This window comes from Paenibacillus sp. BT-177, assembly GCF_025846815.2.
In the GTDB taxonomy this organism is placed as follows: Bacteria; Bacillota; Bacilli; order Paenibacillales; family Paenibacillaceae; genus Paenibacillus; species Paenibacillus polymyxa_C.
The window spans coordinates 1-115,343 of record NZ_JAOYTP010000008.1 but is presented as its reverse complement, the minus strand read 5'-3'; the positions used below and the strand labels follow the sequence as shown (position 1 = coordinate 115,343).

The 115,343-nt window shown below is 44.3% G+C and carries 98 protein-coding genes and 2 pseudogenes (1 of these 100 running past the window's edge); 27 read left to right on the top strand and 73 right to left on the bottom strand.

Annotation, left to right across the window (positions count from 1 at the left end; all coding sequences use genetic code 11):
• The 30 genes and pseudogenes from OIU26_RS20600 to OIU26_RS20455 all read right to left on the bottom strand — a co-directional run.
• A protein-coding gene (locus OIU26_RS20600) for a polysaccharide deacetylase family protein (protein ID WP_058830807.1) crosses the window boundary here: on the bottom strand, positions 1-620 show its 5' portion. Its footprint begins 82 nt before the window's first position; only the first 620 of its 702 coding nucleotides appear in the window; it begins with the start codon at positions 618-620; the stop codon falls past the left edge of the window.
• 30 nt (positions 621-650) lie between these two features.
• The gene (locus OIU26_RS20595) at positions 651-1,817 is read right to left on the bottom strand and encodes an MGDG synthase family glycosyltransferase (RefSeq protein ID WP_264217853.1); all 1,167 of its coding nucleotides are present in this window, start codon (positions 1,815-1,817) and stop codon (positions 651-653) included.
• 24 nt (positions 1,818-1,841) lie between these two features.
• Positions 1,842-2,363, bottom strand: a complete 522-nt coding sequence (locus OIU26_RS20590; protein ID WP_025675937.1) for a phosphatase PAP2 family protein — start codon at positions 2,361-2,363, stop codon at positions 1,842-1,844.
• Positions 2,341-2,979, bottom strand: a complete 639-nt coding sequence (locus tag OIU26_RS20585) for a YqaA family protein (protein ID WP_436449178.1) — start codon at positions 2,977-2,979, stop codon at positions 2,341-2,343. Before OIU26_RS20585 ends, OIU26_RS20590 begins: the two co-directional genes overlap by 23 nt.
• A 141-nt stretch (positions 2,980-3,120) precedes the next feature.
• A complete protein-coding gene (locus tag OIU26_RS20580; RefSeq protein WP_264217852.1) occupies positions 3,121-3,750 on the bottom strand; it encodes a YkoP family protein in 630 nt (209 codons plus the stop codon).
• A gap of 368 nt (positions 3,751-4,118) precedes the next feature.
• Positions 4,119-4,307, bottom strand: a complete 189-nt coding sequence (locus OIU26_RS20575) for a hypothetical protein (protein WP_264217851.1) — start codon at positions 4,305-4,307, stop codon at positions 4,119-4,121.
• 414 nt (positions 4,308-4,721) lie between these two features.
• On the bottom strand, positions 4,722-4,955 hold the full coding sequence (locus tag OIU26_RS20570; RefSeq protein ID WP_264217850.1) for an XRE family transcriptional regulator: 234 nt from the start codon (positions 4,953-4,955) through the stop codon (positions 4,722-4,724).
• 163 nt (positions 4,956-5,118) lie between these two features.
• The gene (gene ppsA / locus OIU26_RS20565; RefSeq protein WP_264217849.1) at positions 5,119-7,737 is read right to left on the bottom strand and encodes a phosphoenolpyruvate synthase; all 2,619 of its coding nucleotides are present in this window, start codon (positions 7,735-7,737) and stop codon (positions 5,119-5,121) included.
• Positions 7,738-8,345: 608 nt separating this feature from the next.
• Entirely contained in the window at positions 8,346-9,098 is a 753-nt protein-coding gene (locus tag OIU26_RS20560; RefSeq protein WP_165083965.1) for an alpha/beta fold hydrolase, read from the bottom strand.
• Positions 9,099-9,320: 222 nt separating this feature from the next.
• Positions 9,321-10,214: a carbohydrate ABC transporter permease gene (locus OIU26_RS20555; protein ID WP_013371307.1), complete on the bottom strand. Its 894-nt coding sequence runs from the start codon at positions 10,212-10,214 to the stop codon at positions 9,321-9,323.
• A gap of 13 nt (positions 10,215-10,227) precedes the next feature.
• Positions 10,228-11,142, bottom strand: a complete 915-nt coding sequence (locus OIU26_RS20550; RefSeq protein WP_264217848.1) for an ABC transporter permease subunit — start codon at positions 11,140-11,142, stop codon at positions 10,228-10,230.
• Between the two features lie 63 nt (positions 11,143-11,205).
• On the bottom strand, positions 11,206-12,942 hold the full coding sequence (locus OIU26_RS20545; protein ID WP_264217847.1) for a sugar ABC transporter substrate-binding protein: 1,737 nt from the start codon (positions 12,940-12,942) through the stop codon (positions 11,206-11,208).
• Between the two features lie 269 nt (positions 12,943-13,211).
• The gene (locus OIU26_RS20540) at positions 13,212-14,633 is read right to left on the bottom strand and encodes a response regulator (RefSeq protein ID WP_264217846.1); all 1,422 of its coding nucleotides are present in this window, start codon (positions 14,631-14,633) and stop codon (positions 13,212-13,214) included.
• Complete coding sequence (locus tag OIU26_RS20535; RefSeq protein ID WP_264217845.1) at positions 14,630-16,345, bottom strand: histidine kinase; 1,716 nt, start codon at positions 16,343-16,345, stop codon at positions 14,630-14,632. The genes OIU26_RS20540 and OIU26_RS20535 overlap by 4 nt, the downstream gene beginning before the upstream one ends.
• Positions 16,346-16,734: 389 nt before the next feature.
• A pseudogene (locus OIU26_RS20530) lies at positions 16,735-18,233 on the bottom strand (alpha/beta hydrolase family protein).
• 666 nt (positions 18,234-18,899) lie between these two features.
• Positions 18,900-20,429, bottom strand: coding sequence for a right-handed parallel beta-helix repeat-containing protein (locus OIU26_RS20525; protein WP_264217844.1), 1,530 nt, complete (start codon positions 20,427-20,429; stop codon positions 18,900-18,902).
• A gap of 373 nt (positions 20,430-20,802) precedes the next feature.
• On the bottom strand, positions 20,803-20,913 hold the full coding sequence (locus OIU26_RS20520; RefSeq protein ID WP_014599788.1) for a DUF6254 family protein: 111 nt from the start codon (positions 20,911-20,913) through the stop codon (positions 20,803-20,805).
• 102 nt (positions 20,914-21,015) lie between these two features.
• Positions 21,016-21,675, bottom strand: a complete 660-nt coding sequence (locus tag OIU26_RS20515; protein WP_264217843.1) for a nitroreductase family protein — start codon at positions 21,673-21,675, stop codon at positions 21,016-21,018.
• Between the two features lie 273 nt (positions 21,676-21,948).
• Complete coding sequence (locus tag OIU26_RS20510) at positions 21,949-22,398, bottom strand: RrF2 family transcriptional regulator (RefSeq protein WP_013371316.1); 450 nt, start codon at positions 22,396-22,398, stop codon at positions 21,949-21,951.
• A gap of 123 nt (positions 22,399-22,521) precedes the next feature.
• Positions 22,522-22,721: pseudogene (locus OIU26_RS20505) on the bottom strand (hypothetical protein); the annotation flags it as partial.
• Between the two features lie 128 nt (positions 22,722-22,849).
• On the bottom strand, positions 22,850-25,258 hold the full coding sequence (locus OIU26_RS20500; protein WP_264217842.1) for a cellulase family glycosylhydrolase: 2,409 nt from the start codon (positions 25,256-25,258) through the stop codon (positions 22,850-22,852).
• A 192-nt stretch (positions 25,259-25,450) separates the two neighbouring features.
• Positions 25,451-25,579 carry a hypothetical protein gene (locus OIU26_RS20495; protein WP_013371320.1) on the bottom strand — a complete coding sequence of 43 codons (129 nt, stop codon included), beginning with the start codon at positions 25,577-25,579 and terminating at the stop codon, positions 25,451-25,453.
• A gap of 162 nt (positions 25,580-25,741) precedes the next feature.
• A complete protein-coding gene (locus tag OIU26_RS20490; protein ID WP_342212798.1) occupies positions 25,742-25,981 on the bottom strand; it encodes a hypothetical protein in 240 nt (79 codons plus the stop codon).
• Between the two features lie 174 nt (positions 25,982-26,155).
• On the bottom strand, positions 26,156-27,337 hold the full coding sequence (locus OIU26_RS20485; RefSeq protein WP_264217841.1) for a DUF4272 domain-containing protein: 1,182 nt from the start codon (positions 27,335-27,337) through the stop codon (positions 26,156-26,158).
• Positions 27,338-27,395: 58 nt separating this feature from the next.
• On the bottom strand, positions 27,396-27,767 hold the full coding sequence (locus OIU26_RS20480; protein ID WP_264217840.1) for a hypothetical protein: 372 nt from the start codon (positions 27,765-27,767) through the stop codon (positions 27,396-27,398).
• A gap of 433 nt (positions 27,768-28,200) precedes the next feature.
• Positions 28,201-29,307: a Gfo/Idh/MocA family protein gene (locus OIU26_RS20475; protein ID WP_264217839.1), complete on the bottom strand. Its 1,107-nt coding sequence runs from the start codon at positions 29,305-29,307 to the stop codon at positions 28,201-28,203.
• A 75-nt stretch (positions 29,308-29,382) separates the two neighbouring features.
• On the bottom strand, positions 29,383-30,111 hold the full coding sequence (locus OIU26_RS20470) for a ThuA domain-containing protein (protein WP_264217894.1): 729 nt from the start codon (positions 30,109-30,111) through the stop codon (positions 29,383-29,385).
• A gap of 36 nt (positions 30,112-30,147) precedes the next feature.
• Positions 30,148-31,320, bottom strand: coding sequence for a Gfo/Idh/MocA family protein (locus OIU26_RS20465; protein ID WP_264217838.1), 1,173 nt, complete (start codon positions 31,318-31,320; stop codon positions 30,148-30,150).
• Positions 31,321-31,372: 52 nt separating this feature from the next.
• Complete coding sequence (locus tag OIU26_RS20460) at positions 31,373-32,428, bottom strand: LacI family DNA-binding transcriptional regulator (protein ID WP_080683406.1); 1,056 nt, start codon at positions 32,426-32,428, stop codon at positions 31,373-31,375.
• Positions 32,429-32,532: 104 nt separating this feature from the next.
• Positions 32,533-33,390 (bottom strand): GRP family sugar transporter, encoded by an 858-nt coding sequence (locus tag OIU26_RS20455; RefSeq protein ID WP_264217837.1) that lies wholly within the window; start codon positions 33,388-33,390, stop codon positions 32,533-32,535.
• Between the two features lie 500 nt (positions 33,391-33,890).
• Here OIU26_RS20455 and OIU26_RS20450 point away from each other — a divergent pair, with 500 nt between their 5' ends.
• The gene (locus tag OIU26_RS20450; RefSeq protein WP_264217836.1) at positions 33,891-36,125 is read left to right on the top strand and encodes an alpha-galactosidase; all 2,235 of its coding nucleotides are present in this window, start codon (positions 33,891-33,893) and stop codon (positions 36,123-36,125) included.
• 191 nt (positions 36,126-36,316) lie between these two features.
• Here OIU26_RS20450 and OIU26_RS20445 read toward each other — a convergent pair whose 3' ends face one another.
• On the bottom strand, positions 36,317-36,610 hold the full coding sequence (locus tag OIU26_RS20445) for an SDR family NAD(P)-dependent oxidoreductase (RefSeq protein WP_264217835.1): 294 nt from the start codon (positions 36,608-36,610) through the stop codon (positions 36,317-36,319).
• Between the two features lie 69 nt (positions 36,611-36,679).
• Here OIU26_RS20445 and OIU26_RS20440 point away from each other — a divergent pair, with 69 nt between their 5' ends.
• Both OIU26_RS20440 and OIU26_RS20435 read left to right on the top strand, forming a co-directional pair.
• A complete protein-coding gene (locus OIU26_RS20440) occupies positions 36,680-37,063 on the top strand; it encodes a hypothetical protein (RefSeq protein ID WP_264217834.1) in 384 nt (127 codons plus the stop codon).
• Positions 37,064-37,127: 64 nt separating this feature from the next.
• Positions 37,128-37,484: a hypothetical protein gene (locus OIU26_RS20435; RefSeq protein ID WP_014599796.1), complete on the top strand. Its 357-nt coding sequence runs from the start codon at positions 37,128-37,130 to the stop codon at positions 37,482-37,484.
• 246 nt (positions 37,485-37,730) lie between these two features.
• Here OIU26_RS20435 and OIU26_RS20430 read toward each other — a convergent pair whose 3' ends face one another.
• The gene (locus tag OIU26_RS20430; RefSeq protein ID WP_264217833.1) at positions 37,731-38,726 is read right to left on the bottom strand and encodes a Gfo/Idh/MocA family protein; all 996 of its coding nucleotides are present in this window, start codon (positions 38,724-38,726) and stop codon (positions 37,731-37,733) included.
• Between the two features lies 1 nt (position 38,727).
• On the bottom strand, positions 38,728-39,747 hold the full coding sequence (locus tag OIU26_RS20425) for a Gfo/Idh/MocA family oxidoreductase (protein ID WP_025678525.1): 1,020 nt from the start codon (positions 39,745-39,747) through the stop codon (positions 38,728-38,730).
• 180 nt (positions 39,748-39,927) lie between these two features.
• On the opposite strand from OIU26_RS20425, the gene OIU26_RS20420 reads away from it, so the two are divergent.
• Positions 39,928-40,794, top strand: a complete 867-nt coding sequence (locus tag OIU26_RS20420) for a MurR/RpiR family transcriptional regulator (protein ID WP_264217832.1) — start codon at positions 39,928-39,930, stop codon at positions 40,792-40,794.
• Between the two features lie 110 nt (positions 40,795-40,904).
• Here the strand turns inward: OIU26_RS20420 and OIU26_RS20415 are convergent, their stop codons facing one another.
• Entirely contained in the window at positions 40,905-41,210 is a 306-nt protein-coding gene (locus OIU26_RS20415) for an ArsR/SmtB family transcription factor (RefSeq protein ID WP_014599797.1), read from the bottom strand.
• 111 nt (positions 41,211-41,321) lie between these two features.
• Here OIU26_RS20415 and OIU26_RS20410 point away from each other — a divergent pair, with 111 nt between their 5' ends.
• Positions 41,322-42,485 (top strand): MFS transporter, encoded by a 1,164-nt coding sequence (locus OIU26_RS20410; protein WP_264217831.1) that lies wholly within the window; start codon positions 41,322-41,324, stop codon positions 42,483-42,485.
• A 122-nt stretch (positions 42,486-42,607) separates the two neighbouring features.
• On the opposite strand, the gene OIU26_RS20405 is transcribed toward OIU26_RS20410, so the two are convergent.
• The gene (locus tag OIU26_RS20405) at positions 42,608-43,735 is read right to left on the bottom strand and encodes an FAD-dependent oxidoreductase (RefSeq protein ID WP_264217830.1); all 1,128 of its coding nucleotides are present in this window, start codon (positions 43,733-43,735) and stop codon (positions 42,608-42,610) included.
• 150 nt (positions 43,736-43,885) lie between these two features.
• Here OIU26_RS20405 and OIU26_RS20400 point away from each other — a divergent pair, with 150 nt between their 5' ends.
• Genes OIU26_RS20400 through OIU26_RS20380 form a run of 5 tightly spaced genes read left to right on the top strand, consistent with a single transcriptional unit; the run spans position 43,886 to position 48,161 of the window.
• On the top strand, positions 43,886-44,593 hold the full coding sequence (locus tag OIU26_RS20400; RefSeq protein ID WP_090739002.1) for a lantibiotic protection ABC transporter ATP-binding protein: 708 nt from the start codon (positions 43,886-43,888) through the stop codon (positions 44,591-44,593).
• A 1-nt stretch (position 44,594) separates the two neighbouring features.
• Positions 44,595-45,326 (top strand): lantibiotic immunity ABC transporter MutE/EpiE family permease subunit, encoded by a 732-nt coding sequence (locus tag OIU26_RS20395; protein WP_264217829.1) that lies wholly within the window; start codon positions 44,595-44,597, stop codon positions 45,324-45,326.
• Position 45,327: 1 nt separating this feature from the next.
• Positions 45,328-46,086 (top strand): lantibiotic immunity ABC transporter MutG family permease subunit, encoded by a 759-nt coding sequence (locus tag OIU26_RS20390; RefSeq protein WP_264217828.1) that lies wholly within the window; start codon positions 45,328-45,330, stop codon positions 46,084-46,086.
• Positions 46,087-46,122: 36 nt separating this feature from the next.
• Entirely contained in the window at positions 46,123-46,782 is a 660-nt protein-coding gene (locus OIU26_RS20385) for a response regulator transcription factor (protein WP_264217827.1), read from the top strand.
• Positions 46,773-48,161: a sensor histidine kinase gene (locus OIU26_RS20380; protein ID WP_264217826.1), complete on the top strand. Its 1,389-nt coding sequence runs from the start codon at positions 46,773-46,775 to the stop codon at positions 48,159-48,161. The genes OIU26_RS20385 and OIU26_RS20380 overlap by 10 nt, the downstream gene beginning before the upstream one ends.
• A gap of 210 nt (positions 48,162-48,371) precedes the next feature.
• Here OIU26_RS20380 and OIU26_RS20375 read toward each other — a convergent pair whose 3' ends face one another.
• The gene (locus OIU26_RS20375; RefSeq protein ID WP_264217825.1) at positions 48,372-49,721 is read right to left on the bottom strand and encodes an MFS transporter; all 1,350 of its coding nucleotides are present in this window, start codon (positions 49,719-49,721) and stop codon (positions 48,372-48,374) included.
• Positions 49,722-49,731: 10 nt separating this feature from the next.
• Positions 49,732-50,763: a quercetin 2,3-dioxygenase gene (locus tag OIU26_RS20370; protein WP_264217893.1), complete on the bottom strand. Its 1,032-nt coding sequence runs from the start codon at positions 50,761-50,763 to the stop codon at positions 49,732-49,734.
• Between the two features lie 185 nt (positions 50,764-50,948).
• Between OIU26_RS20370 and OIU26_RS20365 the strand changes: the two genes are divergently transcribed.
• Entirely contained in the window at positions 50,949-51,830 is an 882-nt protein-coding gene (locus OIU26_RS20365) for an AraC family transcriptional regulator (RefSeq protein ID WP_264217824.1), read from the top strand.
• Positions 51,831-51,931: 101 nt separating this feature from the next.
• On the opposite strand, the gene OIU26_RS20360 is transcribed toward OIU26_RS20365, so the two are convergent.
• Complete coding sequence (locus tag OIU26_RS20360) at positions 51,932-53,971, bottom strand: fibronectin type III domain-containing protein (RefSeq protein WP_264217823.1); 2,040 nt, start codon at positions 53,969-53,971, stop codon at positions 51,932-51,934.
• 413 nt (positions 53,972-54,384) lie between these two features.
• On the opposite strand from OIU26_RS20360, the gene OIU26_RS20355 reads away from it, so the two are divergent.
• Positions 54,385-54,714 carry a DUF3817 domain-containing protein gene (locus tag OIU26_RS20355; RefSeq protein WP_064964129.1) on the top strand — a complete coding sequence of 110 codons (330 nt, stop codon included), beginning with the start codon at positions 54,385-54,387 and terminating at the stop codon, positions 54,712-54,714.
• Positions 54,715-54,840: 126 nt separating this feature from the next.
• On the opposite strand, the gene OIU26_RS20350 is transcribed toward OIU26_RS20355, so the two are convergent.
• From OIU26_RS20350 to OIU26_RS20340, 3 genes are all read right to left on the bottom strand, one after another.
• Entirely contained in the window at positions 54,841-55,047 is a 207-nt protein-coding gene (locus tag OIU26_RS20350; RefSeq protein WP_264217822.1) for a hypothetical protein, read from the bottom strand.
• 37 nt (positions 55,048-55,084) lie between these two features.
• Positions 55,085-55,336 (bottom strand): YolD-like family protein, encoded by a 252-nt coding sequence (locus OIU26_RS20345; RefSeq protein ID WP_025364962.1) that lies wholly within the window; start codon positions 55,334-55,336, stop codon positions 55,085-55,087.
• Between the two features lie 196 nt (positions 55,337-55,532).
• Positions 55,533-56,102 (bottom strand): TetR/AcrR family transcriptional regulator, encoded by a 570-nt coding sequence (locus OIU26_RS20340; RefSeq protein ID WP_016820806.1) that lies wholly within the window; start codon positions 56,100-56,102, stop codon positions 55,533-55,535.
• Positions 56,103-56,239: 137 nt separating this feature from the next.
• On the opposite strand from OIU26_RS20340, the gene OIU26_RS20335 reads away from it, so the two are divergent.
• The 7 genes from OIU26_RS20335 (at position 56,240) to OIU26_RS20305 (ending at position 64,194) form a co-directional block, all read left to right on the top strand.
• On the top strand, positions 56,240-57,703 hold the full coding sequence (locus OIU26_RS20335) for a DHA2 family efflux MFS transporter permease subunit (protein ID WP_206099057.1): 1,464 nt from the start codon (positions 56,240-56,242) through the stop codon (positions 57,701-57,703).
• Between the two features lie 204 nt (positions 57,704-57,907).
• Positions 57,908-59,443: a nickel ABC transporter substrate-binding protein gene (gene nikA / locus OIU26_RS20330; RefSeq protein ID WP_264217892.1), complete on the top strand. Its 1,536-nt coding sequence runs from the start codon at positions 57,908-57,910 to the stop codon at positions 59,441-59,443.
• Between the two features lies 1 nt (position 59,444).
• The gene (gene nikB, locus OIU26_RS20325; protein ID WP_264217821.1) at positions 59,445-60,389 is read left to right on the top strand and encodes a nickel ABC transporter permease; all 945 of its coding nucleotides are present in this window, start codon (positions 59,445-59,447) and stop codon (positions 60,387-60,389) included.
• Positions 60,386-61,240, top strand: a complete 855-nt coding sequence (gene nikC, locus OIU26_RS20320; RefSeq protein ID WP_264217820.1) for a nickel transporter permease — start codon at positions 60,386-60,388, stop codon at positions 61,238-61,240. The genes nikB and nikC overlap by 4 nt, the downstream gene beginning before the upstream one ends.
• A gap of 5 nt (positions 61,241-61,245) precedes the next feature.
• On the top strand, positions 61,246-62,082 hold the full coding sequence (locus OIU26_RS20315) for an ABC transporter ATP-binding protein (RefSeq protein ID WP_264217819.1): 837 nt from the start codon (positions 61,246-61,248) through the stop codon (positions 62,080-62,082).
• Positions 62,075-62,917 carry an ABC transporter ATP-binding protein gene (locus OIU26_RS20310; protein WP_264217818.1) on the top strand — a complete coding sequence of 281 codons (843 nt, stop codon included), beginning with the start codon at positions 62,075-62,077 and terminating at the stop codon, positions 62,915-62,917. The genes OIU26_RS20315 and OIU26_RS20310 overlap by 8 nt, the downstream gene beginning before the upstream one ends.
• Entirely contained in the window at positions 62,884-64,194 is a 1,311-nt protein-coding gene (locus OIU26_RS20305; protein ID WP_264217817.1) for an MATE family efflux transporter, read from the top strand. Before OIU26_RS20310 ends, OIU26_RS20305 begins: the two co-directional genes overlap by 34 nt.
• Positions 64,195-64,315: 121 nt before the next feature.
• Here OIU26_RS20305 and katA read toward each other — a convergent pair whose 3' ends face one another.
• From katA to OIU26_RS20280, 5 genes are all read right to left on the bottom strand, one after another.
• Positions 64,316-65,773, bottom strand: a complete 1,458-nt coding sequence (gene katA, locus OIU26_RS20300; protein ID WP_264217816.1) for a catalase KatA — start codon at positions 65,771-65,773, stop codon at positions 64,316-64,318.
• 286 nt (positions 65,774-66,059) lie between these two features.
• Positions 66,060-66,662 carry an adenylyl-sulfate kinase gene (cysC, locus tag OIU26_RS20295; protein WP_264217815.1) on the bottom strand — a complete coding sequence of 201 codons (603 nt, stop codon included), beginning with the start codon at positions 66,660-66,662 and terminating at the stop codon, positions 66,060-66,062.
• A 49-nt stretch (positions 66,663-66,711) separates the two neighbouring features.
• Complete coding sequence (locus OIU26_RS20290; protein WP_264217814.1) at positions 66,712-67,611, bottom strand: TIGR02452 family protein; 900 nt, start codon at positions 67,609-67,611, stop codon at positions 66,712-66,714.
• Positions 67,612-67,616: 5 nt separating this feature from the next.
• Positions 67,617-68,099 (bottom strand): NADAR family protein, encoded by a 483-nt coding sequence (locus tag OIU26_RS20285; protein ID WP_013371357.1) that lies wholly within the window; start codon positions 68,097-68,099, stop codon positions 67,617-67,619.
• Between the two features lie 30 nt (positions 68,100-68,129).
• A complete protein-coding gene (locus OIU26_RS20280; protein WP_058830842.1) occupies positions 68,130-69,035 on the bottom strand; it encodes an NUDIX hydrolase in 906 nt (301 codons plus the stop codon).
• 295 nt (positions 69,036-69,330) lie between these two features.
• On the opposite strand from OIU26_RS20280, the gene OIU26_RS20275 reads away from it, so the two are divergent.
• The gene (locus OIU26_RS20275; RefSeq protein WP_043885972.1) at positions 69,331-69,633 is read left to right on the top strand and encodes a hypothetical protein; all 303 of its coding nucleotides are present in this window, start codon (positions 69,331-69,333) and stop codon (positions 69,631-69,633) included.
• A 110-nt stretch (positions 69,634-69,743) separates the two neighbouring features.
• On the opposite strand, the gene OIU26_RS20270 is transcribed toward OIU26_RS20275, so the two are convergent.
• From OIU26_RS20270 to OIU26_RS20260, 3 genes are read right to left on the bottom strand one after another with little or no spacing between them, the layout of a single operon-like run.
• Positions 69,744-70,625, bottom strand: a complete 882-nt coding sequence (locus OIU26_RS20270; protein WP_264217813.1) for a hypothetical protein — start codon at positions 70,623-70,625, stop codon at positions 69,744-69,746.
• Positions 70,612-79,197, bottom strand: coding sequence for a non-ribosomal peptide synthetase (locus OIU26_RS20265; protein ID WP_264217812.1), 8,586 nt, complete (start codon positions 79,195-79,197; stop codon positions 70,612-70,614). The genes OIU26_RS20270 and OIU26_RS20265 overlap by 14 nt, the downstream gene beginning before the upstream one ends.
• Positions 79,198-82,641: a non-ribosomal peptide synthetase gene (locus OIU26_RS20260; protein WP_264217811.1), complete on the bottom strand. Its 3,444-nt coding sequence runs from the start codon at positions 82,639-82,641 to the stop codon at positions 79,198-79,200.
• 177 nt (positions 82,642-82,818) lie between these two features.
• Between OIU26_RS20260 and glsA the strand changes: the two genes are divergently transcribed.
• The gene (gene glsA / locus OIU26_RS20255; protein WP_264217810.1) at positions 82,819-83,757 is read left to right on the top strand and encodes a glutaminase A; all 939 of its coding nucleotides are present in this window, start codon (positions 82,819-82,821) and stop codon (positions 83,755-83,757) included.
• Positions 83,758-83,828: 71 nt separating this feature from the next.
• Here the strand turns inward: glsA and OIU26_RS20250 are convergent, their stop codons facing one another.
• Both OIU26_RS20250 and OIU26_RS20245 read right to left on the bottom strand, forming a co-directional pair.
• Complete coding sequence (locus OIU26_RS20250; RefSeq protein WP_264217809.1) at positions 83,829-84,695, bottom strand: VOC family protein; 867 nt, start codon at positions 84,693-84,695, stop codon at positions 83,829-83,831.
• A gap of 49 nt (positions 84,696-84,744) precedes the next feature.
• On the bottom strand, positions 84,745-85,158 hold the full coding sequence (locus OIU26_RS20245; RefSeq protein ID WP_016820790.1) for a DoxX family protein: 414 nt from the start codon (positions 85,156-85,158) through the stop codon (positions 84,745-84,747).
• A 270-nt stretch (positions 85,159-85,428) separates the two neighbouring features.
• Here OIU26_RS20245 and OIU26_RS20240 point away from each other — a divergent pair, with 270 nt between their 5' ends.
• Positions 85,429-85,968: a helix-turn-helix domain-containing protein gene (locus tag OIU26_RS20240; protein ID WP_165080650.1), complete on the top strand. Its 540-nt coding sequence runs from the start codon at positions 85,429-85,431 to the stop codon at positions 85,966-85,968.
• Positions 85,969-86,082: 114 nt separating this feature from the next.
• Here the strand turns inward: OIU26_RS20240 and OIU26_RS20235 are convergent, their stop codons facing one another.
• The 4 genes from OIU26_RS20235 to fumC all read right to left on the bottom strand — a co-directional run bounded on the left by OIU26_RS20235 (position 86,083) and on the right by fumC (position 91,525).
• Positions 86,083-87,087 carry a copper amine oxidase N-terminal domain-containing protein gene (locus OIU26_RS20235; protein ID WP_264217808.1) on the bottom strand — a complete coding sequence of 335 codons (1,005 nt, stop codon included), beginning with the start codon at positions 87,085-87,087 and terminating at the stop codon, positions 86,083-86,085.
• A gap of 41 nt (positions 87,088-87,128) precedes the next feature.
• Complete coding sequence (locus OIU26_RS20230; protein WP_264217807.1) at positions 87,129-88,250, bottom strand: phosphodiester glycosidase family protein; 1,122 nt, start codon at positions 88,248-88,250, stop codon at positions 87,129-87,131.
• Positions 88,251-88,469: 219 nt separating this feature from the next.
• Positions 88,470-89,936 (bottom strand): potassium/proton antiporter, encoded by a 1,467-nt coding sequence (locus OIU26_RS20225; RefSeq protein WP_264217806.1) that lies wholly within the window; start codon positions 89,934-89,936, stop codon positions 88,470-88,472.
• A 200-nt stretch (positions 89,937-90,136) separates the two neighbouring features.
• The gene (gene fumC / locus OIU26_RS20220; protein ID WP_264217805.1) at positions 90,137-91,525 is read right to left on the bottom strand and encodes a class II fumarate hydratase; all 1,389 of its coding nucleotides are present in this window, start codon (positions 91,523-91,525) and stop codon (positions 90,137-90,139) included.
• A gap of 70 nt (positions 91,526-91,595) precedes the next feature.
• Here fumC and OIU26_RS20215 point away from each other — a divergent pair, with 70 nt between their 5' ends.
• On the top strand, positions 91,596-91,700 hold the full coding sequence (locus OIU26_RS20215; protein ID WP_436449183.1) for a DUF3953 domain-containing protein: 105 nt from the start codon (positions 91,596-91,598) through the stop codon (positions 91,698-91,700).
• On the opposite strand, the gene OIU26_RS20210 is transcribed toward OIU26_RS20215, so the two are convergent.
• From OIU26_RS20210 to OIU26_RS20190, 5 genes are all read right to left on the bottom strand, one after another.
• Positions 91,693-93,237, bottom strand: a complete 1,545-nt coding sequence (locus OIU26_RS20210) for a 2-isopropylmalate synthase (RefSeq protein ID WP_264217804.1) — start codon at positions 93,235-93,237, stop codon at positions 91,693-91,695. The genes OIU26_RS20215 and OIU26_RS20210 overlap by 8 nt on opposite strands.
• Positions 93,238-93,336: 99 nt before the next feature.
• On the bottom strand, positions 93,337-94,047 hold the full coding sequence (locus OIU26_RS20205) for a FadR/GntR family transcriptional regulator (RefSeq protein ID WP_040103650.1): 711 nt from the start codon (positions 94,045-94,047) through the stop codon (positions 93,337-93,339).
• A 151-nt stretch (positions 94,048-94,198) separates the two neighbouring features.
• Positions 94,199-95,218: an aldose 1-epimerase gene (locus tag OIU26_RS20200; protein WP_264217803.1), complete on the bottom strand. Its 1,020-nt coding sequence runs from the start codon at positions 95,216-95,218 to the stop codon at positions 94,199-94,201.
• Positions 95,219-95,354: 136 nt separating this feature from the next.
• On the bottom strand, positions 95,355-96,158 hold the full coding sequence (locus tag OIU26_RS20195; protein ID WP_264217802.1) for an MBL fold metallo-hydrolase: 804 nt from the start codon (positions 96,156-96,158) through the stop codon (positions 95,355-95,357).
• Positions 96,159-96,284: 126 nt separating this feature from the next.
• Positions 96,285-96,581 (bottom strand): hypothetical protein, encoded by a 297-nt coding sequence (locus OIU26_RS20190; protein WP_013371376.1) that lies wholly within the window; start codon positions 96,579-96,581, stop codon positions 96,285-96,287.
• A gap of 163 nt (positions 96,582-96,744) precedes the next feature.
• Here OIU26_RS20190 and OIU26_RS20185 point away from each other — a divergent pair, with 163 nt between their 5' ends.
• Entirely contained in the window at positions 96,745-97,977 is a 1,233-nt protein-coding gene (locus OIU26_RS20185) for an aminopeptidase (protein WP_013371377.1), read from the top strand.
• 75 nt (positions 97,978-98,052) lie between these two features.
• On the opposite strand, the gene OIU26_RS20180 is transcribed toward OIU26_RS20185, so the two are convergent.
• The 12 genes from OIU26_RS20180 to OIU26_RS20125 form a co-directional block, all read right to left on the bottom strand.
• Positions 98,053-98,544, bottom strand: coding sequence for a hypothetical protein (locus OIU26_RS20180; RefSeq protein ID WP_025678931.1), 492 nt, complete (start codon positions 98,542-98,544; stop codon positions 98,053-98,055).
• Between the two features lie 158 nt (positions 98,545-98,702).
• A complete protein-coding gene (locus OIU26_RS20175; protein WP_264217891.1) occupies positions 98,703-99,815 on the bottom strand; it encodes a glycerol dehydrogenase in 1,113 nt (370 codons plus the stop codon).
• Between the two features lie 36 nt (positions 99,816-99,851).
• Positions 99,852-100,859, bottom strand: a complete 1,008-nt coding sequence (gene bioB, locus OIU26_RS20170; RefSeq protein WP_264217801.1) for a biotin synthase BioB — start codon at positions 100,857-100,859, stop codon at positions 99,852-99,854.
• 200 nt (positions 100,860-101,059) lie between these two features.
• Complete coding sequence (locus OIU26_RS20165; protein WP_013371381.1) at positions 101,060-102,361, bottom strand: hemolysin family protein; 1,302 nt, start codon at positions 102,359-102,361, stop codon at positions 101,060-101,062.
• A gap of 388 nt (positions 102,362-102,749) precedes the next feature.
• Positions 102,750-103,223, bottom strand: a complete 474-nt coding sequence (gene gerQ / locus OIU26_RS20160) for a spore coat protein GerQ (protein ID WP_025678937.1) — start codon at positions 103,221-103,223, stop codon at positions 102,750-102,752.
• Positions 103,224-103,285: 62 nt separating this feature from the next.
• A complete protein-coding gene (locus tag OIU26_RS20155) occupies positions 103,286-103,708 on the bottom strand; it encodes a cell wall hydrolase (protein WP_013371384.1) in 423 nt (140 codons plus the stop codon).
• 119 nt (positions 103,709-103,827) lie between these two features.
• On the bottom strand, positions 103,828-104,577 hold the full coding sequence (locus OIU26_RS20150; RefSeq protein ID WP_264217800.1) for a glucose 1-dehydrogenase: 750 nt from the start codon (positions 104,575-104,577) through the stop codon (positions 103,828-103,830).
• A 124-nt stretch (positions 104,578-104,701) separates the two neighbouring features.
• Positions 104,702-105,097 carry a DUF2500 domain-containing protein gene (locus OIU26_RS20145; protein WP_013371386.1) on the bottom strand — a complete coding sequence of 132 codons (396 nt, stop codon included), beginning with the start codon at positions 105,095-105,097 and terminating at the stop codon, positions 104,702-104,704.
• A gap of 188 nt (positions 105,098-105,285) precedes the next feature.
• The gene (locus tag OIU26_RS20140; RefSeq protein ID WP_013371387.1) at positions 105,286-105,468 is read right to left on the bottom strand and encodes a hypothetical protein; all 183 of its coding nucleotides are present in this window, start codon (positions 105,466-105,468) and stop codon (positions 105,286-105,288) included.
• A 152-nt stretch (positions 105,469-105,620) separates the two neighbouring features.
• Entirely contained in the window at positions 105,621-106,631 is a 1,011-nt protein-coding gene (locus tag OIU26_RS20135) for a YCF48-related protein (protein WP_264217799.1), read from the bottom strand.
• A 17-nt stretch (positions 106,632-106,648) separates the two neighbouring features.
• The gene (locus OIU26_RS20130) at positions 106,649-106,870 is read right to left on the bottom strand and encodes a hypothetical protein (protein ID WP_264217798.1); all 222 of its coding nucleotides are present in this window, start codon (positions 106,868-106,870) and stop codon (positions 106,649-106,651) included.
• Between the two features lie 164 nt (positions 106,871-107,034).
• A complete protein-coding gene (locus tag OIU26_RS20125; RefSeq protein WP_025678942.1) occupies positions 107,035-108,426 on the bottom strand; it encodes an amino acid permease in 1,392 nt (463 codons plus the stop codon).
• A gap of 232 nt (positions 108,427-108,658) precedes the next feature.
• Here OIU26_RS20125 and OIU26_RS20120 point away from each other — a divergent pair, with 232 nt between their 5' ends.
• Positions 108,659-109,588 carry an L-lactate dehydrogenase gene (locus OIU26_RS20120; protein ID WP_025678944.1) on the top strand — a complete coding sequence of 310 codons (930 nt, stop codon included), beginning with the start codon at positions 108,659-108,661 and terminating at the stop codon, positions 109,586-109,588.
• 123 nt (positions 109,589-109,711) lie between these two features.
• Here OIU26_RS20120 and OIU26_RS20115 read toward each other — a convergent pair whose 3' ends face one another.
• Positions 109,712-110,815 carry a DUF3900 domain-containing protein gene (locus OIU26_RS20115; protein WP_013371391.1) on the bottom strand — a complete coding sequence of 368 codons (1,104 nt, stop codon included), beginning with the start codon at positions 110,813-110,815 and terminating at the stop codon, positions 109,712-109,714.
• A gap of 397 nt (positions 110,816-111,212) precedes the next feature.
• Between OIU26_RS20115 and OIU26_RS20110 the strand changes: the two genes are divergently transcribed.
• Positions 111,213-112,427, top strand: coding sequence for an MFS transporter (locus OIU26_RS20110; RefSeq protein WP_264217797.1), 1,215 nt, complete (start codon positions 111,213-111,215; stop codon positions 112,425-112,427).
• 721 nt (positions 112,428-113,148) lie between these two features.
• The gene (locus tag OIU26_RS20105; protein ID WP_264217796.1) at positions 113,149-115,110 is read left to right on the top strand and encodes an endonuclease MutS2; all 1,962 of its coding nucleotides are present in this window, start codon (positions 113,149-113,151) and stop codon (positions 115,108-115,110) included.
• The last annotated feature ends 233 nt before the right edge of the window (positions 115,111-115,343 follow it).

Genomic DNA, 115,343 nt, shown 5'->3' with positions numbered 1-115,343 from the left:
AAATATGGCGCGTGACGGTCCGCTCCCGGCGTATCTCCGCTGTCATGCAGTAAAATAACAGATCCGTCCGTAATTCCGTTCAGCAGCGTTGCCTTCAGCTTCTTGCGGCAGCTCCTGCTGCGCCAATCCCCCGCCTTCAAGGACCAGAGTACGATGCGGTACGATTTGGGATGAAAGAAATCGAAAGCGTTCATGAGCCCCCATGGCGGACGATAGTGATCCGGCCTTTTTCCAATTATGGATTCAATAATATCTGCGGTCCGTTTCATATGATCACGCCGCACCGTCCAGGGAAGCATCAGCCAATTGGAGGTGTGAGCGTAATTGTGGATTCCAATCTGATGACCTTCACGATCCATTCTTCTGATTAGATCCGGGTGCAGTTCCGCCTGCGAGCCAAGCACGAAGAATGTGGCCTTCACTTGATAATCCTGCAATAAATCCAATAATTCCGGTGTATACCTCGGATGCGGCCCATCGTCGAATGTGAACGCTACCTGGTTTTTGGTCGTTCCCTTACGAAAGGCTCCCAATCTGACTATTCTTGGCAGAAAACTGGGAATTAGCATATACAGACTGATGAAGCCTATGAGCCCAATCAACAAATATTTAACAAGCAACGTCTTTATCCCCCTTAGTGAAAAATAAGTTTAAGCATATTGCTGCAAGGAGCAAACCCATTTTTCTTCCTGGGTATCGCTCTGCATGTTCAGAATTTGCATGACCGCATGTCTGGCGGAATCCTGCTGTCTGCACAGCCCTGCATTCTCCCTCATTTCTTCCATTAGGGAAGGCTGTTGAACCAGCCGCTGAAGCTGATCCTGCAAACTGTCAATCTGACATAGATACGCTACTCCCGCTTGAATCAAATAACTGGCATTATCCTTTTCCTGCCCCATTTGTGGCTTCAACAGCAGCATGGGAAGCTGAAGCGCCAGAGCTTCGGAGGTCGTCAGTCCGCCCGGCTTGGTAATCAATACGTCTGCGGACGCCATCCATTCATGGATTCCCTCCAGGAAGCCTGTCAGCATGACGTTATCCCTGTCTCCCAACGCTTCATGCAGACGGTTCAGCAGCTTCACATTGCGTCCGCATACGATCACAAATTGCACGTTAGGGGGAAAAGAGTCAGATTGCATTTGCTCGATGAAGGATTTATCGATAATCCCGCAACCGCCCCCCATCACCAGCACGACAAAGGCGTCAAGAGGCAAGGCCAGCTTCTCGCGCAGCCGGTCTTTATTGTCGGTCTGACTGTAGGAAGGGCGAACAGGGATGCCCGTTACAGCAATTTTGTGGTCAGCAACGCCTTTTCTCTGCAGAGCTCCACGCACACCTTCGGAGCCGACCAGATACAGATCCGTAAACGGATGTATCCAATAACTGTGATCGGAATGGTCAGTAATGACTGTTGCCGCAGGCAGATCCGTCATCCCTTTTTCCTTAAGCAAGGAAATGGCGGCTGATGCCAGCGGGAACGTACTGACAATCAACGTCGGCTGTTCCTCATTCAGAAGTTTGAGCAGTCGCTGCAGGCTGGTCGTGAGAAAATGCTTCAGGAAGAAAGTAAGTGTACTGTCCGTCCGGGTCTTCTGATACATATATCCGTATGAGGAAGGAAAATGCTTCACCCATTGCAGGAAGCAATACCGTTCAACCACATGCATGCGGGGATGGATCCATTGCATAAAGTCGACCACCTCTACTCCCTGTTTGTACAACACCGATGCCTCCAAAATCGCCTTGGCCGCCTGCATGTGTCCATCCCCGAGCGCGCCGGACAAAATCAGCAGCTTTTCCCGTTTTATGCTATTCATCAACAATCGTCTCCTTCGTGAAATTTAACTATGTATGAACAAAATAACCAGCACCGCCGTTAGGAATCCGACCATCCCACCAGCCACACAATCGATTGGATAGTGATAGCCCCAATAAACCCGGGATATGGCCACCAACAAGGCCAGACCAATCAAGACAAGCATAATTGCCGGCGATGAGGCCAACATAAAAGGTGTAACCAGGGCGAAAATAGCGGTTGTATGGCCGGATGGGAAGGAATAATCCTTCAACGGGAATTTGCCTACCTTTACCTGCTCCAGCTTGCGGAAAGGCCGGTCTCTGCGCACCTTTCTCTTGATCAGAACAGCAACGATATGGCTAACGGCCAGTGCAATCAAGCTTTGCAGCCCGATTCTGCTGAACTCCCCCTCGGCGAACCATGCCAAGGACACTGCGCAAATGATGGTAAATAAAGCTCCGCCCAAATGGGTAATCCATCCGAACAATCGGTCCAGGGCCCGACTACTCAGCCGATGGTTGCACCAGAAGAACATCGTTTGATCAATTCGCCTTATCCACTGCATTCTGCTTTCCGCCTCCGTTCCCTGTTTTTTCGATCGGTTGATGTTCATCCCTTATCTTCCTCCGCTCAGACAGCTTCCATATCAAGAACCATATTGCCGCAATCGCTATACCAACGCCCACCAGCATAATCGTGAGAACTTGGTTCACCATATTCTCTGCCGCACGGCCATATATATAGAAGAGAAAACCGACTACATAAAACTTCACCGCCCGGCCAATGGCCGCATAGCTGAGCAGCTTCCATAACGTATAATTCATGCATCCGGATAAAATAGTAAATATTTTAAACGGAATCGGAGTGAACGATCCGATCAGGATTGCAGCCTCGCCACGGCGGGCAAATAAGTCGCTTGCCGAATCCAGCCATTTTTTCTTCATTACACTGCCTAAAACATGCTTTCCCGACAGCTTGCCGATCCCATAACCGATCGGTGTCCCAAGCAGGCTTCCGGCAAAGCCAACCGTAGCGAGCCATAAAGCCGACTCCGGTTGCATCGCGCTTAAAGAAAGCTGCAGGAAGAACGCCGGGATAGGGAAGATAATCGCATCGAGCATAGCGTGAATAAAAAGTCCCGTCGCTCCGAAGTTCTGTAAAAATTCCATAATTTCATCCATGAATGCCTTCCCGCCTTTGTTACAGAGCATGATGAAAAATAGGTTACCTCTGGGTGGTATGGGTTTCCAATCGCTGTGTTCCAACTTCATACCGCCCTCCAGGAACTTACCCACCACGCTCTTAGTTTCTTTTGTTTTTAATTAATTGGATCTTGATTTGGGTAGACATAACTCCTTTGAAACGGACTGTCTCTTCATCGTCATAAATCGGTTCCTCAGCGAGCTGCGGGAGTGAATCAGCATCATCGGTATCAATTGTTCGGTCTTGCGGCCAATCCGCTTCTTGCCTTCAGGGTGCATGACGGATAACAATAATCGTAGATAAGCCGTTGTAATGCGTTGAAACAGATCGGACTTCATCGGTTGTTGTTCGAAACCAAGACCATGTATCAAACCACGATGAAGCAGCGTAATGGCGACTAACGCCTTCACCTCTCTGAACTCCGGCTGACTTGCGAATGCCTCGCTGATCTGCTGCATGGATTTCCGTGTAAGCCGGGCCGTCATGAGCGCCGCGCGGTCTGAGTCTTCGGATTTGATCAGCATCAGAATCGTTTCATTATTGAGATGGAGTTCTCCGACCAGATCGCCTCTATCGATGATGGTGGAGTCCGCACAGACGATGCTCTCCCCTCGGTGTTTCTTAATCATGACTTTGCAAATTCCAAAGTGCGATGTATGCGATCCGCGAAAGCGTGAAATCCAATCGAACCCTCTTTCCCACACCATCCAGACTGCCTGCATTGAAGATTTGCGTAAACGAAGCAACATTGATCCAACCATCCCTCATTCTTATTTTAATCGACAAATTCCATTGAAATTGTCAAAACTGAAATAATATTTCTATGTGAATTCCTTATCTCTGTTAACTTAATGATAGAGGATTTAACCAAGAGAGCATACGGGCTGAAGTACTGGCAGGGCCGGATACATCCGGTTGCCTACTGTACATGATTAAGTATGAAAAACAAATCTTAATTAAACGTAAAGAGATTCTTAAAAAAAAGTTAATTTTTGTTTCGGGTTGGAGGTCCGTCACTCAATTTGATGCACATCGCTGCTCGCTCAAGTTTTCATATATAAGTGCGACCAAAAATAGTAAGCCAATAAGAAACACTTAAACTTTGATGAGGTAAGTATCAGAGTGGCAAATAGGTCGGAATGGTATTGAAAATCTGCCATATACTAATTCTGATATTCGATGTTTCGTAAGGGACGATTTTTTTTGCCGTCTGACCCTCTGCGTGGACAGTTCCATAAGCTAGTGTACCCGCCAATATATCTGTTAAAGTAAGTTTCACTCCTTTTCGAATGATGAATAATTTCATAACGCAATCGCTCCATTATTTTAGAATGTTGTTCTGCTTTACCCCCTCACCTTACCTCCGATATTGTTAAATCGAACAGTGATAAAACCGCCAAGCTTTGATGACATCGTACTTGGGCCTGTCACATATACCGCATGACAAACTGTCAACTATCTTATATGACTAGGTCTGAATCATTCGAAAATTGATTTGCAAAAAAATATAAGAAGGTGTGCGTAATTCGTGTTCTCGATAATGAAAAAAAGGTTCTGATTATAATAATAGAATTTATTCACTCACTTTCTAAGGAAATTCTGCCCGTTAAAAAAGGAGCCGATCACGTTGATCAGCTCCTTTTTTTTATTAAGTTAGCGTTTGCCGTTATAGTTTAATGGATTACATTTGTCGCCTTATTGGAACCTGCCACTTATTCCATTAATCTCCCTTTACTTCATTATCATTCGGAATTAATTCATACAATGTACGAACATCACAACCGATGGAATCGGCGATCGATATGGCAATTTTGAGAGGCATCACTCTCCTGTTTTCAATAAAGTCGTAAACTCGTTCCGGTTTAAAAAGCAAGTCTTTTGCCAGCCATTCTGCTGACTTTCCAGATTCCATCAATCGTTCACTCAGTAAGCAACGTCCTAGTTCAAATTTCAAGAAGCGATGACCTCCCGCATAAGATAATATTTAACCTAAGCGTTGTCCATTGCCAGCATGAATATACTTCATAAAGGGAGCCATAACGATGAAGTTCCTCTTGCGTCGGCCCAATTGTTGGGTGAGCTCCTTCCAGTCGCTATCGTTTCCCCTTATTTATCCATTACAAAAATTCGATATACCCTTCTGTTCCATGCACGCGAATTCGTTGCCCATCTTTTATCAGTTTGGTCGCATTCTCCACTCCGACAACGGCTGGCAAGCCATATTCACGTGCGATAACGGCTCCGTGGGTCATCAGTCCGCCCACCTCCGTAACCAACCCTTTTATGGATAAAAATAATGGAGTCCAGCTGGGATCAGTAAAGGCGGTGACTAGTATATCGCCATCTTCCAGATCAGCCCCTTCTATATTCAGGAGCACACGTGCCCGCCCCTCTACAACACCCGAAGAAACAGCGAGGCCTACAATAGCTTTAGCGGGGATATTTTCTCGTTTGTACTGACCCGTAATGATTTCGCCATCAGACGTGATAACACGTGGCGGAGTTAGTTTTTCATATAATCTATACTCGTCTTTGCGTTTGTCGATGACCTGGTAATCCAGTTTATTCGTGCGTATGGTTTCCTGCAATTCTTCAAAAGCGAGATAGTAAATATCTTCTTTTTCATGAAGAACGTTGGCTTGTACGAGTCGTTCCGCTTCCTTTAGTAAAGCCTGTTTATAAATGAAGTAGCGACTAACAATGTCGTATTTCGGATATTCACGATAACCGATGAAATTTCGGATCTGGTCGATCATTTGTTTTGTCTCTTCGGTTTTTTGTTCACCATCCGGTAATTGTTTCAATCGGGCTAATAAATCCTGTTCTTTTTTCATTGCCTCCTGTCGCCCTTGCTCAAATTTTCGTTTACTGGCGCCAGGCTCAAGATTTTTGATGTTACTGAGGATCATGGGTATCAGCATACTTGGTTTTTCACTCCAGCGTGTTCTTGTAATATCGATCTCCCCGGCACATCGCATTCCATATTTGTCGAGATAAGCAGTAATAGCATCACGCACCTGCTGTCCACCTTCGAATTGAACCAGCTCTTCTAAAAAGTTATCATCCTTTACCTGTTGTAAATACTCAATTATTTTCGGGTAGGGACGAATCACATCTGCAACATCCAGTAGCTCCATACCCATTTCAGAAGTGACGTTGTTAGGTACAGATAGGGAAAGTGTGTCTGCTACGTTTTTTTCACCTAACCATTCATCCATTTTTTCATTGATCCATGCTGAAGCATGGATGGCGGACATAATCACACTCAAATTTTTCAGATCTGACGCACGCTGCCTCCGTTGCTGCATATCTTCCAGGATGCAATTCAATACATCCAATCCTGATTTCGTTTGGATGTTATGTTTTAACGCTGATAACGATGTCTCACTACTCTTAATCAATTCAGCAACAATTGCTGGATCGGTTCCTGCCTCTGCCAGAATATCCGCAGACGACATGCCCTTATGGCTTTTAACAGGCCCCTGTTCGCTTTTGTCATATGGGTCCAATTTTATAAAATCTCCCCGCTCTATAATGGTAATAAGCGCGTCTTTTATGAGCGGATCGGAGTGCCCTAAAACATCTAATAAATTTTGCCTCCCATCCGATGAAGCCAGGCCCTTCGTAATATCTACAAACAACCTTCCACCACCAGCTTTAAACATAGGAGCGGAACCTGTTAACCTCCAAACAGATATCCCCAGTGGTTTAATAGGATCCGTCATCATTTGCTGATGTCCAACAGATACATACACGTGGTTCTCCTGGTCAGTTGCTTCAGGAATGGGATATAAAGTGGTGATCGGCCGGCTCTGGACAATATAAAATGTATCTTCAGCCAAACACCATTCGATGTCTTGGGGGCATCCGAAATGTTTTTCAATCTGTCTTCCAATGTGTTCCAGTTGTAAAATTTGTTGATCTGTAAGGGTTTGTGTCTTTTGCTGATCAGGATTGATCTGCTTGGTCTCTGTTCCGCCTTCTTTTCGTCCATAAATAGCCACTTTTTTAGTTTCGATCCTCTTGCTGACGATTACCCCATCCTGTACTTGATAACAATCGGCAGATACCAAGCCGGAGACCAGCGCTTCTCCGAGCCCGAAACTAGCATCGATAGAAAGCACCGTTCGGTTGCCGTTGATGGGATCAGCGGTAAATAAAATCCCTGAAGCCTGTGGAAACACCATCCTTTGAACGATAACAGATAAATAAACTTGGCTGTGATCAAATCCATTCTGCATTCGGTAAATTACCGCGCGTTCCGTAAATAAAGAAGCCCAACATTTGCGGATATGCTCCAAGACGGATTCTTTGCCGATTATATTTAAATAGGTATCTTGTTGACCAGCAAAAGAAGCATGCGGTAAATCCTCGGCCGTCGCACTAGAACGCACAGCATAAGCATAATCATCGCCAAACTCGGAGAGATAGTGAGCAACTGCTTTCACAACATCGGAAGGAATGGTTACTTCCGTAATGGCCTGTCGAATCTTTTGGCTGGTTTCATCAATTTGTTTTCGATCTTCTACTTTAAGCGTAGTTAGCCGATCCAACAAAGCATGAACCCTTTCGTTTTGTTCGATGGCTTTTTGATATCCCACTGTTGTAACACAAAACCCTTCTGGCACTTGTATTCCTTCAATTTTTGATAACTCCCCTAAATTGAGCCCTTTTCCACCAACGAGTAAAAGCTGAGCGTCATCCATTTCTTGAAAATCGAGAACCAGTGAATTCATTCAACATCTCTCCTAACCATTAATATAGAGAAAAAAGCGAACAATCATGATCATGCCTAGTCACCGCCGAAGTAAGTCGCCGCGTACTTCTTCTCAAAACCGCTTGATTATGTACGCAGCCTGATTGCACATTCCACCTTCCTATCTATTTTCTGGGGGGGGTAAAAAAAGCATTGACAAATCAAAGTTCTAGATGTACTATAATAATAGGGATAATATTTTTTGGTCGTTTATATGATTTGTCAATAGCGCTATCGATTATATCATAGCTATTTTTTGTGTTCAATTATTTTATATAAAAAGAGATGATCCTTGAATTTATCAGGGTCATCTCTTTTTGTGTTCAGTTGAACCATCATGTTAGTTTGGTTAGTCATTCTTGATGATCTATCGTCCCTCTGTCTCTTGGATCTATTATTGTTTTGTCAGCAGAAAATAAGGACCTAGACTGTCGCTGTTCCATATCCGTAAACAAACGCTTTCCACTCACCCGCCGCTTTCAAGCGCTAAGATGTTTCTTCCGGGTTGCTCTTTAAGGTTCAAAACTTCTTATTACCCCACTATAATACTTTGATTCAAGAGATACCCAACCAATTCACGCACGGTTCTCACCTGTGACAAAACTGTCGGATGTTATTAGCTAGTTCCTCCGCATGAGTAAGAACAAGCATATGATCGGCCCCTTTGATTTCGGCAAACCTAATTGCAGGTACACGCTTGAAGTGCTCGGCAATATTATACATATCCGGCCATTCTATTGTTCCTTGTATAAATAACATACTCGCTGCAATTTTTTCTAAACGTTCAATCGAAGGCGGCTCTGGCCAAAGGACCTCAAAGCTTCTCCACTCGGTGAATACCCTTGTCATGTAGTGAGTATGCATTTCAGTCAGAAAACTCCGATGGGGGCTGGCCATCGTAGCCCGATAGATCGGTGCGGCTAGGGACAACTCTACAAGTTTTGAAATATCGGGAGCGGCCGCATTCACCGATGCCATATAATTGGTGAATTCTTGCGAATATGCAAATCCCGTTAATGAAGGGGCAATCACCACTAGCCGCTCAACCATAGATGGATATGATAACGCAAAGTCAGTCGCGACTTGCCCACCGATGGAATGGCCAACAAGTGTGACAAGATCCAGTCCGAGATGTTCGAGAAGTTTGCGTAAATCCTCCACAAGTGAAGTCGGCTCTTGCATAGCAGGCGAGTGGCCGGTTCCTCGACCATCGAAGGTAATGATCTGGAATGATTTTGCTAGTTCAGGCACCATATATCTCCATACCCTTGAGTCGACACCTCCCGAGTGAATCATGACTATAGGGACTCCATTCCCTTCGATTTCGTAAAAAAGTTCCACCTTGTTACCCTCCCCCATGTGGTAATATTTTCTCGAGTAATATTTTAATCATGACTGAACATACAGTCTATATTAAAAACGATATCCACTTCGGAAATAAAAACAATATCTCATTTTGGCATACAACGTTTTCTTTCCACCAATTTTTTTATTTTCCATTGTTCATTATAACCCTCCATACAGGGATAGTTTCTTTTATCTTAATCAAGTCACAGCATACAATTACTCTTTTACCGATCCTACAACAATTCCAGTCACAAAATATTTTTGAAGCAACGGATAAATCAGCAGTAGCGGGATGACAGCGACTACGATTTTTGCCGCATTTAAATTTTTGTTTGAAATTTCAGTCAAGTTGCTGAGTTGTGCTGAGTTGGTGCCGGATTGAAGAAGTTCCGCAATATTCACGTTAAGGGACTGAATATACGTCATGAGCGGATAATTGCTAACTTGAGTCATATAGATCAAACCGCTGAAGAAATCATTCCACGTTCCCACGATACTGAATAGTGCTACCGTCGCCAGCGCAGGGATGGACACGGGAACATACACTTTGAACAGGACCTGCAACGGACTTGCCCCATCGATGAATGCTGCTTCCTCTAGGGCCTTAGGTACAGCAGAGAAGAAGTTCATGACAAGGATGACACTGAATATAGGAACAGCTCCTGGTAGAACAAGCGACCAAATTGTATTGAGCATATCGAGGTTTTTGATCAATAGATAACTCGGGATCATCCCACCGCTGAACAGCATGGCAAAAATCATGACGTTCATATAAATGTTTCTGCCCTTAAATTCTCTTTTTGACTTGGAGAGCGGGTATGCCATTAGAACAATAAGAATCATGTTGAGAAGAAGTGTAAGCACAACACGTAGAACAGATATGCCAAAGGAACGCCAGAACTGAGCATCATCAATAATTTTCGTATACGCTGCGGTTGTAAAATTGACCGGTACGAGACCTACAGCATTAGCTGACACGGCCTCACTGCTGCTAAATGAAATCGCAACGATATTCCATAATGGAAGTAGGCAGATCAATGCCAGCAATATGACGATGGCATAGATGACTAACCCGCCAATTCGATTTTTTTGGCTTACAGAATACGACACAGGCTTCGCCTCCTTAAAATATTTTTCGGTCGGTGTATTTTTTGGCCAATTGGTTGGCGGACAATAGCAAAACAATACCAATCACTGACTTGAACAGGCCAACAGCCGTACCGAAGCTATACTGTCGCCCAACGAGTCCAATCCGATATACATAAGTATCCAGAATATCTCCCGATTCATAGACAACTGGGTTATACAGATTATAAATTTGATCGAAGCCGGCACTCAAAATATTAGTCAGACTCATCACTCCCATGAGCAGGATAATAGGCAGCATGCCTGGCAACGTAATATGCCATACTTTTCTCCACCAGCTGGCTCCATCCATTCCTGCCGCCTCATACAGACCCGGATCAATCGAAGTAATTGCAGCCAAATAGACGATGGAACTGTAACCGAACTCCTTCCACACGTCTGTCCCAATAATCAGCGGCTGGAACCAGGTGTTGCTGCCGAGAAAATTAATATTCTTCAGACCGAAAAAGGCCAAAATTTGATTCACACTTCCATCTAAACTGAACATGTTAACAACCACGGACGCTAGAACTACCCAGGACAGAAAGTGTGGCAGATAAACAATTGTCTGCACGGATTTTTTAACGAATTTGATGCGGATCTCATTTAACAAAATGGAAAAAATGATAGCCATCATTGTTCCCAATAGAATCTTGGCAATGGCAATCACCAACGTATTACTGAAAACCTGTGCGATGTCCGGGAGCTTAAACATATAAATAAAGTGCTTCAGCCCTACAAATTTGGAGCCTAACATTCCCTTGGCTGGTATATAATCCTGAAACGCCGTAATGACACCGACCATCGGTACATAGCTGAATACCAGCAAAAATAAAATACCCGGAAGCATCATCAGATGATATATGGCACCCGTGCCGAACCGGATTTTTGCTTTATCGTTTCCCTGTTTCATGGATGGACCCCTTTCCTAAAAGCAGGGCTGCAATACGCAGCCCTGTTAGCAGTTCAAGATTGTTTATTTTTTGGATGCAACCTCGTCTTTAATTTCCTGAATTACCTGGTCACCGCCTTGCTTCTTCCAATTGCTAACGAATGTATCGAAGTAATTCAGAGGTTCTGCGCCAGTCACAATTTTGATGAAAGATTCCTGCTCCATCTTGGTCAGATTAGCCCAGGTCTGTTTCATGCTTGGTGTAGTTCCGGAGAAAGCGGGTGTCATCCATACAAATTTGTTTTCCCGTGTCAGTTTGTCAATGAGTCCCACTCCGTTGATACGCGAGTGATATTTCGACCAGGCTGTAACGTTATCCGTATCCATATTACTTAAGTAAGTCTGGATACTTTTAATATTGTTCTTTGATTCTGTTGTCCGGACCTGATCCAAACTTATCTCTCCTTTAATCCCTCGAACGATATCAGAGTAGTCATCCAGTAACGAGGTCGCCGAGTTGACTTCAATATTAAACGGTCTGGTAGAACCGTCTACGCCGTTCTCTTGATACTTGGCAGCTTCTGGCATAGATGTTCCCACATTTTTATCATTTGCCAGTTTATCGTAGAAAAGGTTTACGATTTTAACGGCGAGTTCCGGGTGTTCGTATCCTTTTCTTACAACGATAAACTGATTAGCTGGATTGGCGTGTGCCACGTTTACCTTTCCATCTGCATCTTCCAAAGTGTAAGCCGTGAATTTCGCATTCTTATCCTTCTGCTTCACGTTGCCCAGACCCCAGTCGGGAATATGCCATGGTCCAAAAGCAATACCGCATTGGCCGTTGGTGTACAGTGCCGTAATATCATCAAATGTGCGTGTTCCAAATTGCGGATCGATGATGCCTCTCTTGAACCAATCTGCCATGACGCCTAGCATCTGCTTGGTTTCCTCTGTTGTCGAGCCATAAACAATGCTGCCGTCTTTACCCTTCATCCAGTACTGAGGGAATGAACCCTTCGTTGAGGCAACTCCCAGCATGGTATAGGCGGAACCATTGTAGTCAGTTGTATTCAGGGTGTTCACAAAGGGAATACCTACTGGTTTCCCGGTTTGACCAGGATCTCTTTTTAAGAATTCCTCGGCCGTTTTCTCCACATCTTCCAGCTTGATAGCACCATCTCCGTCTGCGTCAAGTTGGATTCCCAGTAAATCCAGCCAATCCTGACGAACCCAGACCATGGTTGGTGCGGAATCTAGGGAAGTAGCTGGAAGCGCCATTAAACGTCCATCTATCGTCGCATTGTCTAACGCCCGGCCCTCATAAGAGTCGTAAATATTCTTGATATTATCTGTGGCATACTGTTTGTAAATTTCCGTCATATCTTCAATCAGATCATTATCAACCAGTTCTTTGAGTTCATCCTTGGAATCGACACGCATCATGTCAGGCAGTTCTCCAGAGGCGATGGCGAGCGAAACCTGACGGCTGTAATCTTCTCCGTTGGCTTCAAATTGGTCTTTAATCTGAGCGTTAAACGCTTTTTTGACCAGTCGAGTATACGCATTATTCTCATACGAATCTCCAGCCGGCAGCTTCGGGTTGGCCGTAGTCACACGACCCATCGTGACGGTTATTTCGTCTTTATAGGCACTGAATGGGTCTCCGGGTGTTATCTCATATTTGCCCGCTTCCTTCGCAGTGGGAGGGTTGGATGAAGCCCCACAGGCTGCAAGGGTTGAAATCATTAGGGCAGATATCGACAGTACGGCCAGACGTCTCGTCAACAATTTGCTTTTTACGGACCATTTAGTTGTCATCTCATTCGATTCCCCTTCGTTGTGAATATTTCTCTATCACTGTTGTTTACGCTTTCATTATAAAACTCGATGGAGACAAAACGAGATAGGGATTAAACGTCTGTTTGGATAGAAAAATGTATGCGGTTTCACGACAGGCAGTGAAGTCATACTTGGCTTGTAAGCATTTATCCTACCTGCCGACATACATTTGTCTATCTTTACTTACTAACCAAAGTGAAGCACAAAAAACCGGCAGCTCCTATCAGGAATCTGTCGGCTTGACTGAATTATAAAAGAGTACGCTTTTTATCCCCTCTGCCCAGCTGTCGATATTCACTTGGAAGCAGGCCTGTCAACTCGCGGAAAATTCGGCTGAAATATTTTTCATCCGTATAACCCACTCGCTCCGCAATCCAGAAAATCTGATTATTTGTATTCAATAAATACTCTTTAGACTTCTCTATTCGTATAAAACGGGAGTACTCATTAAAGGTTTTCCCCATCAGATCCTTGAAGCATTGACTGAAATAGCTTCGGCTGATGTTCAGTTGCTGGGACAAACTTGAAGCAGTAAAAGCTTGGTCCAAATCATTTTGCATGATCATAATTGATTTTTTGACGGCGTCTACAATCTCCTGTGAATACGAGGTCTGTTCATCTGCCTTACGAATGTCCACAGAGGTCTGCTTGATCCAAGCTTCTACCTCGTACCACGATAGAAAAGAATGGATCATTGAGATTCTACCAAGCGTAGTCTCGGCAAAAAGGTGATTCCATTCCATAACTATCGAGTATAGCAATCCCATCAGCTGGCTTTTATGCAATCTTAGTGATTTGAACTGTTCAATCAGTTGGTTGTAGTAACTGTCGTTATGTGTCCATGGTGATAGAAACCAGCTTTGCTTAATTCGATCCATGTCTTCATCCTGCGGTTCTATTGGAAATGAGTCCTCCACATTCATCGAAACGGCAATGACAGGATCATAAGGGTCGTATGCATAGAATAAGGACGTTTCTGTATAATTCATAATCCAGTTTTGGATTTGCGACCACGTTCGCTCTTGTACATCGGATATAACTAGCAAGGCGCCTTGGGGAACTTGGTCCCGGTATTCCTTCAGTTTGTGGAACAGTTGATCCTCTAAGTCCATGGGTGCCGCCCACATCCAACTGTTCCGTTCAACCTCCCATCGGATCTCATCTACACTGGATGTCGGTTCAATCGGCCAGCTCTGTCCTAACTTGCGATCCAGTGAAACAAGTGCATACACATGGCGGTAATGGACATTAGTCTCACTAAGCAGCGGCAGCTTTCGTTTTTTATTCGTCAGCTCGTCAATCCGGATATGTATTCGATGCAGCACGTGTTCGAATTGCTCCTGCTCGAGCTGAACCTTGGCTATATAGTCGATGGCTCCCAGCCTGAGCGCTTCCTGGATATAATCGAAATCTTGATGCAGTGTTAATACGACAATATGAAGCTCTGGATAGAGTTGCCTTGCAGCTCGCATCAGTTCAATACCTGACATCACCGGCATCGCGAGATCCGTCAACATCAGATCGACCGGTTGGGATTTCAGAAAATCCAGTGCTTTCAACCCGTTACTTGCTTCTCCTACAACTTCCATATTGAACTCATTCCACGGCATCGCAGAGCTTATGCCTTTTCGTACCAATTTGTCGTCATCCACAATCAATACTTTAATCATCCCCGAACATCTTCTCCTTTGATAGGAAGTATGAGCAGAATACTTGTCCCTGTACCCAATTCACTTTCGATCACCAGTTGTGCTTGATCTCCGTACTGTGCCCTCAACATGCGGTGAACATAATTGAGTCCGATGCCCATCCCTACTTTTTTATGTTCTGCTATACGATTGTTCAAGAGTTTTTGAATCGCTTCCTCGGTCATGCCGGCTCCATTATCCTGTATCAGAATATTCAGCGTTTTGGTGAGTGTAACTTCAATTTGAATAAAACCTTCGTCACTCAGTCCATGATAGAGAGAATTTTCAACCAACGGTTGCAGAATAAAACGAGGCACAGGTATTTGAAGCACATGGTCATCCGCTGAAATACGCACGTCAAATTCAAAGTCATATCGAATTTGCTGCAGGACTAGATACTGTCTTAGCGCATCAATTTCCTCTTCCATCGTCGATACTTGCCCTAATTTACCCAAATTGTAATACAACAGCTTGTTCAAGGATTGCACCAACTTGTCAATCTCCCCTTGTCCATTCATGACGGCCAGCCAATGTACAGTATCTAGCGTATTCATCAGAAAGTGAGGATTGATCTGATATAACAATTTTTCCACTTCCAAATCTGCACGGATCTTCTCTTTCTGCTGCACTTCCTTGAACAGGTCACCGATTTGATGCTGCATATTTGAGAATTCTCCCAGTAGAAAATCGAACTCGGGAATATGAGTGCGGGTCTGGCTACCTGCCTTTTTTTGTGGATTCTGAGACATTCCGTTAATTTCAGAATGGAACAGACCGAGTGGCTTGTAGACCATCTTCCACAGAAGCCAAGCAAGAAATACAGTAAAGCCGAGAAAAAATAAAGCGACCAGTAATATTTGAAGCAACCACTGGTTTTTCTCCTGTTGATACTTAGCCTGCGAAATTACCGAGATGACGCTCCAATTCTGAGCGGAGTCCTCCTTAAACCAATGGTAGTCACGGGATATTCCGTCTTTTGCAGCACTTTTTGATAAGCTGAAGAAATTCTCCCCCACTTTCATCGTTTCCGGAATTTCACTGTAAACAATTTGACCTTCACCATTCAGGATCAAATGCGATAAAGCTCCTTGGTATTGGTTGTAACCCAGTATATCCTGTGTAAGGCGAAATCCGGATTCGACGTAAATATATACATCGTCCCTTTGAGGCAGTTGTACCTTTCGCATGGCAGATAAAACGAGTTGGTCATTAAATCGGTTCATACTGATATGGGGACCATAGTACGAAATGCCATAAGATTTGAAAAGCACAGGCAAAGACTCAGGGGCAAAACGATCTTTGATAGGAAAGTTAGCGAACTGTGTAGCGCCTTCTTTCTGAAAATAATATAAGGTCAAGCCTATATTCGGATTAGTAAACGTTACAACATTTAACTCATTCTTTAATTCATCTCTAGCCTCAATCAATTCAATTATATTGGAGGAAGGTTGCAAGACTTCATCCAGTTTTTTGCCTAAAGTACCGCTATATGATAATTGCTGAGTAACATGATTCAGATTGGTAATTGAATTTTCCAGTGATAAAGTTACCTGCTGTAGATTGCTCCTAATTCCATCATTGATTTTATTTACAAAAATGGAATCAATGGTATAATAAGAAATTGCAAATATACTAATAAAGGGAATAAACGCGCTGAGAAAAAACAATAAAAAGATTCTTTTTTTAAGTGTCATTCCGCCCCATTCTCCTTAGGTAAATAAAAGAGCAAGCCCCTGATTATGGAGCTTGCTGTTTATTGAACAACAGCTCTAGCAATTATCTTATTCCTCATAGACAGCGACCTATTTGAGAATAGACAACATCTTCATCCGATCCAGACTGGAATAATCAGGATTTTCCCATCTCGGTGAGGTCCAATTCTGTTCATAATTATAGAATGATATTTCAATATGTCAAACGCTTTCATGGAATTCATAGAACTTATTCTCCCTTCCTCTTTGCATACATGGCATTGTATTTGTTCTTCTTAGACAAAGAAAAACTCCCCTTCAATTAGCAGTTTATTTATTAAACCTGTCTACTTGAAGGGGAGCATATCAAAATCGGTAGTCTGTTCCGTAATTTATAATAGCGAGGTTACGAACTTCACCTCCGGAAAACGGCTATCCGGTCCTTTCATTAAGATTCCGCCTTGATTTTTCAGATACCTATCGAAGAAATCTAGCATATAGGCATTGATAACGGAGTTCGCTCTTTCGGGCGCAATCTTTCCTGTAATGCCCAGCATTTTGAAAATCGGAGAAATGAACTGTACGTCAGCGAAATTCAAATGCTCCGTATTTTCGATATAGAGGACTTGTCCCCCTTCGTCGATCGTTTCACGCATCCGTTCAAGCTCCAACTTTTTATCTTCCGTTACTTGATCCTCCCACTCTCTTGTTGATCCCATACGGTTAAGCTCTGCATCCGTGTAGACCCGATTATCCATTACCATTTTTAATTTTTCGAAATAGCTTTCCGAGTTGATGAACAAAAACGGCTTTCGCAGACCCTCTCTGTCACGCAGTCGATAAAGCCCTCCATCAAGGTCTATCCCGACTGCGATTCGCGGATCGTAAGAAGCGTCATAGGCCGTCGCTCCACCGATGGAATGACCGAACACCCCGACATGACCGAGATCAATCCTCCCTTTTAGATGACTTGGAATCTGCCCCGATTGGATGAGCTCGAATTGGTCCAGCGCAAACGCCACATCGCCGGTTAAAACTTGTCCCAACTTGTCGCGATTTCCTCTGCTCGTCTGGTAATCATGGTCGGGCGAGAATAAGTCGTTGGTTGTGCTGGTTGTGATTCGACCGTCCGGAAACTCGGTTGCAAATGTATTGTAGGTGTGGTCGATCACTGCCACGATATATCCGTGACTCGCGAGATTTTCGGCTTGCGACGTGTGGAGAAACCTAGAAGAGCCGTTGCCGGGATTCGCAAGGAGCAGCGGGTATGAAGTCTGTGCCGAAGAGACTTCGGCCCCCGAATAAGTATGACTGGATACGTACCTCAGGTGTTGAAACGTAAACCCGGGAAGACCATAGTTCGCGGCCATATAACGTAAAATCTGGGTATCGGGAATAAAGGGAGCATACTTGCCAGTGCTAGCTTGTGCCGGATACCAGACCTGAACCATCAATTCTCTCTTACCATCTCTGGATTCGTCGAAAATCTCTTCCCTATTTGTATCCACGAAATGAAAAATTTGCGTTCCTACCTTAAATTCGCCTGTCGGTTCAGGTAGTTTAAATACAGGAAAAGCATACATAAGACCCGCTGTTACTACCAGCATTATCGCTATAGCGGTATAAGCTGAACCCAACATGAATCGTGGGATTTTTTTTGGACCGTTTTTTTAAAATAGCTATAACCTGAAATGGCTAAAAAAATGATCGTTATGCAATATGGGAAAAATAGCTGAATTCTGTATCCTTCCACCGTCCAATGAATGACCAGTAAAAGTGTGGCAATACCGCTTGCAACAAATACTGGAATTCTACGCCCTTTTTTTAATAGGAAGGTTAATGAAAACAAGCTGATGTTTGACAATAATAGCAACAGTTCAAACAGCCTCATCTCGATTCTCCTTTTAAAAAATTTCTATTTTCGTTTGATCCAATCTTATCCTGCCAGGCTGGCATAAGCTATCGATTTGCCTTACATCTACCTTACAATTTTGTAATTCGATCTTGCGGTATTGGAGGACTCGTAAAAACAGTAAGTTCCAATCGCTCTTCGGCGAAGGCATGCTGGTGTTTTTTTTAAATCAGAAAAGAAGCCAAGTCCTATGTTTAGTATCCTGATTGTAGAAGACGATCTTAAGCTGCCGCAGCTGCTTCAATCATTCAATCATATATGGAGAAAACGGGTATCGAGCTGAAGCGGTCTAATTGTTTATTTGTAGTCAATGCTATCAACCTTTCTCTATAGAAGAATAATGTTGCGCCTAGGATGCCTCTCCATAGCAACAAGCAATCGGTGATCATAATGTGACCTTTGAATTAAATGATAATAATTATCATTATCAATTATGATGTATCAAGAACTACAAAAATTGCAAATACACAAATTGTGAATGCTATATATAAAGACAAAAGCCCTCGCATCTAGAGGGCTTTTGGAATAAATCAGCTATTCATTTGAGCCGCCTCATCCCGTCACTTGCATCAACGGAGTATCAGCACGCACAGGACTCCAAAGGGATCAGATTTTGCATAACCCGACAAAAACTCTAGCTTTGCTTCACTCATCTGCACCGATATTCACGGCCTTCCCTTTCACGCGGGGTTCCCCGTCGATATCCTCGGTTCCGATGATGGCGTTATCCGTTGATCCGGAATCGATCGCTGGTGACGAAGACTGCAAACGGAAGTCGCCATTCGTGGCATTCACGAATTTAGGATCGGCAAACAGAGAATGCGCATCGTTGCCCGTTCCCGATTTGTACGTGGGGAATCCTGTATATTCTTTATCTTTCCAGGTCCAGTTGGCCCCCGAACTGCCACCAGGTGCAAAATATAAATTATAATCAACAACATTGCCCGAATTTTGAGTATATCCATTGTAGATCAACACATCAGTCGAACTGGCTACGAAAATATTGTTCTTGATCACGTTGTTTCGTGTATCATACTGAACCAAAAGCTGGCCGCTTCTGTCGTCCAATGTATCGTTCTTGTACAGCGTATTGTTCACGATCTTGCTGTTTACCGTTGAGCCACGCTCGTCATCGTAGCCGCCCATAGCGATGCCGGTTAACCGATTGTTATATATCACGTTACTGCGGACCGTAATATTGCTGGTGGTTTTGCCGGCATGCTCGGAGGCAATTTCGACGCCGATGTCATTGTTATAGCTGTAATTCAGCTCGATAATGTTGTCTTTGCCCCCATCCACATAAATGCCGCCGGCCGAGTTGTCATCGCTCTTGTAGGATGGGTTATTTCGAACCGAATTATTGTACACTCGATTGCCTTTTACCACCCCGTTCCGCACCTGATCGTAAGCAGTATTCGGCGCGGTTCCTTCAAAGCCGATCAGATCGATTGCAATGTTGTCGTTATCGTGAACGAGGTTGCTGGTCACTGCAAAGCCGTTCACATTCCCGTTTAAAACAAGCGATTCGCTGGAGCCGAGCACGAGATTGTATAGTTCATTGCCGTTGATTGTAAGGTTCTGAATCGATGCAGGAGCTTTCGTGCCATAAACAGCGATGCCGTGAGCGTCCCGGCCTAGCCGGTCTTTTCCAGTTGGGGTGGCCGTGTTTTTGATGTCGTGGATTTTGTTATCAGACAGATTAATGAAACCCCCTGCACCGTGAACGTAAATGCCTGTAGGCACTGCGTTCTTGGAAGCAGTGGTAAAATTGCGGATTTCAAACCCTTGGATGGTGACGTAATCGACATCGGCCAATTCGATTAACCCTTCGTTCCCACTGACCGATAGGCCAGTACCGTCAACAATGGCGGTTTCCGTGCCATAGCTTGCGAACACGGTTGGGCCTTGCGAGGCGGAGCCAGAGCGGGTGATTTTCAGTTTCTCCTTATAAACACCACCTCGGACATAGACCTTGCTGCCCGGAGGGACTGCGTCGGCCGCATGCTGGAGCGTTTTCCACGGCGCATCGCTTGTTCCCGCGTTGGAATCGCTACCACTTGTCGCCACATAATATTCGGTACCAGCGGCAGAGGCGGCAGGAGTCTGCACATTATCGATTGCAAGGCCCAACCCCAAGCTTAAACCTACAAGCAAAATTTCACCGAATTTCTTCAAGAATTTTCAACTCCCATTCTATTTCAGCTTTCGTCAAATTAACGTTATCATCACTTTACGGCTTCTTGCAAGCGAAGAACCTCCTCTACCGTCCATGGGCCAGGCTTTCCGTGCAAGAGTCGATAGCGCCCACACGCATTGGTGAATTGCAGTAATTCTTCGCCTTGACAAAGAAAACTAAATAAAAGCAACCCTGAAAATATTATGTATATTTTCAGGGTTGAACGGCTAACTCAATGTCTTCAATAACACTGAACACTCTGAAATAAAACTGTTGGATGCTGCCTGTATGAAGGGCCATTATGATCACACACCATGAGAAGACTGCCGATAAATTTCATCGACAGCCCTTCTCTTCCAAGTAGTATACTCCTCAATCTTGTTCGCTGGACAATTCCTTGAGCGATTTGATTTTACCATGGGGATGCTGTTCTTGCTTTCGTGACTTCCATGCAGCTTCTTTCCTTCTCTTCTGGTGAGCCATAACAGATATCCTCCTTTGGAAATTGTGAATATATACTACTTCCTTAAGTTGTCATTTCTCGCCTTTGTTCATTCATAAAATTAAATTCGTTGGGTCTTGTTTTTAGTTAACGGGCATCTCGTTAAAGAATGTGATATCGTCTATCGGCAGCCGAGTTGTCTGATGACCCGGTTGTGCCGCTTTACCGAGTGCAATCAGCATGATTGGAATGTATCGGTCACTAATACCGAACGCTTGCTTAAGCTCGGCCGCATTATAGCCGCCCATCGCGACGGTATCGTAGCCGTGAGCACGTGCAACCAGCATAAGCTGCTGGGATACAATACCACCATCGATATGAATGACTTTGTGAAGTGTTTCCTCTGGCAATGAAGCATACGTATGAATCGATCTTTCCACGAACGATTTAGCGGTATCTTCTGCTATATAGCCGTGTTTTACTGCTTCGCCGAAAACGTCATCGAGCTTCTTATATCCTTCCGTATCACCAAGCACAACGATCACCGCTGCAGCCTCAGTAACCTGGGATTGATTGTAGGCGATTGGCTGGAGTTTTGCTTTCAATTCCTCTGTCTCAATAACCAAGAAGCGCCAGGGCTGAACGTTACTTGAAGAAGGCGCAAGCGTCGCTTCTTTCAGAAGATCCTTAATCTCCTCGTGAGACAGACGAACCGATTTGTCGTAATGACGCACAGAGCGACGCTCGCGGATAACATCGGCGAACAAGGCGGAGCTCTGACCAGTATGAGTTGAAGTTGACATTATGAATCCTCCTTTAAATAAATACTGTTTTTTATTCAGCACAGTTAAATCCAGACTAAGCGATTAGTCAAAGTTTGAATCCTATTAAAACGAAGTGCCTTGAAAAAAATTCCAACAATATTTCCGCTTCTGCGTACAGGTACAACTGTGTTCATTATCACACAGTATAACCTTAAAAATTAACGTTGCGCGCGGCTTGCGTTTAACTGTTGTTTATATTGCACAGTATAAAATCTAAGCAAGCCGCTGTCAACCGTCTTTTTCCAGGTTCATCTAAAGCTTGGCTTCCAGTTGATTGGCGAGATCAGCAATCGTGTACTTGCTTAATACTCCACGTATGCTATCGTCCATTTCTTGGGTAATATCCTCAAGCGTAGATTTCATACATTTACCGAGCGGATGCGTGCCAGCTGTCTCGGTAATACCAAAGGAAAGCCTGCTGTCTGAACGGAATACATCGTACACATCAACTAGTCGTATAGACTCTGCCGGTTTCCTAAGGTGGTACCCGCCGTCACGGCCTTCCCGGGTTCCGATAAGCCCTTCCTTGGCGAGAACGGAAAGTATGCGGCGCAGCAAAGAAGGCTCCGACTGAAGATATTTGGCGAGTTCAATACTTGGACAAGCTATGCTTTTGTCCTCCTGTGACAATATAACAAGCGCTTGAACAGCCAGTCCAAACCACTTTGGGTGCTGAGTCGGTGTACAATACTCCTGCTTCAACCTTTACTCTCTCCTTCCAGCTTACTCTTAAGTAGTATGAGTAAATTGTACCGAATTCCCTAATATGCTGCAATAGACGAGCTTACATCCAATTTATATATTTAAATATGGTATTGACTTCTGTGCAACAGCTTCTTTGAAAGATGGAAGGCTTAACACATGATCTGCGGCTTCACGCATATTGATTTGAATTCAAGCTTTCCATTTGTAACTTAATGTCTGCTCCCATATTGGCGACTTGCCCTGCGATGATCGGCTTGATCCGTGTTCCCAAATGCCTCAAAACAAAGCTTATAGAAGTCAATTGCTTGGTTAAAGACTGTCTTGTTTATTATTCTTTTATTGTTTGTAAGCTGGCAGCTCATGCAACAAAAAAAGCCGCCAACTTGGCGGCTTTGTGTACAGAAAAAGCTTGTTTTCGTACTGAACATTGTTGACTAACGTTAAATACTCATGGTTTACTGGATGACTGTTTGTTGGCTGAATCGCTATAAACCGAGCTTAATTTTGATGTCGCCCTAATACCATTGGGACCTTCAATGATAATACGACCTTGTTCCGTTAAGCTTGATCCTTGCCAGTCAGTAGTCATATCCAGATAATCAAGACCCGGACTGTTTCCTTTCCAAGACCATGCAAGATAACCTACTCCCTTTTGCTCAGCGTAACTCATAATGGTAGCCTCATCCACATCACCGCTCGTATGCTTAATGCCGAATTCTCCAATCAGCAGAGCTAGGTTTTTATTCAGTACATTATCCATATTGCTCTTTACTGTGGTGGCATTACCTCCGGCATATTCGTACATATGAATGGAGAACATCGTATTTTTAAGCGGATCTGCATTAAAGACTTCTTTTCCGTAGTCAAAAATAGATTGCGGATACTGTCCCCATCCTGCACCATCAACAATGATTGTGTTTTTGATGCCAGCATTTCTGAGCTTAGGTATAACAGACTTATAACCTTGCGCCCAGCCTCCGCCATCCCAAGTTCCATACCATTCGTTCGCGATATTGAGGATGACGGTGCTTTCTTTTCCAATGAGTGCACTTTTCATTTCAATCCAGTAATTAGCGATATTATCCAATACAGCAGCGCTGTCAGACCCTGTGCCATCATGTACTTCTAGAACAACGACCAATTCGTTTTGCTCTGATAAAGTGATTAAATTTTGTATCGCAGACAGATCATCTTTTGTCCATTGCTGACCATCCGACAGTACGATTCTGATGGTGTTCGCTCCCGTTTTTGCAATGGCAGGGATCGCTACAGACTCTTGCCCCTTATACCAGGTATAAGCGTGATTGATTCCCCTCATAACAAACGGATTCCCCTTGGCATTGTAAAGCGTTGTTCCATTAATATAAAAACCTGTATTCTCCGTTGTAGAATTCGTCGTAACCTTTAGGACATTGCTTGCTGTTGAAATATTTCCTGCTGCATCCCTGGCTTTGACAGTGAAGCTGTATGTTGTATTGGCGCTAAGCCCTGTCACCGTATAACTTGTCGTGGGGGTTGAATCGACCAAAGTTGTTCCATTGTACACATCGTAGCTGGTAACATCGACATCGTCTGTTGATGCTGTCCATACAAGGCTTACCGAAGTGTTTGTTTTGGAGTAGCTTTTCAGGTTTGCTGGTGCTGTTGGTGCCGTTGTATCAGGGGTTGAGTCAACAAGCGTAAACTTCCATTTCTGCTGATCATTTCCGTTATCCGTCCATTGCTGCACATTTGCCCCGTCATTAGTATAACCTCCGATTACATCCAGCGCTTTACCGCTAGATTGTACAAGCAGCTTATAATATCCACCGCCGACGTCAATCATTTTCCATTTTTGATTAGTTAAATCGCTGTCTGTCCATTGCTGTACACTAGCCCCATCTTCTGAAGAGCCTCCGGCCACTGTTAATGCTTTACCGCTGGATTGCACAATCAATTTATAATATCCATCGCCAACATCAATGACTTTCCATCTTTGCCGAGCACTACCGTTGTTCGTCCACTGCTGCACCTTCGCTCCATCGGCAGTTGAGTCTCCTGCTTCCAGATTTTTTCCGCTATGCTGTGCCGTTAGTTTATAAGTTTCACCTGAGACAATATTTGTGTCAGCTGCGCTGGTGGTAACATCAATCACATTGCTTGCATCTGACACATTACCTGCGGCATCTCTGGCTTTCACATAAAAGCTGTACGCTATGTTGGCTGTTAGGCCGGTAACGATGAAGGATGTCGATGCACTGGATCCTACGAGGTCTGATCCTTTGTAGATGTCGTAGCTGGAAACACCTACATTGTCTGTAGATTCCGTCCACTGCAAGCCTACTGTTGTATCCGATACTGAGGAACTAGTCAGGTTGGAGGGAGCTGTTGGAGGTAAGTTATCCTCCGGTTTGTCAGCTGAATGCACTTCAAATTCCCAAAGGGAATATCCGTAGCTGGTAGCTCTTTCGATACCGTTCATTTTTACATATCTAGCGTCTGTTGCTTCGAAAGATATCTTATCGATTCCTCCATCTCCAGTCGTGGTGGAATAGACGGTAGTCCAATGATCATCATCCGTCGATGTCTGAACTTGGTAGGACTTCGCATAAGCGGCTTCCCAGTTGAGCGTAACGCCATTGATTTTGGTGGTGCTACCGAGATCTACACTTATCCACTGCGGATCTGAATATTGTGAGGACCATCTAGTTTGCGGGTCACCATCAATCGCAAAATCAGCCGCTTTACTCGAATCTTCGACGGAGCTTGCGGTTGCCGATTGGGTAAGCCTAGCACTTTCGAAAGCGCTCACATTTTTGAACGGCAACATACTCATCAGCAGTCCAAACAAAATCAAGCATGTTATGGTTTTTTTCATTCCCAAAGCCTCCTATTTACCATCATAAATAGCTAATTGGTTACCCCTGCATTCTCATAGATTTCAATTCCATTCTCCATCCCTGAGGCACGGTAAAGTCTTCTCCTTTCCGATCATAATTGGGACCAAAACAAACAAACGTAGAACAACCCTAAAGTAACCGCTTTCTTTTACAACTTCAATTATTTCGCTTTAATAGATTTTCTGTATCATTCCCAGTGATGAGATTTTATCAAAGCGACCTAAAGCATATATATTTTTGTTTTCCAGTACTATTCCTTGATGATTAAAAAGTTTTAAAATCTGTTTTCCTAACTCCATAGCATGGCTCCTAAAAGTGCAAAACAAGACAACTTTCTCCCAGCAGTTGTCTTGTCTAGTATTGTTATATTTGTATAATTGTCGATTCAACTCGTTATTCTCAGGATTGTAATCTTGTTTACCAGAAATATAAATCGCTACCCTTGAGCTTGAACATAGCCTCTATGAAAAAATAATCGCCGTAAATGATAGATTGATGATGAAGTGGTCTCTAGGTTCTTCGGCTGGAAAAGGATGGCTCGGCATGTTCGGAGCTTCTGTCCCCAGAGTCGGTAACTTGCCGCCATGACTCAGGCGCAGCCAGCCGTCTTCAGTCCATATACACTTCTGAATCGCTGTTTCCCTGCCGAGTGGATTCATTAAAGAAGTACCGGGAAAAGGCCGAGTACATAGATGGGCCATATACCATCCCTGTGCTGCGTTTCGACCAGCTTCCCATGATTGAGCCGCAAAGTACGATGTTTGAGATCAGTGAATTGCGAATTTACGGTCAACGTCATGAATTTTAAGTAAAGTGCCCCACACCAAACAATCCTCTACTTAATTGGTAGAGGATTGATGTTTCTAGACTTCCTATTATGTATCTGTGCGCACATCATCCCAATCCTGTCCCATGTAACTGGTGAGCCATTTAAGCACACGATGACGTTCATACACTACACCATCATCCAGATTTCCAGGGGCTGGCTGTTTATGAATGCGGCTATCCACACACATCCAATCGTAACGACAAATTAAATCGGCTTCATCTAAAATTTCCTTGCTGCTGCGCGGCCTTGAGCTTGACAGAAAAGCCTCAAATGAGTCAAATTGCTGCAGTTTTGAAACAGACAACGGCACGTCGCAAATCCCAGTTGGGTCACCTAGCTTCTCAACATGGCCCAAAGCCCATAACAGAGTCCAAAAGCCTTCATAACGCCAGGAGAACTGGATGCCCTCCGACTCATCGACATCATCATTGGATAAGAACCTCTTCTCTTCCGGTGAAAAGAAACGGTCCGCGCCATACTGATCAGTCACTTGATTAATCATCCGTTTCGTATCATCCTTGCTTTCGCCCGCACCGATACACTCGCCTTTCAGTGCTACAATACACAAAGCAACGGCACGGCCAGCCACTTCCTTGAGAGAACGGATGCTGTCTGCGGCTTCATCTCCTAGCCTGCCTGGGATCGGCGGCATTTGCGTAAAGCCTTGATCGACCAATTTCTTTTCCGACCGCAGCTTCCGCTCCATCCCGGATTCGCTAATTGGGTCCTCTCCGTGCAAATAACTGACATGAGCAGTAACTGTATAATCTTCCACTTCCGAACGCCCATTGACATCTAATAACAGACTTCCATCAGGTGCAAGCAAACTACCGCCACCCCAGAACATCAGCCCGTCCAACGAATTTATGATATCAAGTAATTCGGCAAAAAAGGCTTCAGATATATCCTCCTCGGTCTCCACACCAATCACCATATTTAGCGTACTCATCTTGATTAGCAACTTTTGCTGCAAATGTTCGTTTTCAGCAGGAATCTGACTGAAAAAATTTATCATTCCGTTAAGCATGGAGGCAAACTCCTCCGGATTCGTTTTGCTGGTCATTATGTTAAAGCCTTTGACTTTCTTATTAAACCAGCCCTTGCTTTTGACCTCAAATCTAGTTTTGCTTTCATTCACGTGTATCTTGTTATTGGGATAAATCGACTCTAATAGTCTCTCAACCTGATCCAGATCAAAGGTGGAGCTGTATAGCGCACAATTTCTCATGATGACCTCCTTATGGCAACACTACGAATAGTCCATGTTTGTTACTTGCTCGATTCAATTAACTCTGCAAAAGCCGATGCAGTAATGCCTCCCCCTCATTCTCAAACCTTCGCTGTTCCTTCAGGAATCCAGGAACATCTTGTAACCGGGAAGGTCTGTACCCAGGACCGTCACATCCGCAGGAATGATAAGAGTATCCGTTTTGGTACAAAAGCTCTACCTTTTTCCACTGCTTGATATCCGTTTGCTTCGGTGCCTGAAAATCATGCCCCATGCCATGCATGGGCGTCTGGCATTGCGGACAGACATGGACAATCCCCTCATATTTTTCCTTTGGAATCTCAAAGCGGGATGTTTGCTTATATACCTTCCTACAAACAAAGCAGGCAAAGATATCTTTGTATGGACCGTACATTGCATATCTACACATATTTTCACCCTCTTCAAAAAATTGCAATTGGTCTGATATTATTCGCTCACAATTTAGCAATCTATAAATCTATTTTTGAAAAATTAAAAATACATTCACATCACCGTAGTATTAAGAGTACATAGATGTCAAGCTGATGTTTCTTTTATATTAGAACGACACTATAGAACTAATCAAGCTAAAAGGTCCATTCTAGCGCATTCCTCGCAGTAGTGATGTTATTTTTATAGCATTACTTGTTCAAGGCGTAAAATTATGTAGCATGATGTCTCAAAAGTTAACTAAGAAGACTCCAAAGCCGCAGTCAAAGCAGAGCTGGAGCCTTCTTTTAATATCAAAGCAGAATGCGCAAATCCCAGACCGACTTTTGGGACAGCCCCTCCAGTCTTATAATTCTTGTATGCTGCAGGTCAGCTTCAGGCTGGTACTTGTTTTATACATCTAACGTATATAAGGGCAGGTTTTCCGGTAAAGCCGCCGGGCGCTGACATGTGCTCTGCATCGTATAAAAGGTCTGCTGATCGGAAGATTCATGGAACGCCCACATCGCTTCCAGCACATGGTAGGCCAGTTCCCCGCTGGCGCGGTGAGGTCGTCCGTTGCGGATAGCATAGGCCATATCAGCAACTCCGATACCCCGTGTATTTTCCTGGTAACCCGGCAGCAGCGGTACCTCTGTCCAATTGTGCTCGCCTAGCAGCCTGAAGCGAACTGGTCCTCCGAATGTGTTCGGGTCAGGTACCTGCAACGTGCCATGCGTACCATACACCTCGATCGGTGGCAGAGTGCTACCTCCAAAAATGTCAAAGCTGGTAATCAGCGTACCGACAGCTCCCTGCTTGAAGCGCAACAATCCAGCCACATGGGTCGGAATATCGACTGGGATAGTCTGGCCTCTCTTTTTCTCGCTCGTAATCGTTCGCTGATCTATCGCCTTGCTTGTCATGCCCGAAATGGTGGCAATCGGTCCCAGCAATTGCACCAGAGCTGTCAAATAATAAGGGCCCATATCAAACATCGGGCCACCGCCGACTGCATAATAAAATTCAGGATCGGGATGCCAATGTTCATGTCCACGGCTCATCATGAAAGCCGTAGCGGCTACCGGATTCCCAATGACTCCGTCTTCAATCAACTTCAATGATGTCTGTATACCGGAGCCGAAGAAGGTCTCCGGTGCGCAGCCAACAAGTAGTCCCTTTTGATGAGCAAGATCCAAGACAGCCTGGCCCTGCTCACGAGTGACGGCAAGTGGCTTCTCCACATAGACATGCTTGCCAGCCTCAAGAGCTCTGAGACACACCTCGGCGTGAACGGCCGGAATGGTCAAATTAATGATGAGTTCGATCTGCGGATCAGCCAAAATCTCATCTACCGAATATACGTTCGGAACGTTGAACGCTATCGCCTGCTCCTCTGCCCGACTTTGGTCCAGATCCGCTACTGCGAACAGCTCCAGAATGTCGAAAAGATGGCAATTTTCCATATAAATTCCGCTAATTTTACCGCAACCGATAATGCCCACTTTCATTTTTTTCATGCCTGGACTCCCTTCTTCTTCAGAAAAAATGGATAATGGCATTCTTTTTTTACATGGGATACTATCCTGTTCACGCTACTGTTGCTGGTTGTCTGCCATACCCGTGTATGCCTCTGCCAACGAGCTACCTCGGCTGGTCGCCGCCTGATTGCCTGCCGCAGTCCACAGGAATCCGCTGCGCATCATCTCGGTCACTTGAGGTATTTCTATGATATCTGCGTGATGACCTAGCGAATTGTAGAACACGCGGCCGTTTCCCCACCGCTTTGTCCATACAACGGGCATATCCACTGGCCCATTGGCCGAATGAGGTCCCGGAACGACCGGGAAGCGTGTGGTTGCCAGCACCTCAACCGCAGGGTCTACATGGAGGTAGTACTGCTCGCTTTTGACCTGAAAATCCTCAATATGGTCCAGCAGCGGGCTCGATCCACGCTTTATGTTTACCATGTACTCCACCCCATCATTGCCGGGATGTGCAACCCATTGCCCACCTGTCATGAATTGCCAGTCCACGTTGTTTCGAAAGGCATCACACATGCCACCGTGACAGCCTGCTAGACCTACGCCGCTTTGAACCGCTGCTGAGACATTATTGATCAGTTCCTGCTCAATCTGTCCCATGGTCCACATGGGAACGATCAGGTCCAGGCCAAGCAGTTTCTCCGCATCCTGATACGCTTCAAGGGTACTGGACACCTCCACCGCAAACCCTTCTTCCTTCAGAATGCGTTCAAAAATGGCGGCCACCTGCTCCGGTTCATGTCCATTCCATCCACCCCATACAATCAGTGCCTTGTGCATCTGTAATCCACTCACCTTTCGGAATGTGTTGTTATACTACATTTCTTCAATGGATACCCAACGGCGTTCCTCTATAGATCGTTCTACTGCTTCAAGCACAGCCTGACAAGCGACCCCGTCGTGGAAGTTCGGCGAAGGTTGCCGCCCTTCGGAGATGGCACTCAACATCTCAAGCATCTCGTGGGTGAAGGTATGCTCGAATCCAATTGTATGTCCTGCAGGCCACCAGGCTTCGGAATACTTGTGTGCCGGATCGGTGGCGAGCACGCGGCGGAAGCCCTGAACGCCTTCCTCATCCTGTGTGAAATACACTTCCAGCTCATTCATCCGCTCAAAATCAAACCGCACACTGCCCAGACTACCGTTGATTTCGAATGAATTTGTGCTCCGATGTCCGGCTGCAAAGCGTGTGGCCTCAAAGCTGCCCAGCGCACCTCCAGCAAAGCGTGCTAGGAACAATGTGGCATCATCAACCGTCACTTCTCCCATCGGTGCATTGGCCTCGGTACTCCTTTTGGAGCTCAATCCGCTCATCTCCGTAGCCAGCGGACGCTGTTTGATGAACGTCTCGCTCATGCCGATGACTTCGTGGAACTCGCCGACCAGAAACCGAGCGAGATCAATCAAATGAGCGCCAAGATCACCATGAGAGCCAGAACCGGCCACTTCTTTTTGCAACCGCCATACCAGCGGGAAGGACGGGTCCATAATCCAGTCTTGAAGGAAAAAGGCGCGAAAATGGTAAATTTTGCCCAGGCGACCACTTTCGACGAGCTGCTTCGCCAGCTGGACAGCCGGAGAAAAGCGGTAGTTGAAGCCAATCATATGGTTGACCCCTGCTTTCTCTGCTGCTTGCAGCATGTCACGGGAATCCGCCAATGAAAGCGCAAGCGGCTTCTCACAAAACAGATGCTTGCCATGGAGGGCAGCCTCAATGACAATTTCCTTATGGGCATTACTCGGGGCGTTAATGTCAACAAGATCAATATCGTTGCGTTTCACTAGATCACGCCAATTCGTAATACTTTCGCTCCAGCCGAACTGGCGGGCAGCTGCTTGAACCCCCTGCTCGTTACGTCCACAGATAACGGACATCTCTGGTTGCAGCGGGGCATCCGGGAAGAACATGGGTAGACTACGGTAAGCGTTGCTGTGAGCCTTGCCCATAAATTTGTAGCCAACCATTCCAATACGAAGACGATTAGACATGTCGTGATCCTCCTTATGGGTATGAGTTTCAACGAATTATTGATGAATGATGTTATTGACGAATGGATGACGCCCTAATAATCAGCTCTGTGGACAGGAGTTCTCTGATTAAGTCGCACCCAGTCAGTTCCAGAGCCGGAGTGAGATCCTGAGAATCGGGTATAAGCTTCGAGGCTGCAAGTTCCCCCATCTCATAAAATGGAACACGGACACTGCTTAGTGGCGGAACAGCCATCTCAGCTGCATCCGAGTCATCATAGCCTACAAACGCTGGAAACCGCTCAACTGCCAGCCCGCGCTCACGGAGACCCTGCATTACACCGAGGGCCATCCGGTCGTTCGCTGCAAATACGGCATCAATATCATCTAATTTGTCTGCGATTGTAGCCGACGCTTCGAGCCCGCTTCGACGACTGTAATTGCCTTCCAGAATCAGCTCATGGTCATATTCAATACCAGCCTCCTGAAGCGCGATGAGATAACCCTTCAATCGCTCAGTACTGTTGGAATAGATATCCGGACCGTTGAGAAAGGCTATCCGCTTGCATCCCTGCTCAATGAGATGACTTACAGCCGCCCGGCTTCCTTCTACATGGTCTGCATCCACTTCACAGAACGACTGCCCTTCAAAATGGTGATTCATGACACAGAACGGTCGCCCCTCTTGCTGAAGTCTCTTCAGAGCCTCCACCTCATCGTGGTCATCCCTTGCTCCAAGGATGATACAACTGTCGACCTTTTGCTGACGGAAAAGACTGCTGTAGTCCATCCGTTCGCCCGGTTTTCGGAATAATAGTAGTAGATCGAGCCCGCTGTCTCTGGCCTTGTTACCGATACCGCTCAGCATCTCGGAGAAAAAATAAGCAGAGAACAGGTGCGCCTTCGGGACATAAGGCATAACCACACCAAGATGGCCGCTTTTGCTTCGGGCAAAGTTGCGGGCCAATGCACTGGGAACATATCCAAGTTGATTGGCAACGTCCAGGACCCGTTTCCGCGTATCTTCCTTGATAGGACCGGTCGCGTTCAATACCCGAGACACCGTCGCTTCAGACACGCCAGCGAGTTCTGCTACTTCCTTGCGCGAAACGATATTGCCCACCTCCAATTATTTTATGTACGCGCGTACATTTTCTCATGCTGCTATACCTCTGTCAATCCCGAAAAGCGTGCCCTATTGATATATAGGCTTTTTTTCTCCACAAATTCTCTCTAGGGCTTAAGCAGGCTAATCATTCCTACTCCTATCATCAGCACCGTAATTCCCACAAGTATAGCTAACCATTCATAAAGACTTTTCTTTTCCTTAAATATTAAAATGCTGCCGACACAAGCAATTGCAATGCTCGCTTGAGAGATCGGAAAACTAGCCGCCATGCCGATCAGACCGTTGGAAATAAATAGTGCTAGATTAGCAATGCTCCAAACCAATCCTGTAAACAAATTGCGAAGCACTGGAGAGAAGCGTAGCCGATGTTTGCCTTTCAAATTTATGACCAGGGCCGAGCATAACATCCCGAGCGATTGCGGCAGAATGACGGACAGCCCAGATATATTAAAGTACTGATTGATAACTACATAACTGCTTAACGCTAACCCGGAGCAAACCAGCATCATGATAATTCGTAACGGCATAGGCTTAGACAGCCCAGCAGACTTGCCCTGATAGCTGGTCAATAGAACTCCCGCTAAAATACACAGAAGAGAACCAACACCCATCCCATATTGGTAACCTGTTATCCATTCACCCAAGATAAGTGCGGCAAATAACGTCGTCCCTATCAACTGTAGACCGCAAATTACAGGAATGGCGATGGATACGCTTACTTTTTGGAAAGATCGAAACTGGAGCAATTGTCCAGCAGCCCAGAAAATACCGGATATAAAACTTACCACGAAAGAAATCGGTGCTAATGAGGCTGGATGAATGATATACAAGCACAGGGCAAACAGCACAGCACCAATAACGGTACCTGTCAGCTGTTCTCGGGGACTGGCTTTAGTCATATACGCCAATATCGGCATGACTCCCCAGCCGACAGCTGGAATAAAGGTAGTTATGAAATCCACGTGCGGTTCTCCTCCCGTAAAAAGTATTCTTCCTACAATCGTTAAAAATACCATGCAGGAAAAAACCAGTAATTTTACGATAGCAAAGAAAACCGCTTCCAAATACCAATATTTTTATAGATTAATATAGCAAAACCAAAGAAATTGTTCTCTATATGTGCCTATCCCACAATTTTATAGAATCAGTTCCGATATATTTTCATGCTCTGAACTGGGATGTGTATCTACATCCTGAATCGTATTCTGGACCATTCGCACCCTCCCCGTACTTTGCCCAATATAGAATCTATGTTTGTTAATTTATCAGTATAGCATAAGTTAAGGAAGACAAATACTTAGAAAAAGGTTGAATCTAACAATAAATTTTCTTTGAAAGATTCTTTGTTTTTCCCATAATACACTTAAAAAAAGTAATGTATTTTCTATCCCTGGCTTTGTTATGCTGAGTTCGATAATAACGCTTTCAACAGGACTGTTATATTTTGAAAGGGGCTATGTACATGGCTAGTATACAAGTTAACCCAAAGGAACGTACATTTCACTTAACGAACAAATACTGCAGTTATCTTTTCCGTGTCATGGAGAACGGGCAATTGGAGCATTTATATTATGGCAAAAAAATGGAGTACCTAGGTCAGTATGACCGTTTTATTGAACGAAGCTACCGCTCTGTGTCTGTCGGTGAATTTGATGGTGACTTGGTAACATCATTGGAAAGCATCAAGCAGGAATTCCCTTCTTCGGGAAGTGGAGACTTTAGAGAACCAGCAGTTGAGATCATACAGGAGGACGGTTCTCATGTCATGGAGTTCATCTTTGACCGTTACGAGGTCATCACGGGGAAACCTAAAATCCCCCATCTCCCTGCTACGTTTTGTAAGGAAGCAAATGAAGCAGAGACACTCCTGATCACGCTGACCGATTCCCTTACAGGAGCGGTTGCCGTGCTTGCATACACCATCTTCAGTGAACTGCCTGTAATCACGCGATCCGTATCCATAACGAATTCCGGAAATAGTATTCTAAGAGTCAATCGTCTTATGAGCGTGAGCCTTGATCTTCCTGACTCCGAATATGAAATTATTCATTTGTCGGGGGCATGGGGTAGGGAACGACATGTGGAGCGTACACCACTCAGACCAGGTGTTCAGTCCATTGGGAGCACACGAGGAATTAGTAGTCATATTCACAATCCATTCTTGGCGCTTGCCAAACCGGGATCTCAGGAACACCAAGGAGAAATATATGCAGTGAATCTCGTCTACAGCGGAAACTTTCTTGCCCAGGCGGAAGTGGACAGCTACTCAACTACCCGACTGAGCCTCGGTATTCATCCTGACAAATTCTGCTGGACTCTGAAGCCTGGAGAATGTTTTTATTCACCTGAAGCAGTTATGGTCTACTCACAGAGCGGTTTGAACGGCATGAGCCAGGCGTTCCATCGCTTGTACAATAAACACTTAATTCGTAGTAGCTGGGCTGAACGGGAACGACCTGTATTGATCAATAACTGGGAGGGTACCTACTTTGATTTTACCGAAAAGAAAATAGTGGATATGGCTAAAAAAGCAAGTGAACTAGGGATTGAGCTCTTTGTCTTGGATGACGGTTGGTTCGGTCAAAGAAACAATGATACCTCCTCACTCGGTGACTGGTTTGAAAATCGTGAAAAGCTACCGAACGGAATCTCGAATTTGGCAAAGAAGATCAATGAGCTTGGTATGAAATTCGGTCTTTGGTTTGAGCCGGAAATGGTTAACTCCGACTCTCATATTATGAGGGAACATCCGGATTGGGTTGTGGGAACACCCGGGCGTAAACGCAAGCATGGACGACATCAGTATGTTCTTGATTATTCCCAACCGCCTGTTGTGGATTACCTGTTTAAGTTAATGGATGACGTGCTCTCTTCTGCTCATATCGAATATGTAAAATGGGATATGAATCGCTGCATTTCAGAAGCCTATTCATTATCTCTGGGCAAGGAAAGACAGGGCGAGTTTTTCCATCGTTACGTCCTAGGCGTGTATGCTTTATATGAGAAACTGATTACCAAATACCCTGAGGTTTTGTTTGAGTCCTGTGCTTCCGGTGGAGGACGATTTGATCCAGGGATGCTTTATTATGCTCCGCAAACATGGACGAGCGACGATAGCGAAGCTATTGAACGTCTTAAGATTCAGTATGGCACTTCCATGGCCTATCCGCTTAGCAGCATGGGTGCTCATGTGTCAACCATTCCGAACCACCAGGTAGGCAGAACCGCACCGCTGCAAACCAGATCAAATGTCGCCTACTTCGGTGTATTCGGTTACGAACTTGATCCATTGGCTTTGACCGAGGAAGAGTGCAATATAATCAAAAAGCAAATACAACTGTATAAACGTCACCAACGATTAGTTACCCAGGGAACGTTTTACCGTCTGCTAAGTCCCTTTGAAAAAAATGAGACAGCTTGGATGACCATTGATGCAGAACGTGAGCATGCTCTCGTCGGCTGGTACCAGGTACTCTCACGCCCCAATGCAGCTTATTCACGGCTAAAGCTCATCGGACTGGACGAAATGGCAGTATATTTCGTGGAAGAACTGGATCGACGTTTCACAGGCAGCGAGTTAATGAACATCGGAATTATACTCACCCCGCCTTATAAGGCTGACCAGGATTTTAATATTGCGGAGAAATATGATTTCTCATCTCAATTATTCACTCTAACTAAAGAGACTTCCTCGTGATTGAGATGTATAAGTTTCATCGAGAGATAGACTTTAGTTAGAATGCCTGTGGTTGGAGTTATTCACTTAAACATATCGTACCGGGCGAAATCATTTTCGTGTAAATCCGATGATTTTACCCGGTACAACTCTCTGAAAATAATAAGGGTTTCCTTTAAATCAGCCTGCATAGCTACGAAAGACTTGAAGAATTAGATCACAGACCTGTTCTTCTCTCCAACTCCTCTGTATATCTCGCGCCCATCAGCCTTGACTGCATGCCTAATCGCGCAATATACAGTGCTGTCTGGGTAGACATTATGTCCAGCAATAGAAGACAAGTTAATGATGTGTCCCGATTTCTGTTCCCGCATCGCAGGCAAATCAGCTGCAATTCCATACAAAATCCCTCTGCTGTTCATTTCAATCATCATATTCCATTCATCAATTTGCTCTCGCCTAACTATTCGAATCGGACCATTGAGAATTCTAATCTCAAATCGCATTTGCCTAGGTTCAATTGTTTTGTGTCGGCATATGTTGTAACAAATAAAAAAAATAGAGGAGTGCTACTTGTGTACTACAATCTGGTACCTACGCTAACTCATTGCAGGCATATGCACAATCGGGAGTCTTTTGTTAATGCACAAGCGACTCGGCAGGAACCGGATATGACGGGAATCTGGCGAGGCAACGATGGAAGCGTGTACTACATTCGGCATGATGACCCCCATGTCTGGTGGGCAGGATTTAGCGACAACGGCAGTGGGCAAAACTGGACACACGTGTTTCATGGAATTCGTCAGATTAGACCAGAGGGAGTGGTAATCTCAGGAAATTGGGCCGATGTACCGCGTGGAAGGAACAGGAACAACGGTACCTTGGTCTTAACCCGTAGTGAAGACCAGTTGACCAAGGTATCCGGTGGAATTATCACAACTACATGGCAACGATGGTAAAGCAAGCTGCTTGTTGTGGACTTATGCTGTAACGAATAATAAATTCAATAGAGGAGTGCAACCTATGTACTACAATCAGGTACCTACACTAACTCATTGGAGGCAACCTGCGTATGATTTGACAGGAACCTGGCAAGGCGACGATGGAGGCATATACTACATTCGGCACCTTAATAACAATAGGATCTGGTGGACAGGATTAAGCGACAACGGCAGTGGTCATAATTGGACCAATGTGTTGGAAGGGGAAGTGACTTATGATCCGACCGGGGCGGTGGAAGTCAGCGGACAATGGTATGATGTACCCCGTGGAACGAACAGGGGCAGCGGTATCTTGGGCTTTTCTGTACGACTTGGTGATCTCGTCAAAACATACCAAAGCAGTGGATTTGGTGCGAATATTTTGAGAAAAATATCATAGTTGGTTGAGGGCACCCGAAAACAGGTCCTTTTACGTTTAAGCCCTCACTTTTACCTTCCCTCCAGTGTACTTGTCCAGTAATAGATGAACTTCGGGAAGAGGATGGCCGAGCAAATTGGCATGCTTTTGGACCGGAAATTGTGAATCTGGGCAAAAAAGAGTAGTAGACGTATCTATCTGCTACTCTCAAATCCATGAGTCAGAAGCAGCTCAAGCGAGTTGCTTCTTCAATTTCAGGTACAAGCATTAAAGATTGTGTTTATCGGGACCAAACACAAGATTGGCCGACTGTTTGGCCTTCTCAATGACATTCATGACCTTTTCGCTATGTTCAAGCATAACCGAGACTTTTTCCAAATCATTTTCTCGGATGATACGTTCGAATTCAACGAATTCGTCATACATACGATGCGAATGATCTTTCAGGTCCACCTGGATGGGCGTTTCCTTATTAGGAGTGTATTCAAAATAATCGCATATATTAGCTGAACTTGCCATGTGTACATAGCCTTTATTGCCTTGAATGTTCACTGCATTGGGTGCCGTACTGTCTTTTGAACCTATGCAAACACACTTAAAATCGCCGTAATCAAGCAGCAGTATGCCTGAAGTGTCAATTCCACGTTCCATGTTCGCCAAATATTCTACCTTCTTAGGGCTCCCGAAGAGGCCAACAACAAAATGAATATTGTATAAATTGATATCCATCAAGGCTCCGCCAGACATTTCCGGATTAAACGCAGGCTGGATTACTCCCGCTTTAAAAGCCTCATACCGGGATGAATATTGAGAATAGTTGCATTCAACTATTTTAATCTCGCCAAGTTTAGGCAGATACTCCTTTATGGACAAATAATTTTTCAAATATTGATTCGTAATAGCTTCCACCAATACCAGTTTTCTTTGCTGAGCAATTTCTTTTAGCTCTAGAAATTCATGCACATTGGATGTAAACGGCTTCTCACATATAACATGTTTACCACTCAGTAATGCTTCTTTGGCATATGAATAATGGAGATGATTAGGCAAACCAATATAGACAGTATCTACGTCATTATTCCTCAGCATTTTGCTGTAATCCGAATAAATCTGAGAGATTCCATATCTATGTTGCCAATCTAGTAATTTCTCCTCATGGCTAGGCCTAGAACAAATGGCCTTTAATAAGATCGTCGGGATTTCCTGAATAAAGCTCAATAGATCCCCTACGATCATTCCTGCTCCGACAATTCCCAATTTCATTCTAGTTACACTCCTCTATACCCTTCTCAAGTATTTCCATTGAAGTTATGGTTTCTTCATCTGTAATCGCTTTTTCTTTGCCGTGTATGATCGAATGATAGAGATCGTCATATACTCGGGCATAATCTCCTTTTTCAGAAACAACTTTTTCTTCATGGTACTGACCATCATCATCCAGGTACGTTAAAATGCCATAATGCTCAGGCTGGTCGATGCCAAAATCGGCGTGTCCCTTAGGCAGATAGTATAATTTAAGATGCTCCTCCTGACGATCCTTTGTCTGCTTTATAAAAACGCCTTTTTTGCCGTATACTACAAAACTCGGCCGCTCTTTTAAACGAAAAAAGCTGGATTTAATGGATACCTTGAGTGAGGGATAATAAAAATCCAGATCAAAATAGTCATTCATTCTTCCAGAACCGAGCAATTGGCGCACGTCGTAATGGATCGTGTCAGGTTTCCCAAAATAGGAAAGAACCTGGTCAATGGTATGAGCGCCATGTCCATAGAGGTAACTGTTATATTTGGAAAAATGAGAGGTGGAGTTGGGGGTTTCAGGGCGGTAATAATCGAAATGCATTTCCACCTCCAACAAATCACCGAGTTTTCCTGATTCAATGACCTTCTTGGTAGTAAGAAAATCCGAATCGTATCGTCTGTTTTGGTAGCACTGTATAATCAGATTTTTCTCTTTGGCATATTGGAAGATGGACACTGCTTCTTCTTTCGTTAACATAAAGGGTTTCTCAATAAGTACATTTTTTCCGTGGTCGAGTGCCATTTTCGCATAAGTGTAGTGGGATTCTACAGGTGTACAGACAACAATCAACTGAATTTCCTTATCGTTCATTAAAGATTCAAGATTATCTGTATACTGCACGCCAGGGATTTTCTCCCACTCCCCTTTATCTGGATTACGGGCGTAGATCGTCTTTACTTTCAAATGATCTCTGGTCAATGAAAAAGGAAGATGATACCGATTGGTGCTTTTGCCATTCCCAATATAACCGATGGTAAGCATATTAATTCCCCCTAGGCTCTTTTTCATTTATTATAGTAGAAGAACGTCGATCGTAAATAATTTGCCATCAAAATGGTACATTTAACCGAATATTTGTAAGCATGACGGCTTGTTTTTAAACAAAATGTTTATTGGGTATCTTTTATCAAACGTTATTTCAATTGAACCGGGGGGAACCTGTTGAAAATACTGATGCAATTATCAGAAATGCAAAACTTTACACCAAACGAAAAAAGCATTGCTTCCTACATTTTGGTCCACAAGGAATCGATCCTGCACTTAAATATTCAGGAGCTTGCCAAAGCTACGTATACTTCGCATTCCGCCATTAATCGATTAATTCACAAACTTGGGCTATCCGGCTTCAAGGAGTTTATAATAAAACTCGCTCGGGAATTCCAGCAAGATACTCAGAATATTTCCAATGTGGATCCCAACTATCCATTCGGCTTAGATGAAACCCCACTTCAAGTGGCGAAAGAAATTGCTGAATTAATGAAGGAAACGATTGAAAAAAACTTTACATTCATGGATGATCACTTGCTGTCACAAACAGCCCAGTTGCTGGATCAAGCAAATAGGATCTTTATATATGCGTTAGGCGATTCACAAATCCGAGCGAAAAGTTTTCAGAATAAATTAGTAAAAATCAACAAGTATGTGGTTATAGCCACGGAGCTGTCTGAATGGGCTTACCATACGGCTAATCTAACTTCAGAAGATTGCGCTATTTTCTTAACTTACCACGGTAAGTCACCGATTTTTTTAAAAGCGGCACGACATTTTACGCGTGAGAATATCCCTTTTATCACCATTACAGCTACCAATCAAAGTGAGTTGGCCAAACGAAGTAGTATATGTATCCAGGTGCCTAATGACGAAGTAAAGCATGCCAAGATTGGTACTTTTTCGTCGCAAATTGCCTTTGACTATGTATTAAACGTGATTTACTCCTGTATCTATAAAATCGACTACTTGAAAAATATGCAAACCCTAACACAATCGTTGGAGAATTCGCATCTCAACGCCATGATGAATGACGTGTAGAGGGATTAGCTTCTCTCTAACTGCAAAATAAGCGGCAATTTATAATTATATATGGTTGTTCTTCGACAAATAAGGTCTAGTTAGTTTTATGCTAACTAGACCTTTTTCTTTTATTGCTTCAAGCCCATCAGTACGGCCGACAGCAAGCTAGGAAAGCGTTCATTCAAATCATCGTAACGGATAGAGATAAAGCGTTGGGTTCCCTCTATTCTCGTATGAATAACCCCTGATTCCCGAAGAACCTTAAAATGATGAGACAAGGTTGACTTTGGAGCTGAAATATCTATCGAGCTACAGGATTGCTCCCCTTTTTCGTCTAAAATCTGGATGATATTAAGCCGAATGGGGTCACTTAGAGCATATAAAACTGTAGGTAGAGTAATTTCAATTACGTTGGGATGATACAGCGTTCTCAAGATCCGTTCACCTGCCTAACAAAGAATTATAGTTGCATTATAGCATATTGGAATGCTATATTTCTATTATTCGAAAATATTCGAACTATAGAACAATTGGAGGGTTTCGTTTTGAATAAAATTATCACCTTGTTTTTCTTGATCATGTTTTTCATTGGTACAGATACGTTCATTGTGTCGCCTCTTCTACCTATTCTTCGTGAAAGCTTCGGCATTTCTATCGAACAATCGGGCTGGATTGTTTCAGCCTATGCTTTAGGGTATGCTCTGTTTGCCTTAATTGCAGGACCGTTGTCAGATGCATGGAATCGAAAAAAAGTACTACTGTTCGGCTTACTTGGTTTTGGTATCTTCACTCTACTTTGCGGCTTTGCCGTTGATTTTTGGACCATGTTTGCTTTTCGCTTATTGGCTGGCATTAGTGCCGCTTTTGCCTCACCTCAAGTTTGGGCAGCCATTCCTCAGTTAGTTCAACCACATAAAGTGTTAAAAGCCATGGGAGTTGTCACCGCAGGATTAGCTTTTTCCCAAATGCTAGGCGTGCCCATTGGCAGCTATCTCGCTACCGCCGGGTGGCAAACACCCTTTATTATGATTGGTTGCTGCACCTTCCTGATCGTTATTTGGACTGCTGTTCTCTTGCCCGCCTTGCCTCCTTCTATACAGAAGCAAAAGGCTCTCTCGATTAGGAACAGATACCGTTCATTGCTGCAGGGGTCAACACCTAAGGTCGCTTTTCTGGCCTACTTCCTGTTCCAACTCGGGAATTTTGCTGCCTTCTCTTTTATTGGCACATGGCTGTCCGACAAATTCAGCCTCAATGTTGCAAATATTGGCACGGTGATATTATTCCTTGGTTTAGGAAATACGATCAGCAGCTTATTTGGGAGCAGCTTAGTTAACAAAGTGGGGCCTAAGCACTCTTTGATCTATGGCGTAATTTTCATCGGTCTGCTTTATTTGCTTCTGCCCTATTTACCTAGTGTGACCTATGTCGAAATTACATATTTTCTGATCTTCCTTATCCTTGGAATGATTTTTCCGCTTATGATGAGTATGCTTCAAACCTTATCTGCCACAGCACGCGGAACAGTTTCATCACTTGCCAATTCTTCTATGTATTTTGGAACGATGGTTGGCTCTTTCACAGCAGGAATGCTATACGCTCACAGCAGTGGTTTTATTTCCGTTAGCCTGTTTTCTGTGATTTGTTTCGGTGTGTCACTAATCTTGTTCCTACGTAGCGGGGTTTTACTAGGTCTAAGACTAAAATAGAAACGAGTAACCTTAAAAATCGACATAAGCTCTATTTGGGCCAGGAAAAGAACTTATATTATTAGAAAAGCCGCCAATATGGCGGCTTCTTATGCATATCTGCTGTTGTCCAGCTTCTAGGATCAACCTTCATCAATAGCATTTCGAATATCATAATCATCGATGTTGATATCCAAAGCCATTCCAAGTGCTAACTTTGCCAGTTGGCTTCCAATAAAGGGACCCATGGTCAGCCCGGATGCTCCAAGCCCATTGGCAGCTATAAGGCCGTTCCAGCCAGGCACAGCTCCAAGCACCGGTAGAAAACCGGGGGTAAAAGGACGGAAACCGACTCTTACCTCCTGAAAAGTGCTATTTGCCAAACCAGGTGCTAATTCTAAACCTTTATTTAGGATTTCTTGCATTCCACCTGCTGTTACTCTTGTATCGTAGCCTTCGATTTCATTTTCGTGAGTCGCACCTATTACGATCTTCTGTTGGTCAAACGCCAACAAGTATTGATCAGAAGGCGGCATGATTACAGGCCAGGTGCCTGTATCTTGTCCGGCAGGGATCTGCAAATGCATGATTTGTGCCTTTTGAAAACTAACTTTAAAGCGAATGCCCAAAGGCAGCATCAGTTGATTGGCCCATGCACCAGCACAAACAATGACTACGTCAGACGAAAAACTATGTCCATCGACCGTTACTCCGGTTACATGGTCGGAATTATATTGAAGCACAGCATCCCCATGGATAAGGGTTGCCCCATTTCTTTGGGCTGATCGGATCAACGCGTCACGTAGCGCACGACCATCTATACGAGCGGCACCGCTAATATGAACAGAATGATACCGATCTTTTAATAAAGGAAACTGTTCATGGGTTTCCTTTTCATTTAGTTGCGTAATTTCACCGATTTCCGGTGCATCTGTATGTCGTAAGTGTGCCCGTTCCTGCATTTTTTTGATTTTTTCTAAATCATCATGAATACTGAGAGCCCCAACTTGAGCATAGCCAGTTTCTGTTTCTCCCTCGCTTTTGAGTTCTTCAATCAACCCGGGGTAAAAACGTGCGCCCGCTTTGGCTAGCTGGTACCAAGCCTGATTGCGTCGCTGTGATAGCCAGGGACAGATAATGCCAGCAGCTGCATCAGTCGCCTGTCCTTTATCTTTGCGGTCTACAAGAATGACATCAGCGCCTATTTTTGCTAACTGGTATGCTGTCGATGCCCCCAGAATTCCTGATCCGATTACGATAACCTTCTCCATGATTACATCCCTTTCCTAAATCACTGTATACATTATAGCGAATACTGCATGAATGCATAAAGTTTGAAACATTAATATTTCAATCCTTATAAAGTTCTTAGAATTGATCTGTAAAGTAGTTGTCAGAACGAATGAAAAGGATGAACTGATATGGATAATATTATTTTACAGACTAAAAATCTCTGCAAAACCTTTGGACGACAGCAGGCAGTGAACAACGTCGCGTTGTCTATTCAGGAGAATTCCGTGTATGGATTGCTCGGGCCAAATGGGGCAGGAAAATCAACTACCTTAAAAATGCTAACCGGTATGCTACGCCCGACAGCCGGTGAGATTTTATTTCAAGGGAAACCTTGGTCCCGAAAAGATCTTGCTCAGATCGGCGCACTGATCGAATCTCCTCCACTCTATGAGAATTTGACAGCTAGAGAGAACCTGAAGGTTCGCACAACGTTGCTTGGACTACCTGATTCGCGGATTGATGAAGTGCTGAGCATTGTTGATTTGACCCATACCGGGAAAAAGCGCTCCGGCCAGTTCTCGATGGGTATGAAACAGCGGCTGGGCATTGCGATTGCTCTCCTCAATCATCCCAAGCTATTGATCCTAGATGAGCCAACCAATGGACTAGACCCCATTGGTATTCAGGAACAACGTGAGCTGATTCGCTCCTTTCCGAAGCAAGGAATTACCGTAATTCTTTCCAGTCATATTTTATCCGAAGTCGAACAAATCGTTGACCATGTTGGTATCATTGCCGGCGGCGTATTAGCTTATCAAGAGACGGTCACTCCAGGGCAAAACCTGGAATCGTTGTTCATGCAGATTGCACAGAAATATCGAAAGGGAGGTGAGTAGGATGCAGCAATACATAGCCGCCGAACATCTAAAATTAAAGCGCACCTTCACGAAAAAGCTGGTCTGGCTGGCCCCGATCGTTACTCTTCTTCTATGTACTGGGCTCATGGGGGGACGTATGCTCCAAAGCGCCAGCTACAATTGGTGGTATTTCATGCTGCTACCAGGTGCCCTCACCTTAATGTGCTCAGGAGTGATCCAAAAGGATGGCAAGAAGCTGAAATACCGTGCTGTCCTTGGCATATCTGTAGATTTGGCTCGGGTATGGTACGGTAAAATCGGGGTTTGCGTAAGGCTCTTAATGGTTTCCTCTATTATCCTATTTATAGGGATAACTCTTGGCGGATTCGTATTCTCAACTTCCGTGACACTAGCAGAAAGCGTCGCTGCAACTCTGCTACTCTTCATCACCTTTTTGTGGCAAGTTCCACTTTGCCTGTTCCTAACGGATCGAATAGGCATGTTTGCCACCCTAATCATCAACATGCTGGGCAACGTAGCCTGCACCGTCTTGTTCGCTACGTCTTCTGTATGGTGGGCGGTACCCTATGCTATTCCAGCGCGATTGATGTGCGCCGTCATTCAAGTGCTGCCTAATGGGCTTTCCGTTCCTTCAGGAGATCCACTTTTGGATAGAGGCATAATTGTTCCCGGGCTGTTGATCACAGTATGTCTATTCATGATTCTGTCAGTGCTGACGGCCATGTCTTTCCGTAAACGGGAGGCTAAGTAAGATGATATCTTTCTTCCGCAATCTGAAATCTGATGTGCTCAAACTTAGAAGGCAGCCCTTATTGCTGGTGCAGCTGCTTGTGCCACTCTTAGGCATAGCAATCTTTCTAGCCTATTATTCCTTCACTCCATACTCACCGATTTCGAAGATAGACGGCTATTTGCAGGTCCTGGCTGTGGCTCTTCCTACCATGATTGGTATTGTATGCTCCATTGCTGTTGAGCAGGAGTCAGTCGCTGGAAATTTCCAACACCTCTTGACCTCGACGGTGAAGCTGTTACCTTTTTTGAGCAAGCTTAGCCTGCTTCTGTGCTTGGGATTTGGTAGTGTGCTGCTTGCCTCAGGCGGCTTTGGAGCTGGCTATATATATCTGTTGAAAGAGTCCCCGTATAGCTTGAAGTTTTATGTGTTGGCTGCCTGCATTCTGTTTATGTCGAGTGTATTCCTTTATATTCTGCATTTTTTCATTAGTTTGCGATTCGGTAAAGGAGCTTCTATCGGTCTGGGCATCATGGAGAGTCTATTGTCCGCTTTGCTTCTAACAGGGCTGGGTGATCATAATTGGATATTCATCCCCTCTGCTTGGGCTGCCCGCTTCATCACGATCTGGGTGCAATACGGCGTAAGCTCAGCAGATTCTATCCCTGAAACTATACAGCTTGATTTGGGAATCAGATATTGCGTAGTAGGGACCTTAGTCATCATGGTATTATTAGGGTTATGGATTTGTCGTTGGGAAGGACAAAATTCATCCGAGTAAAGATTAGAGAAAGAAAGCAAGGGAAGTGAATAAAGCATGGCAAACTTGTTGGCCGTTGATGATGAACCCGCCGTTTTGGCACTACTTCAAAATATTTTGCAGAAAGATGGCCATGTTGTCACGGTAGTCTCCACCTCCCCACAGGTTCTCACCATGCAGCTTGGAGCCTTTGACCTCATCCTGCTGGACGTGATGATGCCGAGCATGGACGGATTCACACTCTGTCGGGAAATTCGCAGCAAGGTAGACTGTCCGATCCTGTTCCTTACAGCAAAAACCATGGAGAACGATGTAATGTTGGGCCTTGGGGAAGGAGCCGACGATTATATTGTCAAGCCGTTTGGGGCTGGAGAGCTGCGCGCTCGAATCAACGCCCATCTCAGACGAGAGAATCGTGAACGGCGTAATGTATTCTGCATCGGGGAAGTTCATTTCAATCTGTCGGGTAAGGAAATCACCGTTCAAAATGTTGTAATCCCGTTTACCAAAAGTGAATATGAGATATGTAAGTTTCTAGCTCTGAACTGGGGCCAAGTGTTCTCTAAAGAGCAGATTTACGAAGCCGTCTTCGGCTTTGATGGAGACAGCGACTCCGCCACCATCGTGGAGCATATCAAAAATATTCGGGCCAAGCTTGGCAAAGTAGAGGTTTCGCCAGTGGAGACAGTTTGGGGGATCGGATACCGATGGAAGTAGCCAAAGTACAGCAAGCACATAAGACAACCAAACTGCGAACCATTTTTCTGGGTTATTTAGTTATGTTTTGTATCGGGACGATTGCGCTCGCGCTGTTCTTGGTTCTCATCTTCTATATCCTGATGTCTTGTGGAACCATTCTTCCTGCGAACTATGCTGAGAATCAGGTACGGGAGGATAAGGCAATCCTTGAAGCTGGCAAGACCCTACAGCCGGATTCTCGGCAGAAACTATATAGATACGCGTCATTCACTTCGGAAGGCCGCCACATTGAGGGAAATCTTTCTGAAAAGCAGGCTCAAGCCGCTTGGAGTGTTACGCAGCAGAGCAATACTGCCTATCAATTCCCCTATAACTATGTAAAAGTTTCACATAATAATGAAGTTACTGTGATGCGCTACTCTGTCTCGGCACAGTTTGAACTTCCTATTCTACGTCAATATCTGCCGAACGCGGAATTGTCCTTTTTTGCCGTGTTTTGTATCGCCTTCCTGGGGGGAGGAGCCCTACTCGCTTCCTCCTTCGGACGAAAGCTGACGCGCAAAATGAGTGGATTGCAGCAGGCTACAAAGCAAATTCAGGCACAGGACCTGGACTTCTCAATTCAGCTCAGTGGTGTGATGGAGATCGATCGGGTGCTCCATTCTATGGATAAAATGAAAGAAACGTTAAAGACTTCGCTTCAGAAACAATGGAATCTCGAAAAATCCCGTCGTGAGCAAATATCCGCCCTGGCACACGATGTCAAAACACCACTCACTATCGTTCGCGGAAACGTAGAGCTGCTGTCCGAAACCGATCAATCGGAGGAGCAAAAAAACTATACCGATTATATAGCGGAGAGCACCAGGCAAATGGAGCAGTATATTAAGACTCTTATTGAAATTTCAAAAGCGGAAACAGTAGCCACCCTGCAGGCGGAAACGATAGATACTGACTTCTATCTAACTAAGATAAAAGATCAGGTAATGGCTCTGGCCGCTGTCAGAAAAATATCTGTCGTATTTGCTACATACAACCTCCCTAGTACGTTGTATGTAGACCCAGTTCTGCTTGAGCGAGCCATCATGAATGTTGCTTCTAATGCGGTAGAGAAAGCGCCGGAATATAGCGAAATCCGGCTGACTGCGGAGTCTGCCGAAGAGTGTATTCGTTTAAGCATCGTAGACGAAGGCCCAGGCTTCTCTCCTGAAGGCCTCAAACAGGCAGCGGAGCAATTTTATATGGGCGACTCGTCCAGAAGATTAAGTGGACATTACGGCATGGGGCTGTATATAACAAAATCCATTGTGAACCTACATGGCGGACAGCTGCTCATCACCAACTCCACCCAGACAGGCGGCGGACAGGTAAGCATTGAGATTCCGCCAGTTCATTAGCAACAAAATGAGCAATTACCGAAAAAAATAATTCGCTATTAAGCTTGGTTCGATTCATAAGGCTTACACCTCTTCCTCGTTTGTTATTGAAACAATTTAAAACGCTACTGACATATGAAGGTCAGTAGCGTTTTATCATTTTGCCATCGGAATGAAAATACTCTTGGCACAGCCTGGCGATTATTATAATGAACATTGGTTATGGAATTACTATATGTGCCGCTGAACGGATGATGCTTCTTTACGGAAAACTGTAAAATAAAAAATAGCAAACCCTATGATCCATATGCCCATAATCCAAAAAATAGAGCTGAACACACTTTGACTTTGCGCTCCTTGATCAAGCACGGATCCTAGAATAGACGTTCCGATAGCCCCTGCCATAAAGCTTCCCATCATATAGATGCCCATACCAACTCCGGTTTGCTTACCGCTTAATGTTCGAGAGATGGTATTTGCCATTGTAATCTGAGCCAACGTTAATCCAGTATTCGCTAGAATTAAGATGATCGAAATAGATGTAGGAACCGCGTCTATAAATACACCTAAGATGAGATATGCGATTACTTGAAGCAGGAATGCCAACGAGAATACAAAGCGGTTGCCCTTTGCATCCGCGATTTTCCCACCTACCAATCCAAGCAATGCAGCAATCAAAGCACCGGGAAACATTACCAGTCCTGTATTTACAGAAGATAAGTGATGTATTGAACTTAACACTTGCGGTATCAAGTACGGAACACATAAATTAAGAGTAAGAACCATACAAGCGATAATCAACCCTATCGTATATCTTGTATTTTTAAAAAGGGTCGGATCAATAAAGGGTTCATTTGTTTTGTTAATGCGAATAATGAACAATACGAATATAAGGATCGTAGCCGCGAAATAGCTCAAGCTGTGACCAGTAATGGAGAGTAGCAGCAGCGTAATTGAAGCTGCAAGCAAAACACCTCCTATGAGATCAGCTTTTCCTTTTGAAGGTGTTTCATTTATTAAATACCTTCTGAAAAGAGGAATTGTAACAATTATTAAAAATGAGATTAAAAACAGGTAACGCCAGCTTGCAAAACCAATAACAAAGCCAGCAATAATTGGACCTATTGCCGTCCCTAAAGCCATTCCAGCAGAAGTAATCCCCAAAGCCTTGCCCCGATTTGCGATAGATATATAGCGAATCGGGATCAACATAGAAGAGGCCGGAACAACAGATGCCCCAATGGATTGTAAAATTCTGCTCACAATAACCATCCAATAATTAGAAGAAAAAAAGCCAACTATAGATCCTAGAGCAAAGCAACATAATCCAAAGGTAATTAGGTTTTTCAACCTAAACATGTCCGCCAATTTTCCGTAAGCCACTGATCCGATAGCATAAATAATGATATATGCTGTTATAACCCAGCTTACTTGGGAAGAGGATAATTTAAATTCTTCGCGTAATGAAGGTAGAGCGACATTAAACATGGTTGAATTCATCACTGAAATCACCATTGCAAATGCAAGTATCCAGATGATGGCATATGACTCAGATTGTTTGATGCGACTGTTAGCTGACACTGGGTCCTCCCTACTTACGATCGAGCGGAGATTTAGCCACCACGTTCAGATCAAGTTCGTCGATAATAGCCATTACACGATCCATACGCAGCGGACCTGGTTCTGTTGGAAAGGTGTACGCTTCGTGCGGCTCACCCAATGCCCGGAAGAAAGGTTCGAATAATCCAGATACCAACATACCTACGACTTTCGTATAATGAGAGTCCAGTCTGTATGAATGAAGTGTTCCTGCAGGTACATGAAGAAAATCTCCAGGAAATAATTTTACTTCCTCTCCGTTTGCCCACATCGTCATTTGTCCCTGCACACAGAAGAATGTTTCCGTATGATGGTTATGAAAATGTTCAACGATAGGGTCCCCTTTCGGGCCATCAGAAGCTACAAAAATGTATTCCCCATTCGTATTTTCTTGAGTGGCTAAAATTCTGTGAAGCTGGTCTCCAGTGAGCAGCCGGTCTCCCTCTCCATTTTCCAGAACATAAGGAGCTACGCATCTTGGATTATGGCTTCCTTCAGGCGAGTTATACTCTCCCCATTGAACAGCATCTTGAAGGAATACAATGTCTGCTCTATTGGAAGCTTCCGTCAATTGATTCTCGGAATACGAATTCATCGCTGTGGTTGGATGTTCAAAGTAAGGATACGGCTCTCCTAAATGCTCATATATTGCTGTGAGATTACCTTTGATCGAATAGGAAGCAAAGCGATTTCGGTGTCCAGCCATTCGATACGCATGAGCGATTCCAGGAGGTATGTGAACATAGTCTCCGGCAGTCAACAAATGGTTCACTCCATCGAGCATAAATTCAATTTTACCTTCCATTACATAGATAGATTCAAAAGCATCTTTATGCTTGTGCAGCGGAAAGGTCTCTCCTTTCCCACCTGAAATCGTCGTTAATTCGAGTACATCCCCAGTGCTTTTAAAATCGGCAATAACAGCAGCTACCTGTTGACCAAATACATACTTTCTTCCATCCCCGCTACGCAGTAAATAAGGCATTTTTTCTTCTGGAAGTTCTGTAGTTAAACTAACACTCATCATGTCATCCTCCTTTGTATTTATATTTAAAATTTTAATAGTTTCGATTTATCACTTAAATGGTCATGAGCGACAGCTTATGGGCAATTACGACCTGTACCAATTGAATACATCTTAAAAATTGATATAATAAAATTTATGTCAAAAAAATGGTGTGCTTTTTATCTACAAAGGAGGGGATCGCATTGGTTAGCGAAGAGGCATATTATCTAGACCATAGTTTCACAAATGGGACTCCAATTTCTCTTTGCCCTATCCAAATAGAGGGAAATATTCAAAAACATGCTCATGATTTTTACGAAATTTCTTATATCAAGGAAGGTAACGGTACACTAAAATTTTCTACGCAAACGTTGTCCGTTTCCAAGGGAGATATTATTTTTATCCCTTATGGAAAAGAACATCTCTTTGTTCAGAGTAATACAGCAGATCATACACCCCTTGAGGTTATGAACTGTCTTTTTGACAAGCAAATACTGACCTTGCCCGGAGAGCCTTCTGATAGCCAAATTCAAGAGGATTTTTATCGTTTGGCCCTTCTTTTTCGGGAATGTACTGACTATATTCAAGTTCGAGAAAAAGCAAAAGAATTTGCTAAAATTATGTACACTATTGAAATAGAGCAAAAATGTAAATCCACCGGATTTAGATATAAACTTTATTTATACTTAATCGATTTATTAGAACATATCAGCCATGCCATGCAACAAGTAGCTCATGTTTCCAAGCCAATCATAACCGATCCCATTCAGTATGCGATTGATGATATAACCAGAAATTATAAAAATCCATTGTCTGTTGACCAAATTTGTAACCAATTCTTAATTAGCTCACGGCAATTTCAACGTAAATTTAAACAAGCCAGCGGAATGACCTATACAAAAATGCTGCAGGATATTCGTATTCACGAGAGTTGTAGCTTACTATTAGATACCCATTGGAGCGTCCAAACGATCGCACTTGAAGTCGGTATTCATGATATGAAATATTTCTATCGAATCTTCAAGGAACGATGTGGATTAACCCCTCATGAATTTCGTTTTAATGTCTGTTCAAATATACAGTAATGCGTAGATCTTGCGGGTGTTTAAAGGCACCCTTTCCATATGTCTGCATACAAAAAAAAGTTCTAAAGTTTAAAACTTTAGAACTCTTTTTATATGAGTATTTATTTGGTAATCGTAATTTGTTTGGATACACTATTATAGTTTACCTGATAACCCGAAAGCTCGCTGATGACTCGTAATGGAACCAGCGTATAGCCGTTAACAATAACCGGAGCAGTGATGTTCGTCGAATAATTTCGGGAGTTGTTTAACTCATATACAGCAAGGGTGGAATTCTTGACTTGAAGTACTATTTGTTTGCCGTCTGTAGGACGATTCAGAATGATCTTTTTAGTCCCTTTTTCATAGTTTACATCGTAACCCACCCGTTCACTGATAAAGCGTAACGGGACCATCGTTACCCCATTTATAATTTTTGGCGCCTGAGCTATCGTTGTAGCCCGACCATCAACATAAGCTGTTTTAGCTCCTGGTGTCAGGGTGAACGATGTTGTATATGAAGCAACCGCATTGTTCGTGTAACTCGTCGTAGTGCCGGAAGTCGTTGTAGTTGAACTCGTCCCGGACGATGAACTACTGGTGCCTAATGCCCTATTGCGAATAGCCTCCAGTCGATCTAGCAGATCGCTTTTACGTGTACCGGTTGGCAGATCACTTATCGCATCTCTGGCAGAACGCCAGTCGGACGCATTTAGACTGTTCTCCGCAATCCTCATTAAATCTCTCGCTTTCTCATAGTTCGATGAACTAGAGGACGAAGAGTAGTAACCATCCGAATTCGTGCGTTCGGATATCTTTACACCACTAGATTCCCTTCCACTACTATTTACGGTTATGACTTTAATCTCATACCAGCGTCCTTCTCGTAAATCCGTTATTTTATAGGATTCTGAGGTTGTAGTTCCCTTATAATCACCATCAACATAGATTTTTACCCTCTCTGCTCGACTCGGCATATCATAGGTGATTTTGATCCAGGTGTCGCTTTTGCTATCGACTTCAAGATTAGAAACTTCTGACGAATTGGAAGATGTACTGTCCGTTGTGGCAGTCAGCTTCACACCGGAGGACAACGCACCTGAACTTCGCTTGGATTTTATCGTGAACGTGTATGTCTGGCTTGCCGAAAGATTGTTAAATGTATAGGATGATCCTGTTGAATCAGTTACCAGTTGTCCATCCTTATACAGACTGACCGTACTAATTCCGCTAGGTCTTGTCCAGGAAAGAGTAACGCTATAGTTATTAACTGATGTCACCGAAGCACCTGTTACCTCGGGCACGATATCGGTAGAGACTGAAGACGTTGTAACCGGAATACTAACTCCTTGAGATATGTTTCCGGATTTGTCTATTGTTTTGACCATTACAGTGTAGGCTGTAGCAGCATTCAACACATTAAACGTGTAAGACGTGCCTGTGGTTTTCTGAATTTCTGTACCATTTAAATAAATAATCGCTTGGCTTAAGTCAGCATCCTTAGGCAGTATGTAATTGATGGTAAATCCATTATATCCTATATTTGTCGCTGTCAGCCCGCTTACTTCTCCTGGGGGTGTCTTATCCACAGGGGCATCAGTGGAAGCTGTTTTAACCTGTACTGTCGTACCTAGAGATTCGTTGCCGCTCTTATTCACTGTCTTTACTCGAAAGGTATATGTCGTATTCGGCTGTAAACCACTCATCATATAAGAGTTACTTCGAATGTTATCAACATATACATCGTTAGTGACATTAACCACTTTTACGTGGTCAAAATTGATGTCCGATGGATTAGTCCAGGACAAATTTACTTTTGTTGTTTCTGTAGGAATCGCTGTCAGATTGCTTACCTCTGCTGGCGCAATATTCGCAGTAACCAATTGGGTCGACATTAATTTCATCACTTGGTTAATATTAGGCTTCTGACCGGTTAATGTAGTCAATTTCGTGCTAGAAGTGATCGGTATTTGGCGTCCTTGAACGGTCGCTAATTTGGTATGTGATTGTGGTATGTTCAAACCTGTCAGATTTGAGTTATGCCTTTCAGTCGGCAACGCGCTAGCCACTGCATCGGGTCCCAAAATGCCATACCCCGTATTCAAAATCAGCGTAGCCGTTGCGAACGGAGCCATCCATTGACGCAAACGTTTTTTATTCATGTTTTATGCTCTCCTTGATACCAGTATGGAAATTTATTTGTCAAAACGAATAAGTAAACTCACAAACCCTTCTGCTGTAATCCAGCTTTTAAAATATATACCATAACGTACAGACGTTCATTTAACTGTTATCGGAATTTCCATACCAAATGTTTAGACCTGACACTAGCATTCTTTAGCAATTGGGTACATGTTAACCTCGAAATGTCCATATACACAAAGCCTTCGAGCTTGGCTAACTAGACATTTTTTTTCTTGCGCTAAGCCATACAAAGCAAACCTTGTTACCCTAGTCTCAGAGGAAATATTAAAAGCTAGCTATAAATATTCGATATATCGTAACTTTCTACCGTTTAATAACATTGCATTATAGGATATATTAAATTTTAAGTAATAGAAAAAGGAGGTGTATTATGTTCAAAAATGCTTTTAAGACGTTTGGTGCCATTGGTAATATTGAAGCGATTTCTTATCTGCTGCTTGTGTGTATTGCCATGCCACTTAAATACGCAGCCGGAATGCCGCAAATGGTAAGCTGGGTGGGGATGATCCATGGGGTACTGTTTGTGGCTTATGTGGTTGCCACTATTGTCATGCTGATTTTGCGTAAAATTACGTTACTGCAAGGGCTTGCTGCCTTGATTGCCTCGCTGTTGCCGTTCGGCCCCTTCATTTTCGATCGTAAGGTGCTTAAGAAAGCCGAAGCCCGTGCCAGTCATGCCAGCCCGATCAAAGCTACATAAACCTATACCAGGCCTAGGTCAACGCAGCAATGCGGTGTTCTCCTTACCACTTATACAGCAGAATATAAAAAAACAACCGATGGCTGTAAACCACTCGGTTGTTTTTTTATTCACAAATAATAATAATTAGTTCCTGGCATTTTCCAAAAATTCATAATAGCCATCATTTGACGGATCACCCTGGCTGTTACGTTTGAGATATCCTACTATAGCTAGATAAGCAAAAAGTCCGAACATAGCAGCAGAAACAACTATATATACTTTAAAACCGAAAATTATTGAAAAGATGATCATAAAAATACCGATTGTAAGGGAGACGCCTAACTTTGACATTCTTTCATCCCTTTCTGTTATATTTATGTAATCACAACTAATCTCTCGGGTAATTTACACTCATGATATCCATAAAAGGAACTTTATCCGTTTCTCCATTACTCTCTACATGAACCTTGCCTGTTCTCGGGTCCATTTTAACGATTTGTCCGCGGGTTGCTTCTTCGCGTCCCCATACTGTCAATACAACTTCGGATTGCTCTTGTTGTGCTTCTACAAGCTGATTCCCGATTTCCTCCAGTACAAATTCATCCCGAGTAGGCCGTTTGGGTACCTTCGCTTTTGCCACTTGCTATCACTCTTCCTTTCGCGCAATATCAAATTCATTCCATTTTACCATACTTTTCATCATTTGGTGCTGGTAATGTGAGTAAAATTACGTCCCAGGATGCACCAAAAAGCCGAGTTCTCAAAAATGAAAACATCGACTCTCTAAAGTCGTTTGTTGGAGCTCATTAGGGGTACTTGAAAACCGACCAGCTAAGTCATTTGACCAACTGTGGAATGTAATCCACGATATTATAAATAGGAGCACTGCTCTGTTGTGTAACGGCCAAAATTAATGCACCTTCGAGCATCGAAATGATCAGTACTGCCAGACTGTGTGCCTTTTCCTCATCCAAGCCCGATTCCTGAAGACGCTCCATATAAATGCGCTGCCAATCTGTAAACGTATTCACACAAGCATGACGTAGTGATTCGCTGATACAGGAGGTTTCCGCAGCTGCCCAGAACCCAATCGGCATGAAGCTGTCAAAGCCGAGACGGTCTGCCTCCTCAGCTGTATGACGAATAAAATCCTGAATGGCTACTACAGGATTTTCGTTTCCACTCAGTGCCTGTTTTAATTTTTGCTTAATAAACTCATTCCCTCTTCTTATGCACTCCAAAGCCAACTCTTCTTTACCATGTGGAAAATAATAATAAAGTGATCCCTTCGGTGATCCACTCTCCGCAAGAATCTGATTCAGTCCGGTAGCATGATACCCCTGGTGAAAAAAGAGCCTCGACGCCGTTTGTACGATATTCTCATATGATTCGGGTTTAGCAGCCATATACAGCATCCTTCATTATATAATATTTGAAACTTTTACTTTGACAAAAAAATAATAGCATGTTTATTATATATAGACCGATCGTTATAATTCAATACCCATTAATTTATTGGAGGAACAAAAACAACATGAATACAATGAGTCAAACAAGCTCACCCTCTGAACCCAAAACGTTCAAGGTGCTACCTATTATGATTGCCCTGCTCCTTAGTGGCTTTATTGGGATGTTCAGTGAAACGGCACTTAACATTGCGTTGAATGATTTGATGCAGATTTTGCATATTACAACTGCAACAGCTCAATGGCTGACTACCGCTTATCTGCTGACACTTGGTATTTTGGTGCCTGTATCGGGATTGCTGCTTCAAACCTTTACCACAAGACAGCTGTTTGTGACATCGTTGCTGTTTTCAATAGCTGGTTGTCTCGTTGCAGCGCTTGCCCCTACCTTTTCAGTGTTATTGATCGCACGCATTTTGCAGGCTATGGGTACAGCGCTGTTATTGCCGTTGATGTTTAACACGATCTTAATTATCTTCCCAGCTGAAAAGAGAGGCGCGGCTATGGGAATCATCGGATTGGTTATTATGTTTGCACCTGCGGTAGGACCTACCATTGCAGGACTGGTACTTCAGAATTTATCTTGGCACTGGATCTTCTGGATCTCTCTTCCTTTCTTGGTCCTCTCGCTGATCTGCGGTATTTTGTTTATGCAGAACGTCTCAGAACCGACCAAGCCCAAGATTGATCTTTTATCTATTATCCTGTCTTCCATTGGCTTCGGCGGTGTCGTGTTTGGTTTCAGTAAATCTGGTGAAGGTGGCGAAGGCTGGACCAGCCTGGTTGTTTTGCTTCCTGTGATCATCGGCGTGGTATCGTTGATTCTGTTCTCTGTACGACAGTTGAAAATGAAAGCACCTATGCTGAATTTGCGTGTATTTAAATATCCAATGTTTGTGATCGGCGTTATCATGGTGTTCTTATGTATGATGACGATCCTTTCTACGATGCTGATTCTTCCACTCTTTTTGCAAAAAGGGCTGGCCTTGTCCGCTCTAACAGCAGGTTTGGTGCTTCTGCCAGGTGGAATTATCAACGGTCTCTTGTCGCCTATTATGGGTTCCTTATTTGATAAATTCGGTCCTAAATGGCTTGTGATTCCAGGACTTGTGATCGTGGCCGCTGTGTTGTTTTTCCTGTCCGGCATTACAACGACATCCACGCTCGTACTCATTATTGTGCTGCATAGCTGCTTGATGATCGGTATTTCTATGATTATGATGCCAGCCCAAACTAACGGTCTAAACCAGCTCCCTATGGATCTATACCCGGATGGAACGGCTATTATGAGTACACTCCAGCAAGTCGCTGGTGCAATCGGTACTGCCGTAGCGGTAAGTATTCTCTCCAAAGGCATGGACAGCTATTTGAGCCAATCCAGCATGCCTCAATCCGTAAATGAAATGGCTAATGCCATGGTAATCGGATCTCAGAATTCATTTTTCTTTGCAATGGTCATCAGCGTGATCGGTCTGATCCTTGCGTTTTTCATCCGCAGAGTTCATGTTGAACATGGCACTGCTAAAGCACCCATGCACTAATAAATTATTATTTTCATTCCAAATGTAATACCTGAATAAACTTAAAGGCTGCTAACCATTCCATTTATGGTTAAGTAGCCTTTTTTTATGAATCTAGATAGGTATTCATATAATTACATATTTACAAATCCCCCTCATTTGGTTACGATATGACTCACGGAGTAAAGCGTAAAAATTACGATTACTATTAAGGAGGACTCCATGTTGTTTAAACGTTCGTATTTCAAACTATTTATCCCTGCGGTTATGGCGGTGATGATGACAGCCTGTGCTACATCTCCATCAGTTTCATCCACATCCTCTACGGCACCACAAGATAAAAGTGTCACCTTATTGTTCAACGTGCAAAGCCCTTCTATTGATCCTCATGCAGATATCAATTACACAGCCGTTCGTGCTGGAGTAAATGAAACACTGATCAAAGTGAATAAGGATCTCAAGCTGGAAGCTTGGCTTGCAGAAAAATGGGACAGTAAGGACGGGCAGCACTGGACCTTTAGCATCCGACCAGGCGTGAAATTCCATAGCGGTAAAGCCGTAGATGCCGCAGCTGTCAAAGCCTCTCTGAAAAGAGCACTAAAGCTCAATCCATCGGTTAAAAATGCGCTACATATCCGTGATATTCATGCAGAAGGGCAGATCTTGAGCATTACGACGGACAAGCCCTTCCCAGAATTTGTATCTGAGCTGGTTCATCCGAATACCGCAATTATGGACACCACAGCCGCAGGTGACTTCCCATCAGGAACGGGGCCGTTCAAAGTTGTTAGTTTCCGTGCCGGAAGTGAACTGAATCTGGATCGCAACGAGGACTATTGGAACGGTGAAGTAAAATTGAAACATGCCAAATTCATGTTTAACGAAGACGCCAATGCACGTCAGCTTGCTTTTCAAGCTAAGACGGCCGATATTGTGTATCGTCCGCCCGTTGAAAGTCTGGAGCTCTTGAAAGCTGATTCTACCGTTAAAGTTGACTCACTTCCTAGCCTGCGGACGCACCAACTTATTTACAATATGAACAATCATGATCTGAAAAAAACAGCTGTGCGCAAAGCATTTGATAATCTGATCAACCGGGATGAGATTGCGAGCGGTATCATGTCTGGTCAGGGAACCCCTGCGCAAGGTCCGTTCTTGCCGGATTTTCCTTTTTCACCGGAATATATTATGAAAAAGTTTGATCTGAATGCGGCACGAGAAGGCTTCAAAGAGGCTGGATATACAGTGCAGAACGGAAAAGTTACGAATCCTGACGGCGCCTCCCTTCATCTTACATTGTTAACCTACCAGTCGAGAGCGGAGCTTCCACTCATTTCACAGCTGATTCAGGCTAACGCTAAGGAGCTTGGCATCACGATTGATATCCGTCAGGTTGATAATATTGATGAATATCTGGCTGCTCATCAGGATTGGGATTTGGCGACTTACAGTAACATTACAGCCCCGCGGGGCGATGCAAGCTATTTCCTGAATGCGGCCTATATGCCGGAGGGAGCATTGAATTACGGTCGTGTGCATGTACCAGAACTCGCGAGTATGATTACGCAGCTGAACACAACCGTGAATGAGGAGCAGCGCAACAAGCTAGCGCTGCAGGCTGTCACGCTGATTGATCAAGAAAATCTGCAATCCTTTCTAGTTCATCCAAACAACGTAGTGGCCTATCGTAATTACGTACATAACTGGGTAACCAGCCAAAGTGAATACTATCTGTTGACCCAGGACTTGGATGTGAACTAGCATGCTTCAATCTATTGCCAAAAAGTTTCTGACGCTTATATTGTTCTTTCTTATTCTTTCCTTTGTGAGCTTCTGTCTGCTTAAGCTTGTTCCGGGCGATCCCGTTCGGAGCATTCTTCGAGTAGATGATGTAGCTGTATCCAATCAGCAAATTGCGGATATGCGTAGCCAATTGGGGCTGGATCAGCCATTGCCTGTGCAATATGGTAAGTGGCTGGTTCAGTTGCTCCAGTTGGATTTTGGACAATCTTATTTAACCCATCGTCCAGTCTTGACAGAGTTTATAGAAAAGTTGCCTTATACACTCCTTCTGACTGGAGGCTCCCTGTTCATTATGCTGCTGATAGCTCTCCCGTTAGGCACAATGTCCGCACTGTACCGTAACCGCTGGATTGACAGTGCCAGTCGTGTGTTTGCCTTAATTGGCTCCTCAATTCCCAGCTTTTGGTTGGGGCTTTTGTTTATCGAATGGTTTGCAGTTAAATTGCGTATTTTGCCGTCTATGGGGGATGGAACCGTCTTTCATTTAGTCCTCCCTTCTCTTACCCTCGGATTGGCAATGGCGGCTGTTTATGTACGAATGATTCGTGCAAGTCTGATTGAAAGCTCGGGACAGGATTTTATCAAAGCGGCTCAAGCCCGTGGAATCAGTCCGGTTCGCATTTTTTTCAGACACATGTTCCGTCACAGCTTAGTTCCACTTATTACGGTATTCAGTGAGAGCATAGGCAGCCTACTGGGAGGTACGGTGGTAATCGAAGTGCTGTTCGCCTATCCGGGGCTTGGCAAATGGATTGTGGATGCAATTGCCGCGAGAGACTATCCCATTATACAGGGCTATACAATTTTTATGGCCATATTCATTATATGTCTCAATATCTTGGTAGAACTGTCCTACCGTTGGGTCAATCCTGAAATTGCTTTGAAGGAGAAACGTTTATCATGATAAAATCCGTACATGCGGAAAACAGGCCGTTCACCAGGGCACGATTGTCCAAAGCATGGATCGGATCACTCTCCATCCTGTTCATTCTTACAGCCATTACAGTCATACCCTTCCTAGCTCCACAAGATCCGTATCATATCCAGATGGGGAGTCGACTTCAACCGATCAGTGCAATGCACTGGCTGGGAACCGATCATTTGGGTAGAGATGTGCTGTCGAGGGTCATAGCAGGACTACGGACGACAGTCGGAACCAGTTTGTTGATTTTGATCGTTTCACTGGTTGTCGGGGTTCCCCTCGGTCTGCTATCAGGATTTATTGGAGGCTGGATGGATCGTGTATTCCAACGTGTGGTCGATGCCTTCATGACTTTGCCTGATTATATTTTTGCCATTGTACTAAGCGGCCTGCTCGGACCAGGCTTAGGGAATCTTATATTTGCGGTGTCTGCAGTAAAATGGGTTGGTTATGCCCGACTGGTGCGCAGTACCGTTCTGGCTGAAAAGCAAAAGGATTACATTTCGTTATCCATACTCGCGGGTACCTCCTCCCTGCGAATTGTCATGCGGCATATTCTGCCCCATGCCATTGGGAATGTACTGGTACTGGCTACGCTGGATATCGGCAAAATCATTTTAATGATCGCCTCTCTATCTTTTTTGGGCTTAGGTCCTCAGCCGCCCATTCCCGAATGGGGCACGATGTTGAATGAAGGGCGTGCATATTTTCAAATGGCCCCCCATTTAATGCTGGGTCCCGGCATAGCTGTCGTGCTCACGGTGCTATTAGCGAACGTGTTTGGAGACAAGCTACGCGACCGTTATGATGTTAAAACCCGGTCAGAGGAGTGAACTACATGCTGACTATTGAAGGCTTAACGATTCGGACAAAAGCGAAAACGATTGTAGAACAACTGGAGCTTGCCATTCGTCCGGGAGAATGGTGTGCTCTGGCAGGAGAAAGCGGAAGCGGTAAAAGCATGACTGCGTTCGCTATTGGCGGTCTCCTCCCCGCTTCTGTTAGCACTGAAGGCATCATAATGTGGAATGACGAGAATTTGCTTGCCCTATCCGTTAAACAAAGACGTTCCTTGCTTGGTAGTGAAATATCTTACGTTTTTCAAGACTATCACGGGGCTTTTACCCCTTTTTTGCGTGTGGGCAGCCAACTCGACGAGCTGATGCGTGCTCACGGCAAGCAAGACCGTAAAGCGCGTAAGCAGCGCTGTCTTGAGGTGTTGGAGCACGTACAGCTTCCCGCCAAGCGTGTGTACCGCAGCTATCCATTCGAGCTCAGCGGCGGTCAATTGCAGCGAGCAGCTATTGCAGCTGCACTGCTTCTAGAGCCAAAGCTGCTCATTGCCGACGAGCCAACAACTGCGCTGGATACGCTCACTGCACACCGAGTACTCCAGCTCATTGACCAAATCCGGATGGAAACGGGGATTTCCGTCATGTGGATCACTCACGATCTACGGCATGTACGGAAGTATGCGGATCGAATTGCAGTAATGCGTACAGGTGTTTTGCTTGAAGCTGGTCAAACGCAAGCGGTGCTGGACCATCCAGCCCATCCATATACGCGTCGCTTACTGGCGGCTATTCCGCCGCTGTCTCCAGACGCTCCTTCACGTTTGCCATGCAACAGCACCGATGAACAGCTTGCACCGGAAAGGAGCATATTACATGAATAATCAAGCCGCCTGCGCTCAGTGGCAAGACAGCCCTCATCCTGTTGTTACCGTCTCCGGTTTGACGAAGGCTTACGCTGGGGGCAAAACTGTACTGCACGATGTTTCTCTGTCGGTCTCACCCGGAGAATGTCTGGGTGTTGTCGGAGAAAGCGGCAGTGGGAAAAGCACACTTGCTCGCTGTATTTTGACATTGGACACGTTTGATCAAGGTGAGCTTAGACTGGATGGACAGTCCATTCGAGGATTAAAGCGAAGTGAATTAAAACGGATTCGCAGCAGACTGGGAGCGGTATTTCAACATCCATCCGCAGCTTTGAACCCCAGACTAACCATTTTGCAATCCCTGCTGGAGCCATTGGATCAGCTCAAATGCTATGTTCCTTCCTTTATGGCGGGGATGCCCTCTGGACGTTGGAATATAGCAGAACAACTGCTAGGTATGGTAAAGCTTCCGGCAAGCTACCTGGATAAGTTTCCACATCAGCTCAGCGGTGGGGAAAAGCAGCGTGTAACCATTGCACGCGCCATTAGTACAGAACCGGAATTTATCGTATTGGACGAGCCGACTGCAAGTTTGGATGTGACCACACAAGCCACCGTTTTAAATCTGCTCAAGGATTTGCAGGATGAGTTTGGACTGGCTTATCTGTTTATCTCGCATGATCTGGCGGCTGTGCACTTTATGAGTGATCGAATCATGGTTATGAAAGAAGGCCGTGTGCTTGAGCATTTTTCCAAGGAAGCATTATTTCATTCGGATCGGCATCCCTATACACAATCATTACTGGAGGTTTTTTCAACATGCTGCCTTCCCACCGAGCCTATCTTGCTTTAGCAATCCCTTTAATTATTTCGACGATTACTACCCCGCTACTCGGTGCGGTGGATACAGCAGTAATCGGTCATTTGAGCCAGTCTGCCTATTTAGGCGGCGTGGCAGTCGGTACTCTTATTTTCAATACTTTATATTGGCTGTTTGGCTTTCTGCGAGTCAGTACGTCAGCTTTTACAGCACAAGCCGCAGGTGCACAAAATAACGACCAAGGCATAGCTGCTCTCATGCGCCCACTGGCTATAGCTCTACTCATCAGTGCAGTATTTATTGTCTTGCAAAAGCCCATCCTGCTAGCTTCTCTCCAGCTTATCCGTCCAGCTCAGGATGTGGCAGAGCAAGCTGCAATTTATTTTAACATCCGCATTTGGGGAGCACCCCTTACATTGGTGAACTATGTGCTACTCGGATGGCTGATGGGATTGTCCCGCGTGAAAGCTACATTATTTTTACAAATATCAATGAATGTAATCAATATGCTATTAGCTCTTGTATTTACACAGATCATGCATTGGAATGTCACTGGGGTCGCAAGCGCTACTCTGATTGCAGAAGCTCTTGCATGTGCATTGGGTCTTGCACTGGTGTTCCGTTCACCGATTTGGAGAGAATGGAAGCGCAGTGGACAGAGGAATTGGCGAGAATGGTTCGGTGCCTCAGAGTTGAAAAGTGTCATGGCGACGAACCTTGATCTCATGATTCGTACAGCCTGCCTGTTGACGATGTTTAATCTGTTTACGGCGCGCAGTGCGAGCTTTGGCACCGATCAGTTGGCGGCAAATGCTATTTTGTTGCAGATCCATTACATTATGGCTTACTTTTTTGATGGGTTCGCCAACGCCAGTAGCATCATGACGGGTCAGGCTCGTGGTGCCGGAGATCGTAAAATGCTGCAAAGAGTTATTCATTTGTCCTGGTTTTGGACACTGGTTACCGGTGTAGTGACGGGAGGATTGTACCTTGCACTGAAAGAGCCGCTGATCTCGCTATTTACGGGGAACGCTACAGTGATTAGCCTGACAACTCCTTACAATGGGTGGCTGATGGTCTTTCCCCTAGCAGCCGGGCTGGGACTGGTATTCTATGGTGTATTTACAGGGATGACGGTAACGTATCCGATCCGTAATTCGATGCTGATTTCACTGGTCTGCTTTTTGATCGCTCTCTTCTGGTGCGTTCCACATTTTGGGAATCATGGACTTTGGTTATCCTTTATCATCTTTGCCCTGGGACGGTCACTGTTTCTGGTGATCTATTTGCCTCGGTTGAAGAGGATTTAGCAGCACCTGCTTTACATCGATCTCAAAAACAAAGGATGTCCCATCCACCATGTACGTGGTGTGGGGACATCCTTTTATTATTTATTCATACGGTTCTTAGGATAGGAGTTTACCAATCCTTCTACTCGTCTTGTGGAACGGTCAAGCCTAGACCATCCGCTACACGACGTCCGTATTCAGGATCAGCTTTATAGAAATGGCCGATCTGACGCAGTTTGATTTCATCACTTTCTACAGGCTTCATCGCATTTACGATGTTTCGGACCAGGCGTGAGCGCTCCTCTTCACTGAGCAAGCGGTACAGGTCCCCTGGTTGTGTGTAGTGATCGTGATGATCATAGGCTACACTTTGTGCCTCGCCAGACACTTCAAAAGGAGCAATTTTGTGAGCTGGTGATTCTTTCGGTCCACCGAGACTATTAGGCTCATAATAGACAGATCCCCCGCCATTACTGTCACTGCGCAATGCACCATCGCGTTGGTAGTTGTGTACTTCCGCATGCGGCCGATTGATTGGCAACGCATTATGGTTTGCGCCTACACGGTAGCGATGTGCGTCACCATAGGCAAACAAGCGTCCTTGCAGCATCTTATCCGGGGATGCCTCAATACCTGGAACAAATGAACCTGGCGAGAATGTCACCTGCTCTACCTCAGCAAAGTAGTTCTCAGGATTGCGATTCAGCACCATGCGCCCTACCTCGATCAGAGGGTAATCCTTTTGAGACCATACTTTGGTCACATCAAATGGATCAAAACGGTACGTATCCGCATCTTCTATGGGCATAATCTGCACATAAAGTTTCCATGCCGGGAAATCGCCCTTTTTAATCGCATTAAACAAATCTTGTATATGATAATCCGGGTTTTCACCGGCAATTTTCGCAGCTAAATCCACATCGAGATTTTGTATGCCTTGTTCTGTTTTAAAATGATATTTCACCCATACGGCCTGCCCCTCGGCGTTCACCCACTTGAACGTGTGGCTGCCAAAACCATGCATATGTCGAAGTGTAGCCGGAATACCGCGATCAGACATGAGAATACTTACCTGATGCAGCGATTCAGGAGACAAGGACCAGAAATCCCAGACCGCATTCGGGTTTTTTAAATGCGTTTGAGGATGACGTTTTTGCGTATGAATAAAGTCAGGAAATTTAATGGCATCCCGAATAAAAAAGACAGGTGTATTATTGCCCACGAGATCATAGTTTCCTTCTTCTGTATAAAACTTTACCGCAAATCCACGTGGATCGCGTACAGTATCGGACGAGCCTAACTCACCTGCCACAGTAGAAAAACGGATAAACATCGGTGTACGCTTACCCACTTCGGACAAAAAGCTTGCTTTTGTATATGAAGACAAATCATTAGTGACTTCAAAATATCCGTGTGCCCCCGCACCTTTAGCATGAACAACCCGTTCCGGCACACGCTCCCGGTTAAAATGCGCCAATTTTTCCAGCAGATGCACATCCTGAATTAATACAGGCCCCCGTGAGCCTGCTGTAATCGAATTCTGATTATCTCCAACAGGAGCGCCCCAGCTTGTAGTCAGGTTTGTTGGTTGGTTACTCATAATTGAAATCACCTCTTGATTGAATTGGTTGACCATGTGCTTTTCACTATAAATTGTGCACAAACAAAAATCAATACTTTTTTATAATTATTATAATCTAGGATTTAGAATTAGTTTAAATTAAAAAAGAAAAAGCAAGCCCCTTAAGGCTTGCCGTAATACGTGCTGTATTTATTTACAATAAAATGACTTCAATTTTTTACGTTCTGTAATAATTACATTGATCACTTTTTAGGTTTTGTTATGGAGACTTTTAGACAATATTCATATGGAATTCATCATAAAATCATAATAGCAGCTGCTTTCTATCGAGAAAGTCCAGAATATCCTGTACCGACTGACTTACGTCCCGGCCTTCAGTAGATACGATTAAATCAGGTTCCAACGGTACTTCATATGGAGCATCAATCCCTGTAAAATGTTGAATTTCTCCAGCTCTTGCTTTCTTGTACATGCCTTTTGGATCACGACGCTCGCATTCCTCTAGACTGCATTGGATATAAATCTCGTAGCAGCCTTCCTGTTGTAAAATGTCCTTTACCATTTCACGATCCTCACGATAAGGCGAAATGGTAGCGCAAATCGTTAGAACCCCCGCATGTGCCATTAGCTTGGACACTTCCGCTATACGACGAATATTTTCTTTGCGGTCAGCGGGTAGGAAACCCAAATTGCGATTCAAACCATGCCGAACATTATCCCCATCCAAAATAAACGTACGTATCCCTCGTGCATATAACGCTTTTTCGAGTGTGGAGGATACCGTTGACTTTCCCGAGCCAGACAGCCCCGTAAACCAAAGCACCGGACTCTTATGTCCGTTCAGAAGCTGTCGAGCTTGCTTATCCACTTCTGATACATGCCAGGTAATGTTGGAAGATGGGTTCATTCAGCACTCTCCTATTTCATCAGTATTAATGGTTAATATGTCTCTGATATCAGGATAGAGCATTTTTAAAACTGTTTAAAGTACGTTGCTCTGTTTTGTGGTCCAATACCGCAAACACAATCTGTTCAAACAGCAGTCCATATCCTTCAGCTACAAGTACTTGCTTAAACCAGTCGGCAACCTCTTCCGGCTTATTGCGGAATACCCCACAACCATAAGCACCAAGCACAAGATGTTCTACACCATTTTGCATGGCCATTCCCAAAATATAACGGATACGCTCCAACATGACTTCTCCAATCCGATTGACCTGCTCTGGCTCCCGTTCACGCACGACTCCAGCATTCACAGCAGGCGCGGTCAGGAAATCGACTAAATACGGATTTTCCAGCAATGTTCCCTGATCATCCCGAAAAACAGGAACTTGGGGAGAATAAATCATATAATCTGAATAAAAACAGCTCCGCAGCTTCCGATTATGTTGATACATTTCCTCCATTTGTGAAATGCAAGGATACAGCGCTGATGAACGAGCTAAGCTTTCCTCTTGAGCCTGACTGCCTCCGAGGAATCCACCTCCTGGGTTTTTGGCTGATGCAAAATTCAAACATGCTACGTGTTCCCGCTTCTCCTCGACCTGGAGTCTATGTGCGGCCTGCAACGTACTTTCTCCCGTAACTTCTATCTTTCCAATGATCGCCTGTTCGCCTACATCGGAAGAAGCTCCCCATATACTTTTTATTCTTTGCTCTGCCTCTTGCTTTATGGCTACCAGTTGAGAAGGTCTATATAGCTTCGAGCCTGTGACCGCATTTTCTACCTCTTTTGCTATATTTACTTGTACCTGTTTGGTATTCGTATAATGCCCATTTTCCAAAATGGACAGTGTTTCATGCGCCATATATGATCGAACATCCCGATTACTCCGGGAATTCATTGTGTTTTTCATGGTGACTAATCCTCCTTTTGCAATAGATCCTCACGTAAATTCGTCAATATTTCCCCCAGCCAGTTCGTACCCCGCCATAGCTTCCGGTGCCGTATACGAGCATCATTTTCAGCTAAGCCTACACCCCAAATGGTGTCCGTCGGACTAGCCTCAACCAGAGTAGTTCCCTTCGTTTTAAGCAGGTGCTTGAGCAAATTCTGATTTTGGGTGAACTTGGCATAATTTCCGTCATACACGATTTGCTGGCAATTTGCTTCCCACAAGGATTGGTCAAATCCGCGCACACTGCGACCACGGGCTTTTTGCTCCCTTGGGGTGGGGGCTTGCATAATTTTCAGGGCTGCCTCTTCGTCTCCAAAAAGCTGCGCTTTTTTTAGCATCATATATTGCTCGGCACAGTTAAACTCCAACCCATCCACGACAAATTCACAAGGGTACCATTGCGAAAATGGCGAATGACTGCGATAAAAAAATGTAAACTTTTCCATAAATATTCCTCACTTCTTCTTTCTTTTATGCTATATAAAACGTGACCGTGGCTTAAATCGGTATAACTTGGACGGACGATGCCCGGCCGCCTTCCTGTATTCATTGGTTTCTTCCACGAGATCTGCTATTTTGCGACGAAAAGCTGCGGCCAACAGCTCCTTACCTAAAATAATTTCATACACCTGCTGAAGTTCACTCAGTGTAAACAGAGCTGGCATCAGGTGAAACGCAATATCTGTATATTCAATTTTGCTGCGCAGACGCTCAATACCATACGCAATAATTTTGGCATGATCAAAAGCAATTCCCTGTGACTCCAGCACTTCTCGCTTGATTTCTATGGTTTTCCCCTTAAGAATTTCAGTTACTTTCACTTTGGCTGACAGGAGGATGTCCGCATGCTTCAATGTAATGTCAATGTTTTGCTCCCACGTATAACCTTCCGGTTGATTCGTCCGCGTCTCCTGAGCCACACTGTAATCCAGTTCAAACCATTGAGCATCTGCGGCATCATCCCCTGCCTGTACCTCCAAGGATTCATGATCAACTAACGCCATATAAGCGCAGCTGATCACCCGCATACGCGGATCACGTGCCACATCTCCCCAAGTATACAGCTGCTCCATATAAATCTGATCGACATTGGTTTCGGTTTTAAGCTCGCGTCGTGCAGCTTCTTCGAGGCTTTCATTCATGTCTACAAAACCGCCAGGCAACGCCCATTGTCCTATAAAGGGGTGCTCTCCTCTTTGGATCAATAGAAGCTGAAGTGTCTTCTCCGGTAGCTTACGGTAATTTTGCTGGAGCTGATCCATTACAGTAAATAGCAGCATATCTACCGTTACGGATGGGCGTTCATATTGATTCGCATCATAAAGGGCCAGAAATTGCTCTTCCGTCAAGCCACTGTGATTGTGTTTCAATTTATCTTTCATTTGTGTCACCCACCTGCTCATATTTGGGGCATCCTCGCTTTTGCTTCACAAGCAAGCAACGAATGCTTTATGTAATTTTTAATTTGAATAAATTGATAAAAACAAAATGTTAATATCATTACAATAATATATAAATAGTGCGTCGTCAATAGGGTGTATAGACCTATTTTTGATCATGTGATAGTTCTATTAGACTGTTTACTGAATTTTGCTTGTTGCTTATTGTCATATCATGTATGATGTTTTGGTCAATATAGGAAACACAACATACTAAACACGTAGGGAGAAGATTCAATTGTCTAACCAGTTTAATCCGCAACACAATCAACAAGGAGCACCATCCAGACCAGCCCCTGTTTACCCGCCACCTGTTTCATTCAAGGAGTGGATGATCAGTTTACTCCTGATGGCTATACCGGTAGTTGGACTTGTTATGCTGTTTGTGTGGGCTTTTAGCGGCTCGACGAATCCGAGCAAAGCGAACTACGCTAAGGCAGGTCTTCTTTGGGCTGCTATTGTAATTGTGATCTATATCATTATGGCTGTTGCTCTATTGCCTGCTATTATAAGCTCATTGAACTCCAGCAGCTACTATTGATTTCAAGTACATAGCAAAATAACCTTCCGATGAATCAATCTGAACCATCAGAAGGCTTTAAACTAAACTGCCGATCCTGTCGGCAGTTTTTTTATTTGATCTCTTTCACTTTACTTGTACCAAAGATCATCGTTTTCGAGCTCCTGTAGGCTGCTCAAAAACGATTTTGAGTTATCAACATAAAGTTCGGTGTCGATATAGTACAGCTTTTTATCTTGTAAGCATTGATCAATATACTCTGCATTCAAAATACTTTTATCTTCTACATTGGCGGCAAATGCTTGCAGTTTGGGAAGTGCAGTTTTCTGATATTCAAGCCACGAATGATGGAATCCAGCCGGCTCCTCCAGACAATAAATGTCATGATACAACGCTTCAGCAATCCCCTTTTTCCTGAGATAATCGGGTGAGAAAGGCATACTTTTGAAGTAGCGTCCGGTCATAGCAAACACGCGATAGCTCCAATGAGGAGCACCATGATTAGATTGGCAAAAAAGATTCAGGAAAAATACAGAATAGTGCATTTTTATCGTAATAATATGATGTTTCTTCACTTCCGCAACAATACGATCCGCCATCCGGCTGTCAATGATCTCATCGAAATCAGCCAAGATGATCACATCATCATCCTCAACCTTTTCCTGCAAAATAAAGGTGCTCCTGTTTCTTTGGCAAGCTTCATTGTGAAACGCACTGTTATGACTGAGCAGACTCCAGTACCAGTGGTCAAAGTGATCTGCGCCGCAGCGATCCACATCAAAATACAATGAATGCTCTTCAGGTGCGCGAAACAGTTCATCCGCATGAAATGGATGGTGAATGACCTTGGGACCTATATAATCTGGATTAAAGTTGCAGGGCTTATCCAAATAGCTGAATGTCTTGTTGGCTTCGATTACGTGCAGTTCGTCGATCCAGCTGGCATTTTCTTTTATTTTAATCTCTGCAATGCGATTTTCATTGAAAAAAGGGCAAAATTCATATATTTTCATAATCTGAGGCTCCCTCCATTATCATGCTATATGGTCGAACACCAATGCTTCGATACAGATATTCGGATATAAAGCGTATTAGCTCTGCGATCGTCTGATCCTTATAATGCAGTGAACTATAATAGCAGGTTAAACTTAATCTATCTCGTCTAAGGTCTGCCGTCATATTTAACTTGTAAGCAGAGGGGTTGTCCGCCGCATTCGTGCTTCCGTAAGAAATCGATAAAGGCTCATACAAATCATCAGCTATTCCGTTCATTTCCTCTGATTGGTAATGGAAAAGCATGTGCGTTCCGTCTCTCAGTGGTTTCGTATTTGGATAAACATCCTGTATCATATAACGTAAAATAAAGTAATCCATGCCTTCAGATGGAACATGCTGCAACATGTGTATGACATGTCTCAGTGCCATTTCCCAATTGTCCGACTGATCTCCTGCCGGGATCTGAATACGAAGGGGATATGCTCCAGCAAAAAAACCAATAGTACGATCAATCACAATACCCGGCAAAAAGGACTCACGTTGATAAGACATGACATGCAGCAGCAAATCCGATTGGTTTTTCAATTGAAAACAAGCCTGTGATAATGCCGTTAGTAGGATGCTCAGTGGTGTAGTTTGATGCTTTACAGCCAATGCCTTTAATAGCTGAAGATGCTCTTCTCCTTCAAGTAAATCAAGCGTTATAGTTTTCATGTGGCGATGGAGAGGCTGTGCCTCAGATTCCGTGTCAACCTGCAAAGATTGTCCGCCTTCTACAATCCTGTTCCAAAAAGTGAATGCTTTAGAAAAAGTGTCTTTCATCGCATATTGCGTCAACGCCATGCACCAATCCCGATAACTGCTTCCCTCCTCCACATGTAGCGCCAGATTACTCCCTTGTCCCGGCAAGAGAAGATGTCTCAAATCCTCTAAAAAAATGTTTATAGAGATTCCATCAAAAATTAAATGATGGAACAGAAGCAATATCACCTGTTGGCTCTCGTCATAATAGTGCTCAAACCATACAACCTTCCATAAAGGTCCTTCCTTGATATCGAATTCATGCTGCACTTTCGAGCAGTAGTCCGAAATATAGGCGTCATGTGATCCCGAAACCATGCACAAATCCACGTAAGAAACCACCTGTTGTACACTTATTTTCTGCTCAAATTGATACCATTCATCATCCTCCAGTTGAGCAAATGACAGCCGTAACGCCGCATGTTTGCTCAATAGTTGTTCAATCGACGTGTTCAGCAATTCTGTAGGAATGTAATTTTTGAGCAGAGCCAGGTAAGGTACATTAAACATGTTGCGATTCACAAGGTCTCTTTGGAAAAAACGTTTTTGTACAGCAGACAGTGGAAATCCGTCATACGGGTATGTTTTTCTTATAGACTGAATATACGGGTTATCCATGTTTGGACAGAGGGCAGCCGCTGTATCCGTCATTGCATTGCTCAACGAAAGTGCCAAACGTTCGATCGTCTGTTCGCGAAATATCTGGTTAACCGTAACCGGATATCCGCTTTTTTGCAGCAGGCTGGCTATGCGCAATGCATGGAGTGAATGTCCTCCCAACGTGTGAAAGTCTTCATTCTTGCCAATGTAATCTAGCTTCAGGACCATGCTCCAAACTTCTTCTATGGTTTGCTCCAATTCAGTCCACGGTCCAGCACTTGCTTCTTTATCACTATGGATTTCAGGTAAAGGAAGCTTTTTGCGATCAATTTTCCCGTTAATCGTTAATGGGAACGATTTTAGCCAAATGTAACGAAACGGCAGCATATATGATGGCAGAACGTCGGCCATAAAAGCATGAAGCTGTTCCTCTCGTTCTTCCTCTTCCGCTGTATAGTAAGCGAACATTCGGAGATCACCATGAACCTCCTGCATAAGGACCAGGCATTCTTTTATCGCAGGATAGCTACTAAGACGGAACTCGACTTCTCCGAGTTCGATTCGATATCCGCGGAGTTTTATCTGATCATCAACCCGTCCGATATACTCGATATTCCCGTCTGGCAACCATCTCACTCGATCTCCCGTACGATATAATACTAAATTTGTGCCTCTTTCACGATCTTTGGCAGAGCGGTGTGGATTTGGAGTAAACGCATGTTGTGTCAATTGGTTTTGCTGCCAATAACCCCTCGCCACCCCGTCTCCTCCCACGTATAATTCCCCGACTGCTCCGACAGGCTGGACACGGCCCCGTTTGTCCAAAATATAACAAGTTGAATTACTTATGGGCTTACCGATAGGAATATTCTGCTCAAATGGCTTTTCGATCCGGTAGCTCGTCGAAAAAGTGGTGTTCTCCGTAGGACCGTATGCATTGAGAATCGAAAGTTCCGGATAGGCGAGCCGGATACGATTGATATGTTTAACCGACAAAATTTCCCCACCTACGACCAACCATTGGAGTCCAGCAAACAGCTTTTCATTTTCTTCAATCCAGTGATTACACAGGGCAGAACTTAACCATAGGGTATTAATTCTCCACTCCTTTATTCGCTGCTCCAGCACATGGATATTTAAAAGATCGTCTTTGGAAATTACAAACAGCTGGCCGCCATTCAGCAACGTCCCCCAAATTTCAAACGTAGAAGCGTCAAAAACAGGCGAACCCGTATAGAGTAATCTGATGTCAGAAGAAAATGGGAAATAACAAGTGTTTTTGACCAAGCGAATGACATTGCGATGTTCCACCATAACGCCTTTCGGTTTTCCCGTCGATCCAGAAGTATACATGAGATAAGCAAGGTCATTGGGAGCAACCCTATTTTCCTTCTTTTCCTGTTGTACAACTCCATTTTGGACAAAATGTTCTGTATCAATCAATGTTAAACGGATTCCCTTACAAGCTTCCGAGATACGTTTTGTTCCTTCCTGTGAAGTGAGGATAGTATCCAGTCCAGCATCCTTGATTAATTCTCGGGTTCTTTCTGCCGGAAAATCAGGATCAATAGGAACATAGGCATATCCCGCTTTCATGATCGCCAGGATGGAGACAATGAATTCAAGAGAACGCGGCAAGTAAACTCCAATAAACTTTCCATGACTACTGGCATTACCATCATCCGCTAACCTGTTGGCAATGTGCTGAGACATGAGGTTTAGGCTGTGGTAGGACATAACCTGATTGTGCGCGATTACTGCTGGCTGTGAAGACCGCAGCTTTGCTTGCTCCTGAAATAAGTCAACAATCGAACGATCTCTGGGATATGCTGTATACGTATTATTCCAGTCATAGACGATTCGATCATATTCATCCTTATTCATGAAGCAAACGTCTCCGACGGTGTGATTCGGATAATCCAGCACATATTGCACCGTATTTTGCAGTTGTTCTGCCAATCGGCTAACCGTTTCTTGCTTCAGTCGATCAGCATCATATATAAACTTGATGATGATCTGTTCCCCGTCATGAGCCACGGTGATCGTTATTGGATAATTCGTTTTCTCTCGTTCCTCCATAGCTGACATCTTCAATTCATTTTCAGGCTGCCGATAGTCGTTTAAATAATTTTCGAATGCCACGATGCTATAAAACATGGCATGTCCTTGAATACCAGACCAGCTCTTCAATTCGTTCAGACTCACATAACTGTGGTCGTTTAGTTTCTGAATGATTTGGTGCAGCTGTTGTACATACTCCGTGATGGTTTGCTCCACATTCCAGTGCATGACTAAAGGCAGTGTATTAATCAGCATACCTGTGATCCGATCCGCTTGTGCAAGATCCGATCCTCTCCCGGATACCACCATGCCAAAAATGGTTGTATCGGCATCATGATAGACTTGTAGCATTTTGCCCCATGCGAACTGTACCAGTGTATTTAGCGAAACTTGTACTTGCTGTACAAAATTAGCGATCTGCTTGGTTCGTCTTGAATCGATAATAAGCGTTTCGATCTGCTGGTTCTCTATCGGTTGATGTACATCGGGAAGTGTACCTTTTTCTATCGGTGGTCGTGTCGGCTCCGTTACGTCGGCCAAATATGCCCTCCAGAATGTCTCGGCCTCCGTGCGATCCTTATTATTTAGCCAACGAATATAAGATTCAAAAGAACGGTTCAAGTTACGTTGAGGTATCCGATTTTGCAGGCTGCAAGCATAGAGCTCATGTACCCGATTCAGCAGTAGCGGCAGGCTCCAACCGTCCAGCAAAATATGGTGGTAACTCCAAATCATCGTCCATTCGTTCGGAGCAATCTGAATTAGGGTTAGGCGGAACGCAGGCTGAGTTAGATCAAAACGGCGATTAATTGTCATCCAGCGTTCGATATGCTCTTGTTGCCGCTCTGGTTGCTCTGCTTCAAAATCCAAAAACGTCCATTCCAATTCTGCATTTCGGACAATACATTGTAAGGGCTTGTCCAACGTCTCCCAAATGTAGCAAGTCCGCAAGCTATCATTTTCGGCAATGACGCTGTTCCAGGCTTCCCGGTAACGATCTACCTCTAGCCTGCCATGATATTTCCAACGAACCTGCACGAAATATTGATCGGAGGCGGAATGGTCCAAGTAATGGAACAGTAGTCCTTCCTGTAAGGGACTTAGATACAGCATTTTATCTAGACCATGTTGCAAATGATATGTCTTTACGATCTGATCGAGCGAATGCTGTTCCAAGGACACGGATGGAAAATCACTAGGCGTGAATTCTTCGTATTCAGCCTGGCTGCAATGCTTGATAATAGCAAGCAGACGTGTTATAAAAGCTTCTAGCAATTGAGTTATAGTTACTTCTTCATAGTGACATTTGCTATATTTCATAAACAGATGCAGCTTGCCATGAACTATGGAACAATTGAGTTCCAATAGGCTTGTTCCATGATTAAGCGGTGAGCTATAATCCTGTGCTGCGTCACGTGTAAACTCTAGCCACTCGTTTGACTCGTTCATATTACCCTGATCAAATTGGCCCAAGTAATTAAAAAGAGCCTGAGGTTCAGAAGCTGCTAACTCGGAACGGACTTCTTCGTGCGGGTGGCAGTATCTCAAAGCACCATATGACATACCACGGTGAGGAATATAGCGCAATTGCTCTTTGACAGATTTAATCGTCGCTCCCAAAGAGCCGCTATCCAGAATCCGAATGCATACCGGAAACATAGAGGTAAACCAACCGATAGTTCTTGTAAGGTCTATATCGGATACAAAATGCTCACGTCCATGACCTTCTAAGCGAAATGCAATCGTTGTCTGTCCAGACCAATCGGAGAGTGCCAAGGACCAAGCTGTAAGCAGCAAATCGTTGATCTCAGTATGGTAAGCCTGGGAGCAATGGTGCAAAAGCAGCTCCGTATCGTCGAAAGTAAGCATCGTAACCAATTCCGACGATGCACTGCTCTTTTTATGAGCCGGGTAATGGTCTACTGGCAGCACAAATGCTGCAGCTTGGTGCTGTACTATTTTCCAATACTCAATATGACTTAACGTATCCTTATGTTCAGAATAACTCATCAATACAGAGTGCCACTTTTTGTATGGATTCAAAACGGGCGGCAGTGCAGTCCCCTGATACAATTGACACAATTCCTGAACCAATATTCTCCAGGAAACTCCATCAATGACCAGATGATGTATAGTCATAAATAAACGAGCTTTACCATCAGGATGACCTTGGATTACTCCTGCATATATCATAGCGCCGGTCTCATAATTCAATTGTCTGTTCCACGCATCACATTTGCTTAAAATTTCGGATTCAGGATAATCAATTTGTTGAAGGGTATAGCAAGCCAGTTGAATGGAGGCATCCGTTCGATAGCGCTGCGAATACACATGTTCCCTGACCACGATCTCCGTCGAAAGCTCTGGATGTAATCGAATCAATTGATTAATGGCAGTTTCCAATCTCACAGGATCAAAATCACGGAGCACAAACAGCTGGGATTGATTGAAATAATGCGGCTCTACAAACTGTTGCTCGAAAAACCACTGCTGAATCGGTGTCAAGCCAAATTCGCCTGTCAAATCAACCATACGCTCTTCCGTTTGATTACTGTTTGTCCAAGTAACAACAGTAGCTAATTTCTTAATAGTTGGATGCTCTGCCACTAGTCTTGGAGTAAGTATCATACCGTGATCTCTGGCCATAGATACGACCTGAATGGCAAGAATTGAATCTCCCCCAACAGCGTAAAAATGGTCGTTAACTCCGATATCTCCCCTTTTTAAAATCTGTCGCCAAATCCTAAGCAAACGCTTTTCAAGATCATCCTCGTCTGCTTCCACAACTTCATCAGCTTGAAGAAATAAGATGCTCTTCGGGTCGGGGAGAGCCCCACGGTCGACTTTTCCATTTCTATTTACCGGAAAATAATCCAAATGACAAAAATATGATGGAACCATATAAACTGGTAATATAGCACCCAAGTGCTGCGTCAATTCCGCCTCTTTCAGTTCTTCTAGAGCAGTATAATAAGCTACCAGTTTATGGTATGACCCGTCCTTCCAGGTTTGAACGACACATTGACCGATGTCAGGATGTTGGCGTAGCTGATATTCTATTTCACCCAGTTCGATACGATACCCTCTGATTTTAATCTGTTCATCACTACGCCCTATAAATACCAGTTCTCCATCCGGCGTCCATTTCACAATGTCCCCGGTTTTATATAACCGCTCACTGTGTGACGGATATTCACTGCTGACTGCAATCTCTTTGTGAACGAATCGTTCTCGAGTCAGTTCCTCACGATTCAAATATCCTCTGGCAAGCCCAATGCCCCCTACCCATAGTTCGCCGGGAACGCCGACAGGCACAGGATTGCCGAATGAGTTCAAGACGAATAAACGTTTGTTATAAACGGGTTTGCCAATCGTAATTTCTTTTCCTGGCTGGCAGACAGAAGTAGCACAAATAATCGTTACTTCGGTCGGCCCGTAAGCGTTCACAAATTGTCTTCCTCTTCCCCAATAGTCGACAATATCAGGTGTACAGGGTTCTCCAGCAGATACAAGTGTACGCAATTTGGGCAATTCTCTATGTTTCATTGTTCGGAGCACCGATGGTGTCAGCATGGCAATGTGGATCTTCTTCTCTGCCAGAATATCTGAAATGTCTGCATAAGGTGGTAGTTCATCGTCTGAAAGGACAACCAAAGTCCCGCCTACTGATAACGTACCGATCCATTCGTAGACCGAAGCGTCGAAACTCATGGAGGCGAATTGCATGACTCTTGAGTCGGACGTAATACCAAACTTTTCAACAAGATAAGGGATCAACGTAACCAAGCCAGCATGTTCAATGAGAGTTCCCTTCGGTTTTCCGGTAGACCCAGAGGTGTAGATGACATAAGCCAGATCATTCTGTTTCAGCCCGATCTGCAAATTTTCGTAAGGATAGCAGTCCTGTTGCTCCGAGCATTCATCCACACAAATCAGCGTATGTGGTTTCATACCCAGTTGAGAAATATATGGATTTATCCTGCTTACTAATTGACTGTGCGTTATAATCATTTGGGCCTGTGCATCTTCTAAAATAAATCGCAACCGCTCTCCAGGATATTGGGGATCGACCGGAAGGTAAGCAGCTCCTGCTTTCATAACTCCGAGCATTGACGGGACCACATCTGCGCTCCTGTCCATAATGATAGCAATCAGCGTGCCAGCCGGCAGAGAGCCATGTCCTTGCAGCAAATGCGACTCTATAATCATGTGGCTGATTTGATTTGCCCGGTGATTTAACTCATAATAGGTCAGCTTCTGCTCACCAAACTCCAAAGCGATCGCATTGGGTGTTCGATCAGCTTGCTCCTCGATTAATTGAACCACCGTTTTATCCAAAGGATAGGCTTGTTCTGTATCATTCCATTGTTGCATCTGTTCGCGTTCTTCCGTGGTCAGCATGGAGTGAAATAGTATCTTTTTCTGCGGAAAAAGGAGTGCATTTTCCAGCAATGTTTGAAAATGGCCTGCGAAGCTAGCGATTTGTTTTTCTCCAAAACGATTGCCATCATACTGTATTGCGCACTCCAATACATCCGCATCATAATGGTAGCAGAGTGCGATTTCTAGCTGATCTATACTTTGTAAAAGAGCCTGTGCTTTCACATTTGAACTTGAAGATAGGAAATGATCACACATTTCTGTGATACCCACATTGAAGAAATCCTTCTCTCCTCCTGATCGAGGATCGACTTTAGTTTGCTGCGAAGAATCCTCTCTCCAATCGCCGCTGGTATGTCGTTTGTTCCAATCCATTTGTACCCTTTGTATCAAAGAGAAAAGATCATCTTCCCTTTGTATATGAATGAGTAGCGGATAATCCAGACGATCTCCTTTTTCTTCTTTGTCGGATATCATAGAATATACAACAGGCAAAGTATAGTGATTGGCGTAATGGGATACCAGTACGGACCATATGGCTGTTATAAAGGACGGCATGCCCATTTGATGATCCTGTACAAATCCTATAATCGCTTGGACCTGTCTTGTCTCCAAACGAATGCCGTAAAGCACTTGATTGTGGCCTGCGGACTGTGAGATATTTCTACTGGAGTGAGAAAATAAAGGCAAATAACGTCGTGGTCTATCAGACCCACTCTGACTAGGTATAGTGGATGACTCTATCACTTATTGTACCTCCCCTATCCGGGATGCTATACCAGCAGCTTGATAAAAAGCGTTCCTGACTTCCTCTACTTCTATCTCGTAACTGCATCGTATAGAAAAGATAAGACCATCCGTGTAGGAAGAAGCAATGCAATTGAACAGTGAATGGATCGGCAGTGGATTCGGTTGCTTTATAACGGTATCATCATAATAATTGCTGTATTTTGAGCCTGCCTTCGTGCTGTTTCCTAAATAGTTAAACATGAATAAATCCAGTTGCTCATACTGCTTCCCCAACTGTGCAAGTGTTCTGCTCCGTTTCCACTTGTCTTCGTAATCAGGGCTTGTAAGAAGATTCATAAAATTGATCGTATGGTATTTTAATAAATCCAGTCTGCTTCTGACAGACTGCATCATTTCATCTGGATTTTGCTCCAGATCCAACAGCATAGGCACAAAATCAATAAATTCACCGGTCGTGTTATAATAAGCTTCCTCGTCGTATCTTCTTCCATCATATAAAAATAACAATGGCAGCTTATCCATACCTAAATAAGTTTGCAGGCCCCTTGTATAGACATAAAGCGCCAGCTCTAAAGAAGGATTTGCAGCGGGAATGCATACGTTAAACAGGTAGGCTTCTGTGCTCGTTCGAAGCTTCGGGGCTTGGAAGATGTATTGCTTGCTTTTTTGGAACGCTTCCAAATTAAAAGATGATATTAATTCTGGTTCCGTGATTCCTTTTGGTCCACTTTGGATTTGTCTAACATACTCCACATAGGGCTTCACTTCATCCGTAGGAAGGGAGCGATTTTGAAGTAGACTCCTGTAGCTAGCAATCAACTGTCTCTCAGCTACTTCCGAGGTCACCCGATCGCATATCGCATGATGATAAATAGTAATGACATAATGTTCACGCAGGTTCCGTTTCAGCACAAACATGTGAAACAACATATGCTCTCCGGCGAATCGTGTATTTGTAACATAATCATTTATCATTTCCATAAGGGGGCCACATGGATTGTAAGCTGACACGTCAACAATGTTAAGTCTTGGCACACTATCACTAGGCAGTACGTATTCCCTCCAATAAGTCCATCCATCTCTTTGGGTCGGAACACTCCTCAGTAACCCTTGACTTTGGACAAAATGATTGTAGGCCTGATTCAAAAAATCATAATTCACACACTCATCCAGCCTAAATATACCTAAACTTGGTGGTGTTTGAAACGATATTTGCATTTGTTGAATTCCACTTAGCGGATATTCTTGTGCCACTTCCCCTCTTTTAAGAAACTGATCTTTTTTCAAATAATCATCTTCCAATTGCTTGCGTAAACTTTCCACTGGATCCGAATTCATGCTCTTTAAGCCTAGACGCTGGAAAAATTCCTCTTCATCCATCGTCCAGTATTGATCAGCCATTTCAGCTCTTAGATGCAGTGGTACAATATAGTGTGGCAGTAGCTCTGGAGCTACTTTTCCGTCCATAATCCGCAAGATATGGTTAACGTCAGCCACCATGTCGGAGTAAAGCACCTGAATATCTCTAACTTCGTGAATAAAATCCCTTACTTGGTATTTCACCCACTCAAAAACACCATCCGTTTCTTGGTGAAGCCAAGACATCAGCTGATGTCTTGTTTTAATGATGCCCTGCTGCTGTTGGGACCCGATAACACTATTCTGTGTTGAACGAAGGTAATCAGCGAGGGCCCGAATCGTTTTATAGTGATAAATGTCTGTTAAAGTGACGTGATATCCTGCCCACTCCATCCTTGACATTAATGTAAGCGCATGAATAGAATGTCCACCGAGGTCGACAAAGCTATCTAAAACACTGATCTCCTGCAGTCCCAATACATCCTGCCAGATATCCATCAGCTTCGTCTCCAGTCCCGGCTCAGGAGGAACATATTCTACTCCAGCATGCATATTTCCTTGAAGGGCCAATAGTGCCTTGCGATCCAGCTTACCATTCAGTGTCAGTGGCATCTGCTCTAATTGAATAAAAAAAGAGGGAATCATGTAGTTCGGCAGCTTTTTAGAGAGAGCAAATTTAATTTCAACTGCTGTCAGTTTTGTGGTCGCTGTAAAGTACGCTTCCAGTTGCTTCTGACCGACCTCATTTTCGCGGGCAATAACAGCCGCTTCTTGTATATCATTTACTTTTAATAGATGCGACTCTATTTCTCCTGGCTCAATTCGGTACCCCCGTATTTTCACTTGACCGTCGATCCGGCTAATATATTCGATGTTTCCGTCCGTTTGCTCTTGTACCCAATCTCCGGTACGATACAACCTGCCTCCAGGTACCCGTGAAGACTGAATAAACCGCTCTGCTGTCAGCTCTGGACGATTCAAATAACCTTTAACTAATCCATCGCCAGCGATGTACAATTCGCCTGCAACTCCCTGCGGCAGAGGACACAGCTTCGAATCCAGGACATAAATCTTCGTGTTGCTAATTGGTTTGCCGATCGGCACAGTATTTGCATTTTCGTCCAAATGATCAATCGGGTAATACGTAGCAAATACCGTGCTCTCCGTCGGTCCATAGACATGAATTAAACGGCCGGGACCCAGAACAGCGAACGCTTTACGCACATGGCTGACCGACACCTTCTCACCACCGAATAGCAAGGTTTCAATGGTTGCAAAGCAGCCGGGATCAATATCCACCAATGCATTAAAAAGAGCTGTCGCGACGAAGCATTTTGTAATCTGTTGTGTACGTAGTATATTTGATAGCTCCCGTGCATTCATAGATTGATCCTGTGTGCTCAAAACAAGAGTGCCCCCATTAAGCAAAGCCCCATAAATACCAAATGTAGCACCATCAAACGAAAAACTGGACACTTGCAATATCCGATCTTTTGTCGAGAAATGGATGTAATTTGGCTTTTTAACAACACGTGTAATGTTGTAGTGCATCGTTAAGGTTCCCTTAGGTTCGCCCGTAGAACCGGACGTATACATAATGCATGCTAGCGTATCGGAACCTTGAATAGATGTGAGATTCCCTGTTTCTTTTCCATAATTCCGCTTGTCCATCAAATCCAGTACAAGACTGTCGAGCCCCAATGGGTTGTGGATTGGAAGCCGGGTCAGCAGGAGGGTTGCGCCGGAATCCGTCAGCATATAGCGTATACGTTCCTTGGGATATTGCGGATCAATCGGCACATAGGCTCCCCCGGCTTTTAAAATTCCGAAAATCCCGATAATCATCTCCAATGAGCAGTCAACCATGATCCCGACGGGCTCGTCTTTATCTACACCTTTGGCTCGCAAAACATGTGCAAGCTGATTGGCCTGTTTGTTCAGATCGGCATACGTCAAGTGCTTGTCCCCAAATACAACCGCTACGTGGTCCGGTGTACGCTCAACCTGCTCCTCAAACAATTGATGAATCGTTTTCTCCCGCGGGTAATCCGCTAACATACCGTGTAACATGTTTAAGATCATCTCCTTCTCCTGTCAGCCATAATCCAGATATTACAATAGGTTGGATATTTAACTGGAGAAAAAGAAATGACATCAGAGCTTGTTTTTCGACTGAAAATTTCTTTAAAATAAGTATATAGCTACTTCTTGCTCTACAATAAAATACCACAGATTGGTTACTCGACTGGAGGAAAAGAAATGACATCGGAGTGGCAAAGATTACAGACCAAACTGCCGGAATGGGTAGAACAAAGCCGCCATGAGTATATTCATGGCAAGGTAGCAGCATATATTCCCGAACTGTCCAAAGCTCCGGCCGACGCGCTGGGTATTGTGGTAATGAACGGTGCGGGTGAGACCGTGGTAGCCGGAGATACGGAAATACAATTTACGATGCAGAGCATCTCAAAGGTATTTACGCTCATTCTGGCCTTGATGGATAATGGAGAGGACGTTGTCTTCTCTAAGGTGGGGATGGAGCCTACCGGGGACCGTTTTAATTCCATGCTAAAGCTAGAACTGGTTGAGCCGGGGATACCGTTTAATCCACTGATTAACGCTGGAGCAATTGCTGTCTCCTCTCTGATTCGCGGAAACAGTCCAGAAGAGAGATTTGCCCGTGTCCTTCAATTTTTCCGTCTGCTTACTCATAATGACACATTGGAATATGATCAGGATGTCTACGATTCAGAATCAGCCACAGGCCATTTAAACCGTTCCCTTGCTTATTTTCTAATGGAAAAGGGGATTTTAAGAGGTCATGTGGAGGATGTGCTTGACGTCTATTTCAGACATTGTGCTGTCAAATTGAACTGTACAGATTTAGCACGTATGGGACTCATACTAGCCTACAATGGCCGTGATCCGATCACAGGTATACCTCTGATTCCCCGTCGCTATGTACAGATCGCCAAAACATTTATGACAACATGCGGTATGTATGACGCCTCTGGTGAATTCGCCATTCAAGTCGGGCTCCCTGCCAAAAGCGGCGTATCTGGCAGTATAATGACGATGGTACCTGGACGATACGGCATCGGGTTAGTGGGACCTTCATTGAATCGTATGGGCAACAGTACAGCGGGGGTACACTTGCTGGAGACAATGTCCCGCGATTTGGATTGGAGTTTGTTTTAGGATATAAAAAAAGGGTATTCCCAGCCAGTACGGCTCATAGGAATACCCTTTTCTGTTACGTTCTTGCTATGTTAAATGGTTTGACCATGAACCAATTTGATTTGAATACGGAACGGGTCAGCCACATACAAGGCCCCATCACGTTCTTGCAATCGATAACCTGCCGCAGTCAAACGAGCAGTAATGGCATCCAATTCTTGTTGGTCTGGAACAATCAGTTCAAAATAATCCAATCCAGCAGCCTGTTCTGGAGCTGGTAGCGCTCCTTCACCTGCCCATATATTCAAGCCCATATGGTGGTGGTAGCCACCTGCGGAAACGAACAGGGCTGAAGATCCATATCGGCACGTAATGTCAAAGCCAAGCACATCGCAATAAAATTGCTGTGCTGTGCGCAAATTAGATACATGGAAGTGAACGTGCCCAATTACTGTTTCCTGTGGCAGCCCCTGCCAAGGTATATTTTCAGAAATGGCAATCAGGTCTTCTGCATCCACGGGACCTGTTCCCATCATGTAAAATCCATCTGCATCTCTTTTCCATTGATCACGAGGACGATCCGCATAGATTTCAATCCCGTTATTATCGGGATCATGGATGTATAGTGCTTCACTTACATCATGATCTCCCTGTCCGATTTCAATCTCATGAGCTAGCAGATTACGCAAAGACAGGCCAAGAGCTACACGGTTCGGTAGAAGAATAGCAAAGTGATATAATCCGGCTACGGACTGGCGCGGCAGAATAACTGCATTTTCAATATAGTTAAGGATCAGTAGCGCATGCTTTCCGTCGACAGTCAATTCAGCGGTATCCGCCGTTTGACGCAGAAGCTGTAAACCAACGACCTCAGTGTAAAATTGAATCGAACGCTCCAAGTTACTAACTTTTAATGAAACCTGCCCGATTTTAGTGTTGTCATGAATATGTGCTGTCATCAGATTTCCCTCTTTCTACATGGATTGGAGGACTAAGGCTTAATCAAATTTATTGTTCTGTTGACCCACGACGGCTGAACAAAGAATCCAGAGACCAGCGAGTTGTCGGTGCAAATACGAGATGAAGAGCTACCAGAATAAAAGCAATATCCAGCTCATAGCCAGCGCCTTGACCATTCCCCATCAACCCGCCAGACAATTTGGCCGTGAAAATAGCGCCGATCAATACAATAACTAATAGTCCGGATACATAACGAGTAAGCAATCCAAGAATTAATGCAATCCCGCCGACCAACTCTATCACCGCAACGACATAACCTAAAAATCCTGGGACACCAATGCTGGAAAACCAGCCTGCAACATTACCCAATCCCATTTGGAATTTAGCAATTCCGTGTGCCAAAAACAAAATTCCGAGCGCCACCCGCATAATTGTAGAAACATTTCTGCTTGCTGAACTCATCTTTATCTCTCCATTCTGTTTGTTTTAATACACTCATACAAGTGTATATGAATAATTAATTTATATTACTAATAACTTGGTTAAAAAAATAATAACTTCTGAATCTATACAGCAACACATAAGTGTGAATCAAACTCAAATTATTAGTAATAGTAATAATTATTTTGTAAAGTGAATTTAGCATAAGAAACTATAGTCTGTCAACAAATTATTTGGTATGATGAATAATAAATTAGTATACATTATATTTTCTAAAAGGAGGAACGCTCTATGGGTATAGGATGCAACATTCGCGCGGCTCGTAAACGTAAAAATTTATCCATCCAGCAAATATGCGAACGAACCGGTCTATCTCAAGGGTTTATGAGTCAAGTAGAAAATAATAAAACTTCCCCTTCCATCGCTACATTGGACAGCATCGCTAATGCGCTGAACGTACCTCTCGCATTTCTGCTTCTTAAAGAAGAGGAACGGATGCAAGTGATTCGTAAGGACGAGCGCCGTAAAACATTGTATGGTAAAAACAAGCTCCAGGTCGATCATTTGGGTGGTCAGGGTAATGTCAAAATGATGCTGGTGGACATGCCGCCAGGCTCATCTACAGAAGAAGAGCATGCTCATGCCGGGGATGAGATTCACTTTATTTTGGAGGGTACGGTATACGTGGAGCAGGGCGAGGATTCAGCTACGCTGGAAGCAGGAGATTCCTTTAGCTGGAGAGCAGCCATCCCCCACTATGCCAAAAATGTTGGAGAAAACAACGCGCGTATTCTGATCGCCGTATTTCTCGAAGCAGAACATGACGTCTAATAAAAGTTTGAGCAACTTACAAGGTCAATCATCATTTCAGTGTAAAAAGCGTGTACCGGGAAGTTAAATTAACTTCAACGATACACGCTTTTTGTAATAGCTGTTTAACTCATCTTACTCTATCGCCTGCTGGGCATCTGTACGCGATTCCCACGGCAGCTTGAAGGTTTTCATGATCTGCTTGGCATTGGCTGGGAGTCCGCTTACCGGATCACCCGTCGTACCCAACAGCTCTTCTTTTTTATTCGTAGTAATACGCCCATAATAAGTAGAGCTGCTGTCCCCCCATCCTGTAGTATACTCGTAGATCAGCGGCTTATTTAATTTCGGATAGGTTCCCCACTGATCTTTGGCTTTATTGGCCAAAAACAGCTCCAGTGGATCGTATTCCATCGTAAAGGTTTTATCAAAGGGAGCTCCCACATACCCTTCATAGGTAACAATCGGAAAACCGTCCTTCACTTCAACCAGACTCAGCACATCCCCGTTCACTGTAAAATACCGCAATGCTTCGCCTTGGGGGAACATATAGACACTGGACAGCAGCTCAGTGTTAGGACGATGTGCTTCTATATAAGGATGGACAGAACGTCTTTCTAAGTGGATTAATGCTTCACGTGCTGCCACGAGATCTCCCTCATATATTTGTTCTTTTAGTTTACCGTGAATCGGTGGCTGGATCTGAATCTGTGTATTTGTCTTCTCCAACGTATAACCTAAATCAAGCGATACATCTCTAAGAGGCACATATACGTCTTTACCTACAACCTCAAATGTAAGCTGCTGCTTGTTTTTACGTGATTTCTCCTTAAGAACTAAGGGTTCAGCCCACTTTTGCAGCGTGACCTGCTTTTTTTTAGCATCCCAATGGTAGCTTGCACCTACAGCTTCAGCCAAAGGGTTAAGCGGTACCATGAGCTTACCGTCAATCAATAGAGATTTGGTCTTGTTGTTTAAGGGTTGACCGGCTATAACAATATCTGTTAGTTGTGTTGATTGAGGTGCTGTGGTTCCCTGTTCAACCGCTTTGGCTTCTCCTTGATGCATTGTTGTCAAGAGTAATGGAAGCATCAGCAAGGCGACAAACAATCGCTGAAATCCTGTTCGATCTAGCTTCATTATGAGTCTCCGTTCACTTAATAGACTTGTTCATTCCGGCTCTATTTCTTTTTGGCTGCGTCAATGTCTCCAGGTCTCATCCCTGCCCAGATGTTCGGGATACTGACGGCCTCTGGATGCTCAAATACGAGAAACGCAGTCGGCAAATATCGTTCTCCGTATTCAGAGGAAGGCTTGTTGACAATGGTGTTATCCTTGACGAGCACCGTTGATGAACCTCCATCCAGATTAGCACCGATAACCGCTCCATGTTTAAGTAAAATATTTTGCATATCATACAAGTTGGCACCTATGCTGTACCCAGGCTGGCGACCGTCGACGGTTACGAAAAGGATTGCCCCGTCTGCTCTCTGTCCCATCGCGGTACGGGGAGCAATGCCCCATCCCTCGCTTGCATTGCGAATCAGACCTTTTCCATTCACGATTAGCCGTGGTTGGAAAGTAACCGCTTCTTGCACATTCATTTTGGACAACTCGGACAACGAATAGTGACCGGCTATCATTTTTCCCTGTTTATCAATACCTACGATTTGAACAGAGGCATTTTTACCCATATCGTTGTAGTATATCTGACCCTGAGAAATGACAACACCAATCGGTTTAAAGCCATTCCCGTTCCAGTTGGGATCAGCGAATCCACCGCCATTCACACCAGCAACAGCCCCCAAACGCTCGACCATGCTAGATACATGTTCTCCCCGGCCGACTTTAGCAGGAACCCCGAGCCTAATTTTAGTGGGGTCATGCACCGTCATAACATAGCCATGATAGTTACGACTTGACACCTCTTCCACTTCAACCAACGGCGTTTGTTGTACTTTAGTAGGTATCAGATCAGGCAAGTTGATTGTATGTCTATCCTTCTCTTCACCCATCTCTTCGAACCGGGCCGAATATTCAGCCACGCGCTTCTTCGCCTCTGCTTCGCCGATAAAATATTTCGCCCAGTGACGATGCTGAGTCGTAATCAGCGTGTCTGCAGCCAAATAGCGCATGTCCTTGCCAGAAGGGGTTAAAAACAACCATGCACCACCTCCAATTCCTGCTAACAGGAATACAATAAAAAGTCGCAGCATAAAGCGACCAAATTTTCCTTTTCGTTTCTTTTTCTTATTTTTCTGCCTGCGAGCTGCTGCACGCTGTGGCAAGACTTCCGGTTTCATTCATCATCTCTCCTGTTTGGTGACTTCTATCGTATTTCTTCACTATTGCCCATCAAATGATCAGTAGCGATAGGCTGCGACATCTAACGACAATATCATAAACTAATTTTGTAGAATGATAGTGTCAATTTTTTAACAGATTCATCCACTCTGAAAAAGAATACAGCAAAAAGCCCTTCACATTTATGTGAAGGACTGTAAATAGGGGGGATATCCTATTTACGGAGCAGCCTCCGGTTCGAGTAGCATGAACAGCTCTTTCATCTGCTGTCGCTTAAGTTTGGGACTAAGCACATACAAAGTATCGCCCGGTTCAATCACAGTTGTACCTCTCGGGGCAATAATTTGCTCGTTCCGAATAATGGCTGTGAATAAGATGTCTTCAGGCAGCTGTATATCCTGAATCGCCTTGCCGGCTATCGACATCCCCTTTTGTACCTGAATGTGGTTGATTTCCGAAGTGGTTTTTCCCAAAGAAACTAATTCCAGCAGTGAAGGCGACGATGTCTCGTTAGGGTCCATCAAGCCAAGCTTCACCGCTAGCCACGAGATCGTGGTACCTTGAATAATCGCAGAGGTGAGCACGACGAAAAATACGACATTAAAAAACAAAGGTCCTACATCCATTTCATCCAGTAATGGATAAGTTGCTAGTACAATGGGTACCGCCCCCCGCAGTCCTGCCCAGGATAACAGTGTCTTCTCGCGTACAGAGTACCTGGAAAAAAGCAAGCTTAGGAACACGCCTATTGGACGAGCCACGAGCATGAGGATGAAGGAAAGCGCCAAGCTTTGCCACGCAATGCCCAGCAATTGATCGGGAAAGACCAACAGGCCGAGCAGGACAAACATCATAATCTGCACCATCCAGGCGAAGCCATTGTTAAAATGAATAATGGATCGCTTGTAGGTCAAGTCGGAATTTCCCAATACAATGGCCATGACATAAACGGCCAGCAATCCGCTCGCCTCCAGTAACGATGCCGCCGCATACGTCAAGACCGCAAATGCCAATGCCATCACAGGATACAAACCGGATGAATCAAAATTCATTTTATTAATCGCATATACACCTAAGCGTCCGAGTACAAAACCAACGGCTAAACCAAAACCCATTTCCCATAAAAACAACAAGATATGTATCCAAATGGATTGCTCAGGGTGATGTATCAGCTCAATCAATGTTACTGTGAGAAATACAGCCATCGGGTCATTGCTGCCGGATTCCGCTTCAAGCGTCGAGGTAATTCGCTTTTTGATGTTTTTACCTCCTAAAACGGAAAACACAGCTGCCGCATCCGTCGAACCAACAATAGCGCCAAACAGCATGGATTCCATCCAGCTTACGCCTAAAATAAACTTGGCGCAGACGCCAATGACAACAGTCGTGATGATGACTCCTAACGTTGATAATGACAACGCAGGTCGAATTACTGGCTTAACATCTGCAAACTTTGTCTGCATCCCGCCTTCAAACAAGATTACAATGAGCGCAAGAATGCCCACCAGCTGTGTGATAAAGGCATTATCAAAATAAATAAACTGACTGAGCACCATGCCTACGGCAATAAACAAAACAAGCGCAGGCATACCGAAACGGCTGGAAAATTTGGTAGTCAGCACACCGACCAGCAGCAAGCCGGACAGCAAAAGCACAATCAAATTAATCACGGTTGTCTGTTCCATACGGCTTCTCCTATCTTGAAAATAAATGTTCATTTTTTCGCCTTCTAACTATATACCCTCAAATCACACAGAATACTAATCTTAAGTAAAAAAATTATAGGAGAAAATTAAAAAATCCAGCTTATGGTCTGTGCTAAATCGGCACTCCATAAGCTGGTCTGTAATTTTTATAGGTGTTAAGCTACAACAATTGTCGTGCTTTAGGCTTTAGGATGAATCATATGCGCTGGTACAACATATTGATCAAACTGCTCTTCAGTCAGCAGTCCGCTACGGAGTGCCGCTTCCTTTAGAGACAGTCCTTCCGCATGTGCAAGTTTGGCGATTTTAGCGGCATTTTCATAGCCGATATGTGGATTCAATGCTGTCACCAACATCAGTGAATTGTTCAAATTGTGCTCAATCTTAGCGAGATCAGGCTCGATGCCGACGGCACAGTTGTCATTAAAAGCAATGATGGAATCAGCCAGCAGATGAACTGATTGCAAAAAATTGTATATGATTACTGGTTTAAACACATTTAGTTCGAAATTCCCTTGACTTGCTGCAAAGCCGATGGCTGCATCATTACCCATGACTTGCGTAACGACCATCGTTAGTGCTTCACTCTGAGTCGGATTTACCTTACCAGGCATAATGGAGCTACCTGGCTCGTTAGCAGGAATCGTGATTTCGCCCAAGCCGCTCCGTGGACCACTAGCCAACCAGCGAACATCATTGGCGATTTTCATCAAATCTGCAGCTAACGCTTTGATTGCTCCATGTACAGCCACCACTTCATCGTGACTGGTCAGTGCATGAAATTTATTAGGTGCAGAAGTGAACGTTTTGCCAGTGAATCCGGATATTTCCGCAGAGGTTCGGGAACCAAACTCTGGATGAGCATTAATTCCTGTACCCACTGCTGTTCCGCCAATCGCCAGCTCCTTCATATATTGAACCGTATCGACGATCATTCGTTTGCTTTTATCCAGCATGGCATACCAGCCGCTGATTTCCTGACCCAGTGTTAGTGGTGTCGCATCCTGTAAATGGGTTCGGCCAATTTTGATGATATCCTTGAATTGTTCTGACTTCTGTTGAAAAGTCTCCTTCAGCTTATCAATGGCAGGCAATAAACGGTCCTCAACGGCAATAACACCAGCTACATGAAGCGCTGTAGGAAACGTATCATTTGAGCTTTGTGACATATTCACATCGTCATTCGGATGCAGCTTCGCATCTTTTCCCTGTTCTTGAAGCCATTGGCTGCCCAGATGAGCAATCACTTCATTGACATTCATATTGGACTGCGTTCCGCTCCCTGTCTGCCATACAACCAACGGGAAATGGTCATCGACTCGTCCAGCTAAAATTTCGTCCGCTGCATAAATAATGGCGTCCTGCTTTTCCTGAGATAGCTTACCCAACTTATAGTTGCTGATCGCCGCACTCTTTTTGAGCACCGCGAACGCCTGAATGACCTCTACTGGCATTTTCTCCGAGCCAATCGGGAAATTTTCCTTACTGCGCTGTGTTTGCGCTCCCCACAAACGGTCTGCCGGTACTTTGATTTCGCCCAACGTATCCTTTTCAATGCGGTAGTTCAACTCATTTCCTCCTCTTGGCCTATGTAATTCAGACAAAATATGGTGATCTTCTTTGCCTATTATACATTAAATTTCAAATGTTATCATATATTTTGCAAGCGCTTTTTTTACAATAGGGTTAGAGGAGAGACAGAAGAAAAATTCAGCTATGAGCTTGATTACCAGTCTCAGCTAATCGTGATGTTGCTTTTGGCATGAACTTCTTTTCTGCCCAGTAGCTTGTTTAGTGCGTCGATATAAGCTTTAGCGCTAGCTTCCAAAATATCTGTACTTGTACCTCTTCCCAGTGCTGTGTATTCACCTTGCCTCAAAATAGCGTGGACTTCCCCCAACGCATCTTTGCCGTACGTTACAGACTGGATGGAGTAATCCTCCAATTCCACCACTTCCCCACTGGCCTTGTCTATCGCATTGAAAATCGCATCTGCAGAACCATTACCCATCGCTACTTCATCAATCGATGTACCATCTTGCTTATTCAGCCGTATGGAGGCGACTGGGACCGACTGATTACCATAAGACACCTGAATGGAATTTAGCGTGTAAATTTGAGGCGAGGCATTGCGGCTTTCATCCATCAGGACGAGTAAATCTTCATCCAGCACCTGTTTTTTCTTATCCGCCAAGGCTTTGAATTTGCGGAACGCATCCTGAAGCTGTTCCTCTGTCAAAACATCAAAGCCCATGTCCGCCAGCTTTTCCTTAAACGCATGACGTCCCGAATGCTTGCCTAATACAAGTTTACTCGTCTTCAGACCAATGCGATCAGGGGATACGATCTCATACGTTGTACGCTCCTTCAGCATTCCGTCCTGGTGTATACCGGACTCGTGTGCAAATGCATTGGCCCCCACAATAGCCTTGTTTCCTGGTACCGACATCCCTGTACGTTTGCTTACCAGTCGACTGGTGGCATACAGCTCCTCCAAAATCAGACTCGTTTGTGCACCATAGAGATCGGTTCTCGTATCAAGGGCCAGTGCGACCTCCTCGATAGGTGTATTTCCGGCTCGCTCACCGATGCCATTAATGGTACCTTCAAATTGATCTACACCGTTACGGATAGCTGCCAGCGTATTGGCTGTTGCCATGCCAAGATCATCATGACAGTGTGTGCTAAGCTGTATTTTTTCGATACCTGGTACTTGTTGTTTTACGATTCTAAACATTTCTCCAAATTGATCTGGCGAGGCATATCCCACCGTATCCGGCAAATTGACGACTGTCGCCCCAGCGCGAATTGCCATATCTACAACTTCACAAATAAAGTCCAACTCGGTACGACTGGCATCCTCTGCCGAAAATTCTATCTTGCTAAAATACTTGCGTCCATAACGAATGGCCGCGGCAGCGGTCTCTAAAACCTTCGCTTTATCCATTCGCAGCTTATGCTGGCGATGAATAGGTGAGGTAGCTAGGAACAAGTGAAGACAAGCGTCCTCCGCCCCCCGTAGAGCTTCTCTGACCGCATCTATATCCTGCTCTTTCGAGCGTGCAAAACCAACCAGTGTTGCTTGGGTGACCTGTTTGGCAATTTTCTGCATGCTGACGATCTCACCAGGTGAGGTTGCCGGAAAGCCAGTCTCAATCCGATCGACGCCTAATTTTTGAAGCTGAAGAGCTATTTCCACCTTTTCTGTGCTGGTTAAGCTAACTCCTGGTGATTGTTCTCCATCTCTTAACGTTGTGTCCAACACCCATATTTTTCGCATACAGATACCACCTTTGGTTTGATTTTAGGAGATGCTCAAAGTAGAAGGTTTATACATCATTCTATTCATCCGATCATCTGATGTTTAAGATTAAAAAAATTAAGAACTTCCCATATGCTTTTGCAGCTCCAGCTTGGTGCCGTCCAAATGCTGAATACTATACAGTTCTGCAGCTTTGCCATCCTGATCCAAGATCGCTTCATAAATTTTTTCATGTTGAAGTGTAAAATGATTTTGCATTGCTGGATCGGTAATCAGATTGCTCAGCGCCTTGCGAATAGCCTCTACAAAGCTGCGGTAGACGTCCGTAAGCACCTTATTGCCTGTAGCTGCTGCAACAGCCAAGTGAAAAGTGATATCCGCATCCAAGTACCCATTCATATCTCCAGCGGCCAATGTCGCAGCTCGACGGTCCAGCGCCTCCCGCATCAAGCGTAAATCTTCGTCATTACGACGTAACGCAGCTAATCTGGCAATCTCCAGTTCCAGCACGCTCCGCACTTCATAAACTTCAATAATTTCAGCGCGGCTTAGTCGGTAATCCAATGGTTCTTGAGAAGTCGTTGGTTGGCAGACAAAGGTTCCGTGTCCTTGCTTTTTCTCTAATAGACCGGCATGCACCAGTACGCTAACCGCCTCACGAACTGTAGATCGCCCGACTCCAAATAGCTTCATAAGCTCGGGTTCCGTTGGAATCCTAGTGCCCACATTCCATTCACCAGCAGCAATTTTTCGTTGCAGCTGCTCAGCCACTTCATCGGCAATTTGCTTGCGTTTGACGGCTTGAAAAGGCACCATTTCATAATTCATCTGATCATCTCCTGTTTCGTATCATACTATGACACATTGCTTTTCTGCAACCTATTTCACCTTCCTTCCCCATTATCTTTTATATAAGACCTTACCAATCGAAAAAGCTTGCACCGTTCATCACGATGCAAGCTTATGAGGATAGAGAATATTAAGATTTCGTTTTATTCGGAATAACACAATACAGACGGCTGGTTGTTTCAAAAATATGCCCCGGAGCCAGTGCAATTAACCCGATGTCTTCCGCAGGCAAGTCCGGTCGATTCGGTGCATTGATCATGTTCATTTGGGGTTCGGGACAGATAAATTCCTTGTTCGCTTTGTTGTTCCAGATCATCCAATGCTTATAAGCAGTGCCTACATCGTATACAAGGGTAGCACCTGTCTTACTGTGTGTAAGTTCCATGTAGTTACGTCCATTTTGCGGAGCCGCCGTATAATGATTATCCATAGAGGCAAAATAAGGGCTAACTCCTGTTGTCTTCATCAATTCCTCTTCCGGGGATAACGGTTGGAACTGCCCAGTGGCCAACAATCGATCTGTCAGCTCACGCCGCTCACCGATCGTAACCTTAATCTTGTAATCCTCAGGCGAGCTATCAGGTACAAACGGTACCCGAATGGCTGTGTGAAAGGCAAACAAGTTGGGAATCGGCTGATCCCCCTCGTTATGAATCACATAACGCTGATGCAGGCCGAATTCGTCCAGGCTGTACGTCAGCTTCATTGTAAAGGTGAAGGGTAGATAACGGAACATAGGATGCCCTTCCCTTACATGCTGATTCATTACTACATAACTACCTTGCTCCCCGGAGCCGTAGTCCTCAACCTCCCACCGAACGGTGTGTAAAAAGCCGTGCAAATGGTTATGGGTAGCCTCTTCATTAATTGGCAGCTCATATGTAACACCATTCCACAGGAATTTTCCATCCTCATACCGATTCGGAGGGAACAAAAAAGGAATTCCGTAAACGGATGGGCTTTGTTTAAAAGCCTCTATGCTCTCAGCATCCGGCTCACGTAGAAAAGAATATCCCGTCTCATTGTCACGAAAAGAAATCAGATTTGCGCCGTTTCCTGGCAGGGCAACCGCTTCATATCGTCCAAATTTAAGACGAATCGCCGGTATTCCATAATAAAGATCACCAATTGCAGTATGCTGTTGTGTCATCAAAAATCCTCCTTGATGAAATGACGATGTTTAATGAAAGCGTTTAGCTTTTGGCTTGACTATACCATGTCCAGCAAAAAAATTCCACGTCAACACAAAAAAACGATGCCCCGCAAGGCATCGTCCTTCACACATATTACACATAGCGTCCCTGTTTGGGTACTGCCATGTGTTCAAAATTCCCAGCCAGCCGTTCCAACTGATCGGTCAGCTCGGTACCTTGCATGAAATGTCCATGCCCTGTAACTGCAATTGCGGGCTTTAAACCAGCTAACATTTTCACTGACCGCTGTGCAGCTTGCCAATCTGTTGTAAAATATGCAGGCGGTCCGTGGATTTCTTTTTCCTGTAAAAGCACAGCCAATGCCGATTCCTGCTTTACCGTGATAAAAGCGTCACCAGCCACCATTAAGCGTCTCCGCTCATGAAAAAGCGATACATGACCAGGCGTATGTCCTGGTGTGTGTAGCCACTTCCAACCAGGGGCGCCGGGGATACTGCCATCTTGGGGCAAGGAGGTGATGCGATCATCGAGATCTATAGCATCATTGGGGTACAAAAAGGAAATTCCCGACATCAAACCTCCCCCCACACTAGGGTCAGGTTTTTGATAATCTTTCATTCCCGTTAAATAAGGTAGTTCCAAAGGGTGTGCATAGACAGGCGTACCCCAATGCTGTACCAACTCAATAACCGAACCTACATGGTCAAAATGACCGTGAGTAAGCACAATAGCAACCGGAGGACCCGTAAACCGTTCCTCAGCCAGGCGTATAATCGAGTCTGTGAATCCTGCCATCCCCGTATCCACCAGCACCCAGGATCGGCTTCCCGGCTCTCCGATAAAACACACATTTACAAACAGCGTCCGTAAGCTTAGGAGATCGGGAGCAGCCTCTTCATTTGCCGTCATTCCTTCGGTGAACAGATGATTTGCCAAAGCTTCACCCTCCTATTCACATGGAATTTCTTGTTATACTCGACCTATAGGCTTCCCCCATGTCAGCAGATTATGCGGACACTGCTAAATATAATCCGCTTGTCACGAAAATAGACCATGTTTACATTACTCGGGTAATTTACTCCATGCCGCATCCAGCAAATAGTCGAAAAGATCATCGTTCTCTTCAATCCAGCTATCCATCTGTAACATTTCTTCCTCCAAGCGCGGCTCTCCAGCAAAATGGAGACTATAATCCCACTCCTTTCCCTTTTTACTGTGGAAGGTAATTTCATATATAGAACTCTGTCCGTCTACTCCAAATACCACTTGACCTAAATATGCACCGTTCTCATCTCTTGTCATTTGTGCCTGTTGAATATGTACTTCTTTCAATTCCTGAGAAGAATTTTGCTCTGTCATTTATTTAACCGCCCTTTCATTTTCACTAAAAAGTACCAAAACTGATTTGTGAACCTTTTCGTTACATTGTACAATATATAAGCTATGTGTGGAATTTGCAAAAAAACTGTGCGAATTACCCTATTCTTATTTGAGGCTTTTTCGTGAAATGGAGGAAAGTTACATGTCAGATTTTCAACAAAAATTGCAGAAATATGCGGAATTAGCCGTTCGAGTGGGCGCGAATGTCCAACCTGGGCAGACACTTATCGTTCATGCGCCAATCTTGTCCGCCGAACTCGTACGACTTATCGTTAAATCAGCGTATACTGTCGGAGCCAAGCTGGTAAAAGTAAAATGGAGTGATGAGACGGTTACCCGATTACAGTATGAACTAGCTCCTGATGAAACTTTTAATATTGCTCCCAAATGGTACGCAGCCGAAATGACTGAAGAAGTGGAAAATGGCGCTGCAGTACTCCATGTCATTGCCGAGAATCCTGATTTGCTTCAAGGGATTCCGTCCAGCAGAATTACCGCTGCCCAGCGTGTGCGATCACATGAATTACGGCAATACCGTGAATACCAAATGGCTGACAAGTTCAGCTGGTCTCTGATTGCTTATCCTTCAGCAGAATGGGCAGCCAAAGTGTTCCCTGATCTGCCAGCTTCCGAGCAAATGGATAAACTGTGGGAAGCCATTTTCAGCACTGTACGTGTGGATCTGGACAACCCTGTGGAGGCGTGGAATGAGCATTTGAAAACTCTTTCCAGCAAAGCTGATATTTTAAACTCCAAACGCTATAAAAAGCTGCATTATCTGGCTCCAGGCACAGACCTCACCATCGAACTTGCAAAAGACCATCTGTGGGTAGCAGCCGAAAGCATCAACCAACAGGGACATAGTTTTGTAGCCAACATGCCTACTGAAGAGGTATTTACTGCTCCACTTAAAACGGGAGTAAACGGTAAAGTCAGCAGCACCAAGCCACTCAGCTACAGTGGCAACATTATCGACAACTTCTCACTGACCTTTGAAAATGGACGTATTGTCGATGTACAGGCCGAAACCGGCTTGGAGACTCTCCAGCATCTCGTAGAAATGGACGAAGGTTCACACTACCTGGGCGAGGTTGCGCTCGTGCCTCACAAGTCACCGATCTCTGACAAAAATATTTTATTCTACAATACATTGTTTGATGAAAATGCCTCGAACCATCTGGCTATCGGTAATGCCTATGCATTCAACCTTAAAGGTGGTAAAGATATGACTCAAGAGCAGTTGGCTGCCAACGGTCTGAACTCCAGTCTGACTCACGTCGACTTTATGATTGGTTCAGGTGAAATGGACATCAACGGCGTTACCGAAGACGGTACTGAGGAACCGATCTTCCGTAAAGGAAATTGGGCGATCTAACACGGCAAAAAAGGCTCTCACCGCTTTATGCGGGAGAGCCTTCTTGCTTCGTCCGTTAGGATATGTTACCTATATTCACAGTGTATTAATCCAATAGTTCGCTGCAAGTCCAAAAACGATTTGTACTATGCTGATGATGAAAAAGACAATAAAGCAGCTTACGACTCTTCGATTAATGGTTTGATGTAAGGATAAAGATGATTTCACATAGAACATACTACCTAATATCCCTAAACACAGACCAAAGACGCCTGCAAATAACCACCCTATAACCAAGCTGACCACTACAAAAGCCCAACTCCAGCCCGGAGCCTTACTTACTGGAACATAAGGTTGATTGGACCCAAGATATATACCGTTTACAGCTAAATCTGCTTTGTTGCCAATGACTACAACATTCAGAGCTTTCTCCTTTAATCTTATTGGAAAATCAATCAAGTTTAAAAATGCGTTCTGGCTTTTCACCTTCTGCTCGCTACCATTCACAATGACTTTTCCACCGTTAAAGCCACGCTTATACTCAATAGTATATTGAGTACCTTGATCTTCCACATTCCATTTTGCCATCGTTAAACTCCTCTCAAAATTTAGGGGAGCCGTAAATATACTCCCGGGATTACCTAATTATGTACCATGAAAATCATACCATAAGCTGCAAGTTAAATAATGGAAAAAGGCCGCTTATTAGCGACCTCTGAATCTACTTTATTAGTATGGGATTAGTTTCAATGTCCAATTTTAGCCTTGTAGGCAACTGAATACTGGTCAGCTGCTAAGATTGCATCAAGCACATCATCCGCTGTAACAGCAAATGGTAAATTGTGAGCTGTTTCGCCTTCTTTGGTAGCAGCCTGAGCTACCCGGTATAAATCCTCTCGTGAGGCTTCATGCAGCTTAATGTCTTCCAGCGTAACAGGCAGGTCCAGTTTTAGATAAAAATCAATATACCGCTCCACCTCAGTTAAAGGTCTTTTTTCCAAGGCAAGCTGTACTAAGGTGCCAAAAGCTACTTTTTGACCATGCGTCAGGTGATGAATGTCTCCTTCGAGTACGGTAAAACCGTTGTGAATGGCATGTGCGCCTGCCAAGCCACCGCTTTCAAAGCCCAAGCCGCTTAGCAACGTATTGGCTTCCACCACCGCTTCAAGCGCCGGTGTAACAACTTTGCGTTTCACAGATTCATAAGCTTGCAGTCCGTAATCGAAAAGAACTTCCTCGCACTTGGACGCAATGGCTTCTGCCGCCAACGTTGGCAAACCACCAGCCATAGTGGTAGCACGAGCTTCAATGACTGCGCGGGCTTCAATCCACGTTGCCATAGCATCCGCAATGCCTGAGGAGAGGAACAAAGGCGGTGCTTGAGATATGACTTTCGTGTCAACCAGGATTAAGCTTGGATTTTTACTGAAAAAGGAATACGTATCAAATGCACCCTCATCGGTGTACAAAACAGATAGTGCACTGGTGGGTGCGTCTGTAGAGGCGGTCGTTGGAACAATCACAACTGAGGAATCGAGTAGCTCATTAACGGCTTTGGCGGTATCCAACGTTTTACCGCCACCTACACCAATGACAATATCGACCTGGCCGCTTCGTCCCTCATCAGCAATACGGTTTACTTCATTTTTGGATGCTTCCCCTTGAAACTCAACCTTTACCACCGTAATCTCAGCCTGTTCTAGACTTTTGACCACCCGATCGGCTGCAATCTCCCAAACCAGCTTGTCCGCAATAACCAAGGCCGTATGACCTAAAGGCTTAACATATTCACCTGTTTTATCAATCACATTTTTCCCTTGCACATATTTACCTGGACTAATAAATACTTTTTCGCTCATCATTCAACTCTCCCTTCCATGTTTGTACAACCTTTATTATACGGCTGAAAGAGCACACATCTCAATTTCAAAGCCAAGATCTTCTATCATTTGATGATCAGCGGTAACTTCTTGGCCTTCTGTCGTTAAATAATCTCCTACAAAAATCGAATTTGCTGCATAAAGGGATAGCGGTTGTAATGAACGCAGATTTAACTCCCTTCCGCCTGCAACACGTATTTCCTTGGATGGACAGATGAACCGGAACAGTGCCAACACCTTCAAAGCTTGGATCGGCGAGATCCGCTGTGCTTCTCCTAAAGGGGTTCCGGGGACTGGGTTCAGGAAATTAATCGGAATAGAGTCGGCATCCAACTCTCGTAAGGCATAAGCCATTTGAACGATTTCCTCATTCGTCTCCCCCATACCGATAATAACGCCAGAGCATGGAGACATTCCGTGTGATTGAGCCATTTTCACAGTTTCGACGCGTTGATCATATGTATGTGTGGTTGTAATCGAGGGATAGTTGGCCTTGCTTGTATTTAAATTATGATTGTAACGGTGTACCCCCGCATCTGCCAATCGCCGTGCTTGATCTCCCTTGAGAATCCCCAAGCAAGCGCAAATCTTGAGCGGCATGGTACGAGTAATTTCCTGTACAGCATCAATTACCTGATCCAGCTCCCGATCTGTCGGACCTTTGCCGGAAGCTACAATGCAATATGTCCCTGCTTTTCGTGCTACGGCTTCCCTTGCCCCAGCCAACAGTGATTCCTTGTCCAGCATACTATACTTGCTGACAGGTGCCGTGGAAACGATGGATTGTGAGCAATAACTACAATCCTCCGGGCACAGACCACTTTTGGCGTTCATGATCATATTGAGCTTTACTTTTTTTCCGTAAAAATGATGCCGCACCTGAAATGCAGCTTGCATAATCGGTAATATTTCTGCATCGTCCGCTTCCAGTACCGCCGTACCTTCTTCCAGCGTCAGATTGCTGAAATGGATCGCTTTTTCAGCTAATCGGCCCCAATCTACATCCTTATTGAATAAATTCATACTTCATCCTCCCTCATTTAAATGAACATGTAACCAGATGAGATTTTTAGCGTAAGGAAATTTGCTCCATTGTCAACCTATTGATATGCAATTAGGTTGACAATAACACGAATATCATATCAATTCATATCCTTTATGTAAAGAAGGCAAATTAAAAAGCGACCCCACATCATTGAAGGTCGCTTTCCATATTTATTCCATTATGAGACTCCTGCTTCCTCCACGACGATAGGCTGTTTAATTAGCCGAATACGTGAAATCCGCTTGTTTTCAACTTCTTCCACAATGAACATACATCCTTCAAACACTACAGACTGGCCTGGCTGTGGAGGAATAACCTCTACATGTGAGTACAGCCAGCCTCCTACTGTATCATAATCCTCATGATCAAGATCCAGTCCAAAGCGATCGTTCACTTCATCAATTAATAACATACCGTCAATGGAAAATTCCTCGTCATTAATCTGCTCACAACTCGGACGTTCTTGGTCGAACTCGTCCTGAATCTCACCGACGATTTCTTCCATAATATCTTCCAGCGTTACCATACCCGATGTGCCACCGTATTCATCAATCAAAATTGCAATTTGCGTCTTGCTACGCTGCATGCGTTTGAGCAGATCACTAATTTGCGTTGATTCAGGAACAGCAAGAATCGGGCGAATCATCGTACGGGTATCCAGTGTGTTCGCACGTAGAAGATCTTTAATATGGATAAAGCCGATAATATGGTCCTTATCTTCGGCGCAGATTGGATAACGGGTTCTCATGCTTTCCGTCGCAATCGCGAGATTTTCTTCTGTAGACTCATTACTGTATAAACAGATCATCTCCGTGCGCGGAATCATGATTTCCCTGGCGGTCGTGTCGGCAAAATCAAATATATTATCAACAAGCGCCAATTCCGTATTATCAATTAGTCCGCTCTTATTGCTTTCTTTCATCAGAATGCGTATTTCATCCCCCGTATGCGCAGAATCATCATATTCGGATACCGGCTCCAGACGAAATAAACGCAGCAGGCTGTTCGCCATTCCATTCAACGCCCATATGAATGGATACATCAACTTGTAAAACCAAGTCATCAGCATGGCCGAATACAGCGTAATAGTCTCAGATTTACGAATAGCTATCGTTTTGGGTGCCAATTCACCCAATACAATATGCAGAATCGTAATGACAATAAATGCAATGACCACGGCAGTACCATGCACGTATACCGCTCCCAAGCCAGCGGCAGTAAATATAGGTTCAATCAAATGTGCGATGGCCGGCTCTCCGATCCATCCCAGTCCCAACGATGCTAGGGTAATACCCAATTGGCAAGCAGACAAATAAGCGTCCAAATTGTGTATCATATTGGCGGCGTATACGGCCTTTTTATTGCCCGCCTCCACCAAGGTTTCTATACGGCTGCCCCTAACCTTCACCATGGCAAATTCCGCAGATACAAAAAATCCATTCAATAATACTAATGCAAAAACAATAAATAAGTTAAACATACTCGGTAAAGGGTCACTCAATATGCTCCCCATCAGCCGTCATTACGGCAGACAGGCGCACCTCCTTCGGATAGTTTCATCATAGACAGAACGATAACACATCATAAGCAGCGTCAACTTCCCAACACATTCACCCCTTCCGGCTTCCCTAAGCCATATTCCGCAAAATGATTAAATCATTTATCAGCTTATATTTAATTATATAACTATACTCTATACAGTCAAACCACAAGCAATGTCAGAAAAATCAATCCCTCTATCATTTAGGTCGGAAAGCTCTCATTTTCGCCTCTTACCACCAAGAAAGCAACTATATTTGAGAAAGAATATAAACAAAATACATCCCCTGCCGTCTGGCAGAGGATGTAAACTCATATATATGAAGGCATCAGCGAACCGGAGATCCGCCCGGGTTCCCGATGACGCCGGGATATTGGTACAACAATGGCTCATCAAAAGTTGCATAATCCAGGTTTAACATCAGCAGAATGGTCCGTTTGCCTGTCGCCGGATCACTAATAATAATGTGGTCCCGACCTGCTGCTTCTAGAATGCCTTTGAATATTTTAGCATTCCATTCCCGGTTATTTTCATAGGTCATATAAAAGGTTCCCGTTTTGCCCAGGTTCAAGCGTAAAATATTCTCGATGTATGATTGCTCGTATTGCGGAGTCTGAACCTGCACCACTGTACCCGTTGGTGTCATAGGGCTGCCACTACTTACTTGAGGTGGAAAGCCAGTCATAGGTTGCATAGGTTGCATAGGTTGCATGGTTCCGGCTGGAGCCATCCCTCTTGGCCATTCGGGATATCCATTACCGGAAGCATAAGATACTGGACGGTAAGCTTGCTGTGAAATCATGTAAATTCCTCCTAAGATGGTTTTAATTTAACTTTAATTCTTCAAGCCATTCTGAAAGGTGTCTAATATACATTAGGACAGTCCTGTGCAGTCGGGCTAAAAAAGCAGTGGGCTTTAAAGCGTCCGGTATTGGTCTGGTTATACCAGGTACCCGGGCATTCACCAGCTGGTCTGAAAAACCATAATGCATTGGATGCCGGACGTATTTTTTCTCCATTAATTACACGCTGGGCAAGTCGAATGTCCCGATCACGGGCTTTCTGATAAAAATACCCTTTCTGAGTAGCTTCAAAACCTCCAGGGCTTTGAAACACCATGTCATTCATGAGGCGTATCCCTTGGAAATCCAAGCAATTGGATAAAATTCGGTTCACACCGACATTACCAACCATGAGCATTCCCATCTCACCTTCACCTTCGGCCTCAGCCCGCATCAGCCGGGCGAGGGTCCTCACATCCCCTGAGTTGGTCTTGATTACAGCCATCGCGTCCCCTCCTTGCTTCTCAATCACATACCCTATCCTATGGTACAAATGCCCAATAAGTGACAGTCCAGAAAATAAAAAAATAGCCCCAAGAATGGGACTACTTATTTAGGCTTTTATCATGGCTCGTAAACCATCTTACGCGTCATGCCACCATCGACCACCAAATTCGTGCCTGTTACAAAATCATTGCCCGGTTGTGTCAAATACAGACAGGCTCGTGCGATGTCTTTAGGGGTCCCTACTCGTCCAGCCGGGTGCTGTTGATGGTCTTCAGCACGCAATTGCTCGTAATCCCCGGTTTCAATCCATCCTGGACTAATACAATTGACCTGAATCCTATCCTTTCCTAGCGATATGGCCATCGCGTGTGTAAGGGCGGCTATGGCTCCTTTGGATGCCGCGTAGGCTTCTGTATCCGGCTCTGACATGAAAGCTCGTGTAGAGGTCATATTAATCACTGAGCCCCCTTCTGCGTTCCGCTTCATTACCTTAGCCGCTTCTCTTGTTGCAATAAAACAGCTGCGTACGTTTGTGTTCAAATTGTCATCCCATTCTGCTACGGTTAACTCATATGGAGATTTCCATCTGGACACGCCTGCATTGTTAATCAATGTATGAATTGTACCGTATTCTTCTTCCGTGGCACGGATCAGCGCTACAATATCTTCTTCCTTACGCACATCACAAGGGATAAAAATGGCCTGATGACCCTCGTTCCGGACTGCTGCAGCAGCTGCGGCGCCCTCTTCCTCATTGCAGTCAGCAAACACGACTCTGGCACCCTGAGCAGCGTAGGCAAAAGCGACCTCTTTCCCGATACCATGCGCTGCTCCTGTTACAATAACAACTTGTCCTTCAAATGACACGACTTATTCCTCCTCTGAACTACTCTGTTTTAGTATATATGTACCAAAATGTGCCGTACAAGAAACATTCACAGCCCCCTACCCTGACTCCTAGCAGAAGGCTGTAAATGATTTTGACTGAATCCTACATTTTAACCTGCTCCAAACTATAGCGATTAAGACGCTGAAATCCAATATACCTTGTACCTTGAAAAGTAAGCCGTCCCTCATCCCCTTCAGCACATTGACCATATTCTTCCCCAGATACTTTGAACTCCATCCGGTCGCCACTCTCCACCTCAAAGGTTACATAATAGAAGGTATAGGTACGAGTGCCTTGTTCCTCCTGGCGCCTCTGTTGGAGATGTGTCCTTCTGGCCGTAATGCGGGAACCCACAGTCAACACAGGCTGCCGCTTGTTCCGGCTCCATTCCATGACTTCCCTGCCCGCAGACAACACGACAATACCCAACACAACTACGAAAAATACGGGCAATACCGTACCCAGCCAATCGAACATCCATAATGACTCAAATCCCATGCACCGCACTCCTCTCCGCCAGGCATTCCACAGGGAAACCACCGGGCATCCTGACCTGCCTCAAGCCTTCTATAACAGTATATGTATGTTGCTGCCCAAATTTGATAGTAACCCTCAAGAACGCCAAGAGCCTCCACGGATTAATCCGGGAGGCTCAAGATATGGCGATATCAGAATAGCTCATCGATTTACACATGTACAAGCTGGAGATAGCGTTGTGTTTCATCCAGAACTTCATGATCTTCTTCCTCGGCGTAACGCTCTGCGCATTGCTTGCAGTCCTCTTCAGTCGTGCAACCGTAGGCATCTTGACAAGTGTAGCAAAATTGAAGGTAGTATTGGGTTAACATATGATCCTGATTCGCTCTCATGATTATCACTCCTATCGTTGTTTACAGGTTTAGTATAACAGTGGCTCATTTGTTAGTTTGTGATTTTTTTCACATGTTGACGTATAAAATTTAAATTTTTTAAAAATAAAACGCCCTGGGAAGACATCCCAGGGCAATCACCTTTATCGTGATTATAAAATCCTCCAGTTTGCACCACCGTCCGTTGTTTTTAACAGCAGTGATTTCTTGTCGTCTAGTCGTTCCAAAAGCAGCCAACCTACCGATGAAGAAGCAAAACGTAGCTTGACTGATCGTGGATAGTCTTTTAGCTTCGAAGGCAGCACCTTGTTGCCTCTGAGACTTGTCCACGTCTTTCCTCCATCCATTGTACGGCTCATTCCGTTTACGGTTATAACCCACCCTTCTTTATCGCTTAGAAAGGTACGCCCAGGAGTTATAGAAGTATTATTGCTACTCAGACCCAATGGCACATCATTCCATTGTGTTCCAGTATTATTCGTAAATAGCCCGTTATATTTTGTACCGTTATCCCCGTAGCAGAGAACCGGAATCCAATATGAAGAACTGTTACCTTCAAGAGACTGCTGAGCTTCTGCCTTAGCCTGAGGGCAACCCTGCATGCTGTTAGCGACCGGAGTCCACGTTTTCCCTAGATTCGAAGTTTTATACAACTTCACCCTGCTGTCCACATTAATCGCCACAAAACCCTGATTGTTGGAAGAAAAGCTCATTCCCGCCACACTGCCCTGATCGGGTAAACCTGAGCCTGACTTGTTGGATGTCATACCAGAACTTTGGGCAACTTTATTCCACGTGGCTCCTCCGTCGGTGGTGTGATACAACATTTTTTGTTGATCCTGCTCATTCAGTTTTATATAAGCCATGATCCAGCCTGTAGTTGGATTTACATATTGAATCGAGCTTACATGGTCTCCGCTTGGTAGCGCTGATACATCCCAGCTCTGTCCTCCATCTGACGTTCTTAGAATGACCGTTGCTGTTTGGTCCAGATTTTGACGGACAACCCAACCGTGACGGGAATCTGTGAAACTGATATCCTTGCCATATTCAAGCTTGTCTTGAAATTGAACATTTTCGGAGGGAGAAATATTATTCCATGTTTTCCCACCATCATGGGTATCATAAAGGCGCAGCTCATTATGGGTAACTCCCCAAACCAACCCTTTATTGTTATCGTTTAATGAAAATCCGCGATTCGTGTTTGTACAACATATTTGGCGTTTGGATCACCCGCCTTCGGGGTCACCGGCGGATTAATAGTTATCGTCTGTCCCTGGTCATCTGGTTCCTCAATCGAAGGTTTAGTTACAGTTTTTGGGGTTTCAGCAGAACAGGCAGTTAGCAAAATACCCGTTAACAGCATTACTCCTCCCAAGAGCGCACGCCAGCGCAGTTTCATATCAAAATCCTCCCTCGATGGCATGCGGTAATCACGTGCCAAAAGCTTATCTGAAACAGAATTATACCATAAACACCCCTATGTGACACTTTTCGCGTAATGACAAAAATAACCGGCTCCTTCACAAAAGTGAAGGATACCGGCTTTTTTTATACTAATATTGTTCAGGATTTATGGTTCAACAAACTTTTGTGATATCCATAGAAGAAATAAATCAGTAATCCAAGGAGTAGCCACACGATAAATCCGATCCAGGTGCTGATATGAAGCTGAAGCATCAGACCGATGCAAACCAAAGCACTCAGTAGCGGAAGCAACGGAACCCATGGTACGGTAAACCCTCTTTTCAAATCCGGGCGTGTCTTGCGCAGAACGATGACCCCGACCGAGACTACAGCAAAAGCGAACAGAGTTCCAATACTCGTCAGATTGGTCAGTGCATGCAACGGGAACAAGCCGCTAGCCAATGCGATAATGCTACCCACCAGCCATGTACTTCGAATTGGTGTTTGGGTTTTGGTATTTATTTTAGATAAAAAAACGGGTAAAAGGCCATCACGTGACATGGAAAAGATTAATCGTGTCTGGCCGTACAACAGAACCAGTAAAACGGTCGTCATCCCTGCAATCGCACCGACTGAAATTAATCCAGCTACGAAATCCTGATGAATAAAGCGGAGAGCAAACGCAACCGGATCACTAACGCCCAACTGCGTATAAGGTACCATCCCCGTTAGCACAACTGAAACGGCAATATACAATATCGTGCAGATGGCTAGAGAAGAGATAATGCCGATGGGCATGTTTCGCTGCGGATTGCGTACCTCTTCGGCTGCAGTTGAGATAGCATCGAAACCCAGATAAGCGAAAAATACGATTGCCGCAGCACTCAATACACCAGAAAATCCATAAGGCAAAAATGGTGTCCAGTTGGCAGGCTTAACATAAAAGATTCCAATCGCAATGAATAACAGTACAACCCCAACTTTGACACAAACCATAATGAAATTGAATCGGACCGTTTCCTTGGCTCCGAGACTTAGCAACAGTGTGATGAGCATGATGATGCACACCGCTGGCAGATCAATAATGGTCCCCTTGGTCGAATCAAAGGCTGCGGTTAAAGCTAACGGTAGATGTATATCAAATCCGGCCAGCAAGCCTTGAAAGTAAGCAGACCAGCCACTACTCACAGAGGCGGCCGCTACTCCATATTCCAGAATCAAGTCCCAACCCAGTACCCAGGCCAGAACTTCTCCAAAAACAATATAACTATATGCATAAGCGCTCCCAGCCGCGGGAACTGTAGATGAAAGCTCTGCATAGCACAAGGCTGCCAATACGCAGGCAATTCCTGCAATAACAAAAGAAAGCATCAAGCCGGGACCTGCATTTTCTGCCGCTGCCTTGCCAGTAATAACAAAAATCCCTGTCCCGATGATGCATCCTACTCCTAGCATGGTGAGATCAAAAGGCCCCATTGTTCTCTTTAAGTGACCTGTAGATCCGCTTTCCTCGTGCGAGAGCAGTCCTGTTTTTTTTCGAAATAAGTCCATATTCCTAATCCTCTTTCCATAATTTCATGCGTTAATATCGGTGCTGCAACGCTTTAGTGCGTGTTCTTATCATTCGATTAATTATTAGCGAGCTCGCCTTTGAAGTCAAGGAAAAATGTCATATTTCTTTGCGGTGGGTTAGTATATAGGGTACACTAAGTTGGAAAGATAAATTTTTAAGTAATATCCCAAAATGAAAAGGTATACAACCCGAGAAGGAGATGAGGATTTTATGAGCTTAAAACCTTACAAACGAAGTAGAGTGGCTATTGTCGGCATGGGAGCGGTTGGCACAACAACCGGCTACACCCTGCTGCTGCGCCAACGCATGCAAGAACTTGTCTTTATTGATGTCAACGTCAAAAAGGCGAAGGGGGAAATGCTCGATATGAATCATGGGCTTCCTTTTCTCGGCGGTGTCAAAGTATGGGCGGGTGATTATGAAGACTGCCGTAATGCAGATATCATCATTGTTGCAGCGGGAGCTTCACAAAAGCCGGGAGAAACACGTATTGATCTTCTCAAGCGTAATGCCGAAATTTTTGAAAGTATTATTGATAATATCGTCAAGGTCAATACACATGGCATTTTGCTGATCGCAACCAATCCAGTGGACATTCTCTCCTACATCTCTTGGAAACGCAGTGGTTGGCCTTCAAGCAGAGTCATTGGATCAGGAACGTTGCTGGACAGCGCACGCTTCCGCTATCTGATCGGGAAGCAAAAGGGCATCGATCCACGAAGCATCCACGCCCATATTATTGGAGAACATGGTGACTCTGAGTTACCTGTATGGAGCACAGCCAACGTGGCTGGAACTCCACTGGAGTTGGACGAAGGAACGAAAAATGAAATTTTTGAGAATACGAAGAATGCTGCCTATGAAATTATAGATGCCAAAGGCGCTACATCCTACGCCATCGGGCTGGCTCTTGACCGTATCGTAGCCGCTATTCTCGGAGACGAGGGGTCGGTACTTAATGTGTCCACCCTGCTGGAAGATTATAACGGTGTATCTGACGTTTATTTAGGTGTTCCAAGTATCGTGGATCACAATGGAGTACGTGAAATTTTGGATCTTCCGCTCAATGACGAGGAACGTGCAAGGTTGGTTCAATCTGCGGACAAGCTGAAAGATCAAATTAGTAAAGTGCATATGTAATTCAGTAAGTCAAGAATATAAAAGCTAAACAAAAACGGACCTCCACAGCGGATACATCCGTTGTGAGGTCCGTTTTTTTATAATATAATTCCGTTCGTTTGTCGCCCTGCTATGCGTTCCAAATTACCAAGGTGGTGTATCGCCATCCACACCCTCATTTTCATGCTGCCTTTTCTCTTTCAGCCGCTCAGCCACTGTTTCAAAGGATTCAGGTTGTAGTAGTTCAATCGGAGAAAATCCCTTTTCAAACGTAAATGCATCACCTTCAATAATAAGTGCATATCTATCATGAAGTTTTGTGATATGCAGCTTGGCACCAAAGTCGGATAGTAAACCACGCACAGCCGTATCATCCAGTTTGAAACGAACTTCAATTTCCGGTTTTAGCTCGACAATATGCTGCGCAGCCTCTACGACCTGAAGGGGTTCCCACTTCCCTTGCAAATCCCGTTTTTCGCTGGCTGCCCACAGTTCCAGATCGCGCTCTTCCTGCTGTCTTTCCTCATTAGATGCATCCGGCCATTTGGTTTCTACATAGTTCTGAACAAAGCCCATGACATGCTCATTAACGATTTCCGGCATGGATTGCTCATAAGTGACGAATTTCAAAAAGTCTTCAAAATACCGTGCATGCGAAGACTGATGTATTTTAAGCTCCCATTCATCGTTCATACCCTCCTCCAGCATGTAAGGATACATGATGGATTTCATATTACGGGCTGAAATCGCCATTTCGACCTCACTTACCAGACTACTCTCAGTAATCCGTGCAATTTTAGGTTCAAAATCACATTTGAGTACAAAAATAAACGGGTCGTCAGAGTGGGTATTTAATGTAGCCTGTACAATGATCAGTGCTCCACCTCGTACCGCGCTTGTATCCAAATACATCCGCACCAGATCATCACATGCATTTTTAAAATCTTCCTTATCCTCTGCTGCACGTAGTCGGGCGAACATATTGAAATTCGGATTACTGCTCAGTTCATGTTCCGGTTCGACGATAAAGCGGCCAATTTTGGTCGGTGCCTGCTCTGTGCTGGGATTTTTTTCAACCTTTCGCTTGCTAATACGAGCAAATTCCCCGTCCAGAAATTTTTTGACATCACTCTCGTCGTAATCATAGTCATCCATTGTAGCATAATGCTTGTAGGACTTACCGCCTTGTCCTTCTTTTCCGTCTACCTGAATCACAAAAAAAGATAAAAAGTCCACTTGAAAGTTCATTTACGTTCTATACGCTCCTTTTCAGGCATGTACGCGTAATTATATCACTATGATTTTAAAAGGTACATCGGATTCAGATTCTGATAGATAAAGATGCGCTTATTAGTTAACATAATATTAATTATGTTCATCTATTTTATTTGAGTATAATTTCCAATTTATAAATATGTAGTGACTCATTCCCTTCTATTCTAATCCGCATTCTTTAGCATGATTGATCACTTCCTTTTTCCTGCTCTACTTCATTCATAATCACAAAAAAACATTTGACTAAATAGTAGTATATTTATTATATTATCTATTGTTATATAGACAAATATTAATTTTGTTTATAAAAAACAAAAAAAATAGACCCTAAGGGTTTTACCCCCTGAAAACTGGAAAGGAGAGTTTGTTGTTGTTTAAAAATCCATATATAAGGACTATTATCGCCTCCAATGCGTTGCTAAATTTGGGCATCTGGGTGCGGAACTTTGCCATACTGTTGTATGTAACAGATCTGACCCATAATGATCCCGTATACGTATCGCTCATTTCGGTTGCTGAATTTGCGCCTATCTTTCTGTTTGCCATCATTGGAGGTACGTTTGCGGATCGTTGGCGGCCTAAACGGACAATGGTTAGTTGCGATCTGCTGTCGGCTGCATCCATTTTTATCGTGTTGCTCGCATTGTGGTACGGGTCATGGCAAGTGCTCTTGCTATCCACTTTCTTCTCGGCCATTCTATCTCAATTTTCTCAGCCATCTGCGATGAAGATATTAAAGCAGCATGTAGCACCAGAACAGCTTCAGGGAGTGATGGCTCTTTTTCAGTCTCTCATGGCATTATTTATGGTTATCGGTCCTGTCGTCGGTACATTTATTTATCAACACTTTGGTATTTTCTCTTCATTGTCTATAACAGGAATGTTGTTTCTCATCTCTGCGCTTGTTCTGACTCGTATCCCACAAGATGAACAAGCAATTGAGATAGATCGACCAACTCATTTTATTGAAGAGCTTAAAGAAGGAATACGTTATGTATGGAATAACCGTACACTTCGCACGCTTGGAGGAACATTTACCATAATTGGGCTGGCAGTCGGACTTATTCAACCATTAATGGTTTTTGTCGCTATCGAGAACCTCGGACAAGATAAGGAATTTTTACAATGGCCGTTAATGGCGAACGGAGCGGCTATGCTGTTGGGCGGCGGTCTGATTATGGGGATTGCCAAAAAAGTTCAGCCGCAATTGCTGCTGACGACTGGACTTCTGGTCAGCACACTGACAACCTTTGGAGTAGGATGGTCGCACAATATTGTGCTGACAATGGCATTACAAGTACTTAGCGGTCTATTTTATCCTTGCATTCATATCGGTATCAACACGATGATGATGAAAAATGCCGAAGCTGCTTTTATCGGCCGAGTCGGTGGTGCCCTCTCTCCCCTGTTCTCGGGGATGATGGTCGTCGGTATGAGCATCGGCGGTACACTCAAACGCGAATCCTCCCTGTACACCGTATATATCGTGAGCGCCGGCTTATTTTTAGTCGGATCGATGTTGTTGTTACCGCTGCTTCGTGACAGACAGCCTGTACAAGCTGTCACATCCGTTGATTCTAAATAAGAGCACAAGAAACCGCCCTGGGAGATATGATATGCCAGCTACTAGGGCGGTTTCTTAATGTTAGTACTCTGTTTCATATGGATGCTTTATTCCTGCTGGAGTGGGATCATTTTCATAAATCATTTAATCGAATTTAGTTAACATAATATATATTTCGTTAACTTCTTGTCCTCATGATCACTTTTTCATCAAATTGATGAAGTCAGCCTTGACTTCCATATCTGTCTGATTGTATATTGTGGATATATCTTCAATTAAGGGAGAGATTTTAATGTCGGTGAACGTTCTTAACTAAGCAATTGCATATTCAGGGAAAACCATCAGGCGCTTGTACCCTTCAGGGACAGGTTTGTTTGTTGCTGGGTTTTCACCCTGGTATTAGTTAAGAACATGCGGATATCATAAATCGCCTTAGGGATTATTTTCATTTAGGCCTTATTCCGTGCTGTGTTCAGCACGGTTTTTTTGTTTCCAGCTTTGTGAACTCTTTTTACACGTTTTTCTATTCATAAGCCAATGAACTGATATGTTGGTTGGCCTGTGGTTTAAAACGCAGAATTGGTGAGTTCACATGCTGGATTATAGGCTTATTTGATGATACATTCCCTCTTCCTTAAAGGGCGGAGAATGAACGTTTTGTTCATTCCCCGCCCCTTTTTTTGTTTTCCAGAAAAGTTTTGAAAAAATCCTGTCAATACACAACTAAAGGAGAGATTTATTCATGAATGAAACTACAATGCTGCGTTTGGAATATGATCAGATTAAAACAAGAGTATCTGAATGTGCCTTTTCGTACCTGGGTAAGCATCATGCCGCTTCCATGCAACCAATTACAGATATCCGTACAATCAAAATTCGTCTTAACGAAACGAGCGAAGCTTTACAGCTCATTCGCCACGGAGCTAGCGTACCCGTTCCTTCATTGGAAGGAATGGAGCACATTCTGCACCTCTTGGGAACCGGCTATATGTTCAGCGAGCGTGATTTTTCTCATTTGGCCCAATTCATCAGAAGCTGCATGCAGCTGATGAAATATATGCATGCCAAGGCGGATGCAGCTCCAACCGTCAGTGCTTATGCCTCTTCCATGTATGGTATGGAGTCACTCCTATCCGAAATCGAGAGATGCATTTATTCGGGTCGAGTGACGGATAACGCCAGTAAAGAGCTAGCTAAAATTCGCAAAAAAATTGCAGTTACTGAAGAACGTATCAAGAGGAAATTAGACTCTCTCACCAGCCGTCATCGATCCATCATGCAAGAAAATATGATCAGTCAGCGCAATGGCCGTTATGTACTTCCGATCAAAAAGGAATTCCGCAAACAGGTGAAAGGCAATGTACTGGATGAATCGGGAAGCGGTCAAACGGTCTATGTTGAACCTGCAGAGATCGTAAATCTACAATTCGAACAAAGCGCAAACATGGCAGAGGAATCAAAAGAGGAAATGAAAGTGCTGGGAGATCTGACCGGAATGGCTGAGTCATACAACCGGGAACTAAGCATTAATACAGAGACGGTAGGCATACTGGATTTTTTATTGGCTAAAGCTAAATACGCCATAACCCTGGATGCTGTTTCTGTCGAGCTTAACGATGAGGGGATTATAGATATCCATGGTGCACGTCACCCATTGATGGCGAATACTATGGTGCCGCTTGATTTCTCAATTGGTGAGGGTTATTCCTCGCTTATTATTACCGGACCGAATACAGGCGGAAAAACGATGGCTCTCAAAAGCGTCGGTCTGTTAACACTCATGGTGCAATCCGGCCTGCTGGTACCTGTTTTGCAAGGCAGCCGCATGGCTGTATTCGAGGACATTGTGGTAGACATCGGGGATGGCCAAAGTATTGAACATGCTTTGAGCACCTTTTCTGCACATATTCGCAACATGATTGGCATTTTGGAAACGGCAGGCAGCTCTACTCTGATCCTGATCGATGAAATGGCTTCTGGTACTGATCCGGGAGAAGGCGTAGGCCTATCTATCGCACTGCTGGAAGAATTTCATCGTCGACGGACGACAGTAGTGGCTACCACCCACTTTAGCGAAATCAAGCATTTTGCTGAAAACACACCGGGATTTCAAAATGCTCGTATGGAGTTTGATACCGAAACGTTGCAACCCTTGTACCGACTTCGCATCGGTGAGGCTGGGGAAAGCTATGCATACGCAATTGCTTTGAAACTAGGCATGTGGACTCGCATTATCGAACGTTCGGAGGCCATTTCTGCTGGAAGAACGTCTCAGAATACACAGAAGTCTTTGGTTCTTCCCCCTTATTTTGATGATAAAAGGCCTGAGGATGTATGTAAACCTACCTCTAAAAAAGCATCTACAGACCGTACAGTCGCAAAACAGGAAAAACAAGAGAACCCACTCATAACCAGGTCGTTTGCTCTTGGAGATAGTGTTTATGTCGGCTACCTAGATCGAACTGGTATTGTTTGCAAAACGGAGGATGAACGAGGCAATGTTGGAGTTTTGATTCAAGGACAAAAGCTGATCATAAACAAAAAGAGGCTCATTCTTCACATCGCAGCAACAGAATTGTATCCAGACGATTATGATTTGGATATTGTTTTAGAAACAAAGGAAAATCGAAAAAAACGAAAGCTTCTAGCACGCAAGCATGTTCAGGGGCTAATCATTGAATCTCCTCCAGAAAATGAAAAGTAAGCGTACGTGCATATTCTTCATTGAAAAATAAGTTGCTTCGGAATGTTATACGCACCAAATAAACATAATATTTATTATGCAAACTAAATGAATACAAAAGAGCATGTCTTAAGTGGGACTGACCCCCGTTTGTGAGACAGGGATCAAAACACCTTCCAAGTTTAAGCAGCCAGTTGTCGGAAATGAACCGGCGACTGGTTGTTTAGTTTTGTTTGAATGCGAATTGAGTTATA

Bases quoted from the DNA above. Each gene is read 5' to 3' on its own strand.
- OIU26_RS20230 (WP_264217807.1), bottom strand. From the start codon at position 88,250: ATGAAACCGGAAGTCTTGCCACAGCGTGCAGCAGCTCGCAGGCAGAAA.
- OIU26_RS20115 (WP_013371391.1), bottom strand. From the start codon at position 110,815: ATGAACTTTCAAGTGGACTTTTTATCTTTTTTTGTGATTCAGGTAGAC.
- OIU26_RS20395 (WP_264217829.1), top strand. From the start codon at position 44,595: ATGCAGCAATACATAGCCGCCGAACATCTAAAATTAAAGCGCACCTTC.
- OIU26_RS20105 (WP_264217796.1), top strand. From the start codon at position 113,149: ATGAATGAAACTACAATGCTGCGTTTGGAATATGATCAGATTAAAACA.
- OIU26_RS20240 (WP_165080650.1), top strand. From the start codon at position 85,429: ATGGGTATAGGATGCAACATTCGCGCGGCTCGTAAACGTAAAAATTTA.
- OIU26_RS20515 (WP_264217843.1), bottom strand. From the start codon at position 21,675: ATGTCAACTTCAACTCATACTGGTCAGAGCTCCGCCTTGTTCGCCGAT.
- OIU26_RS20535 (WP_264217845.1), bottom strand. From the start codon at position 16,345: ATGACACTTAAAAAAAGAATCTTTTTATTGTTTTTTCTCAGCGCGTTT.
- OIU26_RS20155 (WP_013371384.1), bottom strand. From the start codon at position 103,708: ATGGCTGTAATCAAGACCAACTCAGGGGATGTGAGGACCCTCGCCCGG.
- nikC (WP_264217820.1), top strand. From the start codon at position 60,386: ATGATAAAATCCGTACATGCGGAAAACAGGCCGTTCACCAGGGCACGA.
- OIU26_RS20185 (WP_013371377.1), top strand. From the start codon at position 96,745: ATGTCAGATTTTCAACAAAAATTGCAGAAATATGCGGAATTAGCCGTT.
- bioB (WP_264217801.1), bottom strand. From the start codon at position 100,859: ATGAATTTATTCAATAAGGATGTAGATTGGGGCCGATTAGCTGAAAAA.
- OIU26_RS20175 (WP_264217891.1), bottom strand. From the start codon at position 99,815: ATGAGCGAAAAAGTATTTATTAGTCCAGGTAAATATGTGCAAGGGAAA.
- OIU26_RS20370 (WP_264217893.1), bottom strand. From the start codon at position 50,763: ATGAGTGTTAGTTTAACTACAGAACTTCCAGAAGAAAAAATGCCTTAT.
- OIU26_RS20450 (WP_264217836.1), top strand. From the start codon at position 33,891: ATGGCTAGTATACAAGTTAACCCAAAGGAACGTACATTTCACTTAACG.
- OIU26_RS20120 (WP_025678944.1), top strand. From the start codon at position 108,659: ATGAGCTTAAAACCTTACAAACGAAGTAGAGTGGCTATTGTCGGCATG.
- OIU26_RS20285 (WP_013371357.1), bottom strand. From the start codon at position 68,099: ATGGAAAAGTTTACATTTTTTTATCGCAGTCATTCGCCATTTTCGCAA.
- OIU26_RS20435 (WP_014599796.1), top strand. From the start codon at position 37,128: ATGTACTACAATCAGGTACCTACACTAACTCATTGGAGGCAACCTGCG.
- OIU26_RS20165 (WP_013371381.1), bottom strand. From the start codon at position 102,361: ATGTTTAACTTATTTATTGTTTTTGCATTAGTATTATTGAATGGATTT.
- OIU26_RS20340 (WP_016820806.1), bottom strand. From the start codon at position 56,102: ATGGCTGCTAAACCCGAATCATATGAGAATATCGTACAAACGGCGTCG.
- OIU26_RS20180 (WP_025678931.1), bottom strand. From the start codon at position 98,544: ATGGCAAAATGGAATGTGGAAGATCAAGGTACTCAATATACTATTGAG.
- OIU26_RS20385 (WP_264217827.1), top strand. From the start codon at position 46,123: ATGGCAAACTTGTTGGCCGTTGATGATGAACCCGCCGTTTTGGCACTA.
- OIU26_RS20545 (WP_264217847.1), bottom strand. From the start codon at position 12,942: ATGACAACTAAATGGTCCGTAAAAAGCAAATTGTTGACGAGACGTCTG.
- OIU26_RS20390 (WP_264217828.1), top strand. From the start codon at position 45,328: ATGATATCTTTCTTCCGCAATCTGAAATCTGATGTGCTCAAACTTAGA.
- OIU26_RS20405 (WP_264217830.1), bottom strand. From the start codon at position 43,735: ATGGAGAAGGTTATCGTAATCGGATCAGGAATTCTGGGGGCATCGACA.
- glsA (WP_264217810.1), top strand. From the start codon at position 82,819: ATGACATCGGAGTGGCAAAGATTACAGACCAAACTGCCGGAATGGGTA.
- OIU26_RS20580 (WP_264217852.1), bottom strand. From the start codon at position 3,750: ATGTTGCTTCGTTTACGCAAATCTTCAATGCAGGCAGTCTGGATGGTG.
- OIU26_RS20590 (WP_025675937.1), bottom strand. From the start codon at position 2,363: ATGCAGTGGATAAGGCGAATTGATCAAACGATGTTCTTCTGGTGCAAC.
- OIU26_RS20355 (WP_064964129.1), top strand. From the start codon at position 54,385: ATGTTCAAAAATGCTTTTAAGACGTTTGGTGCCATTGGTAATATTGAA.
- katA (WP_264217816.1), bottom strand. From the start codon at position 65,773: ATGAGTAACCAACCAACAAACCTGACTACAAGCTGGGGCGCTCCTGTT.
- OIU26_RS20470 (WP_264217894.1), bottom strand. From the start codon at position 30,111: ATGCACAAGGCACTGATTGTATGGGGTGGATGGAATGGACATGAACCG.
- OIU26_RS20310 (WP_264217818.1), top strand. From the start codon at position 62,075: ATGAATAATCAAGCCGCCTGCGCTCAGTGGCAAGACAGCCCTCATCCT.
- OIU26_RS20270 (WP_264217813.1), bottom strand. From the start codon at position 70,625: ATGAAAATATATGAATTTTGCCCTTTTTTCAATGAAAATCGCATTGCA.
- OIU26_RS20400 (WP_090739002.1), top strand. From the start codon at position 43,886: ATGGATAATATTATTTTACAGACTAAAAATCTCTGCAAAACCTTTGGA.
- OIU26_RS20575 (WP_264217851.1), bottom strand. From the start codon at position 4,307: ATGAAATTATTCATCATTCGAAAAGGAGTGAAACTTACTTTAACAGAT.
- gerQ (WP_025678937.1), bottom strand. From the start codon at position 103,223: ATGATTTCACAGCAAGCTTACCGTCCAGTATCTTATGCTTCCGGTAAT.
- OIU26_RS20595 (WP_264217853.1), bottom strand. From the start codon at position 1,817: ATGAATAGCATAAAACGGGAAAAGCTGCTGATTTTGTCCGGCGCGCTC.
- OIU26_RS20145 (WP_013371386.1), bottom strand. From the start codon at position 105,097: ATGGGATTTGAGTCATTATGGATGTTCGATTGGCTGGGTACGGTATTG.
- OIU26_RS20380 (WP_264217826.1), top strand. From the start codon at position 46,773: ATGGAAGTAGCCAAAGTACAGCAAGCACATAAGACAACCAAACTGCGA.
- OIU26_RS20520 (WP_014599788.1), bottom strand. From the start codon at position 20,913: ATGGCTCACCAGAAGAGAAGGAAAGAAGCTGCATGGAAGTCACGAAAG.
- OIU26_RS20315 (WP_264217819.1), top strand. From the start codon at position 61,246: ATGCTGACTATTGAAGGCTTAACGATTCGGACAAAAGCGAAAACGATT.
- OIU26_RS20430 (WP_264217833.1), bottom strand. From the start codon at position 38,726: ATGAAATTGGGAATTGTCGGAGCAGGAATGATCGTAGGGGATCTATTG.
- OIU26_RS20235 (WP_264217808.1), bottom strand. From the start codon at position 87,087: ATGAAGCTAGATCGAACAGGATTTCAGCGATTGTTTGTCGCCTTGCTG.
- OIU26_RS20465 (WP_264217838.1), bottom strand. From the start codon at position 31,320: ATGTCTAATCGTCTTCGTATTGGAATGGTTGGCTACAAATTTATGGGC.
- OIU26_RS20495 (WP_013371320.1), bottom strand. From the start codon at position 25,579: ATGGAGTTAGGAAAACAGATTTTAAAACTTTTTAATCATCAAGGAATA.
- OIU26_RS20305 (WP_264217817.1), top strand. From the start codon at position 62,884: ATGCTGCCTTCCCACCGAGCCTATCTTGCTTTAGCAATCCCTTTAATT.
- OIU26_RS20260 (WP_264217811.1), bottom strand. From the start codon at position 82,641: ATGATCTTAAACATGTTACACGGTATGTTAGCGGATTACCCGCGGGAG.
- OIU26_RS20500 (WP_264217842.1), bottom strand. From the start codon at position 25,258: ATGAAAAAAACCATAACATGCTTGATTTTGTTTGGACTGCTGATGAGT.
- OIU26_RS20125 (WP_025678942.1), bottom strand. From the start codon at position 108,426: ATGGACTTATTTCGAAAAAAAACAGGACTGCTCTCGCACGAGGAAAGC.
- OIU26_RS20190 (WP_013371376.1), bottom strand. From the start codon at position 96,581: ATGACAGAGCAAAATTCTTCTCAGGAATTGAAAGAAGTACATATTCAA.
- OIU26_RS20550 (WP_264217848.1), bottom strand. From the start codon at position 11,142: ATGAAACAGGGAAACGATAAAGCAAAAATCCGGTTCGGCACGGGTGCC.
- OIU26_RS20360 (WP_264217823.1), bottom strand. From the start codon at position 53,971: ATGAATAAAAAACGTTTGCGTCAATGGATGGCTCCGTTCGCAACGGCT.
- OIU26_RS20245 (WP_016820790.1), bottom strand. From the start codon at position 85,158: ATGAGTTCAGCAAGCAGAAATGTTTCTACAATTATGCGGGTGGCGCTC.
- OIU26_RS20425 (WP_025678525.1), bottom strand. From the start codon at position 39,747: ATGCTTACCATCGGTTATATTGGGAATGGCAAAAGCACCAATCGGTAT.
- ppsA (WP_264217849.1), bottom strand. From the start codon at position 7,737: ATGAATTCACTGGTTCTCGATTTTCAAGAAATGGATGACGCTCAGCTT.
- OIU26_RS20540 (WP_264217846.1), bottom strand. From the start codon at position 14,633: ATGATTAAAGTATTGATTGTGGATGACGACAAATTGGTACGAAAAGGC.
- OIU26_RS20445 (WP_264217835.1), bottom strand. From the start codon at position 36,610: ATGCGATTTGAGATTAGAATTCTCAATGGTCCGATTCGAATAGTTAGG.
- OIU26_RS20475 (WP_264217839.1), bottom strand. From the start codon at position 29,307: ATGAAAAAAATGAAAGTGGGCATTATCGGTTGCGGTAAAATTAGCGGA.
- OIU26_RS20250 (WP_264217809.1), bottom strand. From the start codon at position 84,695: ATGACAGCACATATTCATGACAACACTAAAATCGGGCAGGTTTCATTA.
- OIU26_RS20490 (WP_342212798.1), bottom strand. From the start codon at position 25,981: ATGGCCCATCTATGTACTCGGCCTTTTCCCGGTACTTCTTTAATGAAT.
- OIU26_RS20225 (WP_264217806.1), bottom strand. From the start codon at position 89,936: ATGGAACAGACAACCGTGATTAATTTGATTGTGCTTTTGCTGTCCGGC.
- OIU26_RS20280 (WP_058830842.1), bottom strand. From the start codon at position 69,035: ATGAAAGATAAATTGAAACACAATCACAGTGGCTTGACGGAAGAGCAA.
- OIU26_RS20290 (WP_264217814.1), bottom strand. From the start codon at position 67,611: ATGAAAAACACAATGAATTCCCGGAGTAATCGGGATGTTCGATCATAT.
- OIU26_RS20350 (WP_264217822.1), bottom strand. From the start codon at position 55,047: ATGTCAAAGTTAGGCGTCTCCCTTACAATCGGTATTTTTATGATCATC.
- OIU26_RS20585 (WP_436449178.1), bottom strand. From the start codon at position 2,979: ATGGATGAAATTATGGAATTTTTACAGAACTTCGGAGCGACGGGACTT.
- OIU26_RS20335 (WP_206099057.1), top strand. From the start codon at position 56,240: ATGAGTCAAACAAGCTCACCCTCTGAACCCAAAACGTTCAAGGTGCTA.
- OIU26_RS20130 (WP_264217798.1), bottom strand. From the start codon at position 106,870: ATGAAACTGCGCTGGCGTGCGCTCTTGGGAGGAGTAATGCTGTTAACG.
- OIU26_RS20205 (WP_040103650.1), bottom strand. From the start codon at position 94,047: ATGAATTATGAAATGGTGCCTTTTCAAGCCGTCAAACGCAAGCAAATT.
- OIU26_RS20210 (WP_264217804.1), bottom strand. From the start codon at position 93,237: ATGCGAAAAATATGGGTGTTGGACACAACGTTAAGAGATGGAGAACAA.
- OIU26_RS20140 (WP_013371387.1), bottom strand. From the start codon at position 105,468: ATGAGAGCGAATCAGGATCATATGTTAACCCAATACTACCTTCAATTT.
- OIU26_RS20200 (WP_264217803.1), bottom strand. From the start codon at position 95,218: ATGACACAACAGCATACTGCAATTGGTGATCTTTATTATGGAATACCG.
- cysC (WP_264217815.1), bottom strand. From the start codon at position 66,662: ATGAACCCATCTTCCAACATTACCTGGCATGTATCAGAAGTGGATAAG.
- OIU26_RS20480 (WP_264217840.1), bottom strand. From the start codon at position 27,767: ATGTGTAGATATGCAATGTACGGTCCATACAAAGATATCTTTGCCTGC.
- nikB (WP_264217821.1), top strand. From the start codon at position 59,445: ATGCTTCAATCTATTGCCAAAAAGTTTCTGACGCTTATATTGTTCTTT.
- OIU26_RS20485 (WP_264217841.1), bottom strand. From the start codon at position 27,337: ATGAGAAATTGTGCGCTATACAGCTCCACCTTTGATCTGGATCAGGTT.